Annotated in this window: 77 protein-coding genes, 3 tRNA genes and 1 pseudogene (1 of these 81 running past the window's edge); 28 read left to right on the forward strand and 53 right to left on the reverse strand. The window is 70.7% G+C overall.

Annotation, left to right across the window (positions count from 1 at the left end):
- The 3 genes in view from ACIPVB_RS10870 to ACIPVB_RS10880 are tightly spaced (each overlapping or abutting the next) and all read left to right on the forward strand, a layout consistent with a single transcriptional unit that may run on beyond the window.
- Positions 1-178: the 3' end of an RNA polymerase sigma factor gene (locus tag ACIPVB_RS10870; protein ID WP_400368846.1), read on the forward strand. Its footprint begins 335 nt before the window's first position; the window shows 178 of its 513 coding nt (coding positions 336-513); the start codon falls outside the window, past its left edge; the stop codon is at positions 176-178.
- Positions 165-1,172: a hypothetical protein gene (locus ACIPVB_RS10875; RefSeq protein WP_400368848.1), complete on the forward strand. Its 1,008-nt coding sequence runs from the start codon at positions 165-167 to the stop codon at positions 1,170-1,172. The genes ACIPVB_RS10870 and ACIPVB_RS10875 overlap by 14 nt, the downstream gene beginning before the upstream one ends.
- Positions 1,169-1,552 (forward strand): hypothetical protein, encoded by a 384-nt coding sequence (locus ACIPVB_RS10880; protein WP_400368849.1) that lies wholly within the window; start codon positions 1,169-1,171, stop codon positions 1,550-1,552. Before ACIPVB_RS10875 ends, ACIPVB_RS10880 begins: the two co-directional genes overlap by 4 nt.
- Positions 1,553-1,586: 34 nt before the next feature.
- Here ACIPVB_RS10880 and ACIPVB_RS10885 read toward each other — a convergent pair whose 3' ends face one another.
- Positions 1,587-2,513, reverse strand: coding sequence for an aldo/keto reductase (locus ACIPVB_RS10885; protein WP_400368850.1), 927 nt, complete (start codon positions 2,511-2,513; stop codon positions 1,587-1,589).
- Between the two features lie 134 nt (positions 2,514-2,647).
- On the opposite strand from ACIPVB_RS10885, the gene ACIPVB_RS10890 reads away from it, so the two are divergent.
- Positions 2,648-2,851, forward strand: coding sequence for a zf-TFIIB domain-containing protein (locus tag ACIPVB_RS10890; protein ID WP_400368852.1), 204 nt, complete (start codon positions 2,648-2,650; stop codon positions 2,849-2,851).
- Positions 2,852-2,854: 3 nt separating this feature from the next.
- Here the strand turns inward: ACIPVB_RS10890 and ACIPVB_RS10895 are convergent, their stop codons facing one another.
- Complete coding sequence (locus tag ACIPVB_RS10895) at positions 2,855-4,312, reverse strand: MFS transporter (protein ID WP_400368854.1); 1,458 nt, start codon at positions 4,310-4,312, stop codon at positions 2,855-2,857.
- A gap of 234 nt (positions 4,313-4,546) precedes the next feature.
- Between ACIPVB_RS10895 and ACIPVB_RS10900 the strand changes: the two genes are divergently transcribed.
- The 3 genes from ACIPVB_RS10900 (at position 4,547) to ACIPVB_RS10910 (ending at position 8,259) form a co-directional block, all read left to right on the forward strand.
- The gene (locus ACIPVB_RS10900) at positions 4,547-5,269 is read left to right on the forward strand and encodes a response regulator transcription factor (RefSeq protein ID WP_400368855.1); all 723 of its coding nucleotides are present in this window, start codon (positions 4,547-4,549) and stop codon (positions 5,267-5,269) included.
- Positions 5,266-6,717 carry a sensor histidine kinase gene (locus tag ACIPVB_RS10905; RefSeq protein WP_400368856.1) on the forward strand — a complete coding sequence of 484 codons (1,452 nt, stop codon included), beginning with the start codon at positions 5,266-5,268 and terminating at the stop codon, positions 6,715-6,717. The genes ACIPVB_RS10900 and ACIPVB_RS10905 overlap by 4 nt, the downstream gene beginning before the upstream one ends.
- A 159-nt stretch (positions 6,718-6,876) precedes the next feature.
- Positions 6,877-8,259, forward strand: a complete 1,383-nt coding sequence (locus ACIPVB_RS10910; protein ID WP_400368858.1) for a pyridoxal phosphate-dependent decarboxylase family protein — start codon at positions 6,877-6,879, stop codon at positions 8,257-8,259.
- Between the two features lie 58 nt (positions 8,260-8,317).
- Here the strand turns inward: ACIPVB_RS10910 and ACIPVB_RS10915 are convergent, their stop codons facing one another.
- Positions 8,318-8,827, reverse strand: a complete 510-nt coding sequence (locus tag ACIPVB_RS10915) for a hypothetical protein (RefSeq protein WP_400368859.1) — start codon at positions 8,825-8,827, stop codon at positions 8,318-8,320.
- A gap of 114 nt (positions 8,828-8,941) precedes the next feature.
- On the reverse strand, positions 8,942-9,514 hold the full coding sequence (locus tag ACIPVB_RS10920) for a TetR/AcrR family transcriptional regulator (protein ID WP_400368861.1): 573 nt from the start codon (positions 9,512-9,514) through the stop codon (positions 8,942-8,944).
- Between the two features lie 117 nt (positions 9,515-9,631).
- Between ACIPVB_RS10920 and ACIPVB_RS10925 the strand changes: the two genes are divergently transcribed.
- Positions 9,632-12,229 carry an MMPL family transporter gene (locus ACIPVB_RS10925; protein ID WP_400368862.1) on the forward strand — a complete coding sequence of 866 codons (2,598 nt, stop codon included), beginning with the start codon at positions 9,632-9,634 and terminating at the stop codon, positions 12,227-12,229.
- 21 nt (positions 12,230-12,250) lie between these two features.
- Here ACIPVB_RS10925 and ACIPVB_RS10930 read toward each other — a convergent pair whose 3' ends face one another.
- The 5 genes from ACIPVB_RS10930 to ACIPVB_RS10950 form a co-directional block, all read right to left on the reverse strand.
- Positions 12,251-12,646, reverse strand: coding sequence for a DUF6958 family protein (locus tag ACIPVB_RS10930; RefSeq protein WP_400368863.1), 396 nt, complete (start codon positions 12,644-12,646; stop codon positions 12,251-12,253).
- A gap of 316 nt (positions 12,647-12,962) precedes the next feature.
- Positions 12,963-13,036: transfer RNA gene (locus ACIPVB_RS10935), tRNA-Met, on the reverse strand.
- A 34-nt stretch (positions 13,037-13,070) separates the two neighbouring features.
- Positions 13,071-13,142: transfer RNA gene (locus ACIPVB_RS10940), tRNA-Thr, on the reverse strand.
- A gap of 64 nt (positions 13,143-13,206) precedes the next feature.
- Positions 13,207-14,670 (reverse strand): peptidoglycan DD-metalloendopeptidase family protein, encoded by a 1,464-nt coding sequence (locus ACIPVB_RS10945; RefSeq protein ID WP_400368864.1) that lies wholly within the window; start codon positions 14,668-14,670, stop codon positions 13,207-13,209.
- A 148-nt stretch (positions 14,671-14,818) separates the two neighbouring features.
- Positions 14,819-15,622, reverse strand: coding sequence for an inositol monophosphatase family protein (locus ACIPVB_RS10950; protein ID WP_400368865.1), 804 nt, complete (start codon positions 15,620-15,622; stop codon positions 14,819-14,821).
- Positions 15,623-15,684: 62 nt separating this feature from the next.
- Between ACIPVB_RS10950 and ACIPVB_RS10955 the strand changes: the two genes are divergently transcribed.
- On the forward strand, positions 15,685-17,274 hold the full coding sequence (locus tag ACIPVB_RS10955) for a phytoene desaturase family protein (protein ID WP_400368866.1): 1,590 nt from the start codon (positions 15,685-15,687) through the stop codon (positions 17,272-17,274).
- Between the two features lie 133 nt (positions 17,275-17,407).
- On the opposite strand, the gene ACIPVB_RS10960 is transcribed toward ACIPVB_RS10955, so the two are convergent.
- Entirely contained in the window at positions 17,408-18,211 is an 804-nt protein-coding gene (locus tag ACIPVB_RS10960; protein ID WP_400368868.1) for a MerR family transcriptional regulator, read from the reverse strand.
- A gap of 17 nt (positions 18,212-18,228) precedes the next feature.
- Positions 18,229-19,689 (reverse strand): PLP-dependent aminotransferase family protein, encoded by a 1,461-nt coding sequence (locus tag ACIPVB_RS10965; protein ID WP_400368869.1) that lies wholly within the window; start codon positions 19,687-19,689, stop codon positions 18,229-18,231.
- A gap of 81 nt (positions 19,690-19,770) precedes the next feature.
- Here ACIPVB_RS10965 and ACIPVB_RS10970 point away from each other — a divergent pair, with 81 nt between their 5' ends.
- Positions 19,771-20,445, forward strand: coding sequence for a pyridoxamine 5'-phosphate oxidase family protein (locus ACIPVB_RS10970; RefSeq protein WP_400368871.1), 675 nt, complete (start codon positions 19,771-19,773; stop codon positions 20,443-20,445).
- 240 nt (positions 20,446-20,685) lie between these two features.
- Here ACIPVB_RS10970 and ACIPVB_RS10975 read toward each other — a convergent pair whose 3' ends face one another.
- The gene (locus ACIPVB_RS10975) at positions 20,686-24,144 is read right to left on the reverse strand and encodes a bifunctional proline dehydrogenase/L-glutamate gamma-semialdehyde dehydrogenase (RefSeq protein ID WP_400368872.1); all 3,459 of its coding nucleotides are present in this window, start codon (positions 24,142-24,144) and stop codon (positions 20,686-20,688) included.
- Between the two features lie 99 nt (positions 24,145-24,243).
- On the opposite strand from ACIPVB_RS10975, the gene ACIPVB_RS10980 reads away from it, so the two are divergent.
- Entirely contained in the window at positions 24,244-25,131 is an 888-nt protein-coding gene (locus tag ACIPVB_RS10980; protein WP_400368873.1) for a LysR family transcriptional regulator, read from the forward strand.
- Between the two features lie 118 nt (positions 25,132-25,249).
- Here ACIPVB_RS10980 and aztD read toward each other — a convergent pair whose 3' ends face one another.
- From aztD to aztB, 4 genes are read right to left on the reverse strand one after another with little or no spacing between them, the layout of a single operon-like run.
- Positions 25,250-26,455, reverse strand: a complete 1,206-nt coding sequence (gene aztD, locus ACIPVB_RS10985; protein ID WP_400368874.1) for a zinc metallochaperone AztD — start codon at positions 26,453-26,455, stop codon at positions 25,250-25,252.
- Between the two features lie 32 nt (positions 26,456-26,487).
- On the reverse strand, positions 26,488-27,396 hold the full coding sequence (gene aztC / locus ACIPVB_RS10990) for a zinc ABC transporter substrate-binding protein AztC (RefSeq protein ID WP_400368983.1): 909 nt from the start codon (positions 27,394-27,396) through the stop codon (positions 26,488-26,490).
- A gap of 2 nt (positions 27,397-27,398) precedes the next feature.
- Positions 27,399-28,616: an ABC transporter gene (locus ACIPVB_RS10995; RefSeq protein WP_400368876.1), complete on the reverse strand. Its 1,218-nt coding sequence runs from the start codon at positions 28,614-28,616 to the stop codon at positions 27,399-27,401.
- Between the two features lie 13 nt (positions 28,617-28,629).
- The gene (gene aztB, locus ACIPVB_RS11000) at positions 28,630-29,484 is read right to left on the reverse strand and encodes a zinc ABC transporter permease AztB (RefSeq protein ID WP_400368877.1); all 855 of its coding nucleotides are present in this window, start codon (positions 29,482-29,484) and stop codon (positions 28,630-28,632) included.
- A gap of 56 nt (positions 29,485-29,540) precedes the next feature.
- On the opposite strand from aztB, the gene aztA reads away from it, so the two are divergent.
- Entirely contained in the window at positions 29,541-30,206 is a 666-nt protein-coding gene (aztA, locus tag ACIPVB_RS11005; RefSeq protein ID WP_400368879.1) for a zinc ABC transporter ATP-binding protein AztA, read from the forward strand.
- Here aztA and ACIPVB_RS11010 read toward each other — a convergent pair.
- Entirely contained in the window at positions 30,178-30,606 is a 429-nt protein-coding gene (locus ACIPVB_RS11010; RefSeq protein WP_400368880.1) for a MarR family winged helix-turn-helix transcriptional regulator, read from the reverse strand. The genes aztA and ACIPVB_RS11010 overlap by 29 nt on opposite strands.
- A gap of 146 nt (positions 30,607-30,752) precedes the next feature.
- On the opposite strand from ACIPVB_RS11010, the gene ACIPVB_RS11015 reads away from it, so the two are divergent.
- The 4 genes from ACIPVB_RS11015 (at position 30,753) to ACIPVB_RS11030 (ending at position 33,796) form a co-directional block, all read left to right on the forward strand.
- Positions 30,753-31,121: a hypothetical protein gene (locus ACIPVB_RS11015; protein ID WP_400368881.1), complete on the forward strand. Its 369-nt coding sequence runs from the start codon at positions 30,753-30,755 to the stop codon at positions 31,119-31,121.
- 92 nt (positions 31,122-31,213) lie between these two features.
- Entirely contained in the window at positions 31,214-31,561 is a 348-nt protein-coding gene (locus ACIPVB_RS11020; protein ID WP_400368883.1) for a hypothetical protein, read from the forward strand.
- A 551-nt stretch (positions 31,562-32,112) separates the two neighbouring features.
- Positions 32,113-32,457: a helix-turn-helix transcriptional regulator gene (locus ACIPVB_RS11025; RefSeq protein ID WP_400368885.1), complete on the forward strand. Its 345-nt coding sequence runs from the start codon at positions 32,113-32,115 to the stop codon at positions 32,455-32,457.
- A complete protein-coding gene (locus ACIPVB_RS11030) occupies positions 32,444-33,796 on the forward strand; it encodes a type II toxin-antitoxin system HipA family toxin (RefSeq protein ID WP_400368886.1) in 1,353 nt (450 codons plus the stop codon). Before ACIPVB_RS11025 ends, ACIPVB_RS11030 begins: the two co-directional genes overlap by 14 nt.
- A gap of 394 nt (positions 33,797-34,190) precedes the next feature.
- Here the strand turns inward: ACIPVB_RS11030 and ACIPVB_RS11035 are convergent, their stop codons facing one another.
- The 10 genes and pseudogenes from ACIPVB_RS11035 to ACIPVB_RS11080 all read right to left on the reverse strand — a co-directional run bounded on the left by ACIPVB_RS11035 (position 34,191) and on the right by ACIPVB_RS11080 (position 43,533).
- On the reverse strand, positions 34,191-34,394 hold the full coding sequence (locus ACIPVB_RS11035; protein ID WP_400368887.1) for a hypothetical protein: 204 nt from the start codon (positions 34,392-34,394) through the stop codon (positions 34,191-34,193).
- Between the two features lie 555 nt (positions 34,395-34,949).
- Complete coding sequence (locus tag ACIPVB_RS11040; protein WP_400368889.1) at positions 34,950-35,399, reverse strand: hypothetical protein; 450 nt, start codon at positions 35,397-35,399, stop codon at positions 34,950-34,952.
- Positions 35,400-35,918: 519 nt separating this feature from the next.
- A pseudogene (locus ACIPVB_RS11045) lies at positions 35,919-37,108 on the reverse strand (IS3 family transposase); the annotation flags it as partial.
- Positions 37,109-37,143: 35 nt separating this feature from the next.
- Positions 37,144-37,725: a TIR domain-containing protein gene (locus ACIPVB_RS11050; RefSeq protein ID WP_400368985.1), complete on the reverse strand. Its 582-nt coding sequence runs from the start codon at positions 37,723-37,725 to the stop codon at positions 37,144-37,146.
- Positions 37,726-38,045: 320 nt separating this feature from the next.
- A tRNA-Tyr gene (locus ACIPVB_RS11055) sits at positions 38,046-38,127 on the reverse strand.
- 91 nt (positions 38,128-38,218) lie between these two features.
- Positions 38,219-39,100, reverse strand: coding sequence for a PfkB family carbohydrate kinase (locus ACIPVB_RS11060; RefSeq protein WP_400368890.1), 882 nt, complete (start codon positions 39,098-39,100; stop codon positions 38,219-38,221).
- Complete coding sequence (locus ACIPVB_RS11065) at positions 39,097-39,597, reverse strand: FBP domain-containing protein (protein WP_400368891.1); 501 nt, start codon at positions 39,595-39,597, stop codon at positions 39,097-39,099. The genes ACIPVB_RS11060 and ACIPVB_RS11065 overlap by 4 nt, the downstream gene beginning before the upstream one ends.
- A gap of 52 nt (positions 39,598-39,649) precedes the next feature.
- On the reverse strand, positions 39,650-40,552 hold the full coding sequence (locus ACIPVB_RS11070; protein ID WP_400368892.1) for a sugar ABC transporter permease: 903 nt from the start codon (positions 40,550-40,552) through the stop codon (positions 39,650-39,652).
- 1 nt (position 40,553) lies between these two features.
- Complete coding sequence (locus tag ACIPVB_RS11075; RefSeq protein ID WP_400368894.1) at positions 40,554-42,188, reverse strand: ABC transporter permease subunit; 1,635 nt, start codon at positions 42,186-42,188, stop codon at positions 40,554-40,556.
- A gap of 103 nt (positions 42,189-42,291) precedes the next feature.
- The gene (locus ACIPVB_RS11080) at positions 42,292-43,533 is read right to left on the reverse strand and encodes an extracellular solute-binding protein (protein WP_400368896.1); all 1,242 of its coding nucleotides are present in this window, start codon (positions 43,531-43,533) and stop codon (positions 42,292-42,294) included.
- Between the two features lie 236 nt (positions 43,534-43,769).
- On the opposite strand from ACIPVB_RS11080, the gene ACIPVB_RS11085 reads away from it, so the two are divergent.
- The 3 genes from ACIPVB_RS11085 to ACIPVB_RS11095 all read left to right on the forward strand — a co-directional run bounded on the left by ACIPVB_RS11085 (position 43,770) and on the right by ACIPVB_RS11095 (position 45,886).
- Positions 43,770-44,258 carry a YajQ family cyclic di-GMP-binding protein gene (locus ACIPVB_RS11085; RefSeq protein ID WP_076677322.1) on the forward strand — a complete coding sequence of 163 codons (489 nt, stop codon included), beginning with the start codon at positions 43,770-43,772 and terminating at the stop codon, positions 44,256-44,258.
- Between the two features lie 333 nt (positions 44,259-44,591).
- On the forward strand, positions 44,592-45,698 hold the full coding sequence (locus tag ACIPVB_RS11090) for a fatty acid desaturase family protein (RefSeq protein WP_400368897.1): 1,107 nt from the start codon (positions 44,592-44,594) through the stop codon (positions 45,696-45,698).
- Positions 45,699-45,733: 35 nt separating this feature from the next.
- Positions 45,734-45,886: a hypothetical protein gene (locus ACIPVB_RS11095; protein WP_400368898.1), complete on the forward strand. Its 153-nt coding sequence runs from the start codon at positions 45,734-45,736 to the stop codon at positions 45,884-45,886.
- Positions 45,887-45,907: 21 nt separating this feature from the next.
- On the opposite strand, the gene ACIPVB_RS11100 is transcribed toward ACIPVB_RS11095, so the two are convergent.
- From ACIPVB_RS11100 to ACIPVB_RS11110, 3 genes are all read right to left on the reverse strand, one after another.
- Positions 45,908-46,048 (reverse strand): hypothetical protein, encoded by a 141-nt coding sequence (locus ACIPVB_RS11100; protein WP_400368900.1) that lies wholly within the window; start codon positions 46,046-46,048, stop codon positions 45,908-45,910.
- 53 nt (positions 46,049-46,101) lie between these two features.
- Positions 46,102-47,799 (reverse strand): AMP-binding protein, encoded by a 1,698-nt coding sequence (locus ACIPVB_RS11105; RefSeq protein WP_400368901.1) that lies wholly within the window; start codon positions 47,797-47,799, stop codon positions 46,102-46,104.
- Between the two features lie 85 nt (positions 47,800-47,884).
- Entirely contained in the window at positions 47,885-48,904 is a 1,020-nt protein-coding gene (locus tag ACIPVB_RS11110) for a LacI family DNA-binding transcriptional regulator (protein WP_400368902.1), read from the reverse strand.
- A 168-nt stretch (positions 48,905-49,072) separates the two neighbouring features.
- Here ACIPVB_RS11110 and ACIPVB_RS11115 point away from each other — a divergent pair, with 168 nt between their 5' ends.
- The gene (locus ACIPVB_RS11115) at positions 49,073-50,008 is read left to right on the forward strand and encodes a dihydrodipicolinate synthase family protein (protein WP_400368903.1); all 936 of its coding nucleotides are present in this window, start codon (positions 49,073-49,075) and stop codon (positions 50,006-50,008) included.
- Positions 50,009-50,083: 75 nt separating this feature from the next.
- The gene (locus ACIPVB_RS11120) at positions 50,084-51,400 is read left to right on the forward strand and encodes an Nramp family divalent metal transporter (protein WP_400368904.1); all 1,317 of its coding nucleotides are present in this window, start codon (positions 50,084-50,086) and stop codon (positions 51,398-51,400) included.
- Between the two features lie 88 nt (positions 51,401-51,488).
- Here the strand turns inward: ACIPVB_RS11120 and ACIPVB_RS11125 are convergent, their stop codons facing one another.
- A complete protein-coding gene (locus tag ACIPVB_RS11125) occupies positions 51,489-52,193 on the reverse strand; it encodes a FadR/GntR family transcriptional regulator (protein ID WP_400368905.1) in 705 nt (234 codons plus the stop codon).
- A gap of 150 nt (positions 52,194-52,343) precedes the next feature.
- On the opposite strand from ACIPVB_RS11125, the gene ACIPVB_RS11130 reads away from it, so the two are divergent.
- Positions 52,344-53,687: a dicarboxylate/amino acid:cation symporter gene (locus tag ACIPVB_RS11130; RefSeq protein ID WP_400368906.1), complete on the forward strand. Its 1,344-nt coding sequence runs from the start codon at positions 52,344-52,346 to the stop codon at positions 53,685-53,687.
- Positions 53,688-53,837: 150 nt separating this feature from the next.
- Here the strand turns inward: ACIPVB_RS11130 and ACIPVB_RS11135 are convergent, their stop codons facing one another.
- The 8 genes from ACIPVB_RS11135 to ACIPVB_RS11170 form a co-directional block, all read right to left on the reverse strand.
- Complete coding sequence (locus ACIPVB_RS11135; protein WP_400368908.1) at positions 53,838-55,106, reverse strand: ABC transporter ATP-binding protein; 1,269 nt, start codon at positions 55,104-55,106, stop codon at positions 53,838-53,840.
- Positions 55,107-55,194: 88 nt separating this feature from the next.
- On the reverse strand, positions 55,195-56,043 hold the full coding sequence (locus ACIPVB_RS11140) for a carbohydrate ABC transporter permease (RefSeq protein ID WP_400368910.1): 849 nt from the start codon (positions 56,041-56,043) through the stop codon (positions 55,195-55,197).
- Positions 56,043-57,008 (reverse strand): carbohydrate ABC transporter permease, encoded by a 966-nt coding sequence (locus ACIPVB_RS11145; protein WP_400368912.1) that lies wholly within the window; start codon positions 57,006-57,008, stop codon positions 56,043-56,045. Before ACIPVB_RS11145 ends, ACIPVB_RS11140 begins: the two co-directional genes overlap by 1 nt.
- Positions 57,005-58,270: an extracellular solute-binding protein gene (locus ACIPVB_RS11150; RefSeq protein ID WP_400368913.1), complete on the reverse strand. Its 1,266-nt coding sequence runs from the start codon at positions 58,268-58,270 to the stop codon at positions 57,005-57,007. The genes ACIPVB_RS11145 and ACIPVB_RS11150 overlap by 4 nt, the downstream gene beginning before the upstream one ends.
- A gap of 175 nt (positions 58,271-58,445) precedes the next feature.
- Positions 58,446-59,819, reverse strand: a complete 1,374-nt coding sequence (locus ACIPVB_RS11155; RefSeq protein WP_400368915.1) for an FAD-dependent oxidoreductase — start codon at positions 59,817-59,819, stop codon at positions 58,446-58,448.
- Positions 59,820-59,862: 43 nt separating this feature from the next.
- Positions 59,863-60,924 carry a polyprenyl synthetase family protein gene (locus ACIPVB_RS11160; protein ID WP_400368916.1) on the reverse strand — a complete coding sequence of 354 codons (1,062 nt, stop codon included), beginning with the start codon at positions 60,922-60,924 and terminating at the stop codon, positions 59,863-59,865.
- 63 nt (positions 60,925-60,987) lie between these two features.
- Positions 60,988-61,707 carry a class I SAM-dependent methyltransferase gene (locus ACIPVB_RS11165; protein ID WP_400368918.1) on the reverse strand — a complete coding sequence of 240 codons (720 nt, stop codon included), beginning with the start codon at positions 61,705-61,707 and terminating at the stop codon, positions 60,988-60,990.
- A gap of 9 nt (positions 61,708-61,716) precedes the next feature.
- A complete protein-coding gene (locus ACIPVB_RS11170; RefSeq protein WP_400368919.1) occupies positions 61,717-62,280 on the reverse strand; it encodes a DUF402 domain-containing protein in 564 nt (187 codons plus the stop codon).
- Positions 62,281-62,469: 189 nt separating this feature from the next.
- Between ACIPVB_RS11170 and ACIPVB_RS11175 the strand changes: the two genes are divergently transcribed.
- Positions 62,470-63,747, forward strand: a complete 1,278-nt coding sequence (locus ACIPVB_RS11175; RefSeq protein ID WP_400368921.1) for an isochorismate synthase MenF — start codon at positions 62,470-62,472, stop codon at positions 63,745-63,747.
- A gap of 3 nt (positions 63,748-63,750) precedes the next feature.
- Here the strand turns inward: ACIPVB_RS11175 and ACIPVB_RS11180 are convergent, their stop codons facing one another.
- From ACIPVB_RS11180 to ACIPVB_RS11190, 3 genes are all read right to left on the reverse strand, one after another.
- Positions 63,751-64,608 (reverse strand): polyphosphate kinase 2 family protein, encoded by an 858-nt coding sequence (locus ACIPVB_RS11180; protein WP_400368923.1) that lies wholly within the window; start codon positions 64,606-64,608, stop codon positions 63,751-63,753.
- Positions 64,609-64,687: 79 nt separating this feature from the next.
- Positions 64,688-66,469: a 2-succinyl-5-enolpyruvyl-6-hydroxy-3-cyclohexene-1-carboxylic-acid synthase gene (menD, locus tag ACIPVB_RS11185; RefSeq protein WP_400368925.1), complete on the reverse strand. Its 1,782-nt coding sequence runs from the start codon at positions 66,467-66,469 to the stop codon at positions 64,688-64,690.
- A gap of 5 nt (positions 66,470-66,474) precedes the next feature.
- A complete protein-coding gene (locus ACIPVB_RS11190; RefSeq protein WP_400368927.1) occupies positions 66,475-66,906 on the reverse strand; it encodes a PLD nuclease N-terminal domain-containing protein in 432 nt (143 codons plus the stop codon).
- A gap of 108 nt (positions 66,907-67,014) precedes the next feature.
- Between ACIPVB_RS11190 and ACIPVB_RS11195 the strand changes: the two genes are divergently transcribed.
- On the forward strand, positions 67,015-67,335 hold the full coding sequence (locus ACIPVB_RS11195) for a DUF4229 domain-containing protein (RefSeq protein WP_400368929.1): 321 nt from the start codon (positions 67,015-67,017) through the stop codon (positions 67,333-67,335).
- A gap of 1 nt (position 67,336) precedes the next feature.
- On the opposite strand, the gene ACIPVB_RS11200 is transcribed toward ACIPVB_RS11195, so the two are convergent.
- The 4 genes from ACIPVB_RS11200 to ACIPVB_RS11215 form a co-directional block, all read right to left on the reverse strand.
- Positions 67,337-68,308 carry a 1,4-dihydroxy-2-naphthoate polyprenyltransferase gene (locus tag ACIPVB_RS11200; protein ID WP_400368930.1) on the reverse strand — a complete coding sequence of 324 codons (972 nt, stop codon included), beginning with the start codon at positions 68,306-68,308 and terminating at the stop codon, positions 67,337-67,339.
- An 11-nt stretch (positions 68,309-68,319) separates the two neighbouring features.
- Positions 68,320-69,480 carry an AMP-binding protein gene (locus tag ACIPVB_RS11205; RefSeq protein WP_400368932.1) on the reverse strand — a complete coding sequence of 387 codons (1,161 nt, stop codon included), beginning with the start codon at positions 69,478-69,480 and terminating at the stop codon, positions 68,320-68,322.
- A 16-nt stretch (positions 69,481-69,496) separates the two neighbouring features.
- A complete protein-coding gene (locus ACIPVB_RS11210) occupies positions 69,497-70,399 on the reverse strand; it encodes a 1,4-dihydroxy-2-naphthoyl-CoA synthase (protein WP_400368933.1) in 903 nt (300 codons plus the stop codon).
- Positions 70,400-70,608: 209 nt separating this feature from the next.
- Positions 70,609-71,406 (reverse strand): LLM class F420-dependent oxidoreductase, encoded by a 798-nt coding sequence (locus ACIPVB_RS11215; RefSeq protein WP_400368935.1) that lies wholly within the window; start codon positions 71,404-71,406, stop codon positions 70,609-70,611.
- 86 nt (positions 71,407-71,492) lie between these two features.
- Between ACIPVB_RS11215 and ACIPVB_RS11220 the strand changes: the two genes are divergently transcribed.
- A complete protein-coding gene (locus ACIPVB_RS11220; RefSeq protein ID WP_400368937.1) occupies positions 71,493-72,494 on the forward strand; it encodes an o-succinylbenzoate synthase in 1,002 nt (333 codons plus the stop codon).
- On the opposite strand, the gene ACIPVB_RS11225 is transcribed toward ACIPVB_RS11220, so the two are convergent.
- Positions 72,481-73,107, reverse strand: coding sequence for a TetR/AcrR family transcriptional regulator (locus ACIPVB_RS11225; protein ID WP_400368939.1), 627 nt, complete (start codon positions 73,105-73,107; stop codon positions 72,481-72,483). The genes ACIPVB_RS11220 and ACIPVB_RS11225 overlap by 14 nt on opposite strands.
- Positions 73,108-73,222: 115 nt before the next feature.
- Between ACIPVB_RS11225 and ACIPVB_RS11230 the strand changes: the two genes are divergently transcribed.
- From ACIPVB_RS11230 to ACIPVB_RS11240, 3 genes are all read left to right on the forward strand, one after another.
- Positions 73,223-76,120, forward strand: coding sequence for an MMPL family transporter (locus ACIPVB_RS11230; RefSeq protein WP_400368940.1), 2,898 nt, complete (start codon positions 73,223-73,225; stop codon positions 76,118-76,120).
- Entirely contained in the window at positions 76,117-78,201 is a 2,085-nt protein-coding gene (locus ACIPVB_RS11235; RefSeq protein WP_400368942.1) for a YhgE/Pip family protein, read from the forward strand. The genes ACIPVB_RS11230 and ACIPVB_RS11235 overlap by 4 nt, the downstream gene beginning before the upstream one ends.
- Positions 78,202-78,884: 683 nt before the next feature.
- Positions 78,885-79,445 carry a DUF559 domain-containing protein gene (locus ACIPVB_RS11240; protein ID WP_400368943.1) on the forward strand — a complete coding sequence of 187 codons (561 nt, stop codon included), beginning with the start codon at positions 78,885-78,887 and terminating at the stop codon, positions 79,443-79,445.
- Between the two features lie 185 nt (positions 79,446-79,630).
- On the opposite strand, the gene ccsB is transcribed toward ACIPVB_RS11240, so the two are convergent.
- From ccsB to ACIPVB_RS11270, 6 genes are all read right to left on the reverse strand, one after another.
- A complete protein-coding gene (gene ccsB / locus ACIPVB_RS11245; RefSeq protein ID WP_400368945.1) occupies positions 79,631-80,638 on the reverse strand; it encodes a c-type cytochrome biogenesis protein CcsB in 1,008 nt (335 codons plus the stop codon).
- A 4-nt stretch (positions 80,639-80,642) separates the two neighbouring features.
- Positions 80,643-82,394 carry a cytochrome c biogenesis protein ResB gene (locus tag ACIPVB_RS11250; RefSeq protein ID WP_400368947.1) on the reverse strand — a complete coding sequence of 584 codons (1,752 nt, stop codon included), beginning with the start codon at positions 82,392-82,394 and terminating at the stop codon, positions 80,643-80,645.
- Positions 82,375-83,124, reverse strand: coding sequence for a cytochrome c biogenesis CcdA family protein (locus ACIPVB_RS11255; protein ID WP_400368949.1), 750 nt, complete (start codon positions 83,122-83,124; stop codon positions 82,375-82,377). Before ACIPVB_RS11255 ends, ACIPVB_RS11250 begins: the two co-directional genes overlap by 20 nt.
- The gene (locus ACIPVB_RS11260; RefSeq protein WP_400368951.1) at positions 83,121-83,726 is read right to left on the reverse strand and encodes a TlpA family protein disulfide reductase; all 606 of its coding nucleotides are present in this window, start codon (positions 83,724-83,726) and stop codon (positions 83,121-83,123) included. The genes ACIPVB_RS11255 and ACIPVB_RS11260 overlap by 4 nt, the downstream gene beginning before the upstream one ends.
- Positions 83,726-84,370: a histidine phosphatase family protein gene (locus ACIPVB_RS11265; RefSeq protein WP_400368953.1), complete on the reverse strand. Its 645-nt coding sequence runs from the start codon at positions 84,368-84,370 to the stop codon at positions 83,726-83,728. The genes ACIPVB_RS11260 and ACIPVB_RS11265 overlap by 1 nt, the downstream gene beginning before the upstream one ends.
- Positions 84,371-84,449: 79 nt before the next feature.
- Positions 84,450-85,136 carry a DedA family protein gene (locus ACIPVB_RS11270; protein WP_400368986.1) on the reverse strand — a complete coding sequence of 229 codons (687 nt, stop codon included), beginning with the start codon at positions 85,134-85,136 and terminating at the stop codon, positions 84,450-84,452.
- Positions 85,137-85,330 lie beyond the last annotated feature (194 nt).

The following is an 85,330-nucleotide window of genomic DNA, read 5'->3' on the forward strand; positions in this document are numbered from 1 at the left end:
GCGCGAGATCCTCTGGCTGACATACTGGGAAGAACTGCCGGCCGCCGACGTGGCCGTCGTGATGGGGATGAGCACGGGCGCCGTGTGGACGCGCCTGAACCGCGCGCGGGCGAAACTCCGCCCCCTGCTGCGGGCCGCCCCCGCGGTCCGGGAGGGGGTGTCCGATGATCGACGATGAACTCGCCCGCGCGATGCGACGCATCGACCCCGCCGCGACCCCCCTCGACGCGCCGATCCCCCTCGACGCCGAGCGGCGACTGCGCGAGATCGTCGGGCGCGACCCGGCTCCGCGCCGCCGCCCCGCGCGCCGCCGCCCCCTCGTCGCACTGACCTCGGCCGCGGCCGCCGTCGTCGTGATCCTGACCATCGTGACGGGGGTGCTGTGGATGCCGGCACCCTCGGCATCCGCTCTCACTCCCACCCCCCTCGTCTACACCGCCGAGCCCGTCGACCCCGGCCAGGCGATCGAGGACGCCCGCGCCGCGCTCGCACGAGACGACGACGAGGTCGCGGCCGAACGCCGCTCGCTCTCGCTGGGGTGGTACTTCAGCGCGTCGGCGGACGGCGCCGAGGCCACCGTGTTCCGGCGCGAGTGGGTCGACCTGAGGTGGAACCGGGACTTCTCGGGCTCGGTCGTGACGATCGCGGCCGAGGCCACCGACGCCGACGGCGACACGGTGCCCGCCGGCGATCCGCCCCCCGGGACGGTCGTGGGCGAAGTGCGCTACGTCCAGAACCAATTCCGGCCGCTGTCGCCCGAGCCCCCGGCGCCCACCGTCGACGCGATGCGCGCGCTGCTGCGGTCGTCCTCCGGCGTCGAGGGCGAGCTGACCGCCGGCGACGCGATCACCGGCGCCCGCACCGTGCTGGGCGAATGGACGCTGGACGACGCGCAGCAGTCCGCCCTGCTCGAGGTCGTCGCCGCGACCCCCGGCGTGCGTTCGCTGGGAACGACGCGCGATCGGATCGGACGCGAGGTGGTCGGCATCGCCGGTGTCCCCTCCTCGATCGCGAACACCGACGTCACGCTGCTGGTCTCGGTCGAGACCGGCCGCATCGTCGGCTTCGAGTCGGCGCTGATCGGTGCGAACACCGACCTCGACCTCCCCCCCGGATCCGTGACGGAGTACGCCCTGTGGGACGTACGCGACCGAGAGGATGCTCCCCGATGAGCGACACCCCCGACCTTCACCCCGACATCGCCGCGGCGCTCGCCGATATTCCCGGGGGCGTGGTCATCGACGCCCGGCACGCGGAGTGGCCCGACCGGGGGATGCGCATCGACGTCCCCGCCGACGGCGAGCGGGCCGTCGGCAGCTGCGCGACGGGAAACGTCTGCGCCTACAGCGGTTCGGGGCTGTCCGGGACGCGGGTGTCGTGGTCGACGTGCGGCACCTACTCCCCCGGCATCACCGTGCGCTCGATCGCCAACGCGCGCTCCGCCGGTTACGCGCAGGCGCGCTCGTCGTCGGGATCGGTGCTCGCCACGGCGATCGCCGGGTCGTCGGCGAACGTCTCGGGCGCGGTCGCGAGCGTGCGCTGCGTGCCCTGAATCCGCCCCCGCTCCTCCCGGACGCGGGCCCGCGTCAGCTCCAGGGGCGCGCGGAACGCTCTCGCCAGTACGAGACCGGGTCCACGGCGAGCGCGTCGCGCACGGCCCGTCCGATCGGGCGGGCCGATGCCGACACGGCGGTTCGCAGGTGCTCCCGCGTCGTCGCCCCGACCAGCACGATGTCGGCGAACGGCTGCGCCCGCGCCGCCCCGATCGCGAAGACGTCCGGGGCGATCCCGGATGCCGCCCGCTCGAGGTCGCCCTCGGGCGCGGCCCGCGCCAGCTCGCCGTTGGCCAGCACCTCTTTGAGCACGACCGTCCACCCCGCATCGCGCGCCGCGGCGAGGGCGTCGCCGACCGTCGACTCGCGGAGGTTCCACGTGGCCTGGACCGCACCGAACGGGGAGTCGGCGAGGGCGATGGCGGCGCGCACCACCTCGCCCTGGTGGGGGCCGCTCGTCGACAGGCCCACCGTCACTCCCCGCTCGCCGAGCGCGCGAAGGCGCGCCATCACCTCGGCGTCCGCGAGCACGGGGCTGTCGGGCGTGACGGAGTGCACGAGATACAGGTCGGGCACCGTGGAGAGGGCGTCGAGCGTCTCGGGCCATTGCCGGTCGAACATCGCGGCGGAGTGATCCTTGCGCTCGTGCACCTCGGCATCCATCCGCCATGCGCCGACGTACTCGTAGCCCCATTTCGAGCCGATCGTGATCGCGCCACGGCGTTCGGGGTGGGTGGCCAGCCACGACCCGAGGAACCGTTCGGCGTACCCGTAGGACCTCGCCGTGTCGACGTAGCGGATGCCGAGCGCCCACGCCTCGTCGAGCAGCTCGTGCGCCCGCGCGCGCATCGCATCGATCGAGCGCCGGGCGGGCTCGCCCAGGTCGGCGTCGCGCGCGGTCGTGATGTAGGCGGGGCGGCCGACGGCGGCGAGTCCGAGACCGAGGCGGGCGGCGTTCATGCTCCGACGCTAGCGGGCCGTGCATCGCGCGGGGTCCGGGGATCGTCGGGTCGAGGGGAACAAGTCGGCGCGGGAACCGGTTTCGCTCCTCGTCGGCCGCGGCGCGCGTCGACGATCCTCGTGGAGCGGAAACCATGACCTACCTCGACGTCCCCGCCGACGACCGGCAACCGATCTGTCCTGCCTGCGGCATCACGATGCACCCCCTTCTCGACGAGGGCGAAGCGGCCGACGAGTGTCGCGAGTGCGGTTTCCGGGTGGAGTGGTCCTCGCCCCGTCGCGGGCACCGGCGCGACGACGACGAGCGCCCGCGCTCGCGGTGGGACGACGAGGACTGAGCGTCAGCGACGACGGCTGCGGCGCACCTCGACAGCGCTCAGCACGAGCGCGGCGCCCGAGAACGCGACCGAGACTGTCAGGGCGATCGTCAGGGCCGCGCTGAAGGCGGTCGGATCCTCGGCCGGCGATCCCGGTCCCGCGGCGCGCGCTATTCCGGCGAGCACGGCGACGAACACCGTGCCCAGCACCGTCTGCCCGATCGCCGAGCCCACCCGCTGAGCGGTCTGCACGACGCCGCCGGCGACCCCACCGCGGGCGGGGTCGACCTCGGCCAGCGTCAGCGTCTGGTTCGGCGTGACGATCGATCCGCCCGCAAGCCCCAGGACGAACAGCGGCAGGCAGAGTCGCAGGATGACGTCGGCGGGATCCGTCGCCGCGGGCGACGCCTGCACGGCCAGGCCCAGCACGATCGTGACGAGGGTGAACACCGCGACCGCCCCCACCAGCAGCGGGCGCCCCACACGCGAGACGAACCGCCCCGCGACGGGCGCTCCGAAGACGGTTCCGACCGCGTAGGCCGTGACCCCCAGCGCGGACTGCAGGGCGGTGAAGCCGAGCCCGTCCTGGTAGTACAGCGCCAGCACGAGCGGGACACCGGTGTTGCTGCAGAAGAACACCACGGCGAACACCACGCCCGTCACGAATGAGCGCACGCGGAACAACCGCAGGTCCAGCAGTGGCGCGGCATCCGCCCTCGTGCGTCGCGCCTCGTGACGCACGAACGCGAACAGCACCCCCGCCGCGGGAATGAGCAGCAGCAGGGTGAGGGGCCCGCCGGCCTGGCCGCCCTCGACGATCGGGAACAGGATGCCGAACAGCCCCGCACCCAGCAGCGCAGCGCCCCACAGGTCGAGCCGCCCCGCGGCCGACGGCGCGGGCACGTCGCGGGGAACCCACCGCCGCGCGAGCAGCACGGCCGCGACACCGATCGGCACGTTGATGAAGAACACCAGACGCCACCCGACGTCCTCCCCGCCGGCCGAGATCAGCAGGCCCGCGACGACCGGCCCCAGGGCGGTACCCGCCCCCACCGTCAGGCCGAGCCGCCCGAAGGCCCGACCCCGCTCGCCGGCGGGGAAGACGCTCTGGATGAACCCCGACACCTGCGGCCCGATCATGCCGCCGAACAGTCCCTGGACGACCCGCGCCGCGATCAGGATCTCCGGGGTCGGTGCGAGACCGACCGCGGCGCTCGCGACGACGAACCCGAGAACGGCGATCGTGAAGACCCGTCGCCGACCGCGGCCGTCGCCGAGGCGGCCACCGATGACGGGCACCAGGCCGAAGGCGAGGACGTACCCGGTGACCATCCACTGCAGTTCGCTCGCGCCGGCGCCGGTGGACCGACCGATCGAGGGCAGGGCGACGTTGGTGACGCTCACGTCCAGGAGCGCCGCGAACTGCCCCATCAGCATGACCGAGAGGGCGCGCCAGCGGCGCGGATCGGGAGGGCTCGTCACGGGGTCGGCGGGTTCTGTGGCGGCGTCGGTCGAGCGGGACGAGTCGATCTCGACATCGGTTCCTCCCGTTCTCCCCGCTTCAGGCTACGTCCGCAGGGCGGCCTCGGCCCCGCGGCGGGCGCGGCTGCGCGGGATCGGACCCCCGCATCGCGCACCCTCACCGTCCCCTCACCCTTGCTATGAAGGATCTATGTCGCGTGGTGACCCGTGGCCGGACGGTGCATGCTGGCATCCATGAGCCCCCGTCCCGCCCCGCTGACCCGTCCCGACGGCACGCCGATACGCGCCCTCGTCGTCGACGACGAGGCCAATCTCAGCGAGCTGCTGCGCATGGCCCTGCAGAACGAGGGGTGGGACGTGCGCACCGCCGCGACGGGGCACGAGGCGTTGACGGTCATCCGGGAATTCGCGCCCGACCTGATCGTGCTCGACATCATGATGCCGGGGCTGGACGGCCTGGGCGTCCTCGCGCGCATGCGCGCGGCGGGCAACGACGCCCCGGTCCTGCTGCTGACGGCCAAGGACGCGGCGGAGGACCGCATCGCGGGCATCGGCGGAGGCGCCGACGACTACGTGACCAAGCCCTTCCATCTCGAGGAGGTCGTCCTGCGACTGCGCGGCATGGCCCGACGTCACGTCGCCGTGCTCGCCGACGCCGATCAGCGGCTGCGCGTGGGCGACCTCTCGCTCGACGAGGAGGCCTACGAGGTGGAACGCGGCGGCGTCCCCGTCAAGCTCACCGCGCGCGAGTTCGAGCTGCTGCGCTACCTCATGCAGAACCCCCGCCGGGTGCTCAGCAAGGCGCAGATCCTCGACGAGGTGTGGAGCTACGACTTCGGCGGCGACGGCAGCGTCGTCGAGATCTACATCTCGTACCTGCGCAAGAAGATCGACAGCCTGGGCGAACCGCTCATCCACACCGTCCGCGGAGTCGGCTACCAGATCAAGGCGTCATGACCCTCTCACGCACGCCCCGACGGTGGACGCTGCGGCGCACCCTCGTCGTGGGGACGAGCGTGCTCGTCGGCGTGGCGTTCGCGATCATGAGCGTCGCCACCATCGTCGCGCTGCGCTCGTTCGCCGTCGGCCGCCTGGATCAGCAGGTGCGCGAGGGCCTGTCGTTCGTCGCGGGCTCCGATCGCGACGACGGTGGCTCGCGACCCCCCGGGGACACGGGCGGTCCCGCGCCGCGGGTGGGGTCGCTGCAGGCGGTGGTCTCGACCGACGGCACCGTGCAGCGTTCGGGATACACCCGCTCCGACGGCACCGAGCTGACGCTCACCGACGACCAGGTGGCGCGGTTGCGGTCCGCGGTGCCGACCGATCGGCAGCCCACGAGCGTGGATCTCGGCGCGGACCTCGGCGTCTTCCGCGTGGCCGCCGCGCAGACGAACGGCGCCACGATCTTCGCGGGCGAGTCCGAGGCCGACGTCACCGCCACGGCATCCGCCCTGATCGTGATCCTGGCCGCCGTCGGAGCCGTGGTGCTGATCGCGGCGATCCTCGGCCTCTCGCTGTTCGTGCGCCGGAGCCTGCGCCCCCTCGACCGGGTCGCCCAGGTGGCGCAGCGCGTGTCGACACTGTCGCTGGACACCGGCACGGTCGACATCCCCGACCGCGTGGCGCCGGTCGACACCGATCCGGCGACCGAGGTCGGGCGCGTCGGGTCGTCGCTCAACGACCTGCTCGGCCATGTCCAGACCTCGCTCGCCGCCCGCCAGTACAGCGAGGAGCAGTTGCGGCGTTTCATCGCGGATGCCAGCCACGAGCTCCGCACACCCCTGTCCAGCATCCGCGGGTATGCGCAGCTGTCGCTGAGCGAGGCGGCACCCATGACGCAGACGCAGGCGCGCTCGTTCGACCGGATCGAGTCGGAGGCCGCGCGCATGGCATCCCTCGTCGACGACCTGCTGCTCTTGGCGCGGTTGGATGCCGGTCAGCCTCTGCGCCGCGACGACGTGGAGCTGACGCTGCTCGCCGTCGACGCCGTCGGCGACGCGCAGGCCGCCGATTCCACCCGCTCGTGGCGCCTGGACGTGACAGACGACCTGATCACGGTGCGCGGCGACGGCAACCGGCTGCGCCAGGTGGTGGCCAACCTGCTGCGCAACGCCTCGACGCACACGCCCCCGGGAACGACGGTGACGCTGTCGCTGGCGCGCGAGGGCGACGAGGCCGTCCTCGGCGTCGCCGACGACGGGCCCGGCATCGACCCCGGCGTCGCCGAACGCCTGTTCGACCGTTTCGCCCGCGCCGACGACGCGCGCAACCGCGATGCCGGCAGCACGGGACTGGGCCTGTCGATCGCGCAGGCCATCGTCGGGGCGCACGGGGGACGCATCGCCGTCGACAGCACGCCGGGACGGACGGTGTTCGCGGTGCGATTGCCTGCCGAGGCGCCGTGAGGACCGGGCCTGCACGGCGCGTGCGCCCGAGGCTCGGGTGGCGAATAAACTACCCCTGATCGAGCCGGATGCCGTAGACCCCGCGCTCGTCGGCTCCCCGCCGTCGCCGCCCGCGCCACCCCCGCGCGACAGCCGACGGCCACGAATCCGGAGGTCTCGATGGCCCACTCCCCCGCCGCGCGCATGCACGAAGTCAGCGACGAGACGCGCGCGATCGTCGACATGGTGCTGGACTACTCCCGGGGTCGGCTCAACGCCGAGGACACCCCGCTCGACAAGCCCCTTCCCGCAGCCGAGCTGACCCGTCTCGCGGGCCGCACGATCGACGAGGACGGCATCGGTGCCCGCAGGGCCCTCGGCGTCTTCGAGCACGTGCTGGCCCCCGCGTGCATCACGACCGACGACCCGCGCTACCTGTCGTTCATCCCCAGCGCCCCCACCAAGGCGGCCGCGGCCTTCGACCTCGTCGTGTCGGCGAGCGCGCTGTACGGCGGGTCATGGCTCGAGGGCGCCGGTGCCGTCCACGCCGAGAACGAGGTGTTGCGGTGGCTCGCCGCCGAGTTCGGCCTCCCCGCGGGGGCGGGCGGGGTCTTCGTGCAGGGCGGCACACTGGGCAATCTCTCGGCGCTGGTCGCCGCACGCGAGGCCGCACGCGACCGGTTCGCGGATGCCGGCACGCCCCGCCCGGACGCCTGGCGCGTGGTCTGCAGCGTCGAGGCGCATTCGTCGATCGCCTCGGCCGCCCGCGTGATGGACGTCGAGGTCGTCGGCGTGCCCGTCGGCGAGGACGGTGTCCTGCGCGGCGACGCGGTGCGTGCGGCACTGGACGAGTACGGCGACAGCGTCTTCGCCGTCGTCGCCACCGCGGGCTCCACCAACTTCGGCATCGTCGACGACATCGCCGATGTCGCCCGCGCGATCGAGGGCACCGACGTGTGGCTGCACGTCGACGGCGCCTACGGCCTGACCGGCATGCTCTCCCCCCGCGCGCGCCACCGCTTCGCGGGCGTCGAGCACGCCGACTCGCTCGTCGTCGACCCGCACAAGTGGCTCTTCGCGCCGTTCGACGCGTGCGCGCTGATCTACCGCGACCCCGAACGCGGCCGCCGCGCGCACACGCAGCACGCCGAGTACCTCGACACCCTCACCGAGACCAGCGACTGGAGCCCATCGGACTTCGCCGCGCACCTCACCCGTCGTGCCCGCGGTCTGCCGCTGTGGTTCTCGCTGGCGACATACGGGGCGGGTGTCTACCGCGAGGCCATCACCTCGGCGATCGACCTGGCCGCGCGTATCGCCGACGAGATCGATCGACGCCCCGATCTCACCCTCGTCCGCCGCCCGCAGCTCGGTGTGGTCGTCTTCGAGCGCGCAGGGTGGGCCAAGCCCGACTACGACCGGTGGTCGGCGCAGCTCCTGGACGGCCAGCACGCGTTCGTCACGCCCTCCAGTCACGCCGGCCGCGTGAACGCCCGCTTCGCGATCCTCAACCCGCGGACGACGTTCGACGACCTCGTGGGGATCCTCGACACCATGGCGTGAGGCTCCCGGGGCAGCGGTGCGCGACGCCCGGTGAGAAGGGGTCGAGCTCGTCCGCCGCTCACAGGTGCGCGTCCACGAGGGCGCGGCGCAGTCCCACCCGCTCCACCTCGGGCCACGTCACCGCGCCCGCCCCCTCGGGCATCGTGATCGCCTCGTCGCACAGCGAGGTGCGCAGGAGGTCGGCGCTGAGCGGGCAGTGCGTGATCACGACCGCGAGGCAGAACGTGTGCCCCCGGTGCCGCTCGACGGCCTGGTGGAGCAGATCCGCCCCGGCCTCCAGGTGGGCGCGCGCGTAGGCGGCCTCCCGCGGTCCCGACACGACCGCGAAGGCGACGACCCGCCGGTAGTCGGGACCGTCCGCCAACTCCTCCCGCAGCAGGACGACCCGTTCGCGCAGCGCCCGTCGCAGCCACCGCCCGCGCCGGTGGGCGCGCAGGTCGATCCCGTACAGCAGGGTCGCCGGCGCCGTGCCCTCTCCGGCGTCGAGGACACCCAGACCGAGGCTCGCCCGGTCACCGCCGACGCGGACCCCGGAAGCGAATCGGGCCAGAACAGTGAGGGCGCTCATCCCTCCTTCCTACTCACGCGGCCGTCGAAAGGCTCGTCTCCTCACGAAGTCCATACGCGCGACGTCCGTCCGCGGCCCGCGGCGCCTGACGCCCCGCAGGGCGCCGGGCCGTCGTCAAGAAGACGGATCGCTTCGACCCACGACCGTGTCGACGAGGAGCAGCATGTCCGCGACATCGAACTCCTCCCGGCTCAGGGCGCGGAGGATGACCGCCCCCACCAGCGCATCGGCGGCGGCGTGCAGCTGCGGTCCCGAGGCTCCGCCGAGCGCCTGGGAGAGACGCTCCATGAGCGGGGCCGCGAGGATCTCGGTCCTCAGCCGTCGCCCCGTCTCGGCGCTCCCGGCCGCCGCGGCGACGAGCGAACGCAGGAGCCCCTCGCCGTCGGGGCTCGCGCGCAGGGTGAACAGTTCGCTCAGCCACGCCGCGAGGTCCGTGCGGGCGTCGCCCGTGTCGGGGAGGTCGCGCCGGTCGCTCAGCAGCCTCCCCTCGAGGATCGCCTCGGCTATCACATCGCCTTTGCCGGGCCACCAGCGGTAGATCGTCTGCTTTCCCACTCCGGCGCGGCGGGCGATCCCCTCCATCGTCAGGTGGTCGTATCCCCGCTCGGTGAACAGCGACACCGCGGCGTCGAGGATCGCCATGCGTGCCGCTTCGCTGCGGACGGGGCCGGTGCGTGCGAGAGCCATAGCACTCATTGTGCGGGATCTCGACGGAAGCCGAGACGAGACGGTGCGTGTTATGTTTTTCGGACTGGTCGGAGCCGACGGTGCTCCCTCGCGCGCACCGCACGAGAGGAACGCCGCATGGCCGAATTACTGCACCGCCTCGGAACCTTCGCCGCGCGTCGCGCGTGGACCGTCATCATCGCGTGGGGTGTCCTGCTCGCCGTGGTCGTCGGCGGTTTCTCCCTGGGCTTCAAGGGGCTGAGCTCGAGCTTCGACATCCCCGGCACGGCATCCGGAGACGTGATCGCGCAGTTGCAGGACGAGCTACCCGATTTCAGCGGTGCGTCCGGGGCGGTCGTCTTCCGCACCTCCGACGGGTCCGCCCTGACCGACACCCAGAAGAGCGACATCGCCGCCCTGGTCGCCTCCGCGTCCGACCTGCCCGACGTCGCGCGCGTGACCGATCCCTTCGCGACCCAGGCCCAGCTCGACACGCAACGCCAGCAGGTCGTCGACGGTCGCCGACAGCTCGCCGACGCCCGGTCCGAGGCCGAGGCCGGCCGGCTGCAGCTCGGCGACGGTGCGGCCCGGCTCGATCAGGGGCAACAGCAGCTGGACGCCGCACGCGCACAGCTCGAGGCGGCGCCCCTCCCCGCCGCGCAGAAGCAGGCACAGCTCGACGCCCTCGAGTCGCAGCAGGCGCAGCTCGACCAGCAGCGTGCTCAGCTCGAGCAGCAGCAGACGCAGCTGGACGACGGTCTCGCCGAGATCGCGGCGCAAGAGACCCGGCTCGACGACGGCGCCGAACTGCTCTCGTTCGCGGATGCCATCCGTCTCGTCTCGGACGACGCCTCCACCGCGATCGTCAACGTGTCGTTCGATCAGCCGCGCCTCGAGTTGTCGGAGGAATCGAAGCAGGCTGTCGTCGACCACTTCACCGCGACCGGCGTCGACGGGGTCGAGGTCGCCTTCAACACCGAGATCTCTCAGGGCATCCCCGAGATCTTCGGCGTCGGCGAGGTCGTCGGCGTCGCGGTCGCCGGCATCGTCCTCATCGCCGTCCTCGGGTCGCTCCTGGCCGCGTCGTTCCCGATCCTCACCGCCATCGTCGGCGTGGCCATCGGCGCGATGGCGACGCTGTCGTTCTCGGGGGTGGTGCAGATGGCCTCGGTCACCCCCTTCCTCGGCGTCATGCTCGGACTCGCGGTCGGCATCGACTACGCGCTGTTCATCCTCTATCGCCACCGGCGCCAGCTCCTGCAGGGCGCCGCGGTGCGGGACTCCATCGGTCTCGCCAACGGCACGGCGGGCACCGCCGTGGTCTTCGCCGGCCTCACCGTGATCGTCGCTCTGCTCGCCCTCAACATCACCGGCATCCCCTTCCTCGGCTTGATGGGCACCGCGGGCGCCGTCAGTGTGCTCGTCGCCGTCCTCATCGCGGTGTCGCTGATCCCCGCGCTGCTGGGCTTGGCGGGCACGCGCATCCTCAGCCGCCGCGCCCGCGCACGCCTCGCCGCGACCCACGACGAGGAGCCTGCGCGCCGCCGCACCCGAGCGGGGACGCGCACCACGGATGCCGCGGAACACCCCGGTCGCACGACGGGCCCTGAGGCGACCGGCGCCGCTGCGCCCGTCAAGCCGATGTCGACGCTTCGCGCCATCGTGACGATGGTGGTGGCCACCATCGTCCTGCTGGTCGTCGCGATCCCCGCCCTGTCGATGCGGCTCGGGCTCCCCGACGGAGGATCCGAGGCCGAGGACTCCACCGGCTACAAGGCCTTCACCTGGTCGGAGGAGGCGTTCGGTCCCGGAGCGAACGCTCCCCTGCTCGTCACGGCCACCCTCCCCGCCGACACCGCGCAAGACGATGTCGCGGGACTGCAGCTCGACATCGCCCGCGAGCTCTTCGCCCAGGACGATGTCGAGGCGGTCGCGCCCGTGGCCGTGTCCGAGGACCGGACGCTGGCCGCGTTCCAGGTCATTCCCCGCGAGGGTCCCAATGCCGAATCCACGGAGCGCCTCGTGCGCGACCTGAGGATGCTGCCGCCCGTCGACGGCGGCGTCGAACTCGGTGTCGCGGGCGCCGCCGCCATCAACATCGACATCTCCGAGGGCCTCGCCGACGTCCTGCCGATCTACCTGGTCGTGGTGGTCGGGCTGTCGTTCCTGATCATGATCGCCGTCTTCCGGTCCCTGCTGGTTCCGCTGATCGCGACCGCGGGCTTCGTACTGTCGCTGTTCGCGACGTACGGTGCCGTCACCGCGGTGTTCCAATGGGGGTGGCTGGGCGAGCTGTTCGGAGTCCACAACCCCGGTCCGATCCTGAGCTTCCTCCCCGTCATCCTCGTCGGCATCCTGTTCGGTCTCGCCATGGACTACCAGCTGTTCCTCACCACCGGCATGCGCGAGGCGTGGGCGCACGGGTCGACCCCCCGCCTGGCGGTCGCGCAGGGCTTCCGCGCCGGACGCACGGTCGTCACGGCCGCGGCCATCATCATGATCGCCGTGTTCTCGGGCTTCATCACCTCGGAGGCCGTCATCATCAAGTCGTTCGGTCTGGGGCTGGCGCTGGGCGTGCTGTTCGACGCGTTCGTCGTACGCATGCTGCTGATCCCCGCGGTGATGCACGTGCTCGGCGGGTCCGCGTGGTGGCTGCCGCGCTGGCTCGACCGCATCATCCCCAACATCGACGTCGAGGGTTCCGCGCTCGAGAGGCGTCACCCGACGCACCACTGAGTCGCAGAGGCACGGCCGCGCTCACGGCATCTCGTCGTTTCCGGGGTCGTGCCGGCTGCTCTCGGCCCCGTCGACTCGACGGATGCGTTGCGGGGATGACTTCGGAATGCGCTCCAGGACCCCCCGCGCTTCGAGGTCCACCTTCGTGTAGCGGGTGTAATTGGAGAGGCGACCTCCCGGGAACGCGGGATGCTGCCCCAGCTGTCGCTGCACCTCTTCGACGACCGTCTTCAAGGGGACGGACCCATCGTCGGCGGCGAAGGCGTCGACCGCGCCGAGAATGGCGGCAACGAGCGCGTCGTACTGCTCGAGCGCGACGGTCCATCCGTCGAGCCCGTCCGGCCGGGTCGAATTGAACATCTGCACGCGACCCCGCGCTCGCGCCTCGGCGTCTTCGCGCCAGGCCCGTTCCGACACGGGAGCACTGTGCGGATCGGTCGACATCATCACCCTCCACGTCGGCTGCCGGGGATTGCTGTCATCCCTCAGACGAATGCGCCGTGAGGCGACATTGCCACGTCGATCCCTACGAGGCAATGCACGGCTCTTCGGTGCGGAATGCACCGGTCGCACGCCGGTCGGCTGCGTGTGGTCCGCGCGACCGCGGGAGCGCCGACGCGGGCCGTCCGCGACAGCACTTCGACACGAGAAAAGCGTCGGAGATATCTCCGACGCTTTGGCGATGAATGCGTGACCCGACGTGGTGAAGTCCCTCGTTCGATGACTTCTCCGGTAGCGGGAGCGGGGCTTGAACCCGCGACCTCACGATTATGAGTCGTGCGCTCTCACCAACTGAGCTACCCCGCCGCACGGCATCCAGGATTCGGATGAGGATGCCTTGAGCCCCGAGTCAGGATTGAACTGACGACCCCTTCCTTACCATGGAAGTGCTCTGCCACTGAGCTATCGGGGCGTACCCGGATCGCTCCGGGCAACTAGAAGAGAATATCAGAACTCGATACTCCCGCACCAATCGGTCACCCGCCGGCGTGCTGACGCAGCCACGCGATGGGGTCGATCGGCGTCGTGCCGTTCTGCAGGATCTCGACGTGGGTGTGCGCGCCGAAGGAGCGACCGGTGTTTCCCGTGCGACCGAGGAACTGGCCCACCTTGACCCGCTCGCCCTGCGTGACCTGCAGCGAGCCGTACTGCATGTGGCCGTAGCGGCTGGACACGAGCTGCCCGTCGATCTGGTGGTCGATCAGGACAGTGACACCGAAGGCACCACCCTGCTCGGTCGCGATGCGCACGGTGCCGTCGGCGATCGCCTGGACGGGTGAGCCCTCACCGGGCACGAAGTCGGCGCCTTCGTGGAAGCCGCCCTCTCGCATACCGAAGCCGTACGTGATCGGCACGCCCACCGCGAAGGGCCACTGGATGGGCGCCGTCGGGTCGTTGACGTAGAAGTTCGAGGGGTTGGTGATCCCGGAATCGGCGGCCATCTTGGCGTACGTGGTGGCGCTGTAGCCGTCGGCACGATCCACGATGGCGGACGTGGCCTCGGCGGGCGCGACGTAGGCCTGGATCTGACCGTCACCCGCAGCGACGTCGCCGCCGACCGCGAGGCGGGTGGTGGCGGTGTCGGCGGGGGCCGTCACGCTGTCGGTGCCGTTCGCGGAGGCGAGGGCGCTGACCGGCATGGTCATCCCGACGGTCAACAAGCCGACGACGCCCATGACGCCGAAGGAGAACGACGTGGCTGCCAGGCGGCGGACGCTGCGGCGCGTCCGAGGAGCTGCGGGCAGACCATCGACGACCGGCTGAGCGGGAGTGGTCACGGGGGGCTGTACCGCCGTCTCGCCGGTGAAGGCGAACAGGCGCGCGGCCGACTCGAACTCGTCGGCGGACGCGTCGTCGTCAGCCGGGGCGCCGACACCGAAAGCCGCACCCGAGGTCTCGAGCGCCGGGCGGACGGGTGCCGCGGGGGCCTCGATGGGCTCGGACTGTTCGGCGCTGTCGAGGATGACCCGACCCTGCGGGCGCCGACGCGAACGACGCGTCACCGGAAGGGTGATCGGTGAGGTGGGGAGGGACACCGGCGTCGTGGCGACGTCGCTGTCGGCGCTCTGCAGGATGACGGCGACCTCATCGGAGCGCGGCTCGGCCACGACGGTCACATCGAGGGCATCGGTCACGTCGGCGTCGGTCGAGGAGGACTCCGGCAGCGTCGGCTGGATGGTCGCGGCGATGACCGTCTCCATCACGGCCGCGGCGACGTTCTCGATCATCTCGGGCTGCGAAGCGGCCTCGGCGTCGACCGGTGCGGGGTCGGCGGCCTTGATCGCGGGGGCGTCGATCGTGGCGACCGGGGTCTGAACGGCCGCGAGACGGCGGATTTCGGCTCGGGTCAGCCGGGGTGCGGTCTCGGGAGCGGGCTCGGAGAGGGGGCGACGAGACCGTCGGGTGACGGCGGGCTCAGTCGAGGAGGCTTCTGACGGCAACGCGGCGGGGGCTCTCGTGTCGTGTCGCGCAGGGGCGACGGCTTCGGGCTTGGGGGGCTTGGCCGTTTCCGCAGGTTCGGGTTGCGGAAAGTAACGAACAGGTAAAGACACTACCCCGTGGGGTCTGGGAATGCCATGACAGGGGCGGTCATTTCACCCGAGGGTAGTCCAAGAGCGGTTCGAGCCGGTCGAAGAACGCCGGGCTCGCGGCGATCACCATGCCGTTCCCCGGACGCCCCCCGGGTGCGCCACCGACCGTGCCGCCGGCCTCTTCGACGAGCAGGGTCCCGGCCGCGTGGTCCCACGGGTGCGTGCCCTTCTCGTAGTACGCGTCCACGCGTCCGGCCGCGACCGAGGCCAGATCCAGCGACGCCGCGCCGATCCGACGCACATCGCGCGCGATGGGCATCACCCGCGACAGTTGATCGAGCGCGGGACCATGCGTCTCGGGGTTGTAGCCGAAGCCCGTGGCGACCAACCCGCCGGCCTCGCCGACCTGGCTCACCGACAGCCGCTCGGCCCCCAGCCACGCTCCCCCTCCCCGGGAGGCGCGGAACAGCTCGCCCGTGACGGGGTTGAACACCGCACCGGCCAGAGCCGTCCAGGTCGCGGGGTCGGCGGAACCCTCGACCGCGGCGATGCTCACCGCCCACGCGGGGATCCCGTAGGCGTAGTTGACCGTGCCGTCGATCGGGTCGACCACCCAGGTGATGCCGCTCGTACCGACCCGGGCGTCGCTCTCTTCGCCGAAGAAGCCGTCGTCGGGACGCTCGCGCGCCAGTTCCGCGCGGATGAAGGCCTCGACCTCGCGGTCGGCCGCGGTGACGATGTCGGCCGCGGCGGACTTGGTCGCCGCCACCGTGACGCCCTCGCGCCGGCGGCGAAGGGCCAGGCGGCCGGCATCCTGGGCGATGCGCGCGGCGAGGTCGAGCAGGTCTGCGGCGAGTGTCATGGCATCCACGGTATCCGCGCCACCCCCTGCGGCGAATTCGTCCTGCTCGTTACCGTGGGGTCATGACCGCTTCGGAGACTCGCCGGTACGACGTCGTCATCGTGGGAGGAGGGCACAACGCCCTCGTCGCCGCGGCCTACCTCGCCCGCGCCGGGCGCCGTGTGGCGGTGATCGAGAGGACGGACACCGTCGGCGGCGCCGCCGTGTCCGAACGCCCGTGGCGGGGGGTCGACGCGCGCCTGTCGCGCTACTCGTACCTGGTCAGCCTGCTGCCGCAGAAGATCATCGACGACCTGGGCCTGCGTATCACGCTGAAGCGGCGCCGGTACTCGTCGTACACTCCCGACCCGTCCGATCCCTCGCGCGGCATCCTGATCGACACGCAGGATGCCGAGGCCACCACCGCCTCGTTCACCCGCACGCTCGGTGAGGCCGGCGCCGCCGAGGCCGAGCGCTTCGCGGCCTTCGGCGAGCGCATCGCACCGCTGGGTGCGGCGGTGTTCCCCACCATGACCGAACCGCTGCCGACCGCCGACGACGTCCGCGCCGCGATCGGCGACGACGGACTATGGGAGGCCCTGACGACGCGGCCGCTCGGCGACCTGCTGCGGCGATCGTTCGAGAGCGACCTCGTGCGGGGCATCGTCCTCACCGACGGACTCATCGGCACCTTCGCCGCCTCCGACGACCCCTCGCTCGCGCAGAACCGCTGCTTCCTCTACCACGTGATCGGCGGCGGGACCGGCGACTGGGACGTGCCCGTCGGCGGCATGGGGACGGTGGCCCGAGAGCTCGAGCGCGTGGCCCTCGAGTCGGGAGTCGACATCTTCACCGGCGTGGAGGTCATGTCGATCTCGCCCGACGGCGACGTGCACACGATGACCGACCGCTCCGAGGTCTTCCACGCCGATCTCGTGCTGAGCGGCGTCGGCCGCGCGGTACTCGACAAGCTGCTGTCGGCGGGCGGGAGCACGACGACCGGCGCGGACGCCCCCGAGGGCGCACAGGTCAAGGTGAACATGCTGCTCTCGCGTCTGCCGCGCCTGCGTGACGACTCCGTGAGCCCCGAGGCCGCGTTCTCGGGCACCTTCCATGTCAACGAGAGCATGACCCAGGTGGATGCCGCCTACGTGGCGGCATCCGGGGGTCTGATCCCCGACCCGCTCCCGGTCGAGATCTACTGCCACTCCCTGACCGATCCCTCGATCCTCGGCGACCATCTGGTCGCGGACGGCGCGCAGACCCTGACGATGTTCGGCCTGCAGGTGCCGCACCGCCTGATCGCCGACATGGACCCGGTCGCCGCGGGCGCCAAGCTGCTCGCGGCCGCGCAGGCGTCGTTGGAGTCGGTGATCGCCGAACCGCTGCGCGACTGCATCTTCCGCGCCCCCGACGGCCGGCTGTGCATCGAGGCGCGGACGACCCACGACCTCGAGGAGTCGCTGAACATGGTCGGCGGCGACATTTTCCACGGCGCCCTTTCGTGGCCGTGGCTGAGCGCCCCCGCCTCCACCCCCGCGGAGCGATGGGGCGTCGCGACCCCGCACCCCCGCGTGCTGCTGTGCGGCTCGAGCGCGCAGCGCGGTGGCGCGGTCAGCGGCATCGGCGGGCAGAACGCCGCGATGGCGGCGCTGGAGATCCTCGGGGGCTGAGGGCGTCCGGCCGCGTTCCCGGCATCCGGAACCGTCCTGCGGATGCGGGGCACGACGCGCCGGCGATCCATCCGCCGGCACGGCGTGTCGCCTCCGCGATCCGCACGACGGCCGCCGCGGACGAGCCGTCAGCTCAGGCGGGGGCCACCGGCTGCTGCAGCTCGGTCACCCAGTCGGCCTGGTCGTCGGACACGGCCCGCACGTAGAGCTCGCGGCACGGACCGGTCGGCACGAGCCCCCGCTCGAGGATCTGCGCGTGGACGGACTGCCAGCTCTCGCCGATGCGGTCCATGGAACCCAGATGGATGCCGCACACGGCGGTCTCGACCGCGGGGAGCTCGACGATCTCGACACCGTCGCGCGCGGGGCCGGCATAGACGTATCCGACGACGACCTCGGTGCCGTCCTCGCTCGCCGCGTATTGGGCGACGGGAGTGTCGAGTGCGCCACTCTCCGCGCCCACGACGGCGGCGACGCCGTCGAACGTCGGGCCGACCACCCCCGCAATCTCCGCACCGTCCGCGACGAGGTGACGACGAGCGGCCAGGCGCAGGGCCGGAAGGGACTTTCGGACGATCTCGATCTGGCGCATGTGCTTCTCTCTCTCGATGAGGTGGAGGCGCTGCTCCACGTCGACGAGCCGCGCGGCGGCGATCCGGTGCTCGCGATCGACCTCGGCCCGGCGTTCGCGGAGCAGGAGCGCGATGCGCTTGGCATCCACTCCCTCGTCCAGGATCTGGGCGACATCGTCGAGACCGAAACCGAGCTGGCGCAACGCCACGATCCGGTGCAGCCTCTCGAGCTGCGACGGGTCGTAGGAGCGGTAGCCGCTGTGCTCGTCCACGTGCGCGGGTACGAGCAGACCCGCGGTGTCCCAATGCCGCAGCATGCGGTGGGTCACCTGACCGATCTGCGCGAACGCTCCGATGGACAACATGCTTCCGTTCTCCCTTCTCACACCGTGTCAGGGTCAAGAGGAGCGGCGGAAGCACCGGGCAGCGGATGCCGCCGGGCGCGGGCGCCCGCCACCGTGACGATGCGGGCGACGGCATCCATCAGGACGGGGATCGTCGGCTCGGCGTATCCGAACACCACGCCCGGGGGCAGGTCGACAACGGTCCTCGGCACCGTATAGCCGGAGAGGGGGGCGACCATGATGCCGTCCGCGGCGAGCGCGGCCACCACCTCGTCCTCCGCGGCGGGCTCGGCGTGCTCGAGCAGGACCACCGCGTGCAGCCCGCCGTCGGTGGCCGTCAACGTCAGGTCGTCGACCGCGGAGAACGCCTCGAGCAGCAGACGGCGGCGGTGCCGGTAGTCCCGGCGACGGCGAGCGGTGTGGCGGGCCAACGCGCCTTCGGCGACATACAGCGCGAGCGCGCGCTGCAGGGTCGACGAGACGGGCGCATCGAGATCCGCGCGCGCGTCGACGATGCGGGCCCGGAGGGTTCCGGTCGCCACGATCCACCCGCACCGCAGGGCCGGACTCAGCACCTTCGACACGCTGCCGATCAAGACGACACCCGCAGGGGCCAGCAGGTGCAACGGGGGCAGGGGCACCCGCCCGTGCGGGAACTCGCTGTCGTAATCGTCTTCGATGACGACCGTCGCGGTCCGCTCGGCCCAGAGCAGCAGACGGGAGCGGGCGGCGGCGTCCAATCGACTGCCGAGCGGGTAATGGTGGTGCGGGGTGACGATGACGGCATCCAGATCATCGAGATCCTCGACGACGTCGAGGTCGAGCCCCGTAGCCGGCCGTACGGTGATCGGCACCGCCTGCGCTCCCAGGCGCGCGAGCAATCGGCGCACGCGCGGGTATCCGGGATTCTCGACCCCGACGCGCAGGCGCCCACCGCGCGGCGGGAGGGCGAGCAGGGTGAGCAGCATCGCGTCGCTCGTCCCCGCGGTCACGATGACGTCGTCCGGGCCGATGTCGAGGCCCCGGGTACGCCCGAGGTGCCCGGCGATGGCGGCGCGCAGGGCGGGGTCGCCGCGGACGTCACCGACGTCGGCCCCGACATCGACGGTGCTCGCGCGACGCCAGGCGGAGCGCCACGCGGCATCGACGACGCCCGCCGTGCCGGGTCGACCGGGACGCAGATCCACGACGGGCACCGGCCTTTGCGGCGCGGAGAGCGCCGGGATCGCGGGGCGCGACGGGAGCTGCGCGCGAGCGACCTCGGCGACGGCCGTACCCCCGCCCGGCCGGGTGACGAGGTATCCCTCTCCCGCCAGGATCTCGTACGCCGCGACGACCGTCCCGCGCGCGAGGCCGAGGTCGGCCGCGAGCGCCCGGCTCGACGGCACGGCGTCGCCGCCGCGCACGCGACCGGCGAGGACCGCGGTGCGGATGCCGTGGGCCAATTGCTCGTGCAGGGGTGCGGGCGCATTCCGATCCAGGATGCCGACGTCGATCACGCCTCGATGCTGTCACTGGTCCACCAATTGTGCTCAAAAGCGGACTACGCGGTGATCCACGGGATCGCGTGGAATCGATCCATGACCGATCTGCCCCTGACCTCCCTCACGCGCGTGCGCCGTGGCGCCCACCACCAGCGCACCGATCGCGCCGCCCTGTACGACATCGTCGACAACGCCCTATACGCCACCGTCGCCATCGTCCGCGACGAGCGCCCGGTCGCCCTCCCGGTGGGGATCGGCCGCGACGGCGACGACCTGCTCATCCACGGTTCGACCGGCAGCGACTTCTTCCGCCGCATCGCCGCGGGCGCTCCCCTGAGCCTCACGATCACGCACCTGCTGGGGTTGAAGTACGCGCGTTCTCTGTTCGACAGCTCGATGCGGTACCGCTGCGCGGTCGTGCACGCCGCGGCGTCCGTCGTCCCTCCGGACCAGAAGGAAGCGGCTCTGCTCACCCTGAGCGAGCACCTCATGCCGGGGCGCGGTGCCGACGTGCGCGACATGACGGCGCGAGAGATCGCCGCGACCATGGTGCTGCGCGTGCCGCTCGCCGAGGCGAGCGTCAAGGACAACGCGGGCTCACTCGTCGAGGACGACGACGACGGCGAGGACCGCGCCATATGGGCGGGGATGCTGCCCCTGCGGATCGTCGCCGGAGAGCCGGTGACGTCGGCGCAGACGACGGAGGGGACGCCCGTACCCGCTTCGGTGCGCCGGGCGGCCGCCCGGATCGCCGCATCGGGAACGGCCTGACGCCGCACGCCCCGTCGGCACAACTCCTGCACGATCCCACCCGCGGGTCCCGTATCCCTGCGATTGCGGCATCCTGCAGGAGTTGTGCGCGTTCGACGCCAGCGCCCCGCGGCAAGCCGACCCGCGGGGATCTCTGCCGCCCCCAGCACGACTCCTGCAATTCGCCGCGCGCGGGCCTGCGGGAACCCGATTGCGAGCTTTCTGCAGGAGTTGTGCGGGGCCGGGCTGCCTCCTCCGTGCTCAGCGACCGACGAGCGGCGGAACCGCGTACCGGCGCGGCGTGCCGAAGCGGTGGGCCGTGATCGACACGGCCTGCTCGCGCAGGAACGGCAGCAGCTCCACGTGTCCGGCTCGGGTGACCTCGCCCGCGTAGACGGCGACCGAGGGCGACCCACCCGTGGCCTCGGCGACCGCGGCGGCCGATGCTCCGAGCAACCGCACCCGTCCGCCCGTGCGCGCCAGACGCGCGGCGCGGCGGCTCCAGTCCGCGGCGGGCTCGACCGTGGCGCGCACCCCGACGCCCTCGAGCCACGCGCGCACCGCGGGTGACAGCTCGGCGGCCGTGCTCACGGTCACGGTCGAGCCCGCCCGCACGCCTGCGGCGACGACACGCACGAGGGCGGCCGGCGAGGCGTCGTCGAAGCGGACGGTGACGGGCACCGCGGCGTAGCGCAGCACGTTCTGCTCCGACTCCAGACCGGTGACATCCCGCGCCAGCGAGAACTCCTCGGCCCAGGCGGCGGCGTCGCTCGCCAGGGCGGATGCCACCCACTCGCGGTCGGCCGCGGGAACGGCGGCCAGCGCGGGAGCGGCGAGGGCGTCGGGCGTGCGCGGCGCCGAGGTCTCGGCATCCGTCCACGTTCCGAACCCGAAGAGGTAGTGCGGGCCACCGGCCTTGGTGCCGGCGCCGACGGCGGACTTCTTCCACCCGCCGAAGGGCTGGCGCCGGACGATCGCGCCGGTGGTGCCGCGGTTGACGTAGACGTTCCCCGCCTCGATCCGCGCGAGCCAGGTGTCGATCTCCGAGGAGTCCAGCGCGTGCAGGCCCGAGGTGAGGCCGTACTCGATCGCGTTGACGACCTCGATCGCCTCGTCCAGCGTCTCGGCGGTCATGATGCCGAGCACGGGTCCGAAGTACTCGGTGCGATGGAACGCGCTGCCGGGCTGGACCCCCTCGCGGATGCCGGGACGCCAGAGCATGCCGTCCTCGTCGAGCTTCTGCGGCTCGACGACCCACCGCTGGCCGGGCTCGAGGGTCGTGAGCGCGGTCAGCAGCTTGCCGTGCGCGGGCTCGATGAGGGGCCCGACGCGCGAGGCCTCGTCCCACGGCATCCCGATCTCGAGCGAGGTCACCGCGTCGACGAGCTGGTCGCGGAAGCGGCGCGAGCGCGCGACCGAGCCGACGAGCACGACGAGGGATGCCGCGGAGCACTTCTGTCCCGCGTGCCCGAAGGCCGACATCGCGACGTCCTTCGCCGCGAGGTCGAGGTCGGCGCTGGGGGTGACGATCACGGCGTTCTTACCGCTCGTCTCGGCGAGCAGCGGCAGGTCGGGACGGAACGAGCGGAACAGTTCGGCGGTCTCGTACGCGCCGGTCAGCACGACGCGCTCGACGGCCGGGTGCGTGAGCAGCTGACGGCCGAGGTCGTTCTCGGACACCTGCACGAGTTTCAGCACCTCGCGCGGCACGCCGGCCTGCCACAGCGCCTCGACCATGACGGCGCCGGAGCGCTCGGCCAGGGCCGCGGGCTTGATGACCACGGCCGACCCGGCGGCGAGCGCGGCGAGGGTCGAGCCGGCGGGGATCGCGACCGGGAAGTTCCACGGCGGGGTGACCACCGTCACCCCGACCGGGGTGAAGGTCGCACCGTCGACGGTCTCGAGCGCCCGCGCCTGCTCGGCGTAGTAGTGCGCGAAGTCGATCGCCTCGGACACCTCGGGATCGCTCTGCTCGATGACCTTCCCGCACTCGGCGCCCATGACCTCGAGCAATCCGGCGCGGCGGGCCTCGAGCGCGTCGCCGGCGCGGTGCAGGATCTCGGCGCGACCCTCGGCCCCGAGGGCGCGCCACGCGGGGGCGGCGTCCGCGGCATCCTGGATCAGCGTGTGCAGCGCGGCCTCGTCGGTGACGGTGTGCGCGGCGATGGTGTCGCGACCCAGGTCCGAGCCCGGCATGCGCGAGACGATCGCTCGCGCCCAGTCGCGGTTCGCGGCGATGGCGGGGTCGGAGTCGGGGGCGTTGGCGAAACCACGGGTCGGCGCCGGCGGGGCCGCGGCGGTGCGGTCCTGCACGCGGTGCGAGGCCGGCACCCCCTCGGGCATGTCGGCGAGGGATGCCAGGAACCGGTCGCGCTCGCGGGCGAACAGGCTCTCGTGCGTGTCGAGGTCGAACACCGCCGACATGAAATTCTCGCTCGAGGCGCCCTCTTCGAGGCGGCGGATGAGGTAGGCGATCGCGACGTCGAACTCCTGCGGGTGGACGACCGGGGTGTAGAGCAGGATCGAGCCGACCGTCCGGCGCACGACCGCCTGCTGCGCGGTGGCCATCCCCAGGAGCATCTCGACGTCGACGCCGCCCTTGACCCCGCGGCGCTCGGCGAGCAGCCACGCAAGGGCCACGTCGAACAGGTTGTGCCCGGCGACGCCGATCCGCACGTTCGCGGTGCGCTCGGGGCGCAGCGCGTAGTCGAGCACCGCCTTGTAGGACGCGTCGGTCGCCTGCTTCGACGGCCAGGTGGCCAGCGGCCAGTCGTGCACGTCAGCATCCACGCGCTCCATCGGCAGGTTCGCGCCCTTCACGACGCGCACCTTGATGGGAGCACCCCCGGATGCCACCCGCGCGGCGGTCCATTCCTGCAGACGGATCATCGCGGCGAGCGCGTCGGGAAGGTAGGCCTGCAGCACGATGCCGGCCTCGAGCCCGTGGAACTCGGACTCGCCGAGCAGCGTCTCGAAGACGGCGAGGGTGAGGTCGAGGTCCTTGAACTCCTCCATGTCGAGGTTGACGAACGTGCCGGTCTGCTTCGCCACCCGGTAGAGCGGGCGCAGGGCGGCGACGGCGTCGTCGACCGCGGCGTCGAAGGCCCACGGGGTGTGCGGTGCCACCGTCGAGGACACCTTGATCGATACGTAGTCGACGTCGTCGCGCGAGAGCAGGGCGCGGGTGCCCGACAGACGCCGCGCGGCCTCTTTCTTGCCGAGGATCGCCTCGCCGAGCAGGTTCACGTTGAGGCGGATGCCGTCACCCCTGCCGCGGATGGCGGCGATGGCGTCGCCGAGCTTGCGGTCGCTGGCGTCGACGATGAGGTGGCGCACCATGGTGCGCAGCGCCGTGCGGGCGGCGGGCACGACCACCTGCGGCAGGATCGGCGCGGCGAAGGCGCCCAGGCGGATCGCCGCCTTGAGATGCAGGGGGAGGAAGCCCGGGATCAGCGGGGTCAGCGCCGCGAGGTTGCGGGCGGCGACGCGCATGTCTTCGGGGCGCACGACGCCGTCGACGAAGCCGACCGTGAAATCGAGGCCGTTCGCGTCGCGCAGTACGCCGGCCAGTCGCTGGGCGGCGGCGTCGACGGGTTCGTCGCGGCTCTCGGTCAGCCAGCGGCGGACGAGGGCGATCGCCTCGTCGGCGAGCTCGTGAGGGGCGACGAGCGCGGCGGGGGTGGTACCGGACGTGGTGTCGGGGACATCGGTGAGCGACATGGCGATCCTTCCTCGGATGCTCTCAGCATGAGGCGGTCATCCGTTCGGGAAAAGCGACGATTACCGATGCATACTGTTCGATGAAGCCGAAAGGATGCCGTGTTCGATCTGCGCCGCCTGCGTCTGCTGCACGAGCTGAGCGTGCGGGGCACGCTCGTCGCCGTCGCGGACGCCCTGTCGTACAGTCCCTCGACCATCTCGCAGCAGCTCGCCCTGCTCGAGAAGGAGGCGGGCGTCGCCCTGCTCGAGCCCGACGGGCGGCGGGTGCGCCTCACCGCGCAGGGTGCCGCCCTGGCCGCCCACGCGGCGCGGATGCTCGCCGCCGACGAGGCCGCCCGCGCCGAGCTCGAGGTCATGCGCCCCTCGCTCGCCCCCGTGCGCCTCGCCGTGATGCAGTCCGCTGCCCATGGGCTGCTCCCCCGCGCGCTGGACGCCCTCGCCGAGGGCGAGCCCCGGCTCCGGGTCGAAGTCGCCGAGCTGGCGCCCGAGGAGGGCCTGTTCGAGGTCGCCGCCCGCGGATTCGACCTCGCCGTCGCCGAGCAGTACCCCGGTCACACGCGCGAGCATCGGGAGGGCCTCGAACGGGGCCTGCTGGGGCGGGATGCCATCCGCCTCGCCGTGGCGCGCGAGGATCCGGCGCGCCGACTCGACGACCTCCGCGAGCGCGCGTGGGTGATGGAACCCGTCGGCACCGCCGCCCGCCAATGGGCCACGCAGCAGTGCCGCGCCGCCGGGTTCGAACCCGATGTGCGGTTCGAGATGGCCGACCTGACCGCGCACGTGCGGCTCGTGGCATCCGGCCACGCCGTCGGCATGATCCCCGACCTGGTGTTCGCCGGCGAGACGCCCGCCGTGCGTCTGGTCGACCTTCCCGACGAGCCGCGCCGCGATGTGTTCACGGCGGTGCGCCGGGGAACGGCCGACCGCCCCGGCGTACGCGCGGTGCGCCGGGCACTGCAGGTGGCGTACGACCGGGGCGGTCGGTAGGGGTTTCGGAACGCGGGGTCGCGCGCCGTTCTCGGAGTCACGCACCGTTCTCGGACGACGCGTGCGCGGTCTTCCGAGAACGGCGCGATCTCCCGAGCGCAGCAGTTCCCGCGGCGTGTTACTTCGTCAGCGCCATCTCGTTCGGCGTCTGCGCGAGCGTGGCACTCTCGACGACCTCGCCCGTGGTCAGATCGACCGCGTGCACGGCGTTCTTCGCGGGCTCGGTGACGTAGGCGATGTCGCCCGACACCTTGATGGCCGGGTGGGCGTCCTGCCACTCGGCCGGGCCTTCCCACGCCTCGATGACGGGGAACGACTCGGTGAAGGCGCCCGTCTCGGGGTCGAGCACGTGGATGGCCCCGTCCGAGGCGATCACGTAGGCGAGCTCGCCGGGACCACGGGCCACATCGCGGAAGGTGTACTCCGCCCCCGCCGGCATGTCGATGACGCGCTGCGTCTTGGCGGCGGTGTCGATCAGGGCGAGCTGGTCGAGCAGGTAGCCCTCGGCATCCCGGTCGCTCTTGTAGTCGCCGACGATGAGCGCGCTGTCCTCGCTCACGTAGGCGTTGCCCATGCGGCCGTAGGGCTGGTCGGGGGCGGTGAGCTTGGTGAACGCGCCGTCGTCGTACACGAGCGCGCCGTTCTCGCAGCCGAAGACGACGACCTCGTCCTTCGCGGTGCCCTCCCCGTGCACGCCGGGGCAGTCGGCCGATTCGGCGATCGTGGCACCCGAGGCGTCGGTGGCGACGACCCCGTTGCGCCCGTCGGCGTTGCCGACGGTGGTGAGGAAGGTGCCGTCCTCGAGCATGATCGACACACCGTGGTGCGCCTCGACGCCCGGAACCGTCTCGACCTCGGGGAGGGTGTCGGTGGACCCCAGCAGAGCGTCGGTGTCGAAGACGGTCGAGTCGCTCGTCCCGTCGGCGTAGAGGACGGTCTTGCCGCCGTGGGTGACGACGTGGCCGGGCTTGGCGGCCTCGAACACCAGGTCGGTCAGCGCGGGCTCGTCCGATGCGGTGCCGGCATCGAGCACCTGGAAGCCCTCGCTCATGGTGACCATGACGTGGCGGCCGTCTCCGGCGGAGTTCAAGCGGGTGAACTCCTCGGAGGGCAGGTCCGCGACGACCTCGAGGCTCTCGCCGTCGAGGACGTAGATGCCGCCCGGGTAGGACAGGGCGACGCGCGTGGCGGTGTCGGCGGCCGCGGTCTCGGAGGCCGGGGCGGCCGATCCGGTGCCGGCGCCGCCGGAGCAGGCGGCGAGGCCCACGGTCGCGCCGATGGCGAGGGCGAAGACGCCCGCGCGGCGGAAGGAGGAGGGACGCATGTGATGTCTCTTTCTGGGGAGGGGCCGCCCGCTCAGGGCGAGAGGCCGGTGGCGATGCGCTCCGTGTTGACGCGCATCATGGTCAGGTAATCGGGCGCGTCTCCCGACGCGTCGGTCAGGGACTCGGTGAACAGCTCGGTGACCTCGACCCGGCGATCGGCTTCGTCCGCCAGCGCGCGCACGAGCCGGTCGGGCGAGGACGACTCGGCGAAGATGGTCGCCACACCCGCCTCGTCGATCGCCGAGACGAGGTCGGCCAGGTCGCTGGTGCTCGGCGCGGCGAGGGTCGTCCCGCCCGGGATGACCGCGCCGATCAGACGGAAGTCGAAGCGATCGGCCAGGTACCCGAAGACGTGGTGGTTGGTCACCAACGCCCGTCGCTCCGAGGGGATCGCGGCGAACGCCGTCGTCATCTCGGCGTCGAGGGTCTCGAGCCGGTCGCGATAGGCGGCCGAGCGCTCGGCCACCGCGGCGGAGTCGACACCGTCCAGCCCCGTCAGCACGGGCTGCAGCGCCTCGACCACGCGGGTCATCTGCGCCGGGTCGGTCCAGAAGTGGGGATCGTCCGCGCCATCGGCATCGGTCGACGTGTAGGGCAGCACCGAGACGACGTCGCCCGCGACGAAGGTGTCCACGCCGGCGTCCGCCGCAGCGTCGAGGTGCTGCTGCAGGCCCTCTTCGAGCCCGAGGCCGTTGGCCACGAGCAGGTCGGCCGAGCGCATCCGCGCGGCCTCGGCCGCCGAGATCTCGAAGGAGTGCGGGTCGGCGCCGGGACGCATGAGCGTCACCACCTCGACGTCGTCGCCCACCAGGTTCGACACGACATCGCCCAGGATGTTGGTCGACACCACGACCAGGGGACGATCGGATGCCGCTCCCCCGGCGCACCCGGTCAGGGCCAGCAGGGCCGCGGCCACCGCGGCGGCGACGACGCGACGCACCGTCAACGCCCCGTCTCCGCGACGAACAGCGGAACCTGGGCGGGGGTGAACTCACGGGCGACGCGGGCACCGTCGGCGAAGTCGATCTCCCACATGCGGCCCTCGGAGGGTCCGTTGACGTAGGCGCGCTGCTGATCGGCGATCAGCGACACGGGCTGGCCCGCCGCCAGGCTCGCCCCCACGAGAGCAGGGGATGACGTGCGCAGCGCACCGGTCTCGCCGTCGAGCACGAGAACCCGGCCGTCCGCCGTCAGTGCGAGCAGGTTGGCGTCCGCGTCGTCGACGGCCGTCGCCTGGACGACGGGTTCGGGAGTGGGAAGCAGGGTCCAGGTGCGCTCGCGGGTGTCGAGCAGCCACACCCCCGCCTCCCCCGCGACCGCCGCGACGGACGGGCGCCCCTCGCGGTTGGCGAAGACCGTCGCCCGCGGGGCGGTCGTTCCCGCGGGGTACGGGATGGTCTCGACGACGGGGGATTCGTCGGCGACCGTGACGAGGACGGCGCCGTCTCGGCATCCGATGACCGCCCCGACGCGCGTGGTGATGGTGCCCGCGGGCTCGACGCACGGCGTCGATGCGCCGACCTCGGCACCGTCGGCGGAGTGAAGGGTCACAGCGTCTCCCGCGGCCACCGCGGCGAACGAACCCGCCGGGGCGACGATCCCCGCCCCCGGCGTCGTCTCGAGCCGGAAGAGCTCGACGACCTCGCCCTCGGACAGCGCCTGGGTGTCCAGCAGCACCGCCTCGCCCGATGTCGGGAAGAACACACCCGTGCCGCCGGTGGTCGAGGAGTTCGACGTCGCGACGGTCGCCACCCCCTCACCCTCGACGTCGCCGAGTACGCGCGCGTCGGCGCGGTAGTAGTGGAAGTGGTCGACGTGGTCCCACGTCCATACGCCGCTGTCGACGATCGAGACGCCCCCGGCATCCGCGGCGAACAGGAACCGGCCGTCCGAGTGCATCGCGGCGGGCACGCGGACGGTGCCCAGGTCGGCGGTGGTCTCATCGAGCAGGTCGAGGTGCGAGACCCGCCCGTCGGGGCCGATCGAGGTCAGACCGAGCGCGGGTTCGGCGAGTTCCGCCGCGCCGGCGATCTCGCCGTGCGTGTCGGCGGGGGCGTCGGTCGGGGGCGCCGCGGGGACCGCAGGGGCGGCGCAACCGGCGAGCGCGAGGACGACGAGGGCACCGAGGGGAGCGAGTCGTCTGGTCACGAGGTGGGGCATCAGAGCTTTCGGGTCAGGCGGAAAGGGGGACGGAGGGGACGGACGACCGGCGGACGGCGTCGGTGAGGGCACGGAGCATCCACGACACCCCGGCGGCGGCGATCGCCGCGGCGGCGATGGTGGCCCCGGCCGCGGTGGCGGCGTGCCACGAGACGAGCAGGCCGACGGCGACGGCCAGCGCGCCCACGACCGCGGCGAGCACCATGGTCGGGGCCAGGCGCACCGTCCACTGGCGGGCGGCGACGGCGGGGGCTACGAGCAGACCCACCACCAGCAACGAGCCGACCGCTTGATAGGACGCGACGACGGCCAGGGTGACCAGGCCGACGAGGACCGTCTGGGCGACGCGGGGCGCGAGTCCCAGGACGCGGGCGACCCGCTCGTCCACGGCGAGCGCCACGAGGCTGCGGTGGGCGAGGGCCGCGGCGGCGACGCCGATGACCACCGCGACGGCCAGTACGGCGAGGTCACCGACGCCGATGGCGAGGATGTCGCCGAACAGGATCGACGTGGCGTCGGTGGCGAAGCTGCCGGCGTGCGAGATGACGATCACGCCGAGGGCCAGCATCCCCACGAACAGCAGTCCGATGCTCGTGTCGTACGACAGCTTGGCCCGGCGCTGGAGCGCGCCGATGCCGAGGCTCATGACCGCGGCGCTGAGGGCGGCACCCAGCAGCACGGGCAGGCCGAGCACGGTGGCCAGTGCGACGCCGGGCAGCATCCCGTGGGCGAGGGCCTCGCCGAGGAAGGCCATGCCGCGCACGATCACCCACGTCCCGGCGACGGCGCACAGCACCGACACGAGGATGCCGCCGAGCAGCGCGCGCAGCACGAAGTCGAGCGAGAAGGGATCGAGGAACCAGGACACGAGGAGCAACCGTAGCGTTAAGTGATAACGATTCTCAAACTCGTATGATGGATGCCATGCCCCCCACCTCTGCGCCGGAACGCGCCCTCACGGCGTCCGCCCTCCGCGTCGCCTTCGGCGACGTCGTGGCTCTCGCCGACGTCGACGTCGACCTCGTCGCCGGACGGACGACGGTCATCGTCGGACCCAACGGCGCCGGCAAGTCGACGCTGCTCGAGGTCCTCGCCGGCGCGCGGCAACCGACGTCCGGGCGCATCGACAGCGGTGGCCGAACCCGCTCCTTCGTCCCCCAACGCGCCGCGGCGTCGGAGCACCTCCCCGTCACCGTGCGCGAGATCGTCTCGATCGGCGCGTGGGGGCGGGTGGGCCCCCTGGGCAGGCTCACCGCGGCCATCCGCCACGACATCGATGCGGCGATGCGGCGACTCGACGTCGCCGCCCTCGCGCGCACACCCTTCGCGACGCTGTCAGGGGGCCAACGCCAACGGGCCCTGTTGGCGCAGGGCCTCGCCCGCGGGGCCGACATCCTCTTGCTCGATGAGCCCACCACCGGCCTCGACGCCCGCAGCGCGGATCTGAATCGGCGGGCGATCGCGGACGAGAGGGAGCGCGGCGTCGCGGTCGTGTGCGTCAGTCACGACGACCGCCTGATCTCCGAGGCGGACCACGTCATCCGCCTCGACGGGGGCAGGCTCACGCCCGGGAGCGCACCCGCTCGGTAATGCGTACGAGCACGTCGGTCGCGACGGCGACCGCGTCCGCGGGTTCGTCGCGGATGACCGCCTCCACATCGCGCGGAAAGCGGCGCAGCGATGACCATGGATCGGCGTCCAGATCGATCTCGAGGTAGATGTGGTTGACGCGGCGATCCAGGGCATCCAGCTCCCGGCGCAGCAGACCGCGTCCGATCAGGCGATCGACGAGGGTCGTCACGCCCGCGGCGGTCACGCCGAGGTGGCCGCGCAGATTCGAGGGACGGATGCCGGGCTCCTCGGCGATGCACGCCAGGGCAGCCGCCTCGAGGTCGCTCACGCCCAGATCGCGTCGCGCTCGGGCCATCGCCGCGTCGCGCATCTCGACGTAGTCCTCGAGTGCGGACAGAAATGCACGAGGAAGCGTCATGGGTATCCACCTCCTTCTGGCGGTCCGGCCGGCCGCTCCTCCCACCATAGTCAGAAAGCTGAACAGTTCATGAAGATAATTAAGTTTGTGAAATACGTGATAGATTAAAAATCAACGTGCCCCGCTACTCGACGAAGGAGATCATCATGGCAACGCTGTTCTACGGTTCCGACACGGCCCCCATCTCGCTTCCCGATCGCCTGATGGGTTACATCAAGGTGATCGCGTCGACCAAGCTGCGACGCGGCGAATCCTTCACGTTCACGTGGACGGGCGTCGAGGGCGAGACCGGTCGCTCCACCATCTGGCTGCAGCCCGCGATCCCTCTGCGTTTCGTCTTCGACTCCCCCGAGCCCGAGCAGCTCGTCGGCGACTACCTGCGCGCGCTCGCCGACCAGGCGAATGCGGCCTCGGGACTCGTCGTCGACGCCCGCACGTGGGAATCCGCCGAAGAGGCGAGCCACGCCCCGGCGCGCACCGCCCGTCCGGCGGGCCGCCCGGTGCGCGCGGCGTAATAGCACGCAGAGAGCGACGACTCCACCCCCACCGTGCATGCTGCATACTGTCGGGGACGCGTGACATTCGCGTGAATGGATCGGAGTGACCCGTGCCGGTACGCAAGCTGCTCGAGATGTCTCTGCTCGAGGAGTGGCTCGTGGATTTCAGAGCGCTCGGCTACCTGACGGGCAGCGACATCCGCGTCCTCGAACAGGACGATGAGACCGACCCCGACGCGGGACTGATCGTCGTCGACCTCACCGAGGCCAAGACCATCACGTACCTGCAGCCGATCGCGGGCGGCGACGGTGGCTGGAAGGCCACGATGGAGGCGCGCGATGCGACCATCGAGCTCTCGGCCGTCGCCCTGGTCAACCTGGGGAACGAACTGAACGTGCTCGGCGCGCTCGTGTCGTTCCTCGAAACGAGGTCCAAGGCGCTGCTCGCCGCCGTCTGATCCGTCGGCGGGCGGAACGAGAAAAGGGCACCCGATCGGGTGTCCTTTTCGTATCCGGTGGGGGTTCCCCGTATCTCCCCTTCCCTTGAGCCTCAAGGGATCGCGCGCGCAAATCCCACGCCGTTTCCCGCAGCACCCCCGCACCCCTGTTCCTGCAACACCCCGCCAGTGGCGCCCCGGATTCGCGTCCGCGCGGTCATACTGCCCGCCGCCGGCCGCCATCAGTCCTGTTCGCCAGGTCCACAGCCGCCTCCCCCACAGCACCTCAGCGGGCCGAGGAAGCGCGACCGCATCATGCAGCTGGCGTTGTGTCATGCCCTCGCTAACAACCACACCGCATGGGCCGTTCGCGCTCGCGTCGAGGCGATGACGACACCTCGGCGCAGGACACTCACCTGTCAGCGCGGAAGACTGGTAGGCCTGAATGTGGCATCGCAGGAAGCCCTCAGCACCGGCCTTCGGATCGAGCGACGCGGCGAGGGTGGCGGGCGGGCCGCATCCGAGTGTAGATATATCGACACAGAATGGCATTTTGTGGAAGTATATAGAGCATGCCCCGGAAGAAGGTTTCGTTCACGTCCGCCGCTGCCGCGGACGCGGCGCGCATCCTCGGGCAGCAGATTCGCCTCGGCAGGCACAGCCAGAACATGACCGCCGCTCGCCTGGCGGAGCTCGTCGATGTCTCCCCGCGTGTCATCACCCTCATCGAGCGGGGCGACCCGGGGGTATCCGTGGGGAGTGTGCTCAGCGCCGCAGCACACGCGGGCGTCCCGCTGTTCGACATCACCGACCCGCGCACCCTTGCGCGTTTGCGTCAGCAGGGCCAACAGGCGTTGACCCTGGTTCCCTCCAACGTCGGCAACCGTCGAGAGCGTGAGATAGATGGGGACTTCTAACCCTCGGGGGCCCTTCGTCTGGGTCTTCCTCCCTGGCCGGGGCGAGCCCGTCGTAGCTGGCGTGCTCGGCCGGTCCACCACGGCCGAGGGCATGGCATTTCGTTACGGCAACAGCTATCTCCGTCGTGACGACGCAATGAGCCTCGGCCCCGACCTCCCGCTCAGCGAGAGGACGTACCCGCCGGCGCTGGGTCACAGGATGCCGTCGACCATTCGTGATGCAATGCCTGACAGCTGGGGCCGTCACGTCATCAACCGCGAGCTGGGTCTCGACCTTGAGGACAGCGTTCCCGACGCTCGGTACATGCTCGAATCCGGTAGCGACCGTGTCGGAGCACTCGATTTCCAAGCCAGCCCCACCGAGTACGTTCCCCGCGTCGGCGGCGGAGCGCTCACCGAGATCGCGGACAGCGCGGTTGCGGTGGAGGAAGACCACCCCCGCGGCGCGGATCTCGGCTTCGCCATTCGCAACGCCCTGACCGCTGCAGGTGGATCGCAGCCGAAAGCGTACGTCCGACTTGAAGGGCGAGAGTGGCTGGCCAAATTCCAGACAGAGTACGACCGCACGTCGCCGCTCATCAAAGCCGAGCGCGCGGCGCTCTACGTTGCCGAGAAGGTGGGCCTGGATGTACCGGCGGCGAAGCTGGTCCATGTCGACGGGCGCGGGATGGCGCTCCTAACCGAACGCTTCGACCGTCAGAGCATCCCGACGCCTGCGAACGATGCCGCTCATCAGCTCAGCCGACGGCAGGTGCTGTCTGGGTTCACGGTTGCTGAGGATCACCGGCCGGTGGGGGCCTCCTACCCCGATCTCATCACCCGTCTGCGGGTCCTGTCAGTCGACGCAGCGAGCGTGGGAACTGAACTGTTTCGTCGCTTGGCCTTCCGTATTGCTATGCGCATCGACGACGACCATATGCGAAACCTCGCTTTCTTCTGGGACGGCCAGCATGCATCCTTCACCCCCGCCTTCGACCTGTCGCCAGAGCTGACCGCGACCACACCGCACGGGCTGACCGACTTGGGCGGAGGCAGCCAGGAGTTCACTCTCAGCGCGCTCGAACAACGCCACGGCTTCTACCATCTCTCCGCAGCGCAGGCGCGCGACATCATCGAGCGCACCCTCGACGCGGTCATCGCCCACCGCCCCGACGCCGCCGACGTCGCTCAGATGGTCCAGTGGGAGCGCCAAGCGCTGCTGACCGCAACCGCGTCACCCCAACTCATCGGGCGTGCCCCGAGGACCCTTTCTCCCACCAGGCCCGCACCACGGCAGCCTCGTGACCGTCAGGGCCGCTTCGACCACGCGCAACCCTCGCCCCCCGAGATATCCCCCTGAGTGTGTCCGCGCCCTGCCCGCACTTCGAGCTGATAGATCAACGTCGAACAGTGGATCGACTGCGCCGATGCGTCACAGTCGCTCGCGACGTTCCTCCGAATCAATCACGAGAGCTCTTCGGCCTCGCGGACCGATGCAGCGGCACGGCCCGTGTCGCGTCCAGACGCCAACCAGTGCGCGACGGAGAGCCCGTCCAGCGCTTCGTGGCGAGGTGACCAGGCGGGTGCCGTTGACCGCGTCCTTATTTCCCAGCGCGGCGACCACCGTAGATAGCCCGCGCAGCGGCCTGTTGCGCTGATCGAATTGCCAGCGTGGGTACATGTAGCGACCGTTGCGTCTCCGCCCCGCGGACAACTCCCCACGCTTCCGGAGTGAATCGGCCTGACTTTCGTTCCTATCGGGAGCCCTGTCCGGCGGGGGCCGGTTGGGCTGATTCGAGGTCAGCGTAGAACTCGTCCTCGACCTCGATCGGGGTGCGCATGTCGAGCTCGCCGTTGAGGCGGGAGTTGTTCCACCACCAGACCCACTCGAGGGTCGCGAGTTCGACCTGTTCGACGGTGCGCCAGGGTCCGCGCTGTTGGCTCGACGGAATCGACACCGATAAAAATCACGGTAGCTAAGGCCGTCCTCGCGTTCGCGCGGGCGGCCTTAGCCAGTCTCACGGTCGCAGCATGAGTCATCTTTTCACTCGATTGGCACAAGTGACCTTGAGGTCGTGACCTCCGCCAGGTGTCTCGTGTCTGGCTTCATGCGAGACAGACCGCGCGACACTATGCGACGCACCCCACAGAGCCACCCAACCTGGACAACCGCACGTGACGAACATCAATAGGCTCTCTCGGTGCGTCTGTCACCTAGCGTGGCTGCGCAACAGACGCGCCCGTGGCTGCGCTTTGCGCGACGTCTCGTATCGCTTCGAATTTGAGACTGCTCGGTAGGAACGAGCGGGACTGGTCCTGGTGAGGGAGAGATACCTCGAGAAGGTGATTATTACTAGTCACCCAGCTCGTGCGTCCGTCCGCTCCCGTTCCTGTCGGCCTTAATATCGGCGGCATGACTGCGCCAGCGTGGGAACGATACAACTTTCCACCTACGCGGCTCAACAGGGGTGCGCCGGCTCGAAACTGGCTTTCGTGTCTCGCTGTCTCCTGCACTACGGCCGATAGGGCGGGAAGTTCGTGACGCGCTTCCATGGCCCCGATCCCCCGTCGTCCATCACAGCAACGGTTGCGCCGCCTCTGTCGAGGAGACGAACAACACCGTCGCGGAGCAGAAGCAGGTTGCCCCGTTTCTCACGGACCGCTTGACCACCTCCATCAACAATCTGTGCGATCACCGCCCATGAAGCGGACTGCGCCGCCGCACCTTCAAAGGTCCACCAACCCAGACAGGGTCGACGAGCCCAAACAACCACCAACTGAGTCCCCAGGATCATCACGTCCAGGACCACGGCGTCCCGTACCCGCGGAATGATGCTCAGGATGCAATCGAACTCGGCCACTGGCGACTCCCGGATGACCTGCGCGTCGGCACCGACAAGGTCAACCACGGCGCGTGCGAACTCGTGCGCCGCACGCGCCTCGTTTTGCTCGAATAACCCCACCCGCTCAGTCTGACGGAGCTCAAGTTATGCGCACGGCGAGTTGTTCGGAGATGTGACCTCAGGCGCGGAACCGTCGGGTAATGCGTCCCTCGATTCGGCCATGAGCCACCGTAGGATCGCACGCTCCTGGATGCGCTGAGCGATGAGCTGGCACACAGTCCCCGCGCAGAACAGAGCGAAGCCAACTAGGAAGCAAACGATCGCGATGTCCCTGGGCACACCAGAGCCGCGCAAAGCGAGAGCCAGCGCGATGGACAGCACGAGCAACGCAAGCGCAGACCACATCAAGACATTGCGCGCCAGTATGAGCCGGCGCACCGGAAGGAGGTCCGCCGCGTGGGCGCGGAGGTTGTGCCTCTCCCAAATTGACTCCATCGTGTGCCAATTTTAGGCCGCTGCGCGTCGGAACGAGTGGGCAGGAACTATCAGCAACGCGAGGCAGAGACTCAAAGCAACTATTGTCTCGTATCCATATCGGGAGCCTTGTCCGGCGGGGGCCGGTTGGGCTGGTTCGAGGTCAGCGTAGTACTCGTCCTCGACCTCGATCGGGGTGCGCATGTCGAGCTCGCCGTTGAGGCGGGAGTTGTCCCACCACCAGACCCACTCGAGGGTCGCGAGTTCGACCTGCTCGACGGTGCGCCAGGGTCCGCGCTGGCGGATCAGTTCGGTCTTGTAGAGGTTGTTGACTGCCTCGGCCATCGCATTATCAAAGCTGTCCCCGACGGTCCCAGTGGAGGGGACGGCGCCGATTTCGACGATCCGGTCGGTCTAGACCATCGCGGTGTAGTTCGACCCGTGGTCCGCGTGATGGATCAGCCCATCGAGGCGCCCGCCTGCGCCCCACGCGGTCATGTCGAGGGCCTGCATCGGCAGGATCTCCGATCGCAGTGTCGACGCGACGTTCCACCCGACGATGCGGCGGGAGTACACGTCGGTGACGAACGCGACGTACGCGAACCCGGACCAGGTAGCGACGTAGGTGACGTCGCAGACCCAGAGCCGCCGCGGCGCAGGCGCCGTGAAGCGTCTGTTCACGAGATCACTCGGCAGTATCGCGCTCTTGTCGGGGCGGGTGGTGAACGCTCGCTTCGACTTGCGGACGCCTCGGACGCCCGCGAGCCGCATCAGCCGCTCCGTCTGGTCGCGGCCGATGTCCCACCCTTGCCGTCGCATGAGCGCGTGCATCTTCCGTCGCCCGTAGACGCCGTAGTTCTCCGCATGCAGCCCCGCGACCTCCGGTGCCAGCAGCTCATCTTTCAACTGCCGGGCCGATGGCGCTCGACCGACGGCGGCGCGGTAGCCGCGGGAGGTGAGGAACCCCTGGGCTGCCGGTCGGAGGACGCGGCAGATGAGCTCGACCCCGAAACGATCCCGGTGTTCGTTGATGAACCGGATCATCTCGGTCAGGGGCGGTCGAGCTCCTTCGCGAAAGACACGCTCGCAGCCTTGAGGATCTCATTCGCCTTGCGCAGCTCGGCGTTCTCCTTCTGCAGCCGCTTGATCTCCGCCGCCGCATCGGTCGTGACGCCAGGCTTCGCGCCCGCGTCGACCTCGGCCTGGCGTTGCCACAACCGCAGCGTCTCCGGACTCATCCCCAGCAGCCCCGCGACATGCCGCGCGGCACTCATCAACGTCGGACGCGACGGCCGCGTCTCCGCGAGCATCCGCAGCGCCCGCTCACGCATCTCCGGCGAATACTTCCTGTTCATCGAGTTCCATCCTTGCTTGAAGAACGGAACGAAAGTCAGGCCAATTCATGCTCGAACGGGAACGTGGCTATGCCCTGAAGCGCTGGTGTCCGTGAGCGCCCTGGGTCGCTGAGGTTGGTTATGCGTTCCAACCGCGCTGCCCGCACGACCTGCTGTTTCAGCGGAACTGCGTTGGTCTTGTCGGGCGGCAGCCCCTCCAACCATCGCCACGGGTCATCCAGTTGGTCACTTCCTAGCGCGTCACCTGTGAAGGCACTGTCGTTGAAATTGAACGCGCGGGGGTTGAGCTCTTGCAACCACGCCGGAAGCGCGAACGTCGGATTGTCGACGGCAATGACCGCGAGCCACCCCTCAGGATGCCGCCCGAAAACCTGCTGCAACAGGGCGTTTTCGGTGTGCACGCCAGACGCGGTGACATGGTCGGCGCGTTCGACATAGTTCTCATCCACGATGAGCAAGACGTGCCGCGCCTGTGTCAGGCTCCGCATGAAGCCGTTCAGGCTGTTCCCGTCGTCGACATCCTGGTCGACGCGCACGTCGTACCCGAGCAGGTGGAGACCGCTCGCAAGCAGACGCACCCATCGACTGTGCGCCTCGGACGTCTGCGCGTACGAGATGAAGAGATCCGCTTGACTCCAAGCAGCCTAGGTGGGGGCCGTCCAGTGCTTCGACCCGATTGGCGCTCGGCCCCCAGTGTCACGACGCTGGTGGCCACTCGAGCCCCCGTTCAGACGGTCGCCCAGAGCGGCAGGTGTGCGACCTCCCAGGGGGGCGCGGAAGCCTGTTCCCACGGGGAGGCTCAGGGTCTCGCGAAGTCGGAGCGAGCAGCGCCGGCGACACGCCGCAGAAAGACCTCAGGCCAGACCCGAAATGGGGTCTGGCCTGGAGGAATGAGATACGGGGATGATTTCCGTGAGATACGGGGATACCCCCCCGGTGGCGAGTGAGGGATTCGAACCCCCGAATGCAATGCAGTCTGATTTACAGTCAGATCCCTTTGGCCGCTTGGGTAACTCGCCAGATGCGCACCCGCCCGGCTTTCTCAGTCGACCAGAGGCGCGAGAAACCACTCTACTATCCCCGGAGGTGTGCTCGAAACCATCGCCGTCGTCATTCCGGCGTGCGCAGCAGCGCTCCCTCGCTGCGACACGTCGCGGCCGCGACGTCCATGGCGCGCGAGAGCACGGCATCCCAGTCCCCGGCCGTCTGGGGAAGGCGCTCGCGCACGAGCGCGGCGGTGGTCGCGAGCACGGCGTCGCCCCCGCCCATCGTGTCGACGATTCGACCCGGGAGCGTCGAGATCTCCCGCGAGACCGTCACGTCACCCGCGACGATCGCCGCGCCGCCCGCGCCGTAGGTGGCGAGGACCGCGTCCACCCCGAGGCCCGTGAGCCGGTCGCGCAGGTCGTCGAGCGACGTGCCGTAGAGCAGCCGCGCGTCGTCCTCGCCGACCTTCACCAGCAGGGCCCCGGATGCCGCACGCTCGAAGCCCCGGACGAACGCGGTGCGATCGTGCAGCATGCCGCTGCGCGGATTCGGGTCGATCGCGAGGGGGGTTCCCGCCGAGGTCACGATGTCGACCAACAGGTCGGTCTGCTCGCGATCGTCGAACGGGAAGCAGCTGACGACGACCATCGGCGCCGCCGCGATCGCCTGCCGCTCGGCCTCGCCGTAGACGACGCGGCGGTTCTGCGCCGCGTCGTTGAAGACGTACTCCGGTTCTCCGGCCGCCGACCGCGTGCTCACGGCCCGAGACGACCCGTGCGGGGAAGGGCTGGCGAGCAGCTCCACGTCGTGATGGGCAAGATAGGCGCGGATCTGCTCTCCCGCGGCGTCGTCGCCCACCATCGCGATCAGCGAGGCCGGCACCCCCAGTCTGGTCAACCCGACCGCGACGTTCAGCCCGGCACCGCCGACGAACTCGCGAACCCCGGCCTCGTCGCGGATCTCATCGATCAGCGCGTCGCCGATCACCACGATGCGCGCGGTCACCTGATGACCTCGGCGGCGTCGAGCACACGAGCGACGAAGTCCTCGGTGCGGCGCCGAGTGCCGTCGATCTTGCGATCCACGCTCGCGCGGATCTCGCTGGGCGCGAGCGGAGCGGCCAGCCGCACCGTCTCGTGGCACGACATGTCCGCGCAGATGTAGGTGCCGACGGTGTCGCCGTGCTCGCCCGCCTCGCCGGCTTTGCGCGCGGTGAACAGCGACACCTGGTCACCGGGCTGCATCGTGTGGCAGAGGTTGCACATCGCCGACCGTGCCCGGGACTGCCCCTCGGCGGCACGCAAGACGATTCCGGTGGGTTCGCCCTCGTGCTCGGTGACGATGTATCCGCGGCCGCGCGTCCGAGGATCGCGCCACGCGAAGAAGTCGAGGTGGTCCCAGTCCGTCAGGACGAAGTCGTGCGGCAGGGCGACGACACGCAGCTCGTCGGGAGCGGCGTTGACGAAGGCCTCACGGACCTCGTCCTCAGTGAGTGCTCGCATGGGATCCGAGTCTACGAGCGCCCGCGGGCGAGCGGGCCGGAGATCACCCGCCTCACTTCACACTGCCTGCCGTCAGGCCGCCCACGATGTACCGCTGCAGCGCGAGGAACAGCGCCATCGGCAGCACGGCGGCGAGCACCGCGCCCGCGGCGAACACCGACCAGTTGGTCGCCGTCTCCTGCGACACGAACTGGTAGAGGCCGACCGCGAGCGTCTGCTTCGCCGGGTCGACGAGGATCACGGATGCCAGGACGAAGTCGTTCATGGTCGCGATGAACGACAGCAGGCCGACGACGGCGAGGATGGGCGCGACCAGACGCAGGATGATGGTGAAGAAGATGCGCGCGTGCCCGGCACCGTCGATCTTGGCCGCCTCGTCGATCGAGGCGGGGACGGTGTTGAAGAACCCGTACATCAGGTACGTGTTCACCCCGAGCGCCCCACCCAGGTAGACCATGATCAGGCCGATCTGGGTGTTCAGTCCGATCGCGGGGAAGACGTCGGCGATGGTCGTCATGAGCAGGAAGATCGCCACGAACGCCAGCAGCTGCGGGAACATCTGCACCAGCAGCAGGCTGAGCAGACCGAAGCGGCGCCCGGTGAATCGCATCCGCGAGAACGAGTACGCGGCGAGCGCCCCGAGGAGGACGGTGCCCACGGCGGTCGCCAGGCCGATCACGAGCGAATTGACGAACCACGCGGCGAACGGCTGCTGCGGCAACGAGAACAGACGCACGAAGCTGTCGATGCTCACCGTCTGGAACAGACCGTTCGCGGTGAGCAGGGTGCCGCCCGGGTTCAGCGCGGCCGACAGGACGTAGAGCAGCGGGAACGACGAGAAGATCAGCATCGCCACGCCGACCAGGTGGCGCCAGCCGATCTGGCGGAACCAGGTGCCGAATGTGCGTCGAGGACTGCGCGCGGGACGGGGCGGGGTCACGGTGTCGATCGCCATGTCAGTTCAGCTCCTCGAGGGCTTTGGTCTGTCGGAATCCGATGTACGAGATCACGCCGACGAGCACGAAGATCACGATCGAGAAGGCGCTCGCGAGACCGAAGTCGCGAAGCTGTCCCACGAACGCGACCTTGTAGACCATCGAGATCAGGATGTCGGTCGCCCCGGCGTTGATGGCGGCGTCGGTGAAACGCGGGCCTCCGCCGGTGAGCATGTAGATCAGGTTGAAGTTGTTGAAGTTGAACGCGAACGACGAGATCAGCAGCGGCGCGACCGAGACGAGCAGCAGGGGGAATTTGATGTGGCGGAAGATCTGCCACACGCTCGCGCCGTCGACGCGTCCGGCCTCGGTGATGTCGTCGGGGATCGACTGCAGCGCGCCGGTGCACACGAGGAACATGTAGGGGTATCCCAGCCAGAGGTTCACGATGAGGATCGCGATCTTCGCGAGCAGGGGGTCCTGCAGCCAGGGGATGCTGGCTCCGCCCAGGATCGTCTGATTGATGAATCCGAAGTCCTGGTTGAACATGCCCGCCCACACCAGCGCCGAAAGGAACGCGGGGAAGGCGTACGGCAGGATCATGACCACCCGGTAGTACTTCCGGCTCTTCATGCGCGGATCGTTCAGCACGATCGCGAGGAAGAGTCCGAGCACGAACGTCGTCGCGACCGAGAGGAAGGCGAAGACGAAGGTCCAGACCGCGACCGCGATGAACGGCCCGCGGATGGAGTCCTCGGTGAAGGCGCGCACGAAGTTGTCGGCGCCGACGGTCACGACCCACCCGGGCAGGAGCTCCTGGCCGTCGTCGGCGGTGAAGGCACCTGTGCCGATGTCGCGGTAGACCGTCCCGTCGGCGGTGTCCGTCATCGTGTCGGCTGCGGAATCCCAGGTCAGGCTCGAGGTGAACAGATAAGCGTTCGAGCCGTCGGTCGTGCGCAGGAACCCGTCGTTGGGGTCGTCCGAGATCGGTACGGCGATCGCCCCGATCGCGGCCTGGTTGGCGACGATCCCCGCGAAGTCGAGCGAGGCGTAACCGTCGGCGGACACCGCTCGTCCGCCCGAGAATTCGGCATCCACCGGTTCCAACGCCCGGTCGGTGGTGCCCACGACGGCGTCTCCGGTGTCAGGGTCGGTCACCAGGAGCGAGAACACTCCCCCGTTCTCGACGATCGTGACCGGGTAGGTCGCACTGTCTGTCACGCGCGTCTGCGACTGCAGCAGCAGTGCGTTGACCGCGTCATCCTTGGTGGAGTTGTGGCCGGAACCGTAATTGGTGAAGGCGATGTAGACGGTGTACCCGACCACGAAGATCTGGAACACCAGCAAGAAGATCAGACCGGGCGTGAGGTACTTGGCCGGCAGCAGGCCCGGCGTCAGATACACGACGTTGACGCCGACCGCGACGATGGCCACGATCGCGGCTTCCACCCACTGGCCGGAACCGGCGAGCATCATCACGGCGTACAGCGCCGCGGCGTCCAGCAGGGCGAGCGCCACGATCTTGACCAGCCAGACCTTCCAACCGGCGGAGGCTGCTTCGGCGTACCGCTCGGCCCGGCGACGTCGCCGTTCGGCGGCGGGATCGCGGGGCGGGTTTTCGGGCGCGGTGTCGTGTTCGAGAAGGGGAGCCGTCATCGTCGAGGCCTTCGTACGTCGGGGGAATGTCCCGGGGGGGGGAGGGAGAGAAGAGGGATGCCGCGGCGGGCGGCCGCTGGGACGCGCCCGCCGCGGCGCCGGGTCAACCGGCGATGTTGGCCGCGATGTCGTCGGACATCTTCGTCCAAATGGCGGTGGGGTCTTCGCCCTTCAGCAGCGACACCTCGGCGACGCCCCAGAACTCCCAGACCGATCCCATCTCGGGGATGCTCGGCATGGGGGCGCCCTGCGCGCCGACCTCGCCGAAGCCGGCGATGATCGGGTCGGCCGCAGCCTTCTCGTATGCCGCCGTGAGTGCCGGCGGGCGGTCCCCCGCCTCGTACAGGGCGGTCTGCACGGGCTCGGTCGCGAGGTAGTTCACGAGGAACTCGTTCGCGGCGAGCGCGTTCTGCGACTTGGCGTTCAGATAGAAGCCCTGCACGCCGACGAAAGGCTGAGCGGGCTGGCCGCCGGCCGACGGAATCGGGTCGATGGCGATGTTGATGCCCTTGGCCTCGGCATCCGCCACGTTCCACGGACCGGTCAGGATGAACGGCGTCTGACCCGAGTTGAAGGCCTCCTTCGAGAGGTCCTGCGTCAGGTTCAGGTTGATCGTGCCCGCGGCGCCCTGGGCACCGAGCCACGCGGCGAATGCCTGGCCGGCCTCGTCGCCGATCGACAGCTGCGAGCCGTCGTAGCTGCCGTCGGCGTTGCGCGCGAAGACCGAGTTGCCGAACGACGTCTCGAACGGGTAGAGGTGGTACGGGTCGGCGTTCGCCGGGTCGAGACCGACGACGAACGGGTATTGCACTCCCGTCGCCGTGCCCTTGGCGATCATGTCGTCGAACGACGTCGGCGCCTCGGGGACGAGGTCGACGTTGCGCATCAGCGCGATGTTCTCGGTCGCGTAGGGCAGTCCGTAGACCTTCCCCTCGTTGGTGAAGGCCTGGATCGCGACCTCCTGGAACTCGGTGGTCTTGTCGCCGAGCTCGATGGGGGCGACCAGCCCATCCTGCACGAAGCCGCCGAGCCAGTCGTGCGCGCCGACCGTGATGTCGGGGCCCTTGCCGGTGGGGACCTGCGCGGCGAAGTCGGCCTGGATCTTCGTGAAGTCCTTCTCGACCAGATCGACCTTCAGACCCTTCTCCTCCGAGAACGTCGCGGCGACGTCCTTCAGCGCATCGGCGCGGTTCGCGTCGACCCAGACGGTCAGCGTGCCCGCCGACGCGGCGGCGTCGCCGCTGGCCTGGGGGGCGCTGCCGCCCCCGGAGCAACCGGCGAGCAGCAGGGAGCCCGCGGCGATGAGCGCGCCGAAACCGAGCGCGCGCGTGGATGTCACCTTCATTGGTGTGTGCCTCTCTGGTGGGGGGAAGGGCACGAGACGTTCCGCGTGGTGGACGTCATCGGCCCCAGCTCGTTATGCAAGCGCTTACATAGTTAGCCGGAGATGGACGCGGATGAAAAACGCCGCGCGAGGCGATACCAATCCGTGATGTGCCGACGCGCCGGCTGAGCGCTCGCCGTGAGCGCCTCGAGCGTTCGCCGCTCCCCCCGGCGCGCACCGCCGGGTAGATTTGGACAATGGCTGATTCTTCGTTCGACATCGTCTCCAAGATCGACCGGCAAGAGGCCGACAACGCCCTCAATCAGGCGCACAAAGAGGTCGAGCAGCGCTACGACTTCAAAGGCACCGACGCCTCGATCGCGTGGAGCGGCGAATCCATCGTCATCAAGGCCAACTCGGAGGAGCGCGCCAACGCCGTCCTCGACGTCTTCCAGACCAAGCTCATCAAGCGCGGCATCTCGTTGAAGAGCCTCGAGAGCGGCGAGCCGGTGCAGAGCGGCAAGGAGTACCGCATCACCTCCACGCTCAAAGAGGGCATTTCGCAAGAGAACGCGAAGAAGATCGGCAAGATCATCCGCGACGAGGGACCCAAGGGCGTGAAGTCGCAGATCCAGGGCGACGAGCTGCGCGTGCAGTCGAAGTCGCGGGACGACCTGCAAGAGGTGCAGCGCCTGCTCAAGGCCGCCGACCTCGACGTCGACCTGCAGTTCACCAACTACCGCTGAGTCGCGGCGCCGCCGTGCGCCGGTGTCGGCGGCCCTGCAGCCGGCGCTGGAGCCCCTCGGCGGGGCGGCGGTGGTCATGGCACCGGCGTGCGGGCGGACGGCATCCGGCTGTGGGTGGACGTGCCCCGTGCCGCCGCGCTGGAGGCATTCGCAGCGGACTGGCAGGCTCCTCGCTGACGCGCGTCTTTCCGCGGGCACGCGTCGGCCAACGCATTCCCTGAGCGTCGACGCATGCTCTCGCGCGTATACCCGCTGCGTACGGTGAGAGGAGTCCTCGGCATCCGCCCTCGGCTTTCGGCCGGACCCGGTCACCCCCACCGGAGGAGCACGCGCATGACGGCATCCATCATCGAGTCCCGCATGGGACCGGTCCGGCAGACCTACTCGGGAACCACCGAGTTCCCGCCGATGGCGAAGGCGTACACGGAGCTGTCGCAGGTGGTCCGCGAAACGGGGCTGCTCGTGCGCGCACGGGCCTTCTACGCGCTCGTCGGCGCCGCTCTGACCGTCGCGCTCGCGGGCTGCGTGACCGGATTCGTCCTGCTCGGCGACAGCTGGTTCCAGCTGCTCATCGCCGCCGCGCTCGGCATCGTCTTCACGCAGGTCGCGTTCCTGGCGCACGAAGCGGCGCACAAGCAGATCCTCGCCTCCGGCCCCGCCAACGAGCGGCTCGCCCTGTGGTTGGCGTCCGGAGTGGTCGGCATGAGCCTGTCGTGGTGGAGTGCGAAGCACACCCGTCACCACGCCAACCCCAACCGCGTGGGCAAGGACCCCGACATCGAGGTCGACACCATCTCGTTCCTCGACGTCGACGCGGCCAAAGCCCGCGGCATCCAACGGTGGATCACCCAGCGCCAGGGCTGGCTGTTCTTCCCCCTGCTCACCCTCGAGGGCGCCAACCTGCACGCCCACGCGATCCGCCACCTGTTCTCACGCGGCGAGGTCAAGGGCCGCTGGGCCGAACTCGCCCTCATCGCCGCGCGGTTCGCCGTGTTCGTCGCCCCGGTGTTCGTGTTCCTCCCCCTCGGTATGGCGTTCGCGTTCGTGGGCGTCCAGCTCGCGGTGTTCGGCGTGTACATGGGGGCGTCGTTCGCTCCCAACCACAAGGGCATGGCGGTCATCGCCCCGGGCGCCAAGCTCGACTTCTTCAGCAAGCAGGTGCGCACCTCGCGCAACATCACCGGGGGATGGTGGGCGACCTGGCTGATGGGTGGCCTGAACTACCAGATCGAGCACCACCTGTTCCCGAACATGCCCCGCCCGCACCTGAGCCGGGCCCGGATCATCGTGCGAGAGCACAGCAAGACCCTGGACGTTCCCTACGTCGAGACGACGCTGCTGCAGTCGTACGGCATCGTCATCGCCTACCTGAACCGCGTCGGACTCTCCGCCCGCGATCCGTTCGACTGCCCGATGACCTCGCCCGCGGCACGCGCCTGACGCGAGGGTCGCACCCGGACCAGCGGCGCGGACGGATGACGCACGACGATCGGCTCGGCCCCGACGGGCGGCCGCACTGCCCCCTGTGCGGGGAACCGCTGCTGTTCGAGGTGCTCGACGACGAACGCTTCCTCGTAGCGTGGTCGTGCGTGACGTGCGGGCTCATCCGCACGACCGAGCCCGCCTGAGCGGGAGCGTATCCGGGGGCTTCAGCCCTCGATGCCGTTGATCATCTGCGTGATCTCGCGCTCGGTCTCGCGGCCGATGGCGCCCTCGTCCACGCGCGAGGGCATGTCGCTGTCGTCATCGACGGAGGGGTTCTCGAACGGCTGCTTCTGGTCCTTTTCCATGCGTCGATGCTCACACGCGGCGCGGGCGCGGGCGAGGGGGTTGCGGGCGACCGTCAGCCCCTCAGGGCGTCGTCGCGCCACTCGACGCACACCACCTCGCCGCGAAACGCCGCTTCTTCGCGCTGACGCAGCTCGACACGGCGGATCTTGCCCGAGATGGTCTTGGGCAGGTCGAAGAACTCCACGCGCCGCACGCGTTGGAACGGCGCGAGTCGGTCCCGCGCGAATCGGAGGATCTCGAGGGCGAGGTCCTCGCCCGGCTCGTGGCCGCCCGCCAGCACGATGTACGCCTTCGGGACCGCGAGGCGCAGGTCGTCGGGCGCCGGGACGACGGCCGCCTCGACCACGGCGGGGTGTTCGATCAGGACGCTCTCGAGCTCGAACGGGCTGATCTTGTAGTCCGACGCCTTGAACACGTCGTCGGTGCGCCCGATGTAGGTGATGCTGCCGGTCTCGTCGCGGCGGGCGACGTCGCCGGTGTGGAAGAGTCCGTCCGCGAACGCCTCGGCGGTGCGCTCGGCATCCCCCACGTATCCGGTCATCAGGTTGACAGGACGCTCGGCGAGATCGATGCAGATCTCGCCCTCGTCCGCGTGCTCCCCCGTCAGGGGATCGACGAGCACGACCGGGCAGCCCGGAAGAGGACGGCCCATCGACCCGGGCACGAGCGTCGCGCCGGGGGTGTTCGCGACGACCGCGGTCATCTCGGTCTGGCCGTACCCGTCGCGGATGTCGAGGCCCCATGCGCGCTGCACCGAGGCGATCACTTCGGGATTCAGCGGCTCCCCCGCCGACACGATCTCGCGCAGCGCTCCGCGCCGCCCGGTGAGATCGGCCTGGATGAGCATGCGCCACACCGTCGGCGGCGCGCAGAAGGTGGTGACGCGGTCGCGCTCGAGCTCCGCCAGCAGGCGCTCGGCGGAGAAGCGCGTGTAGTTCAACGCGAGCACCGTCGCCCCCGCGATCCACGGGGCGAAGAACAGGCTCCACGCGTGCTTGGCCCACCCGGGCGAGCTGATCGCCAGGTGCACGTCACCCGGCTGCAGACCCAGCCAGTACATGGTGCTGAGATGTCCGACCGGATACGACGCATGCGTGTGCTCGACCAGCTTGGGCTTCGAGGTGGTGCCCGAGGTGAAGTACAGCAGCAGGCGCTCGTCGGCGGTGGTCCCCGGATGCCGGGCGGGAGCGGCATCCCTCTCGAAGGCGTCGTCATACGACGACCAGCCCGGGTGTGTTCCGCCCACGACGATGCGCCCGAGCCCCTCGGGGAGGTCGTCGAACTTGTCGGCGTCGGCGGCTCCGACGACGACGTGGCGGATGTCGGCGCGGGCGATGCGATCGGCCAGATCCACGCGGCCGAGAGCGGTCGTGGTGGGGGCGATGACCCCACCCAGCTTCATGATGGCGAGCATCGCCTCCCAGAGCTCCACGCGGTTGTCGAGCATGAGCAGCACCGCATCGCCGCGCTCGACGCCACGCGATGACAACCACGCCGCGACCTGGTCGGAGCGGCGGGCGAGCTCGTCGAAGGTGCGACGGTGGTGCGTGTCGTCGTCGTCGACGACGATGAGCGCGGGGGCGTCGTTGCCGCGCGCCATCGGGTCGAACCAGTCGATCGCCCAGTTGAACGGCCCGTCGAAGCGGGGCCACGCGAACGTCGCCGCGCGGTCCGGATCAACACGGGCGGCGAGAAGCTCGTCGCGCGCGGCGCGGTAGATGTCGGTCGCAGAGGCCTCGGCGGGGATCATGGTGCTCCTTCGATCGCTTTCTACGCTAACCCGCCCACGGCGCGCGACCCCGTCCGGCGCCCGCACACGAGCGGGCAGGATGCCCTCAGCGCGCGGGGGCCGCCGTGGAGGAACGCGGGATGAGCGTGGGCATCGTGCGCTCGATGCGCGCGACCCCTCCGGGCGCGAGCAGCATGTCCAGGGCCACCTCGGCGATGCGGTCGAAGTGCGTGTGCACCGAGGTCAGCGGAACGGGCAACCGCGACACGAGCGGGATGTCGTTGTAGCCGACGAGGGAGAGGTCGCGTCCGGCCACCATGCCCAGCGCCTGCGCGACCGTCGACATCCCGAGGGCGAGGTTGTCGTTGGCCGCGAACACGGCCGTCGGGCGATCATCGGCGTCGAGCAGCCGATGAGCGGCCTGGATGCCGTGATCAAGGCCGTATCCCACGGCGAGGACGCGCTCCGCGTGGAGAGACACACCGGCTTCGCGCAGCGCCCTTTCCGCACCGGCGCGGCGGTCGCGCCCGCTCGAGGTGAACCACGGTCCCGTCACGATTCCGATGTCGCGGTGGCCCAGGTCGAGCAGGTGGCGGACGGCGAGGTAGCCGCCGGTCTCGTCGTCGCCGAGCGACGAGGGACTGACGTCGTCGGTGCGCAGCGCCAGGACGTGCGGGATGCCGCGGTCGCGCAAGGAGGCGGGCAGGGCGTCGTCGAGCCGGGCGGTCGCGAGGACCACACCGTCGACCCCGCGCCCGAGGAGGGTCTCGGTCGCCCGCCGCTCCTCGTCGGCGTCGTCGCCGCAGGTGGCGACGACGGCGAAGTATCCGCGCCGGTGGGCGGCGCGTTCGACCGCCTCGAACATGAGTGCCATGACCGCGTCGGTCAGGCGCGGAACGAGCACGCCGATCGTCGCGGTGGCACCCCGACGCAGGCTGGAGGCCGAGACGTTGCGGCGGTAGCCGAGCTCGTCGGCGACGGCCCGCACCCGGTCGGCGGTCCGCGAGCTCGAGCGGGGGGTGCGGTCGTCGAGCACCCGGCTGACGGTGGAAATGCTGACACCGGATGCCGAGGCCACGTCCTTCAGGGTGACGATGTGGCGCTCGCCCACCTCGGTGTCGACCATGGTCCCTCCCGGCGTCCACCTTACCCGCCTCGCCCGGAATCCTTCCCGGGAACGATTTCCATCGGAACGCTTGACAGGCCCCATCGAGGGCGTCACACTTGCAATCGTTCCTGCAAACGTTCTCATACGGCAGGTCCCTCGACGAAGAGACGACAGAAGGAGACGAACATGGTCCTCGACCTCCGCGGCCTGAACCCCGCCCCCGTTACCCCGTTCACCCCCGACGGCGACGTCGACTACGACGCCATCCAGCGCCTGGGCTCGTGGCTCGGCTCGATCGACGGCGTCAAGAGCCTCGTGGTGCTCGGCCACGCCGGTGAGGGCACGTTCCTCACCGAGAAGGAGCAGCTCGACGTCATCCGCGCCTTCCGCGACTCCGTCGACGACGAGCTGCCGATCATCGCCGGCATCACCAAGGAGGGCAACCTCACCGCCGCTCTCGAGGCGAAGGATGCCGCCGCCGCCGGCGCGAAGGGCGCTCTGGTCTACCCCTCGCACGGGTGGCTGCGCTTCGGCTTCCAGCCGGGGGCCCCGCAGACCCGCTACCGCGCCATCTGGGAGGAGTCGGGCCTCGAAGAGATCCTGTTCCAGTACCCCGACAACACGAAGGCCTCGTACGACCTCGACACGCAACTCGAGATCGCCGGCCAAGAAGGCGTGAACCACACCAAGAACGGCGTGCGCAACATGCGTCGGTGGTACACCGAGATCCCGGCGCTGCGCGCGGCCTACCCCGAGCTGCAGGTGCTGTCGTGCCACGACGAGTACCTGCTGCCGACGATGTTCGACGTCGACGGCCTGCTCGTCGGATACGGCAACATCGCCCCCGAGCTGCTCGTCGACCTCATCGAAGCCGGTAAGGCGCGCGACTACGCCGCCGCCCACGCCATTCATGAGCGCCTCCTGCCGGTGACCAAGGCCGTCTACCACCGTGGTTCGCACATGGAGGGCACGGTCGCCCTCAAGTGGGGCCTGGTCAACCGTGGCATCCTGGACCACGCCACTGTGCGCGAGCCCCTGCTGCCCCTTCCCGCCGGAGCCGACGCCGAGATCGCCGCCGCCTTCGCGTCGGCCGACCTCGGAAGCGTGGTCGTCCCGGCCTGATGCCCAGGGGCGGCCGTCGCGGACGGTCGCCCCTCATGAACCCGCCTTTGTCAACGACGACGGAAGGAACGACCCATGAGCGACCGCACCACCGCACGACCCCCCGCGACCCCCGGCACCGGCCACGGGCGCATCCCGACCGAGACGGTGCGCAGCATCGTGGATTCCCATCGCACGCGCCGCACGTTCTGGCGCCGGCTCGCCCTCATCGGCCCCGCCTTCGTCGCGGGTGCCTGGCAATTCGGTCCCGGCAACCTCACCACCGCGATGAACGCCGGCGCCCTGTACGGCTACACCCTCATCTGGGTGATCGTGGTGTCCACGATCCTCATGATCTTCCTCACGGACATGAGCGTGCGCCTGGGCATCCGCACGCCGGTGTCGTTGATCGCCTCGATCAAGGACACCCTCGGCACGTGGGCGGGGGTGCTCGCCGGCATCGGCGTCTTCCTCATCACCCTGTGCTTCTCGGTCGGCAACGCCGTCGGCTCCGGCGTCGGGCTGTCGATGCTCGTCCCCGGCACCTCCCCCGTGATGTGGACGGTCATCTGCACGGTCTCGGTGGGCACGATCCTGCTGTTGAAGAAGATCTACGGCGTCGTCGAGAAGGTCCTCATCGCCATCGTCGCGCTCATGGCGTTCTGCTTCATCGCCTCGGCCTTCGCCTCGAACCCGGACTGGGCCGCGGCGGGGGCGGGCCTGATCCCCGTCGTCCCGGGCGGCGCATGGCTGCTGATCATCGGACTGGTCGGGACGAACTTCTCCATCAACGCCGCGTTCTTCGCGTCGTACGGCACCAAGGCGCGTAAACGCGACCAGAGCGAATATCGCGACATCACCATCGTCGACACGATCCCCGGCATCGTCGCCCCCGGCCTCATGACGGCCCTGGTGATCGTGGTCGCGGCATCCGTTCTGGGTCAGACCGGCGCCGACACCCCCGGTGCCTTCGGCGGCCTGGCGAGGATCTTCGAGCCCGTCGCCGGCCCGGTGGGCGCCTTCATCTTCGCCCTGGGCTTCTTCGGGGCGGCGTTCTCGTCGATGATCCCGAACTGCATCGCCGGGGGGACGATGCTCTCGGATGCCATCGGCCGCGGCGCCTCGGCGGAGACGCCGACCGCGCGGCTGGGGAGCGCCTTCATCCTGCTGTTCGGCATCGGCGTCACGCTCGCGTTCGCGGGAACCTCCCCGGTGCAGCTGATCGTGATCGCCCAGGCCCTGACCGTGCTGTTCGCGCCGATCCTGGCGGCGATGATCATCGTCATGGCGAACAACCGCGCGCTCATGGGACCGCTGCGCAACCGCTGGTGGCAGAACGTCGCCGGCGGGATAGGCCTGATCGCCGTCATCGCCCTGTCGATCCGGCTGCTCATCAGCCTCATCGGCGGCTGACGCGCCTCCGCACGGGGGGCTCGGTCTTCGGATCGGCCCCCCCCTTTTCGTGGGCCCGGCGGCACCCCGCACCGGATGGCGCCTTGGGTCAGTCGCGAAGGCGCTGCGCGACGTCGGTGATCTCGTCGAGGTGCACGCGCATGGCCGCCTCGGCGGCATCCGGATTCGACGCCCGCAAGGCGCGCAAGACGCGGCCGTGTCCCTCGTGCGAGAGGCGACGACCGTCGGCGTCGACGTGAGAGAACAACCGGGCCTCCAGCGTCCACGACACCGTCAGCTCGCTGAGAGAGGCCAGCAGCGGGTTGCGGGTGGCCGCGGCGACCCCGGCGTGGAAGGCGATGTCGAGCTGCACCGACCGCTGCCCGTCGGAGACCGTACGGGACTCCTCGACCACTGCGGCGAGCGCGTCGAGCTCGGCCTCGTCGATGCGGGTCGCGGCGAGACGGGCGATCTGCGGCTCGACCACGGTTCGGAATTCGGATGCCGCAGCCATCGATGTCGAGTCGTCCTCGCGCCATGAGGCGAGAGCGGCCGAGATCGGCACGCGCGCGCTCACCCGTGTGCCACTGCCCTGGCGCCGCTCCACGAACCCCGCCGACTGCAGCCGCAGGAGGGCCTCCCGCACCGCCGAGCGGGACACCGCCAATTGCTCCGCGAGCTCGCGCTCCGTGGCCAGCCGAGCGCCGGGCTTGAGGACACCGGCGAGGATGAGGGCGCGCAGGCGCGCCACGATCTCCTCGTGCACCGACCCACCATGCCGCTCCAGCGGCGCCAGCGCTGCGTGATCGCTCATCGAGCCTCCCTGACCCATCCTCTCAGTCTGCTCTCTCGTCCGCCCGTCGATTGGTCAGACCGTAACGGCCTCGAAACAGCGTGCGCCTCGATGTGAAACGCCGCAGTCGCACAATTGGACCGACCACGGGACATCAGCTGAGGAGCGGTCATGACGAACAAGAACATCCCGAACGAAGGCCGCGGGCTCGGGTCCGCCTGGCGGGTCCTCCGTCACCCGGCGAGCCTGATCGCCCTGGCGGCGGTGCTCGGCATCGTCGTCGGACTGATGACCGGAGAGTGGGCGGCCAACCTCAAATTCATCGGCGACCTGTTCATCCGCCTCATCCAGATGGCGATCGTGCCGCTCGTGATGGCATCCGTGATCGTCGCCACGGGCTCCATGACCGGCTCGGGAATGGGGCGCCTGGCCGGGCGCACCTTCGCATGGATGATCGGCTTCTCGATCGTCGCCGCCGTCGTCGGCTGGGCGTTGGCCGTCCTCATCCAGCCCGGCGCCGGGATCGACTATTCCGGAGCGATCGATCCCGCGCTCCAGGAATCGGCGCAGCCCGCGACCTGGCAGGAGACCGCCCTGGGCTTCGTGTCGACGAACATCTTCAATGCGATGTCGACCGCGAGCATGCTGCCGATCATCGTCTTCTCTCTCCTGTTCGGGCTCGCACTCAACGGCTACGTGCGCACCACCGGCAACACGCTCGTCGTCACACTGCTCGACCAGCTGCAGCAGATCGTGCTCGGAATGATCCGCCTGGTGATGCGCATCGCGCCGGTCGGTGTGTTCTGCCTCCTGGCCGCCCTCGCCGGCGACGTCGGCTTCGCCGTGGTCACCACGGCCGTGACCTACCTGGGGTCGACCCTCGTCGGTGTGCTCATCGTCACGGCGCTGTTCGTCGTCGTCGTCACGGTGCGCACCCGCCTCAACCCGGCTGCCCTGCCCGGGAAGCTCGCCGAGCAGACCGTCATCGCCGTCACGACGACGAGCTCTGCCGTGACCTTCCCCACCGTGATGAAGAACGCCGTCGAGAAGGTCGGGATAAGCCAGCGGGTGGCGAACTTCACCCTGTCGGTGGGGCTGACCATGGGGTCGTACGGGGCGGTGCTGAACTACACGATCGTCATCCTGTTCCTCGCTCAAGCCGGACGCGTCGAGCTCACGCCGGGACAGGTCATCCTCGGCATGGCGTTGGCCATCATGCTGAACATGGGCACCATCACGGTGCCGGGAGGCTTCGCCGTCGCCGCGACCTTCCTCGCGACCTCGCTCGGACTGCCGCTCGAAGCGGTCGGACTCCTCATCGCCGTCGACTGGTTCACGGGCATCTTCCGCACCTTCCTCAATGTCAACGGCGACACGATGGTCGCCATGCTCGTCGCGAACGGCACCGACGAGATCGACCGCGACGTCTACGCCGGCCGCAAGGACGTCACGGCTGCCGCCACGCGCGAGGAAGGGCTCCCGGGGGCGTTCGCGGGCGCCGACCGCGCCGGCTAGATCCTCCCGACGTGGCAGCGGGTCGACGGTCCGCCTCGGCCTGCGTCGTCCGGCGATCGGGCCGCCCGGGCACCCGGCGCGGCTCGATCGTGCGCGCCGACCTTCACCGGATCGCTTCGCGACCTCCCCGGCCCCGACCCGCGCCGGGACTCACTGTCCCGCCGTCGACTCCTCGCGCGCCTGACGTTGCTGTGCGCGTTCCAGGGCGCGTGTGCGCGCGGCCCGCGCGTCCTCCTCGAGCTTGTCGGCCTTCGCCTCGTCGCGGGTGAGGTTGACGCCGGTCTCGGGATCGAACAGGTGCAGGGCGTCCGGCGAGAACCACAGCCGCGCCGCATCGCCCGGACGGATCGAGCTCATGGCATCCAGAGCCACCACCAGCTCGGTGCGCAGGCTCTCGCCGTCGAGGTCGCGGTCCAGCTCCGAGAGCTTCTCTCGCACGGTCTCGTCGGTCTCGTACGGGACGTACGCGTACAGCACCTCGCCGAGCCACTCGGTCATCTCGATGTCGAGCTCGGCGGTCACCCCGCCGGCGAGGTCGCGCTCGGTGGCATCCGCGTCCTCGAAGGCGTCGGGGCGCACGCCCACGATGACCAGGTCGCGACCCTCGACGGCGGCGCGCAACCGATCGTCGAGGGGGACGTCGGCGATCGGCAGACGCAGGACGTCGCCGTCGACCGTTCCGCTGAGGAAGTTCATCGGCGGCGAGCCGATGAAGCCCGCCACGAACAGATTCACCGGCTGGTCGTACAGTCCCCGCGGACTCGCCACCTGCTGCAGCTCTCCGCGGCGCAGGACGGCGACGCGATCGCCGAGGGTCATCGCCTCGGTCTGGTCGTGCGTGACGTAGACGGTCGTGATGCCGAGGGAGCGCTGCAGACGCGCGATCTCGGTGCGCATCTGGCCGCGGAGCTTGGCGTCGAGGTTCGACAGCGGCTCGTCGAACAAGAACGCGCTGGCGTTGCGCACGATCGCGCGCCCCATCGCCACGCGCTGACGCTGACCGCCCGAGAGGTTGGCGGGCTTGCGCTCGAGGTGCTCATCGAGCTCGAGCAGCCGCGAGGCCCGCCGCACCCGCTTGTCGATCTCGTCGTCGCTCAGGTCGCTGGATTTCAGGCGCATCGGGAACGCGATGTTCTCGTACACGGTGAGGTGCGGGTAGAGCGCGTAATTCTGGAAGACCATCGCGAGGTTGCGGTCCTTGGGCGCCTTGTCGTTGACCACCTCGTCCGCGATCCGCAGTTCGCCGTCCGAGATGTCCTCGAGGCCGACGATCATGCGCAGCAGCGTCGACTTGCCGCAGCCCGACGGCCCCACGAGGATGACGAACTCGCCATCGGCGATGTCGAGATCGACGCCTTTGACCGCGGTGAAGCCGTCGTCGTACGTCTTGACGATGTGGTTCAGAGTGATGGATGCCATGAGGTGCTGCTCCTGGTGTTCTTCGACGACGCTCGAGGCGGGGTCCGAGGCGGTTCTGATCTGCGCGCGAAGGCCACGGGACGGCCCGTCAGCCCTTGACCGCGCCCTGGGTGAGGCCGGACACGATCCGACGCTGGAAGATGACGACGACGATCACGATCGGGATCGTGACCACGATCGCGGCGGCCGAGATGGCGCCGGTGGGTTCCTCGAACTGCGATGCCCCCGTGAAGAAGGACAGGGCCGCGGGCACCGGGCGGGCGGCATCCGTCGAGGTCAGGGAGATGCCGTAGACGAAATCGTTCCACGCGATGAAGAAGGCGATAATCGCGGTCGTGAACACCCCCGGCGCCGCCAGCGGCACCACGGTCTTGCGGAACGCCTCGAACGGGGTGGCTCCATCGACCTGCGCGGCCTGTTCGAGTTCCCACGGGATCTGACGGAAGAACGCCGCGAGGGTCCAGATCGAGATCGGCAGGGTCAGCGACAGGTACGGGATGATGAGGCCGAGCCAGGTGTCGTAGAGCCCCACCACCCGCCAGAGGTTGAACAACGGGGTGACGATCGACACGATCGGGAAGACCGAGACGGCCAGCGCCGTGGTGAGGATGACGCGCTTGCCGGGGAAGTCCAGGCGCGCGATCGCGTAAGCGCACAGGGTCGCCAGCACCACCGCGATGAAGGTCGCGATGAGCGAGATGCCGATCGAGTTGCGCAGCGCGGGTAGGAAGAGGTCCTGCGCGCTGCCGCCGGGGGCGAGGATCGTGGCGTAGTTGTCGAGCGTCCACTCCGTCGGCAGCAGGGTCCCCGAGAACAACCCCGCCGGCGTCTTGAACGAGGTCATGAGGATCGAGAACACCGGGAAGAGCGACCACACCAGGACGGCGGCGATGATCGCGAGCCACATCAGGCGCTGGGGCCAGGTCATCGCGCGCATCAGGAGTTCCTTCCCGCCGACAGGTCCACTTTGAAACCCTTGATGAAGATCGCCGCGATGATCAGCACGCTCAGGAACAGCAACACCGAGATCGCCGACCCCAGGCCGATCTCGAGGCGGCCGATCGAGGTGTTGTAGGCCAGGAGCGACAGCGCCTCGGTGTTGTTCGCGCCCGCGGTCATGATGAAGATGTTGTCGAAGATGCGGAAGGCCTCGAGCGTGCGGAACAGCACCGCCACCATGATCGCGGCCTTCATGTTCGGCAGGATGACGCGGCGCAGCACCTCCCACGACGTCGCCCCGTCGACCTTGGCGGCCTCTTCGAGGTCGCCCGGCACCTGCGCGAGTCCGGACAGCAGCAGCAGCGAGATGAAGGGCGTCGTCTTCCACACCTCGCTCAGGATGATGACGGTGAGCGACGTGCCTTGGTACGCGAACCAGTTGAGGTTCTCGTCGAACCCGGGGATCCACGACAGCCAGTTGTTGACGTAGCCGCCCGAGTTGATGTCGAAGGCGTAGAACCAGGCGAACGCCGACACGACGGTGATGATGCCGTAGGGCACCAGGATCGCCGTGCGGGCGAATCCGCGCAGCTTCTTGATCGCCCGATGCATCACGAGCGCGAAGGCGAAGCCGATGACGAGCTCGAGCAGCACGGTCACGACCGTGATGAACAGCGTCACCCCCATCGACTGCCAGAACGCCGGGTCACCCAGGATCACCGCGTAGTTGCGGAACCAGATGAACTCGCGGTCGCCGGGTGCGGTCAGGCGCAGGCTGAAGAGCGAGTCCCAGATCGCCTGGACGATCGGGTACAGCGTGACCAGCAGCATGATCCCGAATGCGGGGCCCGCCAGCATCCATCCCAATCGCGCCTCGGCGCGGGCGCGGTCGGACCGGCGCTTCTTCTTCGCGGGGGCCGCCGGCTCGGCGCGCTCCGTGGCGCGGGTGATCGTGTCGGTCACAGCAGTCGCTCCCCTCTGAGCACCGCGAGGATGAAGTCGGTCGAGGACTGCGGCGTCGCATCCGGGTCCACCGCGTTCGGCGGGTGCCAGGTGCGCTGCAGTCCGATGGAGATCTCGTTGTAGTACGGCGTCTGCGGCCGCGGCGCGCCCAGCTGCAGCGACTCCGCGATGGTGGATGCCATCGGGAACTTCTCGGTGACCTCGGCGTCGTCGTACGCCGCGAGGTTCGAGGGCGGGTTGCCGTTGGTGACGAAGTACTGCGCCTGGTTCTCGGGGCTGACGATGCACGCCACCGCCTGCCAGGCGAGGTCGACGTTCTCGCTGTACGCCCCGACCCCGAGGTTGATGCCGCCCACGGGAGGTGCGGCCGGGGAGTCGGCATCCACCCGGGGGTACACCGCCCACCCGAGGTCGTCGACGACCTCGGGAGCGGCGCTCTGCATGGCCGGGTAGACGAACGGCCAGTTGACCATGAACGAGCCGTCGTCGCCCTGGAAGAGGTTCATGCTGGCGTTCTCGTCGGCCGTCGGCAGACCCGAGCCGCCCAGACCCGACGACCCGATGCGACCGATGATGTCGGCGGCCTTCCTGCCGGCGTCGGATTCGAGCCCGAGCTGCATCTCGTCGGGCGTCGCGTCGGGGTTGTCCAGGATCTGCCCACCCGCCGAGGCGACGAGGGCGTTGATCCACACCGTCAGCGATTCGGCGAGTGCGCCCTGCACACCGAGCTGCTTGTTCTGATCTTCGGCGGCCTGGATGATCTGATCCCAGGTGACGGGCCGGCTCATGTCCAGACCCGCCGCCTCGGCGACCGACTTGCGATACCAGAGCAGCTGCGTGTTGGCCCAGAACGGCACCGTGACCAGCTCGCCGTTCCAGCTCGCGGACTGCACAGCACCCTGGACGACGCCGTCGGTGTTCTGTAGGTCAGCGGGCACGGGGGCGAGGAATCCCGGCTCGGCGAGCTCGGGGATGAAGGGCGGGTCCAGGCTCATGATGTCGAGCGAGCGATCGCTCGCCGCCAGACGCCGGGCCAGCTGCTCGCGCTGCGATGCCGCGTCGCGCGGCAGCAGAGAGGTCTCGATGCGGTACGCCCCGTCCGCCGCCTCGGTGCAGGATGCCGCGATCTCGGCCTGACCGCCGTCGTCGGGGTTGATGTACCACGTGAGGGTGGGCACCCCGTCACCGGCGGAGCAGGCGCCGAGCGTGCCCGCCAAGGCGACAGCCGAAGCGCCGGCCACGATCCGTCTCAGGTTTGGCATCCGGCCCCCTCGCCTCGGTGCGGGAACCTCGCGGCCCCCTCGTCCTCGCTCCATCCTGCCGACGGGGGTCGGTTCTGGTCCTGAGGCTTGCCCCCGACGCGGGCGGGGTGATACCCGCTCGGACGACGAACCGCCCCGTCCGAGGACGGGGCGGTTGGTCACCATCGGACGGGGATCACTCCCCGCGCGAGATCGCGATCATCTCCTCGCGCGGGACGACCTTGATGCGGGCGCGCTCGTGCGGGACGCCGAGGGCCACCTCGTGCTCGTCGAGACGGCGCCAGCCGGACAGGTCGGTCCACCGCACGCCGCGCTCGGCGAGGAGGGCCGGGATGGCCTCCTCTTCGGGGTGCGCGGGCTGCCACCACTCGCCCTGGTCGTTGATGACGTGACGGACGGTCTCCATGGCATCCGACTTGGTGTGACCGATCAGACCCACGGGACCCCGCTTGATCCATCCGGTGGCGTAGACGCCCGGCAGTCGCGAATTCGAGTCGCCCGCGAGCACCTGGCCCTCGTGGTTGGGGATGACGCCGCGGAGCTCGTCGAAGGGGACGTCCTTCAGCGGTGACCCGAAGTACCCGACCGCGCGATAGAGGGCCTGGATCGCCACCTCGCGGATCTCGCCGGTTCCGACCACACCGCCCTCGGCATCGGGCCGCGTGCGCTCGTAGCGCAGGGCGGCGACTCGTCCGTCGGCGTCCTTGACGATCTCGAGGGGCTTGGCCCAGAAGTGCAGATGCAGGCGGCGCGAGGCTTCTCCCCCGGCGTTGTTCACGCCCGGGCGCGTGCGCCACTGCTGGAGCACGCGGTCGATGACCTTGACCTGCTTGTTGGTCTCGATCGCCGCCCGGGAGGCCTCGTCGTAGTCGAAGTCCTCGTCGTACACGACCATGTCGACATCGCGCAGCTCGCCGAGCTCGCGCAGCTCGAGCGGGGTGAACTTCACCTGCGCGGGTCCCCGACGCCCGAAGACGTGCACGTCCGTGACCGGCGAGGCCTTGAGCCCCTGGTAGACGTTGTCGGGAACCTCGGTGGGCAGCAGGTCGTCGGCGTGCTTGGCGAGCATGCGCGTGACGTCGAGCGCGACGTTGCCGTTGCCGATGACGGCGACCGACTCGGCCTCGAGAGGCCAGGTGCGCGGCACGTCGGGGTGACCGTCGAACCAGCTGACGAAGTCGGCGGCACCGTACGAGCCCTCGGCGTCGATGCCGGGGATGTCGAGATCGGCGTCGCGGATCGCGCCCGTCGAGAAGATCACGGCGTTGTAATGCCGCTTGAGATCGTCAAGGGTGATGTCCTCGCCGAAGCGCACGTTGCCGAAGATGCGGATGTCACCGCGATCGAGCACCTCGCGCAATGCGGTGACGACGCCCTTGATGCGCGGGTGGTCGGGGGCGACGCCGTAGCGCACCAGACCGTAGGGAGCCGGAAGCTGCTCGAAGAGGTCGATCGAGACGTCGAACTGACGCTCGGCTTTCAGCAGGATGTCTGCGGCGTAGATGCCGGCGGGACCGGCTCCGACGATGGCGAGGCGCAGCTTTGTCATGGGTTCCTCTCGATCGCGATCGGGGGGGGGTGGGAGAAGGGAATCAGGCCGAGCGGTCGGCCACGGCGCGCGCGAAGCGCGTCAGCGCCTCGCGGACGGCGCCGTCGGGCAGCGGCGCGAGGGCGTCGATCGCCTCTTGCGACCACTGATGCGCGAGGCGCAGGGTCTCGTGCGTGGTCTCGTGGTCGCGCAGTTCGGCCAGCGCGGCATCGAGGACCGACGCATCGGCACCGGCGGCGATACGCTCCTGGCCCTCGTCGATCCGCGCGCGCAGGTCGGCCGAGGCCGCGTCGGAGCGATGGCCGAGCAGCAGATACGGCATCGTCGGCACGCCGGCACGCAGGTCGGTTCCGGGAACCTTTCCCGTCTCGGACGGGTCGGGCGAGAGGTCGATCACATCGTCGAGCAGCTGGAACGCCACTCCCGCCTTCTCGCCGAAGACGATCATCGGCTGCTCGAACTCTTCGGGGGCGCCCGAGTAGATCACGCCGGACTGCGCGGCGGCGGCGATGAGGGAGCCGGTCTTGTCGGCGAGCACCTCGAGGTAGAAGTCGACCGGCTCATCGCCCTCTTGCGGGCCGACGGTCTCGTGCATCTGCCCGAGCACCAGCCGCTCGAAGGTGTCGGCCTGCAGCTGGATCGCGCGTTCTCCGCGCCGGGCCATGAGCTGGCTTGCGCGGGCGAACAGCAGGTCGCCGGTGAGGATGGCGATGTTGTTGCCCCACACCGTCTGGGCGCTGGGAACACCGCGCCGTTTGTCGGCGCCGTCCATGACGTCGTCGTGGTAGAGCGAGCCGAGGTGGGTCAGTTCGAGGGCCGTGGCGACCTCGACGACCTCTTCCGTGGTGCCCTGCCCGAGCTGCGCGGTGAGGATGGCCAGCATCGGACGCACGCGCTTGCCCCCGGCCTCGTAGAGGTAGCGGGCGGTGACGTCGGCGAGCTTGTCGGCGCTGCGCACCTGGTCCTCGAGCTCGGTCTCGACGCGCGCCAGACCCGCCTCCACGGTGGAGAGGAGGGTGCGCGAACGCAATCCTGCGAAGATGCGGTCGCTCAGGCCCAGCTTGCCCGACAGGCGGGTGCCGGCCGCGGACGGTCTCGGGGTCACCCGATCAGCCTATCCTGGCCCGGTTAGGCGGGACCGCCGGTATCTCGACGGTTGACAGGGGTGCTAGGCGGCGGGCCGGGTGCCGCGGTGCAGCGCCACGATCCCGAGCGAGAGGTTGCGATAGGCGACGTCGTCCCATCCGGCATCCCTCATCCAGCTCGCCAGCGTCGGCTGGTCCGGCCAGTCGCGGATGGACTCGTTGAGGTAGTCGTAGGCCTCGGCGTTGGAGCTCACGGCCTTCGCCACGATCGGGAGCACCCGGTCGTTGTAGAAGCGGTAGAGACCGTTGAAGACGCGGGACGGCGGGTGCGAGAACTCGCACACGACGATGCGGCCGCCGGGGCGGGTGACGCGGCGCAGCTCCCGCAGGGCGCGGCGGGGGTCGTCGACGTTGCGCAGCCCGAACGACATCGTGACGGCGTCGAACTCGCCGTCGGCGAAGGGCAGGTCGGTGGCGTTGGCCTGCACGAACTCGAGGTTGGGTACGTCGCCGTGGCGACGTCGCCCCTCGGCGATCATGCCGCGCGAGAAGTCGGCGGCGACCACGTGCGCCCCGCTCGGCACGAACGCCATCGACGACGTGCCGGTGCCCGCCGCCAGATCGAGGATGCGTTCTGCGCGCTGGGGGGCCACCGCGCGCAGCGTGGCGACGCGCCACAGCCGGTCGTTGCCGAGGCTCAGCACGGAGTTGGTGCGGTCGTAGGCCGCCGCGACCTGGTCGAACATGCCGCTGACGCGCTGCGGGTCTTTACCGAGGTCGGCGCGGTTGGGGTCGCTGCTCACCCGTCGAGTCTAGGCGCGCGGCACGGGGTCGTCGCTGGGGGTTGCCAGGGCGGCGAGGCGCTCGAGCCAGGGGCCGGTGACGTCGTCCGAGAACGGCGCCTCGCCGTCGCGCACCCGTCGCTCCAGGTCGGTGGCCGTGGCATCCAGGTGTGCCACGATGTCGCTCGGGTACCCGTAGCGCTCGCGGTGCTCGTCCCACTCGTCGCGGTCGTCGATCCAGGTGCCGCGCTCGTCGGTGCGTCGCACGACGTCGAGGTCCATGTCGATGCCGCGGGGCACGCCGTCGTCGTGCCAGCGGACGTCCCACGCGAGGTCGATGTACACCGCCACCGGGTGGGGGTCGGCGTTGTGCGTGAACGCCCAGTCCCCGCTGGCCGGCACCAGCGTGACGTTCGGCTGGCGGCAGACGAACTCCGCACCGGGGCGGGCGCTGCGCCAGCCGATCTGCTGCCCGAACCACTCGCCCCATTCGTCGCTGCCGAGGTAGACGCTGTCCTGGACCCAGTGAGGGGAGCCGTCCCACTTGCGCCACTCGAACATCAGGCGGGTGCCGGGGGCGGGACGAGGATCCATGCCTCGGAGTCTAAATCGCGCGCACGCACCGGTCTCCGCCGCACCCGCCGGCACGATGCCGGAACCGGGCACCCGTACCGCCGGTCGCGTCGTGACCGGCCGCACCGGTGGTGTCGCCGTCGGTTCGACACCGAGGCATCCGGTGCCGCCCGCCGTCCGCGCGGCCACCGCGGGTCTACGCTCGATTCCATGCTCGAACCCGCGGATGACGCCGTGCCGCGCCTGCGCGTGGTCACGCGCGAACTCCCCCCGATGGACGACGTGCTGGCGTACACCACCCCGTACGACCCGCTCTTCTGGAGCAGGCGCGGCGAATCGCTGGCCGCGTTCGGCGACCTGCTCACCCTGCGCTACACGGGCTCGCAGCCCGGTGACGCCACCATCTCGGAGCGCTGGCGGGCGATCGCGGCTGCCGCCGAGGTGGACGACCCGGTGCGGTTGCCGGGAACGGGGCTGGTGGGCTTCGGCTCTTTCGTGTTCGACCCGCGCTCGCAGCGCGAGAACGTCCTGCGCGTTCCCGGCATGATCGTCGGGCGGCATAGCGGACGCGCCTGGGTCACCCGGCTCGCGTTCGACGACACCCCCGACGGGCCCGAGCCCGAACTGCCGCCCCGCTCCCCGTTCGGGCCCCACTGGTCGGCGACGATGGGACCGGGCCGTCAGACGGCGGAGAAGTACCAGGATGCCGTCCGCCAGGCCATCGAGGCCATCGGCGCCCGCGAGGTGGCCAAGGTGGTCCTCGCCCGCGACATCGTCGGCACGGTCCCGGCGGGCTCCGATCTGCGCCGGCTCGTGCGGTCCCTTCTCGAAGGGTACCCGGACTGCTGGGTGTTCGCGGTGGACGGGCTGATCGGCGCGAGCCCCGAGACGCTGGTGACGGTGTCCGAGGGCACGGTGACCGCGCGCGTCCTCGCCGGGACCGTGGCGCGCGGAGGCGACGCCGACGCCGACGTCGCGGCATCCCTCGCCCTGATCCGCAGCACCAAGGACCAGGACGAGCATCGTTTCGCGGTCCAGAGCGTGCTCACGGCGCTCACCCCCCACACCTCGTCGCTCGCGGCGGAGTCGCAGCCGTTCACGCTCAAGCTGCCGAACGTGTGGCACCTCGCCACCGACGTCGAGGGCGTGCTCAGCGAGGACGCGTCCTGCCTCGACCTGCTGTCGGTGCTGCACCCGACGGCGGCGGTGGCGGGAACACCGACGACCGCGGCGATGGAGGTCATCCGCCGCCTCGAACCGTTCGATCGCGGCCGGTATGCCGGGGCGGTCGGGTGGACGGCGGCCTCGGGCGACGGCGAATGGGCCATCGCGCTACGCTGCGCCCAGATCGACCGCGCCGCGCCGTCGTCGCCGACCGCCCCGATCACCGCCTACGCGGGCGCGGGGATCGTCGCCGACAGCGTGCCCGAATCGGAGCTGCTCGAAACCCGCGTGAAGTTCCGGCCCATCATCGAGGCGCTGGCCTGACGCTCAGGACTGCGCGAGGCGCTTCTTCTCGGCCTCGACGTCGTAGTCGGCTTCCGGCCACCGCGGGGCGATGTCCTCGAGCGCGTCGATGAGCAGCTGCTGCACCGCCAGCCGCGCGTACCACTTGCGATCGGCGGGCACGACGTGCCAGGGGGCGATCGGCGTCGACGTGCGCTCGATCGCCGTCTGGTAGGCCTGCATGTAGTCGTCCCACAGGAGCCGCTCGTCGACGTCGCCGGGGTTGTACTTCCAGTGCTTGTCGGGCCGATCGAGTCGCTCTGCCAGACGCTCGCGCTGCTCGTCCTTCGAGATGTGCAGCATGACCTTCACGACGCGGATGCCCATCTCGGCCGCCTGCGCCTCGAAGGCGACGATCGCCCCGTAACGGCGCTCGATCTCGTCGGGGGCGGCGAGCGCGCGGACGCGACCGATGAGCACGTCCTCGTAGTGCGAGCGGTCGAAGACGCCGATCCGCCCGGCGTCCGGGAGCCGCTTCTCGATCCGCCAGAGGAAGTCGTGCTGGAGCTCTTCGGCGGTGGGCTTCTTGAACGACGCCAGGTCGACGCCCTGCGGGTCGACGGCGCCCACGACGTGCCGGACGATGCCGCCCTTGCCGGCGGTGTCCATCGCCTGCAGCACCAGGAGCACCGACCCGGTGGCCGTCCCGGCGACGCTCTGGGCGAAGAGGCGCTCCTGCAGGCCCTCGAGCGGCTCGCGACCCGCCTCGAGGTCGGCCTTGCCGCTGTCTTTGTCGCCGTCGTAGCCGGGGGTCGATCGGGGATCGATGTCGGCGAGGCGGAAACCGGGGTCGACGCGCAGGGCGTCGGAGGCGGGCGAGGACCAGCGGCTCTTCGTGCTCATCACGCCATGCTGGCGCGTCATCCGCGTCCGGCGCCACCCGTTGACGGTCGGACGATCGAGGGATGCCGCGACCCCGGCGTCATCGCGTCAGCGGCACCTCGATCAGCTGGCGCCCGCCCGTGGGGGCGGTGAGCACCTGATCCAGGGCCACGCGGGTGGTGCAGCGGTGGTACTCCCACCCGAAGGCGAGCGCGAGCTGCTCGAGTCGCGCGGTCTGGGGCGTGTACTGCACGCGGGTCATCGCGTCCTCTCCGGCGACCCCGGCGACCTCGAGACCGTCGAAGATCGTGCCGCCGCCGTCGTTTCCGACGACGACCTGCAGGCGCGGCTCGGCTTCGCCCGGCGGCAGCAGCAGGGCGCCCATGTCGTGCAGGAACGCCAGATCGCCCAGCAGCAGGCGGGTGATCCCCGGGCGCTCGTCGCCCTGGCTCGCGAGGGCGATGCCCGTGGCGGTGGCGATCGTGCCGTCGATGCCGGCGAGACCGCGGTTGGCGTGCACCGCGACCTTCTTGCCCCCGAGCAGTTCGTCGGCGACGCGCACGATGCGCGACGACCCGAACACCAGTCGGTCGTGCGGCCAGCTCGCGCGCCACAGCGCGTCGACGAGCGCGGCGCGATCGACCGGGGCACGCATCACCCGCACCTCTGCGTTGATCGCGCCACGTCGCTCGTGCGGCACGGCCGAGGCGAGTCCGTCGGCGTCGGGGGCGGGCGGCGACAGGTCGATCGCCGCGGCGCGCGACGCGCGCATCCACTCCCCCAGCCACTCCCGGTCGGCGGTACCGGTCACCCTGACCGCGTCGACGGCGCACGTGACCCCGTTGAGGTTGACCGGCTCGCCCGGTCCGCGCACGGCCAGCACCTCGATGTCGTCACGCATGAGCAGGCGCGTCACCTCTCGGCTGAGGGTGGGTCGGCCGAAGACCACGGCGCGCTCGATGCGCCCGCCGAGCTGCGGATCGCCCAACAGAGCCCGGTACCCGTGCACGAGATGCCGCCCGAAGCGGGCCCCGCTGACGATCTCGGCCACGAGGGGGAACCCGCCGACGTGCGCGAGCTGCTCGGCGGGCGCGCCCGCATCCGCCCCGGCGATGACGATCGTGCGCGGGCCGGTCTCGATGCGGTGCGCCGCCTCGGCGTCGGGGGCGACGTCGGCCACGCCGATGCCCCCGCCGCCCTGGTACAGCGCGCCCGAGGCATCGTCGCCGGCCTCGCCGGGCTCGCCCGCGACGGTCGCGGATGCCGCCCGCGCGGCGAGCCACGTCGGAACGGCGCCGGCGAGGGGTTCGCGCAGCGGCACGTTCAGATGGACCGGACCGGGGACGCGGGCTCCCTCGCCCAGGGCGGCGGCGAGCGCCTCGGCCGCGACGGCATCGAGATCGGCGGTCTGTGCGGCGGTGCCGTCGTCGTCGGTCGCGACGGGCACAGCCAGGTCGGCCTCGAGGCGGGCGGCCGAGCGGAACAGGCCCGGCTGGCGCGTCGTCTGATTGGCGCCCACGCCGCGCAGTTCCGGCGGTCGGTCGGCGGTGAGCAGCAGCAGAGGCACCCCCGCGTGATGCGCCTCGAGAGCGGCGGGCAGCAGATTGGCCACGGCGGTTCCGGAGGTGCAGACGACGACCGCCGGCATCCCGCTCTCACGTCCGATGCCCAGCGCGGTGAATCCCGCGACCCGCTCGTCGATGCGCACGTGCAGGTCGATCAATCCTGCGCGCTCGAGCTCGGCGGCGACCAGGGCGAGGGCCTGCGAGCGCGAGCCGGGGCTCACCACGATGTGGCGTACGCCTCTGGCAACCAGTCCGGCCAGCAGCGCCGCAGCGGCGTCGGTGGCGGGCGCGGCGGAGCGGACGTCCGGCGAGGTCACGGCGCTCAGCCGACGGCGCCGCGCGAACCGCGGGTGTCGTCGTCGCCCGGGCCGGTGGTGCCGTCGCCCGGGGTGGTCCCGGGGTCGGTCTTCTTCGTCGGCGGCACGGGGTCGTCGGCCTCGGAGTCGAGCTGCGCGAGCTCTTCTTCGAGCCGGCGGATGCGTTCGTCCTGCTCGGCGCGCGCCGAGGGCGTCATGCGACCGAGGAACTCGGGATCGTCGTCGGGTGCGCGGCGCACGACCGGCTTCGCGGCGCGGCCGCGACCGATGAGGAACCACAGGATGCCGCCGAGCACCGGCAGCAGGATGACGATCGCCATCCACGCGGGCTTGCTGACACCGCGATGACGCGAGGGGGATTGCACAGCGCAGTCGACGATCGTGTAGACCCAGAAGACGGTCGCCACGAGCGCCAGGATGAGAAGCAGCCGTGCCATGGACCGATTCTACGTGCGTCCGCGGGGCGACGGCCCGGTCCCGGCCGAGCTGGCCCACCGTCGAACCACCGCCGGTCGCGCACACGGCCGCCGCCGTAGAATGGCCAGATGCGTGCACGCTCGGCCCTCGTCTACACGGTGCTGCGACTGCTGGCCTTCGTCGTGCCGCTGGTCATCCTGCTGCTGTTCCCGGTGTTCCAGGAGCTGCCGTGGCTCGCGGCCATCTTCGCCGCCCTCATCGGGCTGAGCCTGTCGCTGCTGTTCCTGCGCCGCCCGCTCGACGACGTCACCGGCGGTCTGGCCGAGCGGCGCGCCCGCCGGCAGTCGACCGGGCGCCGTACGGGCGCCGAGACCGACGCCGACGCGGAGGACGCGGTCGTGGATGCCACGCGCCCCTCCGTCGACGGCGACCCCGCGACCGGCCGCTGACTCAGCCTGCGAAGGCCCAGAACAACAGCGCGCCGTAGGCGACCGAGGTGAAGCTCGTCACCTGCAGCGCTGTGATGAGTTCGCGCGGCGTGCGGTACGTCCACACGATGAGGATGGCCGAGAGCCCCCCGAGCAACGCGATCAGCGTGAGCCAGGCGATCGGGTAGACCAGGGCCAGGAACACCGCGATCGCGAACGGGATCAGCACGAACAGCGTGAACAGCACCTGCGTGGCGCGTCGCCCGATGAGCACCGACAGGGTGCGCTTGCCCGCCAGGCGGTCCTGATCGATGTCGCGCAGATTGTTGGCCAGCAGCACGGCGCACGCCAGCAGCCCCGCGGCGACCGCCCCGAACCAGGCTTCCTGCGGGAGCGCGAGCACCTGCAACCAGGTCGTGCCGAGCGTGGCGACGAGCCCGAAGAACACGAAGACGAAGAGCTCGCCCATCGCGTTGTAGCCGTAGGGGCGCTTGCCGCCGGTGTAGAACCACGCCGCGGCGAGGCACACCGCGCCGACCAGCAGCAGCCACCACTGCCCGGTGCGGATGACGAGGGCGAGCCCGATCACCCCGGCGAGCGCGAAGAACGCCAGCGCCACGATCAGCACCGTGCGCGGCTTCGCCTTGCGTCCGCCCGTCAATCGTCCCGGTCCCACGCGCACGTCGTCGGTGCCGCGGATGCCGTCCGAGTAGTCGTTGGCGTAGTTGACGCCGATCTGCAGCGCGAACGCCACCGCCAGGCACGCCAGGGCGATCACCCAGTGGAGTCGCTCGTCGACGAGGGTCGCCGCCCCCGTTCCGATGAGCACCGGCGTGATCGCCAGCGGGAGCGTGCGCAGGCGCGCGGCCGCGATCCAGTCGCGAGCGGTCGCGGGGGCGACGGTCTGCGGGGCGGCGCTGCGGTTCTTCTGCGGGTTGCCGCCGGAACGACGCTTCGGGGCGGTCTGGGAACGCTTACGAGAGGGAGCTGCCACGGAGGCTCATCCTAAGCCCGCCCGCGGTCATCGCCCCCGCCGAGCAGGCGCCGCAGCAGGGCCCGGTCGGGCTTGCCCGAGGCGAGCAGAGGCAGTTCGTCGATCGCCACCACGCGGGCCGGCCGAGCGGGGGCACCGACCGCCTCCGCCACCGCCCGACGGACCACCGCGAGGATGTCCGCCTCGCGAGCGGCCGTGAGCCCGGGCACCACCACGGCGGACCCCTGACCCCAGACGGCATCCGCGATCGGCACCACCACCGCACCCTCGAGGCCCGGGATGCCGCGCACCGCCGCTTCGACCCGATCGAGCGACACGTTCACCCCGCCCGAGACGATGACGTTGTCGAGCCGCCCGGTGACACGCAGCACGCCGTCGACGATCTCGCCGCCGTCGCCGGTGCGGTACCAGCGCCGACCGTCGTCGTCGAGGGGGAAGACGGATGCCGTGCGCTCCGGATCGCCGAGATAGCCCTCGGCGAGGGTCGGGCCCGACAGTCGTACCTCACCGTCGACGACCTGCATCCCCACACCGTCCAAGGGCACGCCGTCGTACACGCAGCCGCCGCTCGTCTCGCTCGATCCGTAGGTGCGGACGACGCGGACGCCCATCACGAGAGCGCGCTCGCGCACCGCCGGGGCGAGGGCCTGGCCGCCGATGAGGATCGCCTCGAACGAGCGGAGCGCCTGCGCCACCGCGGTGTCTGTGTCGGCGGCATCCAGGAGCCGTTGCAACTGCGCGGGGACGAGCGAGGTGTAGGTCGGAACGCGCGCACCGTTGTCGTGCGACGCCATGCCGAGGGCGGCGGCGGCGAACGGCTCGGGCCGGAAGGGTCCGGCGACCACGGCCGGTTCGCGATCGGCCAGCAGTGCGCGGACGAGCACCTGCACGCCGGCCACGTAGGTCGCCGGAACGGCCAGCAGCCATGCGCCCTCGCCGAGGCGGGCCGCGGTGGCGTAGGCGCTGGCTATGAGGGCGTTGCGCGAGATGACCACCGACTTCGGGACGCCGGTCGACCCCGACGTCGTCACGACCACCGCCGTCCCGCCGGGCACATCGTCGGGCAGGCCGGCGCCGCCCAGGGCGACCGCGGGTCCCGCCCCCAGGACCGCCGCGCGCAGCGCCCGCAGGACGTCGCGGGGATCGCCGGATGCCGGGGGCTCGAGCTTCACGCGGAGGATCCCGCGCTCAGTAGTGCCACGGGACCCCCGACCAGTCGGGGGCGCGCTTGTCGAGGAAGGAATCACGGCCCTCGGCGGCCTCGTCGGTGCCGTAGGCGAGGCGCGTGGCCTCCCCGGCGAACAGCTGCTGGCCGACGAGACCGTCGTCGACGGCGTTGAACGCGTACTTGAGCATGCGGATCGCGGTCGGCGACTTGGTGAGGATCGTGCGGGCCATCGAGAGCGCCTCGCGCTCGAGCTCGGCGTGCGGCACGACGCGGTTGACCGCGCCCATCTCGTACGCGCGCTCGGCGGAGTACTCCTCGGCGAGGAAGAAGATCTCGCGCGCGAACTTCTGCCCGATCTGACGCGCGAAGTAGGCGGAGCCGTAACCGGCGTCGAACGAGCCGACATCGGCATCCGTCTGCTTGAAACGACCGTGCTCGCGGCTCGCGATCGACAGGTCGCACACGACGTTGAGGGAGTGGCCACCGCCCGCCGCCCACCCGGGGACGACCGCGATGACGACCTTCGGCATGAAACGGATGAGGCGCTGGACCTCGAGGATGTGCAGGCGGCCCGCGCGACCCGGGTCGTGCACCGTCGACTCGTCGGTGGAGTACTTGTATCCGTCACGGCCGCGGATGCGTTGGTCGCCGCCCGAGCAGAACGCCCACCCGCCGTCCTTGGCGCTCGGCCCGTTGCCCGTGAGCAGGACGACGCCGATGCGGTGGTCCTGGCGCGCGATGTCGAGCGCGCGGTACAGCTCGTCGACCGTGTGCGGGCGGAAGGCGTTTCGCACCTCGGGCCGGTCGAAGGCGATGCGCGCGATGCGTCCGTCATAGGTGACGTGGGCGGTGATGTCGGTGTAGTCCGCGGCGCCGGGCGCCAGGGTCCATTCCGCGGGGTCGAAGAGGTCGGAGACGGTCACGGCTTCAGCCTACGCGCGCGGGTGCCCCGCGCATCGAGTGGGCAACCCCGCACGGGTTCTCGTGAACGCGCAGGCACATTCTCGTACGCTGCGCACGCATCGAGACCCCGTGATGGCAGGCTCTTCGCATCGCGCTCGATCAGGGCGTCATCGAAGTGGACGATCTCGAGGACGTCGTCGCCGCCCCGGTTCTGCCGGGGCGGCGGTCGTCACGCGTTCTTCACGTCGCGCCAGCGCAACCAGCGCTCGACGAGCGAGTAGTCCCAGTCGGGACCCGAGAAGCCGAGCGTGAACAGGCGCGTGCCGGCGTCGTACAGGGCGTCGGCGACGTCTTCGTCACGGTCCTTCAACTCGTTCGAGACGACGAGACCCGACAGGTCGCGCTGCTCGCCCTCGGCCCACTTGCGGATCACGTCGAACTTGTGCGGCAGCTCGTCGGGCGCGACGAAGCTGTGCCAGATGTCGGCGTGGCGAGCGACCATGCGCAGCGTCTTCTGCTCGCCCTTGCCGCCGATCATCACGGGGATCTCGCGGGTGGGAGCCGGGTTGAGCGTGGACCAGCGCGCGGCGATGCGGTCGAGGTCGGCCGCCAGGGCGTTCAGCCGGGAGCCCGCGGTGCCGAACTCGTAGCCGTACTCGTCGTAGTCGCGCTGGAACCAGCCCGACCCGGTGCCGAAGATGAAGCGGCCGGTGTCGCCGCCCTTCTTGCTGATGTGGTCGACCGTGCGGGCCATGTCGGCCTGCAGGTCGGCGTTGCGGTAGCTGTTGCAGTTGACCAGGGCGCCGAACTCGACGCGCTCGGTCTGCTCGGCCCACGCCGACAGCATCGTCCACGCCTCGAAGTGCTCGCCGTCGGGATCGCCGTACAGCGGGAAGAAGTGATCCCAGTTGAAGAGGACGTCGACACCCATCTCTTCGAGACGGAAGACGGCGTCGCGGATGTCGGCGTACTGCACGTGCTGCGGCTGGATCTGGACGCCGAGACGCACCGGGGTGTCGAAGAGCATGCGGTCAGCCTATGCCCGTCCAACGCCGGGCGTCCCGGTTCGGCGGGTTCGAGGCGGCGAACCGCGCGGAGCGGCAGGATGAGGGCATGAGCACCGTCGCCCTCCCCCCGCTCGCCGACATCCTCGCCACCGCGCGGGTCGTGTCGCTCCCCCTGACAGCGCGTTTCCGCGGCATCCAGGTGCGCGAGGCCATGGTCTTCGAGGGACCCGAGGGGTGGACGGAGTTCTCCCCCTTCCTCGAGTACCCCGACGACGAGGCGGCGACCTGGCTCGCCGGCGCCCTCGACTTCGGGTGGCGCCCCGCGCCGGCCCCGGTGCGCGAGACGGTCGGGGTCAATGCCACGATGCCGGCGGTCCCGGCATCCGAGGTCCCCCGCATCCTCTCGCGGTACGACGGATGCCGCACGGTCAAGGTCAAGGTCGCCGAGGCGGGTCAGACCCTCGCCGACGACGTGGAGCGCGTGCGGGCGGTGCGCGAGACCCTCGGGCCGGAGGGGCGCGTGCGCATCGACGCCAACGCCGCGTGGAACCTCGACGAGGCCGAGCGCGCGGTCCACGCCCTGGCGGCGTTCGACCTCGAGTACATCGAACAGCCGTGCGCCGAGGTCGATGAGCTCGTGCAGCTGCGCGAGCGGATCGCGTACCTCGGCATCCCGGTCGCCGCGGACGAGAGCGTGCGCAAGGCCGCCGACCCGCTGCGCGTCGCCAGCGCCGGAGCCGCGGATCTGCTCGTCGTCAAGGCGCAGCCGCTCGGCGGTGTGCACGCCGCTCGCGAGATCGTGGCGCAGGCGGGTCTCCCGGCCGTCGTGTCGAGCGCGCTGGACACCTCGATCGGGCTGTCGATGGGGGTGGCCCTGGCCGCCTCGTTGCCCGAGCTCGAGTACGACTGCGGTCTCGGCACGGCGTCGCTGTTCACGGCCGATGTCGTGGCATCCCCTCTTCAGGCGCGCGGCGGGGTGCTGGGCCGGGAGCGTCCGCGGCCGACGGCGGCCGAACTCGATCGCGTCGCCGCCGACGACGACCGCCGGGACTGGTGGCGCGATCGCCTGCGGCGGTGCTACCAGACGCTCCAGGTCACTCCACGATGAGACGCACGAGCTGCGCGAGTCGCTCGCCCAGATGTGCACGCGACTGCGCCGGCGATCGACGCATCATGATGGCCGTCTCGGCGGCCGACACCCAGGCCGACAGCAGCACCTCGGTCGCCACTGCAGCGGGAACGCGCAGGGTCAGGTTGCGGGCGCGCGCGATGTCGGACACGAGCTGGGTGACGCTCTCGGCCAGCGCGGCGTTGGACGACAGGTAGGCGGCCGCGAACTCCGGGGTGCGCAGCGCCTGGACGCGGATCTCGGCGCCGAGCAGGATGTCGAGGCGGTCGTCTCCGGCGACCTCGAGCACCTCTTGCACGAGCTGAAGCACGTCGCCGGTCCCGCCGAGACCGCGGTCCTCGATCGAGGTCACGCGCGCGCGGACGGCGGCGATCGTCGTTTCGGCCGATCGCGCGCACAGCGCCAGGAACAGCTCCTCCTTCGAGCCGAAATTGGAGTAGAACGCGCCGCGGGTGAACCCGGCGCGTTCGCAGATCGCCTCGACCGAGGCGGCGTCGATGCCGACCTCGGCGAACATCTCGGCGGCGGCGTCCATCAGGCGCGTGCGCGTGTTCTCGCGTCGTCGCGACGGCGCGGGTGCGGTGTCGGTCATCCGCGTCCTCCTTCTCGGGTGGGACTCAGCTTCGACCTCCCCCCGGACCACTACGATACATTGTTGTATCCGATACGGTGATGTATCGACTCGTTCACCGATCGCGGGAGCCGCTGTGTCGACATTCCTCTACACCCTGGGTCGCTGGTCGTTCCGCCACCCCTGGCGCGTGCTGACCGCGTGGCTGCTCGTGCTCTTGCTCGCCGGCGGCGGGGTCGCGCTGTTCGCCAAGGGCACCGACAACACCTTCACGATCCCCGGCACCGAGTCGCAGGCGGGCCTCGAGATGCTCGAGCGCACCTTTCCCCAGGTCAGCGGCGCCAGCGCCGAGATCATCGTCGTCGCCGCCGACGGGCAGACCGTGCGCGACCAGGCCTATCAGGACGCCATTCAGAAGACCAACGGCGAGCTCACCGGTCTCGACTTCGTCGAGGCCGTCACCGACCCCTACGACACCCGCATCTCGGGCGGCATCTCGGACGACGACCGCGCCGCGATCATCCGCATCCAGTTCTCGGGCGAGGCCACCGCTGTGCCGCAGGCCACCGAAGACGGACTGCGCGAGGCGGCGAGCGCTCTGGGAACCGCGCTGCCCGGCGGCTCGCAGGCCGTGCTGGGCGGGCAGCTGTTCGCCACCGAGATCCCCGGTGCCACCCTGACCGAAGCCCTCGGCGTGCTCATCGCCGCCCTCGTGCTCATGGTGACGTTCCGATCCTTCCTGGTGGCGGGGATGCCGTTGGCCACCGCGATCCTCGGGGTCGCGCTGTCGATCGGGCTCATCTTCATCGCGACCGGGTTCGCGACCGTGTCGTCGACGACGCCGTTGCTCGCGGTCATGCTGGGCCTGGCGGTCGGCATCGACTACGCCCTGTTCATCGTCTCCCGACATCAGGACCAGACCCGGGCCGGCATGGACCCCGAGGAGTCCACCGCGCGGGCCGTCGGTACCGCCGGATCGGCCGTCGTCTTCGCCGGCATCACCGTGCTCATCGCCCTGATCGGGCTCGGCTTCGCCGGCATCCCCTTCCTCACGACGATGGGCATCGCCGCCTCGGTCGCCGTCGCCATCGCGGTGTGCGTCGGGCTGACGCTGACCCCGGCCCTGCTGGGCTTCGCCGGCCACCGGGTAGTCGGCTGGGGCTACGCCAAGAAGGGCACCTCCCGTCGGCGCCGCCGCGGCATGTCCGCGCAGGAAGACGCCGACGCGATCGCCGAGGCCGCCGCCGAGCGCGAGGAGCGCGCCGCCGCCGCCCGTACCCGCGCGCAGCGCAACGGTCCGGCCGCGCGCTGGGTGGGGCTGGTGACACGGCATCCCGTGGTCACCACCGTCGCCGTGATCGGCGTGCTCGGAGTCACGGCGATCCCCGCGGCGAGCCTCGCCCTGACCCTTCCCAACGCCGGGCAGCTGCCCGAGGGCGACGAGGCGCGCGTCGCGTACGAACTGACCGACGAGTACTTCGGTCCCGGCGCCAACGGTCCGCTCATCATGACCGGCACCATCGTCACCAGCAACGACCCTCTCACCCTCATGCAGGACATCGGCGACGAGATCGCGAAGATGCCCGGTGTCGCAGAGGTCGCCCTGGCCACCCCCAACGAGACCGCCGACACCGGCATCGTGCAGATCGTGCCCGAGACCGCGCCGGACGACCCGCGCACGGCCGACCTCGTGCGCGAACTCCGCGCCGCCGAGCCGCGCCTGTACGACGAGTTCGGCGTGCGCCTGCTGGTCACCGGCTACACCGCCGTGACGATCGACATCTCCGACCAGTTGGGCGCCGCCCTGCTGCCTTTCGGACTGTTCGTGGTCGGGCTGTCGCTGGTGCTGCTGATGATCGTTTTCCGCTCGATCTGGGTCCCGCTGACCGCGGCGGGCGGGTACCTGCTGTCGGTGGCCGCCTCGTTCGGCGTCGTGGCAGCGGTGTTCGAGTGGGGGTGGTTCGCCGACGCCCTGCACGTGGCCAAGGTCGGGCCGATCATCAGCTTCATGCCCATCGTGGTGATGGGCGTGTTGTTCGGCCTGGCGATGGACTACCAGGTGTTCCTCGTCTCGCGCATGCGCGAGGACTTCGTGCACGCCGACCGCGAGGGACGCACGCCCCGCGAGGTGGCGCTCGGCGCGGTGCGCAGCGGCTTCACGGCCTCGGCCCGCGTGGTCGTGGCCGCCGCCGTGATCATGTTCGCCGTCTTCGTGGCCTTCGTGCCCGAGGGCGACTCGAGCCTCAAGCCGATCGCCCTCGGGCTGGCGGTCGGCGTCGCCGTCGACGCGTTCCTCGTGCGCATGACCCTCGTTCCGGCGATCCTCGCCCTGCTGGGAGCGAAGGCCTGGTGGATGCCGCGCTGGCTCGACCGGAGCCTGCCCCGGCTCGACGTCGAGGGTGAGGCCGTCGAGCGCGAGGTGCACCTGGCCGACTGGCCGGCCGAGCCCTCGATGGCGGTCGCCGCCGACGACCTGCGCACGCACACGACCACGGATGCCGAGCAGCCTGTGTTCCGCGACGTGTCGGTGCGCCTCGGGTACGGCGGCACGCTGCTGGTCACCGGCGAGACACCCACCACGCGGACGCTGCTGCTCGCGCTGTCGGGGCGGCTGTCCAAGATCGACGGCCGCCTACGCGTCGACGGGCTGCTCGTCCCCGAGCGCGCGGGAGCCGTGCGCGCCCGGGTGGGGGTGGCGCTGCTCGACGACCCCCGCACCGCCGCCGTCGACGTCGCCCAGGCCGTGGCGGGCGGAGCGCGCCTCGTCGTGGTCTCCGACGTCGACCGGCTCGACGCCGACGCCGTGGACGACGTCGCCCGGGTGCTCCGCCGCGCCGCGAACGACCTGCGCGAACGCGCCGACGATGCGAGGTCGCCCTTCACGCTCATCGTCTCGGCCCGCGACGAACGCCGCGCGCTCGCCCTGCTCTCCGAGGCGCACCGCCCGGACGTGGCCTCCCTCCCCCTGGCCACGCGCCGCCGGGAGCGACCCGAACCCGACACAGTCGCCGATCTCTCCGAGGTGTTCGCATGACTCTCCCCGTCGAGCGCTCCCGCTCTCGCCGCCCCGTCACCTGGCTCACGCTCCTCGGCGTGCTGCTGCTGCCCGCCGTGATCGGCGGCATCCTGGTCGGCGCCCTGTACAACCCCACCGATCGCCTCGACAACATCACCGCCGCGATCGTCAACGACGACGAAGCCGTCGAGCTGAACGGTCAACTCGTCCCCCTCGGCCGCCAGCTCACCGGCGGACTGGTCCAGGGCGCCGACGATCAGCCCAGCAACATCGACTGGGTCATCTCGAACGACGACGATGCCGCCCAGGGCCTGAAGGACGGCACCTACACCGCCGTCGTGACGATCCCCGAGAACTTCACCGCCGCCTCGCTCTCGACCCGCCCGGGGGAGACACCCGAGAAGGCGACCATCGACGTGCAGACGGCCCCCGACGCCCGGGTGGTCGACGGCGCGATCACCGCGCAACTGGCATCCACCGCCTCCAGCGTCTTCGGCAGCGAACTGTCGTCGCAGTACCTCACGAACGTCTTCCTGGGGTTCACCACGCTCAGCGACCAGCTCGGCACCGCCGCCGACGGCGCGCACCAGCTCGCGGACGGTGCTGCTCAGGCGGCCGACGGCGCGACCGCCCTGCGGGACGGTCTGGGTCAGCTGTCCACCGGCGCGAGTGGGCTCGCCGACGGGGCGTCGCAGCTCGCGGCGGGTGCCGCTCCCCTGACCGACGGCGCGTCGCAGCTCGCCACGGGTTCGAGTGCCCTCGCCACCGGCACGAGGGATGCCGCGGCCGGGGTCGACGCCCTCGCCACCGGAGCCGACGGGATCGCCGCCGGCAACCAGCAGTTGGCGACGCAGATCAACGGGCTCGCCGACCAGATCCCGCCGACCTTCGCCACCGACGCACAGAAGCTCGCGGACGCGGCCCCGCAGGTCAACACCGCGCTCGTCGACGCCGCCGCGGCGCTGCAGAAGGCCGCGGACGAGTGCACCGGTACCCCCGAGCAGTGTCAGGCGCTGCGCGATGCATCGGATGCCGCGAACCAGGCCCTGCCGAAAGCCACGCAGACGGTCGCGCAGATCGGCTCTCTCGCCGGCCAGGCCGCGCAGCTCCCCGCCGGCGTCCGCGCGATCGCGGCGGCCAACCAGCAGCTCGCCGACGGCGCCACCGGCCTCGCCGGAGGGGCGCGCGAGGCCGCGTCCGGCCTGACCACCATCGCCGGGGGCATCGACGGCGTCGCCGGCGGCGCGGCCCGGCTCGCGGACGGCGCGCGGCAGTTCGGCACGGGGGCGCGGGCCCTCGGCTCGGGCGCCGCGCAGGTGGCATCCGGAGTGTCCCAGTCCGAGGACGGCGCGGCGCAGCTCGCCGACGGCGTGGACCGGGTCGCCACGGGCACCTCGTCGCTCGCCGACGGACTCGACACGGCCGTGCAGCAGCTGCCGACCTACACCGATGCGCAGGCGACGAGCCTCGCCGACGTCGTCGCCGACCCCGTCTCGGCGACCGGAGTGAGCGACTCGCTGTTCGGCGTCGCGGCGGTGCCGCTGCTGGCCATGGCCGTGCTGTGGTTCGGCGGGCTCGCCTCGTTCGTGGCGTTCCAGGCGGTGTCGGCGCGCGCACTGACCAGCCGCCGCTCCTCGGGTCTCGTCGCTCTGCGGGGCTTCGCGCCGGCGGCCCTCGTCGGCGCGGTGCAGGGGCTGCTGGTCGCGGCGGTCGTGCAGGTGGCATCCGACTACGACTGGGCCGACTGGGCGGTGTTCGCCCTCATCTGCGTCGCCGCGGGAATCGCCTTCGCCGCCGTCCATCAGGCGCTGATCGCCGTGTTCGGCGGAGCCGGACGCTGGATCGCCGCCGTGGTCGGCGCTCTCGCGCTGGGGGCGAGCATCGTCTCGACGATTCCTCCCGCCCTGGCCGCCGTCGCGTCGCTGCTGCCGACCGCGCCGGTGTACGACGCGATGCTCGGCGCCCTCTCGTCCGCCGGCGGGGTGGGGGCCGGCGTCGCCGGGCTCGTCGTCTGGGCCGCGCTGTCGCTCATCGCCACCACGCTGATCGTGGTGCGCCGCCGCACGACCACCGCCCGCGCCGCCGCCCAGCCCGCCTGACCCGCGCCGGTCCGCGCCGCGCGCCCGCGTCGGCCCGGGCGGTGCGCCGCTCACCCGCCGCCCGCGCGCCGGTCCGCGCCCGCCTGACCCGCGCGGCGCGGCGGGCGCGCTGCCCGCGGGCCGGCGGTCGCGCTGCCCGCGGGCCGGCGGTCGCACATCGAGTGTCCGAAACACTCGGACATCTTTCGAGGGCGTCCGGGTGTCTCGGACACTCGTTCGCTCGCGGAAGCGAGGGCATGCGCCCGCGGGGTCCGGCGCCTCCTCCCCCGAACCGGTATCGCCCGGTCCGTCCCCAGAAGAGTGCCCACCCGCGGCGAGAAGAGGACCGCCTGCGATGAAGTCGTCGCATGAAACGGCAGAATCTTCCTCGCGAACTCGGGCCCGCGTTCACCGTGAGCGAGGCCCGGAGACTCGGAGTCCCTCGTGACCGGCTCGCCGCGTCCGACCTGCGCGCACCGTTCCACGGCATCCGAGCGGTGGCGGAATCAACTGCCACCGACGTTCTGGCGCGATGTCGCGCTTACGAACCGCGTCTGTCCTCGGCGCAGTTCTTCAGCCACACCACGGCGGCCGCCTTGTGGGATCTCCCTCTCCCCTCGCCCCACCCGTCGGATCTGCATGTCTCAGCTCGCCCGCCGGCACGAGAACCGAGAACGAGAGGTGTCGTCGGACACCGGCTCGACGTGGCGTCTGACTTCCTGACGCTCCGTCACGGTCTTCCCGTTCCCACACCGGCCGAAACGTGGGCGGAGCTCGCGTCCCTTCACGGCGTCGATGATCTGGTCGCGGTCGGCGACGCCATCCTCACCCGACGGCTGGCGGATGACGCCGACCTCGAAGACGCGGCACGGCGGATCAGCCGACGCGGAAGCGCAGACCTGAGAACGGCGCTGCCCCTCCTACGGGCGGGATCGGAGTCACCGCGAGAGTCGCTCCTGCGCCTCATCCTCATCCGAGCCGGACTACCGGAACCCGAGCTCAACCGTGACCTGCGAGATGGCGAGACAGGTCGCTTTATCGCTCGCCTCGACCTCTCGTATCCCCGGTACCGCGTGGCTGTCGAGTACGACGGACGGCAGCATGCCAACCTGCGACAGTTCCGCCGGGACGCCGACCGATGGCCAGCCATCGCCGCGCAGGGCTGGATGCTCGTGCGCGTCGTGGACCACCACCTCCGCGACCCGGCCGGTCGCGTGGTTGCACCCGTCGAAAGCGCTCTGCGCGCTCGCGGATGGCGCCCATAGGCCGATCGAGTGTCCAGAACACCCGGGTGCTTCTTGAGAACGACCGGGTGTCTTGGACACTCGCCGGGCCGAAGCCGCGCCCACCCGACCCGCAGCCACGCGCCCCCGCGCCCACCCGCCACCCGCCCACGCGAAAGGCCCGCCCGGCGACAGCCGGACGGGCCCCGAACGCGACGGGCGACGCCTTACGTGGTCAGACCGCTGTAGGCGTGCAGACCCTTGAAGAAGACGTTCACGATCGTGAAGTTGAACAGCACCGCGGTGAAGCCGATGATCGACAGCCACGCCGAGCGCGTTCCGCGCCAGCCGCGCGTCGCGCGGGCGTGGATGTATCCGGCGTACAGCACCCAGATGACGAAGGTCCACACCTCTTTGGTGTCGAAGCCCCAGAACCGGCCCCACGCGTCGTTGGCCCAGATCGACCCGGCGATGAGGGTGAAGGTCCAGAAAATGAAGCCGACGATCGCGAAGCGGTAGGCCAGCGATTCGAGGGTGTCCGCGTTCGGTACGGTGCGCAAGAAGCTGCGCCGGGGCGCGGCATCCACCGGGCTCTCGGCGAGCTTGCGCTCGCGACGCGTCTGGATGAGCTGGACGACCGACAGACCGAACGCCAGCGCGAACAAGGCGGTGGCCAGGCTCGCGACGAACACGTGCACGACCAGCCACACCGACTTCAGCGGATCGGCCAGCGGCACGACCTCGACGTGGAACGCGAGGGTCGCGCCGCCCAGCAGCAGTACCGTGAGCCCGGTCATCAGCGCCCCGAGGAACCGCAGGTCGTAGCGCGTCAGCACGGCGAGGTACACCGCGATGATGAGCAGCAGACCGGTCAGCGCGAACTCGTACATGTTCGACCACGGCACCCGCTCGGCCGCGATCCCGCGCAGCACGGTCGCGACGAGATGGAAGGCGAACCCGAGCGCCGTGAGCACCGTCCCGAGGCGCGCCCACAGGTAGCGGGGCGGGGCGGAGGGGGTGGATGCCGACGACCCGGCGTCGGACGAGACGAGCCCGCCTCCACCCGCGGTGACCAGCTCGCGCGCGACGACCTCGTCTTTGGCCCTGAGCGCGAGGTCGGAGCGTCGGGCGAGGTCGATCGCGTAGGCGATGAACGCCAGCACGTAGATGGCGACCGCCGTCCACACCAGGAGGAGGGAGATCTCGTCGAGGAGAAGCGGGTCGGTTCCGGGCATGGTCTCAGTCTACTTTTCCGGTGTCGGGGTGGCTCTGGGCGGGAGGCCCGGGAAGGGTCGATCCGTGTCTGTCGGCGAGCTGGTCGACCGCGGCGGCGAGGGTCGGGTCCTCACCGCGGGCGAGGCCGGCGTACTCGATCAGCACCGTGTCGCCCTGGGGGGTCGCCTTGACCCACATGCGGCGACGCGGCACGAACAGGGCCGCCAGCAGTCCGAACAGCGCGAGCAGGGCGAAGGCGAGCACCCACGGACCGGCCAGGTCGCGGTGGATCGACAGCGAGGCGAAGCGCTTGACCGAGTCTTCGTAGCCGACCGCCCCGGCGGGCGCCTCGTTCTCGAAGGTGATCGTGCCCAGGCCGTTGGGCAGGTCCGCCGTCTGACCGGGCATGAGCTGCAGGGCCGGGGTCCCGCTGTCGCCGCCGGCGATCTGGGTCATGCCCGAGGGGTCGAGCGTGTAGACCGAGCGGGGCGTGCCGTCGTCGATGCCCAGGTCGCCCTCGTACACGCGCAGGGTCAGCGTGGGGTACTCCAGGGCGCCGTACGTGGAGGTCAGGGCACCGGTGTCGAGCACGTCCATCGTCGGGTAGAAGAATCCCAGCAGACCGAGCTGCTGCGGCAGGCCGTCGGCGACCTTGATGACACCGAGGGAGGTCATGTTGGCATCCTGCGGCAGGAACGCCACCGAGTCGTGGAACACCTCATCGCCCTGAGCGTCGCGGATCGTGACGGTGGGGGCGTACCCGTTGCCCAGCAGGTAGACGCGATCGCCCTGGACGTCGAGCGGGTGGTTCACGCGCACCTCGCCCTCTTGCGGTTCGGCGCCCGGCGCCTGGGTGGTGACGTGCGCGACGAAGTCGCCGGCCTGGCCCGACCCGGGCTGACCCGGGGGGACGTAGGTGACGTCGAAGTCGTCGAGGGTCATCGAGTACGGCTCGAGGGTGTCGCCGCTGACGAACCGCCCCGGGTTGAACGAGGAGTAGTCGAGCAGGCTGTTGGCGAAGGCCTGGCCCTCGACGAGGACGCGCTGGCCGGTGTAGGTGAAACCGCCGCCGACGCCGACCGCGATCAGCACGCCGACGAGTGCGCCGTGGAACAGCAGGTTGCCGGTTTCGCGCAGGTAGCCGCGCTCGGCCGACACCGAGAACGTGCCGCGGGAGTCGTAGCGGGCGACCCGGTAGCCGCTCTTGCGCAGCTGCGCGGCCGCGCCGTCGACGGCGGCGGCCGCCGCGGCATCCGCGTCACCGTCGACGGCCACCTCGCGCGAACGATGGTCGTCCAGGCGCGACAACCGCGCGGGCGTGCGCGGGGGCTGAGAGCGCAGCGCCTTCCAGTGGTGCTTGGTGCGGGGCAGCACGCAGCCGATCAGCGAGACGAACAGCAGCAGGTAGATCGCCGAGAACCATGGCGACGTGTACACGTCGAACAGGCTGAGCCTGTCGAGCACGGGAGCCAGGTCGGGGTTGTCGGTGAAGTACTGCGTGACGCCGTTGGGGTCGGCGCTGCGCTGCGGGACGAGGGAGCCGGGGACCGCCGCGATGGCCAGCAGCAGCAGCAGCACGAGGGCCGTGCGCATCGAGGTGAGCTGGCGCCACCCCCATCGCAGCCATCCGACGACGCCCAGATGCGGCTGGGTGATGTCGTCGCCGGCGCCCGCGCCGCCGGTGGGCGCGGAATCGGCGTGGTCGGACGGGCGAAGGGGGTCGGTCACGGTGGAGCCTCGGTCGGTACGGGAACGGTCAGAGCGGGAGCTGGACACTGCCGATCACCCCCTGCAGGGCGGACATCCACTGCCCCCACAGACCCGTGACCATCAGCAGGCCGAGCACGATCAGCAGCGCCCCGCCGATGAGGTTGACGACGCGGATGTGCCGGCGCACGAAGGCCACCGACCGGGTCGCCCATCCGAACCCGAGGGCGAGGAGCAGGAACGGGATGCCGAGACCCAGCGAATACGCCAGACCCAGCAGCGCGGCGCGGCCCGGGTCGCCGAGGTTGTACGACACCGAGAGGATCGCCGCGAGCGTGGGGCCGATGCACGGCGTCCACCCGATGCCGAGCGCGACGCCCAGCAGGGGGGCTCCGATCAGCCCGAGGTTGCCGCGGGCCTGCAGGCGGACCGAGCGCTGCGCGACGCCGAACAGACCGATGAAGACGAATCCGAGCAGGATGATGACCACGCCCATGATGCGCGTGATGAGGTCGGCGTACTGCAGGAAGAACATGCCGACCGTGCCGCCCAGCACGTTCACGGTCATGAACACGGCGGTGAACCCCGCGATGAACAGCAGCGTTCCCCACAGCAGTCGTCCCCGACCGGAGGCGGATGCCGAGCCCCCGCGGGGGGCGACGGCGCCGCCGATGTAGCCGAGGTATCCCGGGACCAGGGGCAGGACGCACGGGGACAGGAACGAGATCAGCCCCGCCGCGAGGGCGATGGGAAGAGCGACCCACAGCGCCCCGTCGAAGACGAGAGCGCCGGGGTTCACGCGTTCTCCGCGACCAGTGTGCGCACGATGGCCTCGAGGATCGAGGCCTCGGGCAGTTCGCCCACGATGCGGGCGGCGACGCGACCCTGCTTGTCGAGCACCAGGGTCGTGGGGGTGGCGTTGAGGGGCGTCTTGTCGTTGAACGCCAGCTTGAGGGCACCGTCGTTGACGGCCATGGCGCTGGAGTAGGACACCCCGTGGTCGCGCGCGAACGACAGGGCCGTCGCGGGCTGGTCATACGTGTTGATGCCGAGGAACGCCACGTCCTGGCCCTGGAAGGTCTGATAGGCCTGCTCGAGACGGGGGGCCTCGATGATGCAGGGGCCGCAGGTGGCGTACCAGAAGTTCACCACCAGCACCTTTCCGGCGAAGTCGGCGCTGGACACGGGCGACCCGTTGTCGAGCGTGCCGGCGAACTCGACCGGTGCGGTGCGGTTCTCGGGGGCGATCTCGGCGGTCTGGAAACCGTTCGCGGCGATGTAGCCCTTGTTGTCGCCGGCGCGGTACTGGTCCGCGAGCGGGTCGGCGCTGCACGCGGCCAGACCCGCGATGAGGGCGGCGGAGGCCGCGATGGCACCCGCGGCGGTCAGGATTCGGCGCATCAGACGGCTCCTACATCGACGGCTCCGGCGGTGCTCGCCGGCTCGGCGTACGCCACTTCGACCCAGCGGGCCGAGCCGTCGGCGCCGTCTCGCCGTTCGAAGCTCGTCACGCTCGACAGCGCGCAGCGGCGCTTGCGGGGGTCGTGGCGGGTGGGCTGGTGGGAGAGGGCGAGGTGGGTCACCCAGATGGGCAGCTGATGAGAGACGACCACCACGTCGCCCGAGGGCACGCGGTCCCACGCGTCCTGCATCGCCGCGGTCATGCGGGCCACGATGTGCGCGTACGGCTCACCCCAGCTGGGGACGTCAGGTTGGGCGAGGTGGCGCCAGTTCAGGGGGTTGGCGAGCGCCTGCTTCATGCGCCGCCCCTCGAACACGTTGGTCGGCTCGATGACCCGGTCGTCGATGAAGGGCTCGATGCCGAACAGCTCCGCGAACGGTTCGGCGGACTCGCGCGTGCGCTGCAGCGGAGACACGACGAGAGCCGCCACGGGCCGGTCGAGCGATCGCACGTGCGCCGCCGCCTGGCTCGCCATGCGGCGTCCGTCGACGCTCAGGCCGAATCCCGGAAGCCGGCCGTAGAGCACACGACGGGGGTTGTGGACCTCTCCGTGGCGCACGAGATGAAGGCGGTCGGCAGGCACGTCGCCAGTCTACGGGCGGGTTCTGTGGTCTGACTGAGTCCGGATGCCGGTTGCCTCGACGTGGAGATATCCCGCCGGGTCAGGCGTCCTTCTTCGCCGCCAGCAGCGACCGCACGCGGGAGTACAGGAACCACGCGACACCGATCGCGACCGCGGCGATGACCACGTACTGCAGGATGGAGGCGTACTCCTCGACGATGTGCCAGTTCTCGCCCAGGAGGTACCCCGCGAGCACGAAGATCGTGTTCCAGATGAGGCTCCCGGCGCCCGTGAGCAGGCCGAATCGCCAGAGGGGCATCTTGGCCACGCCGGCGGGAATGCTGATGAGACTGCGGAAGATCGGGATCATGCGGCCGAAGAACACGGCTTTGCCGCCGTGCCGCTCGAACCAGGCCACCGTCCGGTCGACGTCCTCGGGATGCAGCAGCGGCACCTTCGCGGCCACCGCGCGCAGGCGCGCCGCACCGAGCCATCGGCCCAGACCGTACAGGGCGAACGCTCCGACGATCGAGCCGAGCGTGGTCCACAGCAGTGCCTCGAACAGGGTGAACGAGCCGCGGCTGGCGGTCAGCCCCGCCATCGGGAGCACGACCTCGCTCGGCAGCGGCGGGAAGAGGTTCTCGAGGGCGATGGCCACGCCGGCGCCCACGGGCCCGATCACCTCCATCAGCGACACGGTCCAGTCGGCGAGGGAGGTCAACCACGAGGACTCACCGCCGCCGTCCACGGCGGAACCCGCGCCGGAGCGGATGAGAGTGAGGGTCATGTCGGTCATCGGGTGCCTTCGCGCTCGGTGATCGGCGACCCGTCCGGGCGCCCCTCCCAGGCTACGGGCCGCTCACACCGCGTTCCTGGGGGTTGCCCGCGGGGGGGGGGGGGGGGGGGGGGGGGGGGGGGGGGGGGGGGGGGGGGGGGGGGGGGGGGGGGGGGGGGGGGGGGGGGGGGGGGGGGGGGGGGGGG

The sequence above is a fragment of the Microbacterium sp. NPDC090007 genome, from assembly GCF_044748345.1.
Classification (GTDB): domain Bacteria; phylum Actinomycetota; class Actinomycetes; order Actinomycetales; family Microbacteriaceae; genus Microbacterium.

Coding starts and splice junctions, on each gene's coding strand:
- ACIPVB_RS10875 (WP_400368848.1), top strand. CDS start 165: ATGATCGACGATGAACTCGCCCGCGCGATGCGACGCATCGACCCCGCC.
- ACIPVB_RS10880 (WP_400368849.1), top strand. CDS start 1,169: ATGAGCGACACCCCCGACCTTCACCCCGACATCGCCGCGGCGCTCGCC.
- ACIPVB_RS10885 (WP_400368850.1), bottom strand. CDS start 2,513: ATGAACGCCGCCCGCCTCGGTCTCGGACTCGCCGCCGTCGGCCGCCCC.
- ACIPVB_RS10890 (WP_400368852.1), top strand. CDS start 2,648: ATGACCTACCTCGACGTCCCCGCCGACGACCGGCAACCGATCTGTCCT.
- ACIPVB_RS10900 (WP_400368855.1), top strand. CDS start 4,547: ATGAGCCCCCGTCCCGCCCCGCTGACCCGTCCCGACGGCACGCCGATA.
- ACIPVB_RS10905 (WP_400368856.1), top strand. CDS start 5,266: ATGACCCTCTCACGCACGCCCCGACGGTGGACGCTGCGGCGCACCCTC.
- ACIPVB_RS10910 (WP_400368858.1), top strand. CDS start 6,877: ATGGCCCACTCCCCCGCCGCGCGCATGCACGAAGTCAGCGACGAGACG.
- ACIPVB_RS10915 (WP_400368859.1), bottom strand. CDS start 8,827: ATGAGCGCCCTCACTGTTCTGGCCCGATTCGCTTCCGGGGTCCGCGTC.
- ACIPVB_RS10920 (WP_400368861.1), bottom strand. CDS start 9,514: ATGGCTCTCGCACGCACCGGCCCCGTCCGCAGCGAAGCGGCACGCATG.
- ACIPVB_RS10925 (WP_400368862.1), top strand. CDS start 9,632: ATGGCCGAATTACTGCACCGCCTCGGAACCTTCGCCGCGCGTCGCGCG.
- ACIPVB_RS10950 (WP_400368865.1), bottom strand. CDS start 15,622: ATGACACTCGCCGCAGACCTGCTCGACCTCGCCGCGCGCATCGCCCAG.
- ACIPVB_RS10955 (WP_400368866.1), top strand. CDS start 15,685: ATGACCGCTTCGGAGACTCGCCGGTACGACGTCGTCATCGTGGGAGGA.
- ACIPVB_RS10960 (WP_400368868.1), bottom strand. CDS start 18,211: ATGTTGTCCATCGGAGCGTTCGCGCAGATCGGTCAGGTGACCCACCGC.
- ACIPVB_RS10970 (WP_400368871.1), top strand. CDS start 19,771: ATGACCGATCTGCCCCTGACCTCCCTCACGCGCGTGCGCCGTGGCGCC.
- ACIPVB_RS10975 (WP_400368872.1), bottom strand. CDS start 24,144: ATGTCGCTCACCGATGTCCCCGACACCACGTCCGGTACCACCCCCGCC.
- aztD (WP_400368874.1), bottom strand. CDS start 26,455: ATGCGTCCCTCCTCCTTCCGCCGCGCGGGCGTCTTCGCCCTCGCCATC.
- ACIPVB_RS10995 (WP_400368876.1), bottom strand. CDS start 28,616: ATGCCCCACCTCGTGACCAGACGACTCGCTCCCCTCGGTGCCCTCGTC.
- aztA (WP_400368879.1), top strand. CDS start 29,541: ATGCCCCCCACCTCTGCGCCGGAACGCGCCCTCACGGCGTCCGCCCTC.
- ACIPVB_RS11010 (WP_400368880.1), bottom strand. CDS start 30,606: ATGACGCTTCCTCGTGCATTTCTGTCCGCACTCGAGGACTACGTCGAG.
- ACIPVB_RS11015 (WP_400368881.1), top strand. CDS start 30,753: ATGGCAACGCTGTTCTACGGTTCCGACACGGCCCCCATCTCGCTTCCC.
- ACIPVB_RS11025 (WP_400368885.1), top strand. CDS start 32,113: ATGCCCCGGAAGAAGGTTTCGTTCACGTCCGCCGCTGCCGCGGACGCG.
- ACIPVB_RS11030 (WP_400368886.1), top strand. CDS start 32,444: ATGGGGACTTCTAACCCTCGGGGGCCCTTCGTCTGGGTCTTCCTCCCT.
- ACIPVB_RS11065 (WP_400368891.1), bottom strand. CDS start 39,597: ATGCGAGCACTCACTGAGGACGAGGTCCGTGAGGCCTTCGTCAACGCC.
- ACIPVB_RS11070 (WP_400368892.1), bottom strand. CDS start 40,552: ATGGCGATCGACACCGTGACCCCGCCCCGTCCCGCGCGCAGTCCTCGA.
- ACIPVB_RS11075 (WP_400368894.1), bottom strand. CDS start 42,188: ATGACGGCTCCCCTTCTCGAACACGACACCGCGCCCGAAAACCCGCCC.
- ACIPVB_RS11080 (WP_400368896.1), bottom strand. CDS start 43,533: ATGAAGGTGACATCCACGCGCGCGCTCGGTTTCGGCGCGCTCATCGCC.
- ACIPVB_RS11085 (WP_076677322.1), top strand. CDS start 43,770: ATGGCTGATTCTTCGTTCGACATCGTCTCCAAGATCGACCGGCAAGAG.
- ACIPVB_RS11090 (WP_400368897.1), top strand. CDS start 44,592: ATGACGGCATCCATCATCGAGTCCCGCATGGGACCGGTCCGGCAGACC.
- ACIPVB_RS11095 (WP_400368898.1), top strand. CDS start 45,734: ATGACGCACGACGATCGGCTCGGCCCCGACGGGCGGCCGCACTGCCCC.
- ACIPVB_RS11100 (WP_400368900.1), bottom strand. CDS start 46,048: ATGGAAAAGGACCAGAAGCAGCCGTTCGAGAACCCCTCCGTCGATGAC.
- ACIPVB_RS11105 (WP_400368901.1), bottom strand. CDS start 47,799: ATGATCCCCGCCGAGGCCTCTGCGACCGACATCTACCGCGCCGCGCGC.
- ACIPVB_RS11110 (WP_400368902.1), bottom strand. CDS start 48,904: ATGGTCGACACCGAGGTGGGCGAGCGCCACATCGTCACCCTGAAGGAC.
- ACIPVB_RS11115 (WP_400368903.1), top strand. CDS start 49,073: ATGGTCCTCGACCTCCGCGGCCTGAACCCCGCCCCCGTTACCCCGTTC.
- ACIPVB_RS11120 (WP_400368904.1), top strand. CDS start 50,084: ATGAGCGACCGCACCACCGCACGACCCCCCGCGACCCCCGGCACCGGC.
- ACIPVB_RS11125 (WP_400368905.1), bottom strand. CDS start 52,193: ATGAGCGATCACGCAGCGCTGGCGCCGCTGGAGCGGCATGGTGGGTCG.
- ACIPVB_RS11130 (WP_400368906.1), top strand. CDS start 52,344: ATGACGAACAAGAACATCCCGAACGAAGGCCGCGGGCTCGGGTCCGCC.
- ACIPVB_RS11135 (WP_400368908.1), bottom strand. CDS start 55,106: ATGGCATCCATCACTCTGAACCACATCGTCAAGACGTACGACGACGGC.
- ACIPVB_RS11140 (WP_400368910.1), bottom strand. CDS start 56,043: ATGCGCGCGATGACCTGGCCCCAGCGCCTGATGTGGCTCGCGATCATC.
- ACIPVB_RS11150 (WP_400368913.1), bottom strand. CDS start 58,270: ATGCCAAACCTGAGACGGATCGTGGCCGGCGCTTCGGCTGTCGCCTTG.
- ACIPVB_RS11155 (WP_400368915.1), bottom strand. CDS start 59,819: ATGACAAAGCTGCGCCTCGCCATCGTCGGAGCCGGTCCCGCCGGCATC.
- ACIPVB_RS11170 (WP_400368919.1), bottom strand. CDS start 62,280: ATGGATCCTCGTCCCGCCCCCGGCACCCGCCTGATGTTCGAGTGGCGC.
- ACIPVB_RS11175 (WP_400368921.1), top strand. CDS start 62,470: ATGCTCGAACCCGCGGATGACGCCGTGCCGCGCCTGCGCGTGGTCACG.
- ACIPVB_RS11180 (WP_400368923.1), bottom strand. CDS start 64,608: ATGAGCACGAAGAGCCGCTGGTCCTCGCCCGCCTCCGACGCCCTGCGC.
- ACIPVB_RS11190 (WP_400368927.1), bottom strand. CDS start 66,906: ATGGCACGGCTGCTTCTCATCCTGGCGCTCGTGGCGACCGTCTTCTGG.
- ACIPVB_RS11195 (WP_400368929.1), top strand. CDS start 67,015: ATGCGTGCACGCTCGGCCCTCGTCTACACGGTGCTGCGACTGCTGGCC.
- ACIPVB_RS11215 (WP_400368935.1), bottom strand. CDS start 71,406: ATGCTCTTCGACACCCCGGTGCGTCTCGGCGTCCAGATCCAGCCGCAG.
- ACIPVB_RS11220 (WP_400368937.1), top strand. CDS start 71,493: ATGAGCACCGTCGCCCTCCCCCCGCTCGCCGACATCCTCGCCACCGCG.
- ACIPVB_RS11225 (WP_400368939.1), bottom strand. CDS start 73,107: ATGACCGACACCGCACCCGCGCCGTCGCGACGACGCGAGAACACGCGC.
- ACIPVB_RS11235 (WP_400368942.1), top strand. CDS start 76,117: ATGACTCTCCCCGTCGAGCGCTCCCGCTCTCGCCGCCCCGTCACCTGG.
- ccsB (WP_400368945.1), bottom strand. CDS start 80,638: ATGCCCGGAACCGACCCGCTTCTCCTCGACGAGATCTCCCTCCTCCTG.
- ACIPVB_RS11260 (WP_400368951.1), bottom strand. CDS start 83,726: ATGCGCCGAATCCTGACCGCCGCGGGTGCCATCGCGGCCTCCGCCGCC.
- ACIPVB_RS11270 (WP_400368986.1), bottom strand. CDS start 85,136: ATGACCCTCACTCTCATCCGCTCCGGCGCGGGTTCCGCCGTGGACGGC.